Annotated in this window: 60 protein-coding genes and 1 pseudogene; 23 read left to right on the top strand and 38 right to left on the bottom strand. The window is 68.1% G+C overall.

Annotated elements, in window-relative coordinates:
- From NA11_RS23770 to NA11_RS23760, 3 genes are all read right to left on the bottom strand, one after another.
- Positions 1 to 1,133, bottom strand: a 1,133-nt coding sequence (locus NA11_RS23770; RefSeq protein WP_141717794.1) for an aldehyde dehydrogenase family protein, incomplete at its 3' end; no start/stop codon positions are given.
- Positions 1,130 to 1,789, bottom strand: coding sequence for a class I SAM-dependent methyltransferase (locus NA11_RS23765; protein ID WP_069164188.1), 660 nt, complete (start codon positions 1,787 to 1,789; stop codon positions 1,130 to 1,132). The genes NA11_RS23765 and NA11_RS23770, both read right to left, overlap by 4 nt.
- A 6-nt stretch (positions 1,790 to 1,795) precedes the next feature.
- Positions 1,796 to 2,776, bottom strand: a complete 981-nt coding sequence (locus tag NA11_RS23760; RefSeq protein WP_069164187.1) for a helix-turn-helix domain-containing protein — start codon at positions 2,774 to 2,776, stop codon at positions 1,796 to 1,798.
- 379 nt (positions 2,777 to 3,155) lie between these two features.
- On the opposite strand from NA11_RS23760, the gene NA11_RS45775 reads away from it, so the two are divergent.
- Both NA11_RS45775 and NA11_RS23750 read left to right on the top strand, forming a co-directional pair.
- Positions 3,156 to 3,803 carry an RNA polymerase sigma factor gene (locus NA11_RS45775; protein WP_167837708.1) on the top strand — a complete coding sequence of 216 codons (648 nt, stop codon included), beginning with the start codon at positions 3,156 to 3,158 and terminating at the stop codon, positions 3,801 to 3,803.
- A gap of 16 nt (positions 3,804 to 3,819) precedes the next feature.
- Entirely contained in the window at positions 3,820 to 5,331 is a 1,512-nt protein-coding gene (locus tag NA11_RS23750) for an FAD-dependent monooxygenase (protein WP_069164186.1), read from the top strand.
- A gap of 41 nt (positions 5,332 to 5,372) precedes the next feature.
- Here NA11_RS23750 and NA11_RS23745 read toward each other — a convergent pair whose 3' ends face one another.
- The 18 genes and pseudogenes from NA11_RS23745 to NA11_RS23660 form a co-directional block, all read right to left on the bottom strand.
- Positions 5,373 to 6,767 (bottom strand): FAD-dependent oxidoreductase, encoded by a 1,395-nt coding sequence (locus NA11_RS23745; RefSeq protein WP_069164185.1) that lies wholly within the window; start codon positions 6,765 to 6,767, stop codon positions 5,373 to 5,375.
- A gap of 23 nt (positions 6,768 to 6,790) precedes the next feature.
- Complete coding sequence (locus tag NA11_RS23740; protein ID WP_069164184.1) at positions 6,791 to 7,963, bottom strand: acyl-CoA dehydrogenase family protein; 1,173 nt, start codon at positions 7,961 to 7,963, stop codon at positions 6,791 to 6,793.
- 98 nt (positions 7,964 to 8,061) lie between these two features.
- Positions 8,062 to 9,801 (bottom strand): CocE/NonD family hydrolase, encoded by a 1,740-nt coding sequence (locus NA11_RS23735; RefSeq protein WP_069164183.1) that lies wholly within the window; start codon positions 9,799 to 9,801, stop codon positions 8,062 to 8,064.
- 120 nt (positions 9,802 to 9,921) lie between these two features.
- Positions 9,922 to 11,385 (bottom strand): MFS transporter, encoded by a 1,464-nt coding sequence (locus NA11_RS23730; RefSeq protein WP_069164182.1) that lies wholly within the window; start codon positions 11,383 to 11,385, stop codon positions 9,922 to 9,924.
- A gap of 248 nt (positions 11,386 to 11,633) precedes the next feature.
- The gene (locus NA11_RS23725) at positions 11,634 to 12,278 is read right to left on the bottom strand and encodes a DUF2867 domain-containing protein (RefSeq protein WP_069164181.1); all 645 of its coding nucleotides are present in this window, start codon (positions 12,276 to 12,278) and stop codon (positions 11,634 to 11,636) included.
- A gap of 68 nt (positions 12,279 to 12,346) precedes the next feature.
- Entirely contained in the window at positions 12,347 to 13,576 is a 1,230-nt protein-coding gene (gene ccrA / locus NA11_RS23720) for a crotonyl-CoA carboxylase/reductase (protein ID WP_174567718.1), read from the bottom strand.
- Between the two features lie 787 nt (positions 13,577 to 14,363).
- Complete coding sequence (locus NA11_RS23715; RefSeq protein WP_069164180.1) at positions 14,364 to 14,951, bottom strand: DUF2867 domain-containing protein; 588 nt, start codon at positions 14,949 to 14,951, stop codon at positions 14,364 to 14,366.
- Between the two features lie 243 nt (positions 14,952 to 15,194).
- On the bottom strand, positions 15,195 to 15,794 hold the full coding sequence (locus NA11_RS23710; protein ID WP_069164179.1) for a carboxymuconolactone decarboxylase family protein: 600 nt from the start codon (positions 15,792 to 15,794) through the stop codon (positions 15,195 to 15,197).
- Entirely contained in the window at positions 15,791 to 16,729 is a 939-nt protein-coding gene (locus NA11_RS23705; RefSeq protein WP_069164192.1) for an MBL fold metallo-hydrolase, read from the bottom strand. Before NA11_RS23705 ends, NA11_RS23710 begins: the two co-directional genes overlap by 4 nt.
- Before the next feature lie 68 nt (positions 16,730 to 16,797).
- A complete protein-coding gene (locus NA11_RS23700; RefSeq protein ID WP_069164178.1) occupies positions 16,798 to 17,835 on the bottom strand; it encodes a methyltransferase in 1,038 nt (345 codons plus the stop codon).
- Positions 17,836 to 17,863: 28 nt separating this feature from the next.
- Positions 17,864 to 19,336 (bottom strand): cytochrome P450, encoded by a 1,473-nt coding sequence (locus NA11_RS23695; RefSeq protein WP_069164177.1) that lies wholly within the window; start codon positions 19,334 to 19,336, stop codon positions 17,864 to 17,866.
- Positions 19,337 to 19,403: 67 nt separating this feature from the next.
- Positions 19,404 to 26,429: pseudogene (locus NA11_RS23690) on the bottom strand (type I polyketide synthase); the annotation flags it as partial.
- A 64-nt stretch (positions 26,430 to 26,493) separates the two neighbouring features.
- Positions 26,494 to 32,043, bottom strand: coding sequence for a type I polyketide synthase (locus NA11_RS23685; RefSeq protein WP_084655009.1), 5,550 nt, complete (start codon positions 32,041 to 32,043; stop codon positions 26,494 to 26,496).
- Between the two features lie 13 nt (positions 32,044 to 32,056).
- Positions 32,057 to 42,733 (bottom strand): type I polyketide synthase, encoded by a 10,677-nt coding sequence (locus NA11_RS23680; RefSeq protein ID WP_069164174.1) that lies wholly within the window; start codon positions 42,731 to 42,733, stop codon positions 32,057 to 32,059.
- 108 nt (positions 42,734 to 42,841) lie between these two features.
- Entirely contained in the window at positions 42,842 to 49,339 is a 6,498-nt protein-coding gene (locus NA11_RS23675) for a type I polyketide synthase (protein WP_069164173.1), read from the bottom strand.
- Between the two features lie 212 nt (positions 49,340 to 49,551).
- Positions 49,552 to 57,702 carry a type I polyketide synthase gene (locus NA11_RS44970; protein ID WP_069164172.1) on the bottom strand — a complete coding sequence of 2,717 codons (8,151 nt, stop codon included), beginning with the start codon at positions 57,700 to 57,702 and terminating at the stop codon, positions 49,552 to 49,554.
- 81 nt (positions 57,703 to 57,783) lie between these two features.
- Positions 57,784 to 58,461 carry a beta-ketoacyl synthase N-terminal-like domain-containing protein gene (locus tag NA11_RS23665; protein ID WP_069164171.1) on the bottom strand — a complete coding sequence of 226 codons (678 nt, stop codon included), beginning with the start codon at positions 58,459 to 58,461 and terminating at the stop codon, positions 57,784 to 57,786.
- Between the two features lie 189 nt (positions 58,462 to 58,650).
- Positions 58,651 to 59,739: an AMP-binding protein gene (locus NA11_RS23660; RefSeq protein WP_069164170.1), complete on the bottom strand. Its 1,089-nt coding sequence runs from the start codon at positions 59,737 to 59,739 to the stop codon at positions 58,651 to 58,653.
- Positions 59,740 to 60,227: 488 nt separating this feature from the next.
- Here NA11_RS23660 and NA11_RS23655 point away from each other — a divergent pair, with 488 nt between their 5' ends.
- The 4 genes from NA11_RS23655 to NA11_RS23640 all read left to right on the top strand — a co-directional run bounded on the left by NA11_RS23655 (position 60,228) and on the right by NA11_RS23640 (position 63,693).
- Complete coding sequence (locus NA11_RS23655; protein WP_069164169.1) at positions 60,228 to 61,001, top strand: thioesterase II family protein; 774 nt, start codon at positions 60,228 to 60,230, stop codon at positions 60,999 to 61,001.
- Positions 61,002 to 61,015: 14 nt separating this feature from the next.
- Positions 61,016 to 62,437 carry an acyl-CoA carboxylase subunit beta gene (locus NA11_RS23650; RefSeq protein WP_069164191.1) on the top strand — a complete coding sequence of 474 codons (1,422 nt, stop codon included), beginning with the start codon at positions 61,016 to 61,018 and terminating at the stop codon, positions 62,435 to 62,437.
- Between the two features lie 327 nt (positions 62,438 to 62,764).
- On the top strand, positions 62,765 to 63,160 hold the full coding sequence (locus tag NA11_RS23645) for a hypothetical protein (protein ID WP_084655000.1): 396 nt from the start codon (positions 62,765 to 62,767) through the stop codon (positions 63,158 to 63,160).
- Between the two features lie 140 nt (positions 63,161 to 63,300).
- The gene (locus NA11_RS23640) at positions 63,301 to 63,693 is read left to right on the top strand and encodes a hypothetical protein (RefSeq protein WP_141717792.1); all 393 of its coding nucleotides are present in this window, start codon (positions 63,301 to 63,303) and stop codon (positions 63,691 to 63,693) included.
- A gap of 190 nt (positions 63,694 to 63,883) precedes the next feature.
- On the opposite strand, the gene NA11_RS23635 is transcribed toward NA11_RS23640, so the two are convergent.
- The 6 genes from NA11_RS23635 to NA11_RS23610 all read right to left on the bottom strand — a co-directional run bounded on the left by NA11_RS23635 (position 63,884) and on the right by NA11_RS23610 (position 70,030).
- The gene (locus NA11_RS23635) at positions 63,884 to 64,600 is read right to left on the bottom strand and encodes a hypothetical protein (protein WP_069164167.1); all 717 of its coding nucleotides are present in this window, start codon (positions 64,598 to 64,600) and stop codon (positions 63,884 to 63,886) included.
- A gap of 229 nt (positions 64,601 to 64,829) precedes the next feature.
- Complete coding sequence (locus NA11_RS23630; RefSeq protein WP_069164166.1) at positions 64,830 to 65,186, bottom strand: DUF2834 domain-containing protein; 357 nt, start codon at positions 65,184 to 65,186, stop codon at positions 64,830 to 64,832.
- A gap of 90 nt (positions 65,187 to 65,276) precedes the next feature.
- Entirely contained in the window at positions 65,277 to 66,629 is a 1,353-nt protein-coding gene (locus NA11_RS23625; protein ID WP_069164165.1) for a cation:proton antiporter, read from the bottom strand.
- A 113-nt stretch (positions 66,630 to 66,742) separates the two neighbouring features.
- Positions 66,743 to 67,726, bottom strand: a complete 984-nt coding sequence (locus NA11_RS23620) for a TauD/TfdA family dioxygenase (RefSeq protein WP_069164164.1) — start codon at positions 67,724 to 67,726, stop codon at positions 66,743 to 66,745.
- Between the two features lie 30 nt (positions 67,727 to 67,756).
- Positions 67,757 to 68,872: a 3-methyl-L-tyrosine peroxygenase-related protein gene (locus NA11_RS23615; RefSeq protein ID WP_069164163.1), complete on the bottom strand. Its 1,116-nt coding sequence runs from the start codon at positions 68,870 to 68,872 to the stop codon at positions 67,757 to 67,759.
- Positions 68,873 to 69,109: 237 nt separating this feature from the next.
- The gene (locus NA11_RS23610) at positions 69,110 to 70,030 is read right to left on the bottom strand and encodes a DUF1295 domain-containing protein (RefSeq protein ID WP_069164162.1); all 921 of its coding nucleotides are present in this window, start codon (positions 70,028 to 70,030) and stop codon (positions 69,110 to 69,112) included.
- Between the two features lie 203 nt (positions 70,031 to 70,233).
- On the opposite strand from NA11_RS23610, the gene NA11_RS23605 reads away from it, so the two are divergent.
- Positions 70,234 to 70,878, top strand: a complete 645-nt coding sequence (locus tag NA11_RS23605; RefSeq protein ID WP_084654999.1) for a TetR/AcrR family transcriptional regulator — start codon at positions 70,234 to 70,236, stop codon at positions 70,876 to 70,878.
- Positions 70,879 to 70,915: 37 nt separating this feature from the next.
- On the opposite strand, the gene NA11_RS23600 is transcribed toward NA11_RS23605, so the two are convergent.
- Positions 70,916 to 71,476 (bottom strand): TetR/AcrR family transcriptional regulator, encoded by a 561-nt coding sequence (locus tag NA11_RS23600; RefSeq protein WP_069164160.1) that lies wholly within the window; start codon positions 71,474 to 71,476, stop codon positions 70,916 to 70,918.
- A gap of 143 nt (positions 71,477 to 71,619) precedes the next feature.
- Between NA11_RS23600 and NA11_RS46160 the strand changes: the two genes are divergently transcribed.
- The 3 genes from NA11_RS46160 to NA11_RS23585 all read left to right on the top strand — a co-directional run bounded on the left by NA11_RS46160 (position 71,620) and on the right by NA11_RS23585 (position 75,851).
- On the top strand, positions 71,620 to 72,585 hold the full coding sequence (locus NA11_RS46160) for a tautomerase family protein (protein WP_069164159.1): 966 nt from the start codon (positions 71,620 to 71,622) through the stop codon (positions 72,583 to 72,585).
- Between the two features lie 140 nt (positions 72,586 to 72,725).
- Positions 72,726 to 74,576, top strand: a complete 1,851-nt coding sequence (locus NA11_RS23590; protein ID WP_069164158.1) for an ABC transporter ATP-binding protein/permease — start codon at positions 72,726 to 72,728, stop codon at positions 74,574 to 74,576.
- Positions 74,577 to 74,636: 60 nt separating this feature from the next.
- Positions 74,637 to 75,851, top strand: a complete 1,215-nt coding sequence (locus NA11_RS23585) for a cytochrome P450 (protein ID WP_069164157.1) — start codon at positions 74,637 to 74,639, stop codon at positions 75,849 to 75,851.
- Here NA11_RS23585 and NA11_RS23580 read toward each other — a convergent pair.
- Positions 75,845 to 76,339 (bottom strand): hypothetical protein, encoded by a 495-nt coding sequence (locus tag NA11_RS23580; protein WP_069164156.1) that lies wholly within the window; start codon positions 76,337 to 76,339, stop codon positions 75,845 to 75,847. The two genes, NA11_RS23585 and NA11_RS23580, sit on opposite strands and share 7 nt — an antisense overlap.
- 288 nt (positions 76,340 to 76,627) lie before the next feature.
- On the opposite strand from NA11_RS23580, the gene NA11_RS23575 reads away from it, so the two are divergent.
- Positions 76,628 to 77,077 (top strand): SSI family serine proteinase inhibitor, encoded by a 450-nt coding sequence (locus NA11_RS23575; protein ID WP_069164155.1) that lies wholly within the window; start codon positions 76,628 to 76,630, stop codon positions 77,075 to 77,077.
- 88 nt (positions 77,078 to 77,165) lie between these two features.
- Here the strand turns inward: NA11_RS23575 and NA11_RS23570 are convergent, their stop codons facing one another.
- The 4 genes from NA11_RS23570 to NA11_RS23555 all read right to left on the bottom strand — a co-directional run bounded on the left by NA11_RS23570 (position 77,166) and on the right by NA11_RS23555 (position 86,041).
- Entirely contained in the window at positions 77,166 to 77,960 is a 795-nt protein-coding gene (locus NA11_RS23570; RefSeq protein WP_069164154.1) for a hypothetical protein, read from the bottom strand.
- Between the two features lie 94 nt (positions 77,961 to 78,054).
- Complete coding sequence (locus NA11_RS23565; RefSeq protein ID WP_245746121.1) at positions 78,055 to 78,663, bottom strand: hypothetical protein; 609 nt, start codon at positions 78,661 to 78,663, stop codon at positions 78,055 to 78,057.
- Positions 78,664 to 79,143: 480 nt separating this feature from the next.
- Positions 79,144 to 82,140 carry an AfsR/SARP family transcriptional regulator gene (locus NA11_RS23560; RefSeq protein ID WP_084654998.1) on the bottom strand — a complete coding sequence of 999 codons (2,997 nt, stop codon included), beginning with the start codon at positions 82,138 to 82,140 and terminating at the stop codon, positions 79,144 to 79,146.
- A 112-nt stretch (positions 82,141 to 82,252) separates the two neighbouring features.
- Complete coding sequence (locus NA11_RS23555) at positions 82,253 to 86,041, bottom strand: nSTAND1 domain-containing NTPase (RefSeq protein ID WP_218023371.1); 3,789 nt, start codon at positions 86,039 to 86,041, stop codon at positions 82,253 to 82,255.
- A 180-nt stretch (positions 86,042 to 86,221) separates the two neighbouring features.
- On the opposite strand from NA11_RS23555, the gene NA11_RS23550 reads away from it, so the two are divergent.
- Positions 86,222 to 88,663, top strand: coding sequence for an ATP-binding protein (locus tag NA11_RS23550; RefSeq protein WP_069164151.1), 2,442 nt, complete (start codon positions 86,222 to 86,224; stop codon positions 88,661 to 88,663).
- Between the two features lie 143 nt (positions 88,664 to 88,806).
- On the opposite strand, the gene NA11_RS23545 is transcribed toward NA11_RS23550, so the two are convergent.
- Positions 88,807 to 89,880: an alkene reductase gene (locus tag NA11_RS23545; protein WP_069164150.1), complete on the bottom strand. Its 1,074-nt coding sequence runs from the start codon at positions 89,878 to 89,880 to the stop codon at positions 88,807 to 88,809.
- Positions 89,881 to 89,991: 111 nt separating this feature from the next.
- Here NA11_RS23545 and NA11_RS23540 point away from each other — a divergent pair, with 111 nt between their 5' ends.
- Positions 89,992 to 90,384, top strand: a complete 393-nt coding sequence (locus tag NA11_RS23540) for a MerR family transcriptional regulator (protein ID WP_069164149.1) — start codon at positions 89,992 to 89,994, stop codon at positions 90,382 to 90,384.
- A gap of 34 nt (positions 90,385 to 90,418) precedes the next feature.
- On the opposite strand, the gene NA11_RS23535 is transcribed toward NA11_RS23540, so the two are convergent.
- Positions 90,419 to 90,919 carry a hypothetical protein gene (locus tag NA11_RS23535; protein WP_141717791.1) on the bottom strand — a complete coding sequence of 167 codons (501 nt, stop codon included), beginning with the start codon at positions 90,917 to 90,919 and terminating at the stop codon, positions 90,419 to 90,421.
- A gap of 226 nt (positions 90,920 to 91,145) precedes the next feature.
- The gene (locus tag NA11_RS23530; protein ID WP_069164147.1) at positions 91,146 to 92,396 is read right to left on the bottom strand and encodes a helix-turn-helix domain-containing protein; all 1,251 of its coding nucleotides are present in this window, start codon (positions 92,394 to 92,396) and stop codon (positions 91,146 to 91,148) included.
- 236 nt (positions 92,397 to 92,632) lie between these two features.
- Between NA11_RS23530 and NA11_RS23525 the strand changes: the two genes are divergently transcribed.
- From NA11_RS23525 to NA11_RS23495, 6 genes are all read left to right on the top strand, one after another.
- Complete coding sequence (locus tag NA11_RS23525; protein ID WP_069164146.1) at positions 92,633 to 93,280, top strand: MspA family porin; 648 nt, start codon at positions 92,633 to 92,635, stop codon at positions 93,278 to 93,280.
- Positions 93,281 to 94,314: 1,034 nt separating this feature from the next.
- Positions 94,315 to 94,497 carry a hypothetical protein gene (locus tag NA11_RS23515; protein WP_141717790.1) on the top strand — a complete coding sequence of 61 codons (183 nt, stop codon included), beginning with the start codon at positions 94,315 to 94,317 and terminating at the stop codon, positions 94,495 to 94,497.
- Between the two features lie 95 nt (positions 94,498 to 94,592).
- Positions 94,593 to 95,339, top strand: a complete 747-nt coding sequence (locus tag NA11_RS23510; protein ID WP_141717789.1) for an LppU/SCO3897 family protein — start codon at positions 94,593 to 94,595, stop codon at positions 95,337 to 95,339.
- A 149-nt stretch (positions 95,340 to 95,488) separates the two neighbouring features.
- On the top strand, positions 95,489 to 96,193 hold the full coding sequence (locus NA11_RS23505) for a hypothetical protein (protein ID WP_069164142.1): 705 nt from the start codon (positions 95,489 to 95,491) through the stop codon (positions 96,191 to 96,193).
- Positions 96,194 to 96,287: 94 nt separating this feature from the next.
- On the top strand, positions 96,288 to 96,638 hold the full coding sequence (locus NA11_RS23500) for a DoxX family protein (RefSeq protein ID WP_069164141.1): 351 nt from the start codon (positions 96,288 to 96,290) through the stop codon (positions 96,636 to 96,638).
- Positions 96,639 to 97,089: 451 nt separating this feature from the next.
- Complete coding sequence (locus NA11_RS23495; protein ID WP_069164140.1) at positions 97,090 to 98,643, top strand: acyl-CoA carboxylase subunit beta; 1,554 nt, start codon at positions 97,090 to 97,092, stop codon at positions 98,641 to 98,643.
- Between the two features lie 19 nt (positions 98,644 to 98,662).
- On the opposite strand, the gene NA11_RS23490 is transcribed toward NA11_RS23495, so the two are convergent.
- Positions 98,663 to 99,238: a helix-turn-helix domain-containing protein gene (locus tag NA11_RS23490; protein ID WP_069164139.1), complete on the bottom strand. Its 576-nt coding sequence runs from the start codon at positions 99,236 to 99,238 to the stop codon at positions 98,663 to 98,665.
- A complete protein-coding gene (locus NA11_RS23485) occupies positions 99,235 to 99,729 on the bottom strand; it encodes a YbaK/EbsC family protein (protein WP_069164138.1) in 495 nt (164 codons plus the stop codon). The genes NA11_RS23490 and NA11_RS23485 overlap by 4 nt, the downstream gene beginning before the upstream one ends.
- A gap of 530 nt (positions 99,730 to 100,259) precedes the next feature.
- Here NA11_RS23485 and NA11_RS23480 point away from each other — a divergent pair.
- The 4 genes from NA11_RS23480 (at position 100,260) to NA11_RS23465 (ending at position 102,740) form a co-directional block, all read left to right on the top strand.
- Positions 100,260 to 101,012 (top strand): hypothetical protein, encoded by a 753-nt coding sequence (locus NA11_RS23480; protein WP_069164137.1) that lies wholly within the window; start codon positions 100,260 to 100,262, stop codon positions 101,010 to 101,012.
- 16 nt (positions 101,013 to 101,028) lie between these two features.
- Complete coding sequence (locus NA11_RS23475; protein WP_069164136.1) at positions 101,029 to 101,829, top strand: hypothetical protein; 801 nt, start codon at positions 101,029 to 101,031, stop codon at positions 101,827 to 101,829.
- Positions 101,830 to 102,107: 278 nt separating this feature from the next.
- On the top strand, positions 102,108 to 102,347 hold the full coding sequence (locus NA11_RS23470) for a hypothetical protein (RefSeq protein WP_141717788.1): 240 nt from the start codon (positions 102,108 to 102,110) through the stop codon (positions 102,345 to 102,347).
- Positions 102,348 to 102,401: 54 nt separating this feature from the next.
- Positions 102,402 to 102,740: a type VII secretion target gene (locus NA11_RS23465; RefSeq protein WP_069164134.1), complete on the top strand. Its 339-nt coding sequence runs from the start codon at positions 102,402 to 102,404 to the stop codon at positions 102,738 to 102,740.
- The last annotated feature ends 189 nt before the right edge of the window (positions 102,741 to 102,929 follow it).

Below are 102,929 nucleotides of genomic sequence, written 5' to 3'. Positions count from 1 at the left end.
GCGCAGCGGGTGCGCCGCGGCCCCCTGGCCAGCGCGGCGGACAGCTCCGCCGACGAGCCGTAGCCGAGCAGCACGGCCACCGGGCCGCGGATGCCGAGTTCATGCGGCACCTGCCGGTGTGCATCGGCCTCGATCAGCACCGGAGGCAAGTAGTTCCGGCCGCGCGGCACCCCGCCCGCGTACCGGAGCCTGGCGTCGCGGATCAGTTCGGTCAGCTGAGTGGTGACCTTGGTGCGGTGCGCCGCGCTCGGCAGCGGGCCCATGGTCACCTCCGGATCGCGCGGATCGCCAGCGACGACCTCGCCGAGCCGCTCCGTGAGCGCGGCGCTCACCTTCGTCACCAGCGGTGTCGGCACGAAGATTTGGCGCACCGCATGCGCAGGCCTGCCGGTCCACCTGGTGATCGAGTCGACGACATGGTCGATGAACAACTCGAAGGCCTCGGTGTCCGGCTCGGCGCCGAGACCGGCCACCGCCACTGCGCCGGAGCGCCCGCCACGCGGCACGAGTACCTCGTGCGGCGTCAGAATGGACTCGAGATCGCCTGTGCTACAGACGAATTGCAGTGCCCCCTCGGGCAGCTCCACGGCGCGCACTCGCTCGGTGACCGCAGCGAGCAGCGAGACGGTCAGCGGCGCGGGCCGGATCACGCACGGCCGCCCGGCCAGGAACGCGGACGCGAACCGGTCCAGGTAGGACAGGATGGGCAGTTCGTCGTCGAGCAGGTGCACCGCGGCCCCCGACCCGGGCACCGCCGCCCTCCTGGCCGCCGTCGAGCCGGAACGGTCCATGAATTCTGTTGCACCGAGCGATATCTGATTGCCCGCGGGCAGGTCACGCAGTCCGATGTCGGCGTAGCGGCGCAGCAGCGCACCCGCCGCCCTGACCTCGAGTTCGGTGTCGACCGGGCGCACCCCCAGATACAGCGCCCGCTCGGCGAACTCCGCCGCATGCCGCCGCAGGACTCGGGCAAGGTCCTTGAGCAACGCGGCCCGATCGTGAAATCCGGTGTCCCGCATTGCGGGAACGCCGGTGTCGCGGGCGTAGGACAGGGCGGAGGCCAAGGCATCGGGCGCGGCGGCTCCGTTGGACGGCCACCAGCGGCCGCACGCGAAGGAAATGCTCGCCCTCATAACTTGCGAAATTCTGCGTAGATCGCGGGCACGGTCGTCTCCTCGACCGCGCCGGGCAGCCGGATCGTCATCGCCGATTCCCGCAGCGCGAGCCGCTGCCAGCCGATCGCGAACGCGTCGCCGACCTCGGCACAGGTCAGATACGGCAGCCGCTCGAATGTCCTGGTGGGCAGCCCGAGTTCGGCGTAGCCCGCCACCACCGAGCGGGTCGCGGCGGCGCTGAGTTCCAGCATGAACACCGTCGCCCCGGTCCGGCAGGCCCGATGCAGTGCGGCGGCGTAGTCGGCCTGCGCCGCCTGCGGACAGACGTCGAAGAGACCGCAGTCGACGACGGTGTCGAAACGGTCCCGATAATCCGGCAGCGTCAGCGCGTCGCCGACGACGAAATCGACAGGCACCCCGGCGCTGACGGCCTTGGCTCTTGCCCGCTTGATCGCGACGGCGGAAATGTCAACGGCGGTAACCGCGTGTCCGAGTCGCGCCAGTGCCAGCGCCAATTCTCCTGTGCCACACCCGGCGTCGAGAACATCGCCGACGATGCGCTGATCCGCTGCGACGTCCGCGAACACCGGCTGGATGCGGCCGATGTCCCAGGATGCCCTGGACCCGATCGGGGTCCGTCCGGCATAGATCGCGTCAAAGGTGAGTAACCGCACCGATCTTCACGCTCCATTCGATAAGACGCTGTGCCGCTCGGCGTTGCGGAACGCCGAAGGGGTGCACGCGCAGCAGGTCTTGAACACCCGCAGGAAATGGCTGCTGTCCTGGTAACCGACCATGGCGCCGACCTCGTGGATCGACAGGGTGGTGTCACGCAGCAGCGTCTGTGCCTTCTTGATGCGCAACGTGGTGACGTAGTCGATGTACCGAGTTCCGGTGTGCTTCTTGAAGGTTCGGGAGAAGTGGAACCGGCTCATGTGCGCGGCGCGGGCGACGTCGTCCAGCGACAGAGTGCAGCGGGTGTAGTTGGCCGCGATGTACTTGATCGAGTCCTCGATCTGGGCCGACGCTACGCCGCGTTCCTCGTCGGCCGGGTTCGATTCGACCCCGATGGTGTCCAAACGCTCACCGAACCACCGCAATTCGTCGGTGAACCGGCGCACCGGCTCCGGCGGCCTTCCGTCGTGCAGGTCCTCGTCGGCGAACGCGGGCGAATACGGAATGACCACCGCATCGAGCCCGGCCATCACCAGACGCAGATGGTCGAGGGCGCGGGTGCCTCGCGATTCGTCGATCACCACGATGCCAACCGGCTTGCGGGCCAGGCAGCCGCGGTCCAATCGATCGAGCGCGTTGTTGATCGCGCTCGAACACGTGCTGTTGCGCACCTCCGCCACCAGCACGACCGACTGGGCAACGCCGACCGCGGTGCGCAGCGAGGACGCGGAGGGCGCCTGCTGCACGGCGGCGCCTGTCGCCACATACATTTCTTCGCGACCGATACCGACCTCGTGAGTCGTGCTCCGCAGCCAGGTCAGCACCCGGGCGACCCGGGGGCTCTCCTGCGGATGATCGCTGATCAGCACCGTTGTCGGGGTGCCTGCTTTCGGGCTTTCGGCCCTGTTTTCGGCTGTCGCGAATATCTGTGCTGGGTTGATGCCCCCAGTCCCGATGGTTCGGAGCCACATCTCGCTGTCGTCCACGCATCGAGTAGACCCCGCCCGCGCTGCACAGCCGCTGCACAAGCGTTGCAGCAACATACGCAGAGGCTGCAACGGTCGCTGCGGTGCTGGTCAGCGCCGTGTCGGTTGGCCGAACTCCCGCCGCCGCCGACGCGCGACGAGTGGCAATCGGACAGCTCTGCAACGGTTTTACCCGCCGAGGCACGCAGGATACCAGCGCGCCGAATGCCGGAGCGCCGCCAATCGCTATTCCGCATTCGTTGCTCCGAAATTCGACTTCGGTTGCGCTTACCCCTTAACCATTGCTCAGTCCACGCCATGCGACCGGCAACTCGTTGACGCTGCATCGGAAACTGCCGACGCTCTAATCACGAACGGCTACCGAAAAGAGAGCTGGCACATGACAATCACCGAATTCCATGCGACTCCTATTACCAGGCCCGACAATTCACGAAAGGGCGAACCGCCGCGTACCGATCCCGCGGAAGTGCTGCGTACCCAGAAATTGGTTGCCTCGTGCGTCAGCGGTAATCCGGCCGCATGGCGCGCGCTGATCGATGAATATTCGCCGTTGGTGGCGGCCATCACCCGCACCTTCCGCATGGCCACCCACGACCGTGAGGACGCGTTCCAGTCCACCTGGGCGAATGTGGTTGCCCACCTTGGTGATCTGCAGTCGCCGGAGCGGCTCACGGCCTGGCTGGCGACGACGACGCGGCGGGAGTGCCTGAAGCAGATCAAGCGCAACTCGCGCGACATCCCGATCGGGGACAGCGTCACCCTCGACACCCCCGACCACGAATCCGAGGCCACGGTCCACCAGGTGTTCCGCCGGGTCGCTGGCGAGGAGGTGCGCGACGCGTTCCGGCGGCTGCCCGACCGCGATCAGCGGCTGCTCGGCCTGCTGGTGTCCGACAACGCGCCCAACTACGACTCGGTCAGCGGATTGCTCGGCCTGCCACGGGGTTCCATCGGACCGCTGCGCGGCCGTGCACTGAACCGGCTGCGCGGATTGTTGCCCGAGTCGGCGACGATCTGGGTCGCCTGAGCGAGGTGTCTGCGTCATGACCAGCAGCTCCCTGTCGACAGTCGACGAGTACGAGGTCGTTGTCGTCGGTGCAGGACCGACCGGCCTGCTCACCGCCGCGTTGCTCGGCGGGTACGGGGTGTCCACCCTGGTGGTCGACCAGCACAGCACACCCGAAAACCGCCCTGACGGTGTCGCTCTCGACGACGAGGGCCTGCGCGCGCTGCACGCGGCCGGCGTCGGTGCGGCACTCGCGCCGTGGCTGCACCACGCGCCGGAGGTGGAGTACCGATCTGTCCGCGGGTACCGCCGGTGGCACCCGCCCGCCCATCGGCCGTACGGGCACCCACGGCTCGTCACGTGCAGGCAGTCCGACCTGGAGCGCGTGTTGCGGGACCGGCTTGCCTGCCTCGATGCGGTGGAAATCCGTTCCGGGGTCGACTATCTCGCCCACGATCTGGCAGGCGGCGCGATCACGCTGCTGCGTGATCCCGCGACCGGCGCCGATCACCGGGTCTTCTCGCAATTCCTGCTCGCCTGTGACGGCGCGAGCGGTCGCGTCCGCAGACAGCTCGGGCTCGACGGGTTCGGCGACACCGGCCCGGAATCGTGGTTGGTTGCCGACGTCCGCGACGACCGAGGCCTGGCAGGCACCCGAGGACGGTCCGCACAGCCCGCGGCCGCCATCGCGCTGCCGGAGGGATTGCGGCGCTTCGAAGTGCGCCTGCCCGCCGGCTATGAGCGCGCCGTCGCGCCACCGCTGCTGCCTGGCCTGCTCGCGCATCTGCTCGGCGCCGACCCACTCGACGTTGTCGATATCGCGGTGCAGGACAGGTTCTTTCGTGGCTCGGACTTCCTGCGTGAAGGCCGCGTGTTCCTGCTCGGCACGGCCGCACACGTGATTCCGCCGTGCGCGGGAGTGCCATTCGGCACGGATCTGCGTGACGCGCTCAATCTGGCGTGGAAGCTTGCCTTCGCGCTGCGCGGGACGCTGGCCGACGACATCCTCGACAGCTATCAACTCGAACGCGGCAGGCACGCGGCGCGGACCGCCGACTTCGCGGACCGAATGAACCGCTGGCTGCACGGTGCGCCGCGCGGCACCGGTCTGCGCCCACTGCGGCCAGGGCCCGCCTTCGACACCGGATTCTTCGACCGGACGGCCGGAGGTGGGCGGCTGTTCCCGCAACCCGCTGTTGGCGCGGGGCGGACCCGCCCGCTCGACGACGCCCTCGGCCAAGGGTTCGCGGTGCTTGCGCATGCGGGCAGCCGGATACCGGCGGCGTGGTGGCGAGCGCGGCTCGGCGACGACACGGTGGTGGCCCGAATCCGCCCGCAGCCGACCGACTTTCCGGTCGAGCCGGACGTCATCGTGCTCGACGACCCGACCGGGGCCTTGGTACGGGCATGTCAGGCGCACACCACCGACGACGCGCAGAGCATCGTGCTCCGTCCGGACCGGGTGGTGTTCGGCGCCTACCACGACATCCAAGTCGAGCAACAGCGCTTCGGATCGGCCCCGACCCGGCACAGCGCGGCACTGATCTGATCTTCGGCCTGCGCGGCAACGGCGCCGCGCAGGCCGAACTCTCAGCCGATCCGCAGCTCGTGCCGCTCCGGCTCGCTGGCCGCGACCATCTCGCTGCGCTCGACCACCTTGACCCGCTCGCGCTGCTGCGGCATGCCGATGGCCCGTTCATAGGCGTCGAGGCGATACCAGCCAGCCCAGGTGGTGAACGGAACCCGCTGCCCCGTCAGCCATTCCGTGACGGCGTCGGGATGCGGCTCGTCGGCGCGCGCGAAACCGGCGGCATCATCGAGCAGGCACGCGACGGTCTCGTTGGCATCGCCCTTGGTATGCCCGATCAGGCCGACCGGACCGCGTTTGATCCACCCGGTCACATACGTGGCGGGCAGGTAGCGGCGCGCCGGGTCCTCGGCGGCCGCGTCGAGCAGCACTCGGCCCGCTTCATTCGGCACCGTGCCGGTTCTCGTGTCGAACGGAAGCAGCGGAATATGCTGCGAGAGATAGCCGACGGCGCGGTAGACCGCCTGCACGTCCCAGTCTTTCGTCACGCCGGTGCCTTGCACATTTCCCGCACCGTCCAATTCGGTGCGTTCGGTGCGCAGGCCGACGACTTTCCCGTCCTCGCCCAGAATTTCGGTCGGCGACTCGAAGAAATGCAGGAACAGTTTGTGCGGGCGCGCACCGACATCGCGGATGGCCCACTGTTCCAAGGTGTTACAGACCATGTCGACCTGTTTGGAACTACGCCGAGCGCTTTCCGAACCCGCGTCGTAGTCGATGTCGGCCGGATCCACGATCACCTCGATGGTCGGCGAGTAATCGAGCTCGCGCAGCTCCAGCGGCGTGAATTTGGCCTGAGCGGGGCCACGGCGGCCGAACACGTGCACCTCGAGCGCCCGGTTGGCCTGCAGACCCGCATAGACGTTGGGCGGAATCTCGGTGGGCAACAGCTCATAGCCGGTCTTGGCCAGAATCCGCGCTACATCCAAGGCGACATTGCCGACCCCGAGCACCGCCACCTTCTCGGCGGTCAACGGCCAATCGCGCGGCACATCCGGATGCCCGTCGTACCAGGAGACGAAGTCGGCGGCGCCGAAGGAGCCGGCCAACTCGATGCCGGGAACGGTCAGTGCGCGATCGGCATCGGCGCCGGTCGAGAAGATCACCGCATCGTAGAAGCGGCGCAGCGTCGCCATGTCGATGTCGGACCCGTACTCGATGTTGCCGAGCAGCCGGACCTGCGGCTTGTCGAGCACCTTGTGCAGCGCGGTGACAATGCCCTTGATCCGTGGATGATCCGGCGCAACCCCGTACCGGATCAGGCCGAACGGTGCAGGCATCCGCTCGAACAGGTCAATGCTCACGGGCACAGCGGATTTCATCAACGCGTCGGCGGCGTAGATGCCCGCAGGGCCTGCACCGATGATCGCGATCCGCAGCGGGCGTTCGTCATTCATCAGTTCGTCCTTCCGATCTCGCCTCACGCGCGCCGAGGCACCGGAATGACATAGCGGCCGAAGACCAGGTCCCGCAGCACCTCGTCGCCGCCCTCCACGATCGACACGTACCGCACGTCACGCAGCAGCTTGGTGATCGGCAGCTCGTTGGTGTAGCCGAGGCCGCCGAACAGCGTCGAGCCGACACTGGCGATGTCCCAACCGGTTTGACCGCAGAACAGTTTCGCGGTGAGCGCGTTCTTCAACGTGCCGTGCTTGGTGAACACCGCGGCCGGATCCGGTCCGGTCATGATCCGGTCGTAGTCGCGGGCGGCCCGCAGGCAGTGGCTGCGCATGACCTCGATCTGCATCTCCATCTGGCCGAGCCGCTGCGCGAACACCGGGCTGTCCAGCAGGGTCGCGCCGCGCAGCGGCTTCTGCTTGGCGTAGGTCATCAGGTGGTCGCGGATGCGGCGCGAGATGCCGATCGCGGTGGCGGCGATCAGGATTCGGCTCGCGTTCAGTCCGATCTCCAGCAGCCGCAGCCCCGATCCGGCCAGCCGGTGAGTGGCGGGCACCCGCACACCGTCCAGCCGCACCTGATAGGTGTGCGAGGCACGCACACCGATGACGTCCCAGCGCTTGACCACCTCGACCCCCGGGGTGCCGCGCGGCACCAGCACCGCGAGGAAGTCCTCGGGATCCTCGGCGGAGCGGGCGATCACGACGAGGAAGTCGGCGAAATCGGTGTTGGTGGAGAAGAACTTCTCCCCTGTCAGCACCAACTCGTCGCCCGCGCGGGCGGCGACGGTGTCGATGCGGCCCAGTTCGCTGCCCGCCTCGCGTTCGCTGCCGAGGGTGGCGCAGAAGGTGCCGCCCGCCGCCATCGGCGCGAGGTAGGCGCGCTGCAGTTCCGGCGACCCGTACAGCTGTACCACGCTGGTGCCGAGGATCGAGATGAACAGCGTGAACGCGACGCCCGCGTCTCCGTAGGCGAGGTCGTCGACGATGCCGACGCTGTCTTCGAGTCCGATGCCGCGACCGCCGAGTTCGGTCGGCAGCCACCAGTTGGCCAGTCCGGTCTCCCGGAACCGCTCGTACAGTTCGGCGGGCTTCTCGGCGAGCGCGTCCAGCGCAGCGTGCTGACCGCTCAGCTGTTCTTTCACATACCGCCGAACGGCTTTCGTGTCTTCGGGCCTCAACTGTTGGTGTTCCATCACCTATGCCACCTCACTCACGGATGTCTCGTAGTCACGATCACCGGAGGCGACGCCCAGATACGCACCGCGTGTGGGACGTGTTGTGCCGCACAGCCTCAGCGCACGTTGCCGGAAAAGTTCGCGGGCAGGTCACCGACGATCGGCAAGGCGATCATCGACGGCCGAGCTGCGTCGTGCACCAGGCGATGCAGGCCGGGCTGCGGCGCGGCACTGGTCGCCCACGGCGCACCGTCGGACGGATTGACGTCCCAGTGCGGGAAATCCGACCCGGCGATGTGCACGGCGATCCGATGGCCTGCCAGGAAGACGTGGCTCGTTGCCCACAGGTCGACCGGGAACTCCACAGATTCATTGGCGTGCAACGGTTCCGCCGCGGTGCCGAGCCGGCGAATGCCGTGGGTGATCGGATAGCGGCGCCCGTCCGGGTACACATCGACAAGGGTCGCAACGACATCCGCGCCCGCGGCATCCGTGCGCAACCAGACCGTGGCGTGCACGGCGCCGGTGACCTCCACATCGTCCATCAGCACGCCGCTGTCGAAGGCAAGGACGTCGGCCCGCGCGAGCAACGCGGCCTGATCCCGGGGACCGTTCGGAATCGCCCAGGTCTGACCGCCGATCGACGGCACCGGATGGGCAGGATCGTGCGTCCACTCGTCCGCGGGCTCGTCCCCCGGCGGGATCGTGTCGAGGGTGCCGGTCGGCCCGCCGCTGACGGCACCGCCCGCCGAGTGCAGGTAGAAGCGAACGGTGGTCGATTCGGGCGGCCACACCGCGGCCGTACGCCATTCGTTGCGGCCCATGGTGAAGTACTGCACACCAGGAATCGGCTCGCCACCCTCCCTGCCGACGAGCGGGGCGAAGAACTTGTCGAGCAGCGGCCACAGCTCGAACTCGGCGGCCTGCCCGAAATCCAGTTCCCCTGCGGTGGATTGGGGTGCGCCGTAGTGCGCGTGCTGCCACGGTCCGACGATCAGATGCTGTGGCGCGGCCCCAGCGGCGACGCCAACCGCGTAGGCGTTCAGCACGCCGCCGAGCAGCATGTCGTACCAGCTGGTCACGTACAGCGCGGGCACGGCGATCTCCGGCACCAGCTTGCGCGCCGAAAGATACTCTCCCCCATCAGGTCTCTGCGCCGCAGCTTGCCCATCCCGCACCCATGGCGCGACCGCGTCGTAGCGCGTGAGGATCTCCTCGAACGGGGTGTGCAGCGCGTTCGACCAGGACAGCGGCGGAAACGGATTGAACGGATCGCCCGAGGAATCCGCGAGCAGCGCGAGCAGCGTCGCGACTTCCTCGGCACGACCGCATCGACCGGCCGACATGATCGCCATGGCGGTGCACCAGGCGAAGAAGAAGGCGGACTCGACCGCCCCGCCGCGCCGAAACCCGTTGTCGGCCAAGTCGACCAGTGGCGAGACCGGGCTGATGCCGACCAGCGCGGGCGGCCGGGCCGCAGCACCCTGGATTTGGACGCTGCCCAGGTAGGACTGCCCGGCCATCACCACCTTTCCGTTGGATCCGGCGAGGGCCGCCGCCCACGCGATGGAGTCGACCGTGTCATGGCTTTCGTCGCGCAGCGGGTAGAAGTCGCCGTCGGAGGCGAAGGTCCCTCGGACGTCCTGCGCGACGCAGATGTACCCGCGTGGCACGAAGAATTCGACCTCGGAGGGGAAGCCCGGCGTGGTGAAGGTGGCCTTGTCGTAGGGCAGCCGCAGCAGCATGACCGGCCAGGTGTCCGTCGCACCGGCGGCTGCCGGTTCGGGCCGAAACACGTCCGCGCGCAGGACAGTTCCGTCCCGCATCGGCACCTCGACATTCTGGTCCACCAACATGCGTTGCCGCCCTTCCTGTTTCGAACTCGACGTGGTGCGCGCAGTGCGGCGCACTCATGGCAGTGATGCCCGTGGGCTCGACCCACGGGCATCACCGGAGAGAACTGCTCGACGCCATCCCTAGTCGACGACCGCCGCCAGCCGCTCGGGCTCGGTCACCAGATCCTTCGGCTTGACCCGGATCGTCAGGGCGACCACGATGGCTGCCGCCACGCAAAAGCCTGCACCCCAATAGAATCCGACGGTGTAGCTGTGGATCGCGGCCTTGGCGGGCAGCGTCGGCTCCGGCGGGTGACTGGTCGCGTACTCCTTCATCGCCTGCACCGCGATCGTGGTGAGCAGTGCGGTGCCGATCGAGGCGCCGACCTGCTGCACCGCGTTCAACAAGCCACTGGCCACGCCGATATCACTGTCGTCGATCGAGTGCAGCGCCGTCGGCTGCATCGCCACGAAGACCAGCGCGACGCCGAGGGCGAAGATGATCTGGGCGGGCAGCACCACTTGCACATAGCCGTCGCCGAACTCCAACTGCGCCAGGAAGATCAGGCCTGCCGCACCGAGCAGGGTGCCGACGAGCAGCAGGATCCGCGGCCCGACCTGCGGCAGCAGCTTGCTCGCCACACCGGCGGCGACCAGGACGCCGGCCGGGAACGGCAGGAAGGCGCAACCGGCCTTCAGCGGCGAGTAGCCGAGGGTCTGCTGGAAGTAGTAGGTGAGGAACAGGAACATCGCGAAGATCGCGATCGGGACGAGCAGCGCGATCAGGAACGCGCCGCCGCGGTTGGTTTCGCCCGGAATCCGCAGGGGCAGCAGCGGATTGGCGACCCGAGCCTCGATGAACACGAACAGCGCGAGCAGTGCGCTACCGCCGACCAGCAGCGTGAGGGTGCTTGCCGCGGTCCAGCCGTCCTCGGCCGCGCGGTTGCAGCCGTAGACGATGGCGACCAGCGCTGCGGTCACGCAGACCGCTCCGGGCAGGTCGTAGCCGCCCGTGCGTTTCGCTGGCACGTCCTTGATGACGACAACCACCGCGGCGGCCGCGGCGGCCAGCGCGATCGGCGTGTTCACCAGCAGACACCAGCGCCACGACGCATATTCGGTCAGCACACCGCCGCCGATCAGCCCGATCGCCGAGCCTGCACCGGACACCGCGCCGTACACGGCGAACGCGCGGGCTCGCTCCTTCGTCTCGGTGAAGGTCAGCGACACCAGCGACAACGCCGCGGGCGCCAGCAGCGCGCCGAACAGGCCCTGCAGTGCGCGGCCGGCGAACAGCAAGGCGGCGGTGTCGGCCAAGCCCGCCAATGCCGAGGACACCGCGAAGCCGATCAGCCCGATCAGCAGAATCCGGCGGCGACCGAGGTAGTCGGCCAGCCGTCCGCCCAGCAGCAGCAACCCGCCGAAGATCAAGGTGTACGCGGTGAGCACCCACTGCTTGTCGGCGTCGCTGATGCCGAGGTCGTTCTGCATGTAGGGCAACGCGATGGCGACGATCGTCGCGTCGAGGACTACCACCAACTGAGTTATCGAGAGAACCGACAGCGCCCACCATCGTCGGTCGGACGCTACGCGCGTTGCGGACATGAAACCTCACCTTCGGCCGGGATGTGGGTCGTGCATTGGTGTTCGACGAGTTAGAGCGCGCTCGTCGGCCGGCGGATACAACGGAACCAGCGGGGATATCGAATCGTTACCCGTCACTTGGCAGTTCGCCCCCGAGCGCGGCGGGATGGCGCGACGAACGTGACGCCGGCGGCCGGATCACCTTGGTACGCAACGAGAAAGGCCGCAGGCATGGTGCCTGCGGCCTTCCTGTGTCGATCGGCGTTACCTCATTGTGCCTGCGGCTTCGCCCATTTCCGTTGAATCTCCGGCCACTGCCGCTGCATCGTCCGGAACATCAGCGGGTACACGACCAGCGAGCGAATCGGGCGGATACTCGCCATGTACAGCTTCCCGAAGACGCCGTACGTCTTCACCAGCGCGGTCATCTGGGAGTAGTAGCTGCCGTCGGCGCGCTGCACCCAACCCTGGTGCATCACGATGTGCCCGATCGAGGCGGAGAATTCCGCGGTCCATTCGTCGTGCGTCAGATACACGGTCCGGAACGGCGCCTGCTGCATATCCGGTCCCGTTGCGGCCAGCAAGTCCTCCGGCAGTCGATCACGCAGCGACGCCACCCGCTTGCCGACCTGCTGGTCCGCGCTGTCCCAGCCGAGCAGCGCGCCCAATCGCCAGCGCAGGTTCCACAGTTCCCTGGTGACGACGTTGGCGCTCATCGTCGTGTTCTCGGCCGAGGTCGAGTACCGCACCAGGGTGGCGAGGTCGTCGGGACCGCCCGAGATCGGCAATTCCCATACGTCCTCGAGCACGAAATCATCGATGAATTCGTGTATCCGCCACGGCCGCGATGTGAACTCGGTATTCGGAATCTTCTGAGAGAACAAGGCGTCGGTCCCCCTCGGCAACGCTCGCATATCACTTCCTTCCCCTAGGAGTGGACAACCAGGACCGGGATCGAGCCGCGACACCGAGTCGGCAGGTGCTATATCTGGCGGGGCGTGTTGACGCGCACGGCCATGTTGCCGAACGGATGCGTGTTCTTGTAGAGCATTTGATGTGCGGTGCCGACCCCGGCGAGGTCACCCACCCAGGATAGGCACGGATCGAGCTGGCCCGCCGCGGCCATGCTGATGACCTGGCGACACTGCTGCAGGTTCGCGTAATGCGAGCCCTGCAGTCGCTTCTGGCGCATCCACAGGAAGCGCAGATCGACGTCGGCGTTGTAGCCGGAGGTGCCGCCGCAGATGACGACCATGCCCGCGGCGTCACACAGATACATCGAGGTCGGAATCGTGTTCTGGCCGGTGTGCTCCAGCACGATCCGCGGCGCCCTGCGCTCGCCGAGCACCTCCCAGAACTTGCGGCCGAAGGCGCGCGCACCCTGCATCCACTCGGCCATCGCTGTTGTGTCGGTGGCGTCGGGCAGCCTGCCCCAGTGCTCGAACTCGGTGCGGTTGATGTAGCCCTTCGCGCCCATTTCGACGCAGCGCTTGCCGCGGTCGTCATCGGAGACGACGGCGATCGGGATGCCGCCGCGCAGCCGGGCGATCTGGATCGCCATCGACCCGAGCCCGCCCGCGCCACCCCAGATCAGCACGGGGTCACCGGGATTGACGGTATGCGGCTCCCACCCGCACAGCTGGCGGTATGCGGTCGGACCGGTGAGCAGGAACGCCGCCGCGTCCTCCCAGGACATGGTGGCGGGCTTGGGGTGGCACTGGAAGTCGCGAACGAGGCCGAACTGGGCGAAGGAACCGTAGTTCGTCTCGTAACCCCACGCCTTCCCCGAGGTGGACGCGGTCGGATCGACGCCCATTCGGATATCCGCCGTGTTCTCGTCCCAGACCATGCTGGAGATCATCACCTCGTCGCCGACGGCGACCGAGGTGACGCCGTCGCCGACGGCCCAGACGATGCCGGATCCCTCGGAGCCGCCGATGTGGAAGTTCTCGGGCTCCCCGCCCTTTTGGCGCATACCGACCACATCGACCGGATAGCCGAGCGCGGCCCAGACGTTGTTGTAGTTGATGCCCGCGGCCATCATGTACACCAGGACTTGGCCGCGCCCGACCGGCGGCACATCCACCAGCTCGACCGCGAAGGCCTGCTCCGGCTCCCCGTAGCGCTCCGGCCTGACCACCGACGCGTACATCCTGGCAGGCAACTCACCGAGCGGGGGCAGCTCATCGAGTTCGAAATGATCTGTGGTCATTGGTATCTCCTTCACAGAAATGAGGAGCAACCCGCAGGACCGGCAGATACAGCAACATGTCGACATCACGCGCCACGCGCGTGAGAACCGAAACGCCTGCTACGCCATGGATCGACGGCAGAGAAGTGCCCGCCGAGCCTCGTTGACGGGAGAGAAATGGTTGTTGACCCGTTGAGCGGAGAGAAATGGTTGCAGACCCGAGTTGAGCGGAGTCTTATGGTTGCAACACGCCACACGACACGCACCATTTCTCTCCGCTCAACTTCCCAAGATCACTTCCCCGGAAAGGTCTTTGGACCGGACCACAGCCAAGGAACCCGGCTGGAACGAACGAATACGCACCTGACAGCGGAAGGTCAGCCGGGTTGGGCTGTGGCCGTGCCGCTTTGGGCCCGGCGAAGGCAAAGCTCCTTCGGCTCCACGGTCTCCTGACGAGTACGGCAACCTAGGGTTTGCACCGGATAGCGTGGTTGCGTCGTCTGCCGTACCCGGCGGACCTCCCGCTGTCAGGCACGCGTTCGCTCGTCCCAGCCGGGTTACTTGGCTGTGCTCTCGTTTCGAGAGCTTTCGAGATCAAAGACAGAGATTCAAGATCAAAGACTCTCAGCCGCAGGGGTTTCAAGATCGGAGGCATCGAAAGGGGTCGGGGGATCTCGGCATGTGGGATTGGAAGGGGTGGTTTCTGCCGAGGGGGTACTGGTGCAGGTGGGTTCTCGGGCGATGCCTGCACCAGTACCCCGTGATCAATTGACCAATTCAGAAGGGTGGGGATTCGGCTGGGTCAGGGTCAGGGCTGGGGGTGGAGTTGCGGGAATTCGCGGCGGATTGCCTTGGCTTGCAACGGGTATACGACGAGGCGGCGAATTGGGTTGATGGCGGCCATGTACAGCTTTCCGAAGAATCCGTACGGCTTCACCAGCGCCGTCATTTGGGAGTAGTACGTGCCGTCGTCCTTTTTCACCCACCCGTGGTGCATCACGATGTGGCCCATGGACGCGGAGAACTCGGCCGCCCATTCGTCGTGGGTGAGGTACACCGATTTGAACGGTGTCGTCACCATGTCCGGCCCGCGCACGGCGAGCAGGTCCTCGGGTAATCCGTCACGCAGCGACACCGCCCGCTTGCCGACCTGCTGCCGCTCGCTGTCCCAGCCGAGGAGCTTGCCGAGCCGCCAGCGCAGCGCGAATAGTTCGCGGACAACGACATTGGAGCTCAACGACGTGTTCTTGTCCGAGGTCGCATACGCCACCACAGTCGAAAGGTCGTCCGGACCACCGGATATCGGCATGGCCCACACGTCTTCGAGCACGAAACCGTCGATGAATTCGTGAATACGCCACGGCCGGGAGGTGAACTCCGTATCCGGGATCCGCACTGCATGCCTTCTCTCTGTCGAGTTGGGTACCAAGGGATCGAGCTCGACTCGACCGAGTGCACAGTCGAGTTCTGTTCAGCCGTATAGATTTACCGGCACATGGAAAGCCGTGCCGATATTATCGTGATCTTGGCGCGCCCATCGCCAGCACGCGCTGTTCGGCAATATTTGCCGTGCCACACAGCAAAAAAAGCCGACCGGGGCGCTGGCGTGCAGCGTCCCGGTTCGGCAACGAGTGGGAATTCAGGCCTCGGGCAAGGCCGGCGGGTTCGCGAACCAGTCCTCGATGGGCACGTCGCAGGAATTGAGCACATAGGCGAGCATCGTGTAGGTGCCGATCAACGCCAGCAGCTCGACCAGTCGCGGCGCGTCGTAGTCGGCCGCGAGCTGCTGCCAGGTCGAATCCGACACCCGCGCAGCCGGACCGCGCAGCTCGTCGACCGCGCGCAACAGCGCGGCGTCGGACGCCGACCAGCCCGGTGCGTCCGGACCCGCTGGGACCCTGGCGATCTCGTCCGCGGTGAGACCGGCCTTGGTGCCGATCGCCACGTGATGGGCCCACTCGTAGTCCGAGCGCAGCAGATACCCGATGCGCAGCACCGCCAGTTCGCGGTCACGCAGCGCGAGCAGCCCGGTGCCGAGTGCGGTGAGGAACGGGTTCAGCGCGGTGAGCAGGCCGGGATGATTTCCGATGGCGGCCAAGACATTCGGCACAGGCGCGCCGACGAGGTGCGCGAGCGGCCCGTTGGGGTCGTTGGGCTTGTCGGCGGGCAGGCCGACGAGTGGCCGGATCTCCTCCGCGGGCGCAAGGGTGAGACGCGCGGTGGCATTCGGTGTGCTCATGATCCGGCCTTCACTTCGTCGGCGAGATCGACCATCTGGTGCAGCAGCTGGCCGGGGCCAGGGGTGCCGTCGGCGTTGATCTCACGGTAGACGGCGCCGATGTTGAGGATGACCCGCTCGGCGCCGTAGAAATCGGCGAACTCGCTGAAATCGAACTCCCTGGCGGACTCCAGGGCGGTCTTGCCCTCCTTGTGGGTGGCGGTGGCGTGGTCGCGCACCCGCTCGAGGTAGTCGCGGCAGCGCGCGACCTCGGCCTTGCCGCCGACCGGGCCGTGGCCTGGCACGACCGTGTCGACGTCGAGCCCGAGGATCACGTCGCAGGCGTGGATGAAGTTGTCGATCGGTCCGGTGTGCACGACGCCGTGCCCGCCGAAGACCATGATGTCGCCCGCGTACAGGACCTTCGCGTCGGGCACGTGAATGAGCACGTCACCGACGGAGTGCGCGGGACCGACCTCGAGCAGGCGCACGGTCCTGGTGCCGACGGTGAGCTCGAGTTCGCCGTTGAACGCGATGGTCGGGTAGGTAGGGGTGATGCCGGAGAAGTCGAAGGGCGAAAGGATCGCGCGCAGCCGGGGATCGGCGCCCTCGGACAGCACCGGGGCCAGGATCTCGGTGCCGTGGTGGCGCATCTCCCGCGCCGCGACCGTCGAGGAGATGATCGTGGCGTCGCCGACGAGCTGATTGCCCCACCAGTGGTCGCCGTCGCTGTGCGTGTTCACCACGAAGCGAATGTCCGCCGCGGGCAAGGCCTTTGCGATGGTGTCGAGCATCTGCCTGGTCTGGCCGAGGGTGTACAGCGTATCGACGAGCAGCGCCTCGTCGCCCGACAGCACCAGGCCTGCGTTGCTGTAGCCGGTGGCGGGGTTGCCTTGGAGATAGGCATAGGTGTCGGGAGCGATCTGATGCAGATCGGTCGTGTACGGAATGGACATGAAGACTCCTTCTTTCGGACAGAAGACAAGATCGCGCGGCCCGGCCAGCGGATACACGCGCGTCGAGGTCAGCTGTCGCCGGCTCCGGGCACTGCCTCGATCAGCGAGAAGGCCACCGGAGCGGGCAGCAAGCTGACCGTGGAGACGGTGAAACCCGCGCGGGTGCAGAGATTCTCGAATTCGGCACGGGTACGACCCTGGCCACCGCCGAGCACCCGCATGTGCAGATCGCTGAGGTACATGGTGTCCGGGATGGAGCCGTCGACGGTTTCCGGCAGCGCTGGATCCACGATGAGCAGACGGCCGTGCGCGGGGATCGCCCGCCGGATCGTGTCGAGCACCGCGACCGCACGATCGTCGTCGGCGTAGTGCAGGACGTTCTTGAGCAGGTAGAGGTCGGCGCCCGCAGGCACCTCACCGCCGATGTCGCCCGCGGTCACCGTGCAACGGTCGGCCACGCCTGCGGCGGCGAAGTTCGCCCCTGCCTCGGCGACCGCCCCGGCGTTGTCGAACAGCACTCCGCGCACGCCGGGATGGGCGGCCAGAATGGCGGCGAGCACGGTGCCGCGGCCGCCGCCGATATCGGCCACGGTGCCGTAAGCGGCGAAATCATAGTGGAACGGCAGCGTCTGCGCGGTCTGTGTTGCGCTCTGCTGCAACGCGGCAGGAAAGGCGGTCGACAGGTTCTCGTCGCCCGCAACATATTCGAAGAAGGACTTCCCGAAAACCTGGTCGAACACGCCCTTTCCGGTGCGAACGGCGGTATCGAGCTCACGCCACGCGCCGACGATCGCCGGATCGGTGAACACCCGAGCGAAGGAATCCAGCGAATCGGTGCGATCGGTGCGGAGCAAAGCCCCGGTCTCGGTCAGCCGGAAGTGCCCGGCCGCGGTCTGGGTGAGGATGCCGTGCGCGGCAAGCGCGCGGCAGAACTGGGTGGTCGCCGCGGGGTTCGTGCCGAGCGCCGCGGCCAGCGCCGCGCCGCTCTGCTCGGTGTCGCCGAGGGTGTCGGCCAGCCGCAGGCGCACCGCGGTGGAGACGGTCTGCGCGGCCAGGTGCCCGAAGACCAATTCGAACAGTCGCTGCTTGTGTTTCGGTTCAGTCATGGAACTTCCCAATCTCAGGTGAGGATGATCAGCTGTGCACCGGCACCGCGGCCCGGCGGCGCAACGTCAGGTGTGGGCCGTTGCTCGGCACGATCACCGGACCGCGCGGCTTGGCCGTGCTCGGCTCGCGGTCGGCGCGGCCGAGTTCGCAATGCGTCAGCACCTCGCGCAGCATGACCTTGATCTCGTGGACGGCGATCCGGTCGCCCATGCACCGAGTGTGGCCGCCGCCGAACGGGATCCAGGAAAAGGTGCCTGGCGCCGAGCCGAGGAAACGCTCAGGCCGGAACTGCTCGGGCTCGGGGTACCGGACCGGGTCGTTGTTCAACAGCTCCGCGCTCGGCACCAGCAACTGGCCGCGTTCGTACCGGACACCGCCGATCTCGATCGGCTCGACCACCTGCCGCGCCAGGTTCATCGGCAGCGGCGGATTGATCCGGAGCACCTCGTGCACGACGGCGGTGAGGTACTCCTCGGACTCGCCCGCGTCGAGCTCGGCGCGGAGCTTGCCGAGCACCTCGGGGTCCCTGGTGAGGTACTCCAGCGACCAGCAGACCGCAGAGACAGTCGTCACGGTGCCAGCGATGAACATGGTCATCATCTCGTCGCGCAACTCGACGCCGGACAGCTGCGTGCCGTCCTCGCGCGTGATCGCCAGCATCACCGACAGCATGTCGTCGCCGAGCTCGCCGATCCGCAGGCGCTCGGCCACCGCCTCGGCCAGCAGCGCATCGACTACCGGGCGGCGCTTCCAGAAGTCCTTGACACCGGTGCCAGGCATCAACTTCATGAACAACTTCGTGGCGGGCGACCAGTTGTCGATCTGCAGCATCGCCGTCTTGTAGGTGTTGAACTCGACCAGGGCCATCAGTGCGTCGAGCAGCCGGTCCCAGTTGGACGGGACGACTTTGCCGAACACCACTTCGCGGATCACATTCATGGCCCAGCGGTGCACCAGGTCGTGCATCTCGATGACCTCGTCCCGCGGCCACTCCGCGACGGCCTGGATCGTGATCTCCTCCACCGCATCCTGGATGCGCTTGAACGCCGCGCCTTTGAAGCTGCGTGTGAGGGCACGGCGACGCGCCAGGTGCTCGCCCTCGTCGAGGTACGCGATGCCGGTGTTGCCGAAGTACTTCTCCAGTGCGCCATTGGAATTGCCGCAGTGCAGGCTCGTGCGCGGCGCCTGGTAGACGGCGCGCACGTCGTCCGGATCGGAGAGCACGAAGAACTGCAACCCCGGCTTGATGTGCAGCAGGAACCGGGTGCCGTACCGCTCCCTGCACTCGTTCAGGAACTCGGTGCGCCGCGTCATGAACCGCCACAGCTGCTTGCGATGGCTGTCCGTCGGACCGAGCACCGCCGACGACGGGATCACCGTCTGCGCGGGCGCGGCCTGGTGGACAGGACAGCCTGCCGCGCGGGCCGCGGCCGCGACGTCGGTCGGGCTGCCTGCGCCATGCGCGGCGGTCGCGCTGTCGGTCGGGTCCGGATGGTTCATCTCATCTCCTCTGTGTGCAGGCCGGGCACCTCGCGGGGCCGGGTCATGGTAGTGAGAGCCCGAGCGGTCACCGCTGGATCCACTTTTCGATCACTCCGGCGCTCGCGGGGTCGTTGATCAGGCCGAAATGGTCGGCGTCCACGTCGATTCGGTCGCCGCCGAGCTCCCATTCGGGCCACGGCCTGCTCGCGCCGGAGGGCACGCTCGCCCGCAGATACAGCTGCGGAGTGTCGAGCTCGGGCTCGCCGAACTGGGCAAGCAACCGTAGGTAGGTGCCCATCGCCAGCCAGCCGGAGTCGTCGAAGGCGAGGTCGCGGTTGCCGTCGAGCAGCATGGTCACGGTCGCCCCGAAGACGCCGGCACCCTCCTCGACGACGAATCGCGGTGCCGGTGTGTCGACCAGCACCAAACCCGTTGCGGCCCGGCCGGTCCGCTCGAACTCGGCGGCCAGCGCGTGCGCGATGGCGCCGCCGATCGAATAGCCGACGAGGACGAAATCGCCGTCGCCGACGGCTGTCCTGATCGCGTCCGCGAGCACGGCGATCGCGACGTCCCAGGACGCGGGCATCGCCTCGCCGTCCCGGAATCCGGGCAGTGAGCAGGCGAAGACGTCTCGGCCGGACAGCTCAGCGGCGAGGCTCAGGAACAAGTGCGGCCCGGAGCCGACCACGAACGAGGGCACGCACACCACGGCAGGCTGTGTCGCATCGCCTTTGGCAAGGCGAACAATCTCCGTGCCGTCGGCCATGGGCTCGGTGAACGACGGCAGGAATCGGGACGCCTCGAGCAACCAGGGCAGTGCTCGTTCGATGTCGCCGGCCCGGTGGGCATGCCTGATCAATGCGGTGATCGTGCCTCGATCATTCGCAGGCGCGAATTCTCTTGGTGCAGTGTCGATCTGCTCGGCAGCTTCGCCGACCTCGTCGGGCTCCGCCACCGCCACGTGGTCGCTCAACTGCCCCGCGAGCCAGCGGGCGATGCCGAGGGTGTCCGGGTGGTCGAAGACGACGGTCGGCGGCAGTGACACACCGGTCACCCGCTGCAGCCGGTTGCGTAGCGCGACCGCGCTCACCGAGGTGAAGCCCATCTCCCGGAATTCCAGGTCGAGTTCCACCGAATCGGCGGACTCGTGGCCGAGCACGGCGGCCACCTGGGCGCGAATCACGTCCTGTAGCACCGTCTCTCGCTCCTCCTCGGGCACCGCAGCGAGCCTGCGCACCAGCGAGCCGTCTTCGGCGGCGTCGGCCGCCGTCGGCAAGGCCGCGGCCAGGATTGCCTGTCCGGCGCCGGATCCCGACGTCACCGGCGGCAGCCAATACCGCCGCCGCTGGAACGCGTAGGTCGGCAACGGAACGTCAACCGCCCCGGTCTCGGCGTAGAAGCCGGGCCAGTCCACCGGGACGCCGACCGTGTGCGCGCTCGCCAGCGCTAGTGCGAACCGATCCAGGCCACCCTCCTCGCGGCGCAGCGTCCCGACCGTCGCGATCCGGCCCTCGGCGCCGTGCGCGTGCGCGGTCTGCTCGATGGCCGTCGTCAATACCGGATGCGGCGAGACCTCAACGAAACACGTTGCGCCGTCGTCGATCAACGCGCGCACCGCCGGTTCGAAGCCGACCCGCTGCCGCAGGTTGGCATACCAGTACGGTGCGCCGAGATCCGTGCCGTCGACGTAGGTGTCGAGTGCCGTCGAGTAGAACGGCACCCGGTTCGCGCGCGGCGCCACCGAGGTCAGCGACGCGAGCAGCTCGGTCTCGAGCACTTCTACCGCGCTGGTGTGCGAGGCGAAGGCGGAACCGAGGGCGCGGGTGCGGACGCCGTCGCGCTCGCACTCGGCCTGTAGCTGCACCAAAACGCTGGTGTCGCCGGCGACAACGAGTGAGGTCGGACTGTTCACCACCGCGACGGCGACCGCGGCGCCGCGCGGCGCGATCCGCTCTTCGGCCGCTGCCACCGACGCCCCGATCCATAGCAGGCCCGCGTCGTTGGGCAGCAGGTCGTGCGCGATCCTGTTGCGCATCACTACGATCAGCGCGGCGTCTTCGAGCGACAGGGCGCCGGAGACATAGGCGGCGGCCACTTCACCTTGCGAATGACCAACCACCGCATCGGGTTCCACGCCGTGTGCCCGCCACAGCGCCGCCAGCGAGACCATCACCGCGAACACCACCGGCTGTAGCACGTTCACCGGGATCACCCCGTCGACCACGTCCATCGACGGCGCCCCTGGCGCGCTGCGCAGCACTTCTTCGAGTCGCCAGTCCACGTGGGGTTCGAATGCCCGTGCACAGGCGGCGATTTCAGCGGCGAATGCCGGCGCGGTATCGAGCAGTCGCACCGCCATCTCGGTCCATTGCGAACCGTGGCCAGGGAACACGAACACCGTCTTGCCCGGCACCGCCTTGCCGTCGATGGTGTGCTCGGCCGGTTCGGCGGTGGCCAAAGCGGCCAAGCCGCTGATCAATTCATCCCGATCCCTGGCAACGACGGCGGCCCGCCGCGACAGTGCCGCCCTGGTCGTCGCGGACGCGAAGCCGACATCGACCGGATCGAGACCGGGATGCGCAAGCAGGTAGCCGCGCAGCCGATCAGCCTGCGCCTGCAAAGCGGCCGGGGTGCGCGCCGAGATCAGCACGGGCACCGCAGGCAGCTTCCGCCCGGTGACCTCGGGCACGGGATACGGTGCTGGCGCCTCCTCCAGGATGACGTGCGCGTTCGTGCCGCTCATGCCGAAGCCGGACACCGCGGCCCTGCGCGGGTGGCCATTGGTCTTCCACGGCTGCTCCTCGGTGAGGAGCTCGACTTCGCCTGCGTCCCAGTCGATGTGCGGCGACGGCTCGTCCACGTGCAGCGTGCGCGGCAGCACTTCGTGCCGCATCGCCTGCACCATCTTGATCACGCCTGCGACACCGGCGGCCGGACCGGCATGCCCGATATTCGATTTGATCGAACCCAGCCAGAGCGGACCACGCTCCCGCTCCTGGCCGTAGGTGGCCAGCAGGGCGTGTGCCTCGATCGGATCGCCGAGCCGGGTGCCGGTGCCGTGCGCCTCGACCACGTCCACGTCGGCGGCCCGCAGTCCGGCCGCGTCCAGCGCGGCCCTGATCACCCGCTCCTGCGAGGGACCGTTCGGTGCGGTCAGTCCGTTGGTGGCGCCGTCCTGGTTCACCGCGCTGCCGCGCAGCACCGCGAGTACCCGGTGGCCGTTCCGCCGCGCGTCCGACAGTCGTTCCAGCACAAGCAGTCCCATGCCGTCGGCGAACGAGGTGCCGTCCGCGGCGGCGGCGAAGGCCTTGCACCGGCCGTCCTCGGACAGGCCGCGCAGCCGGGCGGTATCGCTCAGGGCGACCGGGGTCGACATCACCGTCACGCCGCCGGCCAGGGCAAGGGAGCACTCCCCCGCCCGCAGCGCCTGCGCCGCCAGATGCAGCGCGACCAGCGACGCCGAGCACGCGGTGTCCACGGTCAGCGCGGGCCCTTCCAGGCCGAGCAGGTAGGAGATCCGGCCGGACAGCACGCTCGACATCACGCCGGTCAGGTGGAAACGCTCCAGCTCGGAGGGCATCACCGTGCCGTAGTCCGGGTTGACGGCGCCGCAGTAGACCCCCGTGTCGCTGCCGTGCAGCGCGGTCGGGTCGATGCCCGCGTGCTCGAGTGCCTCCCACGCGCCCTCGAGCAGCCAGCGCTGCTGCGGGTCCATCGCCAGCGCCTCGTGCGGGCTGATCCCGAAGAACTCCGCGTCGAAATCGCCTGCGCCGGTGACGAAACCGCCGAGCTTGGCGTAGGTGGTGCCCGGGTTGTCCGGGTCGGGGTGGTAGAGCCGTTCGAGGTCCCAGTCTCGGTCGTCGGGGAAGCCGGTCATGCCGTCACCGCCCGCGGCGACGAAATCCCACAGCGCGTCCGGCGAATGCACCTCGCCCGGATAGCGGCAGCTCATCCCGATGATGGCCAGCGGCTCGTCGGGGGCGGCGCGTTTGCGTGTCTGCCTGCGGGTGGTCGCCGCGCCCGTGAGCTGCTCGACGATCAGCCGGGCCAATGCGGCGGGCGTCGGGTAGTCGAAGGCGGTGGTGCTGGTCAACCGCAGACCGGTGCCGCGGTTGAGGCGGTTGCGCAACTCGACCGCGCTCATCGAGTCGAGCCCGATGTCCTTGAGCGCGCGGGTCGCCTCGATCGCCGCATGGCCGTCGTGGCCGAGCACCGCGGCGACCTGGTCGAGCACGAACTCGCGCGCGATGCGTTGCCGGTCGGCCTCCGCCGCGGCGAGCAGTTCCGCGGCCAGCGGATGCGCGCCGGTGTCGACGCCGGTCGGCGCCGCGGTGATGGCGGTGAGCACCGGGTCGTCCACCGGCAGCGCCGCGGCCGCGGTGGTGTCCGGCGCCAGCCAGAACCGGCGGCGTTGGAACGCGTAGGTCGGCAGGTCGACGCGGGTGGCGCCGGTGCCCGCATAGCAAGCGGCCCAATCGATGCCGAGCCCGGCCATGCGGGCCTGGCCGAGGAATCCGGCGAAGGTGGCGACCTCGTCGCGCTCGGCCCGCGCGGCCGCGATCAGTACCGCCTCCGGCTCGTCGCCTTCCAGCTCGTCGAGCGTCTGCCTGGCCATGGCGGTCAGCACCGCGTCGGGGCCGAGCTCGAGGAACCGGCGCACGCCGTGCTGGTAGAGCGTGCGCACGCCGTCGCCGAACCTGACCGCCGCGCGCACATGCCCGACCCAGTACATCGGGTCGGTCAGCTCATCGGAGACGACCGTGCCGCGCACATTCGACACGATCGGTATCCGCGGTTGCTGGAAGGTCAAACCTCGTGTCACCGTCTCGAATTCGGCGAGCATCGGCTCCATGCGCGGTGAATGGAACGCATGACTCACCCGCAGCCGTGCGGTCTTGCGACCCGACCACTGCGGCAACCAGTCCTCGGCGGCGTCCGCGTCGCCGGAAACCACCACCGCGCGTGGCGCATTCACCGCGGCGATCGCCAACCGCCCGTCGAATCCGGCAAGCGAGGCGAGCACCTCCGCCTCGTCGGCCTGCACCGCCACCATGGCGCCGCCCGCGGGGAGTGCGCCCATCAATCGGCCACGCGCCACCACCAAGGCGGCGGCGTCGGCAAGCGAAAGCACGCCTGCGACGTGCGCGGCGGCGATCTCACCCACCGAATGGCCGATGAGGTAATCGACTCGCACGCCGAAGGATTCGACGAGCCGGAACAGCGCGACCTCGACTGCGAACAGCGCGACCTGGGTGTACTCGGTCGCATTCAGCAGGGCCGCGTCCGGCGAATCCGGTTCGGCCGCGAGCAATTCCCGCAGCGACCGGCCGAGCAACGGATCAACCACCGCACAGACTTCCGCCAAGGCCGCATCGAAACGCGGTAACGCGGCGGCCAATTCGGCGCCCATCCTGGCCCGCTGCGCACCCTGCCCGGTGAACATCACCGCCGTCTTGCCTGCGACCGCACGGCCTTCCAGCACGCCGGGTGCCGCCGCGGCCACCTCCGCCAGGCCGGACAGCAGCGCGTCCCGGTCCGGCGCGAGCACCATGGCGCGGTGCGGCAGCAACGCCCGCGAGGTGGTCAGCGAGAATCCGAGGTCGAGCGGCGAGAGTTCGGGATCGGCCTGGACCAGGTCGCGCAGCCGTTCGGCCTGGGCCCGCAGCCCGCTCGCGCCTTGCGCGGACACCAGTACCGGCGCCGGCATCCGTACGGCGGCGACCGGACTGGCGGTGGGTGCGGCGGGCACGGCGGCGGGTGCTTCTTCCAGAATCACGTGCGCATTGGTGCCGCTCACCCCGAACGACGACACCGCGGCCCGCCGCGGCCGCTCGTGCGCGGGCCACGGCTGCGCCGCGCGTAGCAGCGCCACCGTCCCCGACGCCCAATCCACCTGCGGTGAAGGCGCGTCCACATGCAGAGTCGGCGGCAACGTCGAATGCCGCATCGCCAGCACCATTTTGATGACACCGGCGATGCCTGCGGCCGCGGAGGTGTGCCCGATGTTGGATTTGATCGAGCCGAGCCACAGCGGATCGCCGGTCCGGTCCCGTCCATAGGTGGCCAGCAGGGCGTGCGCCTCGATCGGATCACCCAATTGGGTTCCGGTGCCGTGTCCTTCGACCGCGTCGACGTCGGCGGCGGACAGACCGGCGTCGGCCAGCGCCGCCCGGATCACCCGCTCCTGCGCCGGGCCGCTCGGCGCCGTCAGCCCGTTGCTTGCGCCGTCCTGGTTGATCGCGGAACCGCGCAGCACCGCGAGGATCCGGTGGCCGTTGCGTTGCGCATCGGAAAGTCGTTCCAGCACAACCACGCCTGCGCCGTCGGCGAATCCGGTGCCGTCCGCCGCCGCGGCATAGGACTTACAGCGGCCGTCGGCGGCCAGGCCGCGCTGCCTGCTGAACTCGGTGAGCAGAATCGGGCTCGACAGCACGGTCACCCCGCCTGCCAACGCCAGCGAGCACTCCCCCGCGCGCAGTGCGCGGGCGGCCAGGTGCATAGCAACCAGCGACGACGAGCAGGCGGTGTCGACGGTGACCGCAGGGCCTTCCAAGCCGAGCAGATAGGAGATCCGGCCGGCCAGCACGCTGGTCAGCACGCCGAGCCGATAGCCGGCCAGCTCCGGCGGCATGGTCCGGCCGTAGTCCGAACTGATGGCGCCGCAATAGATTCCGGTGTCGCTGCCGCGCAGTGCGGTGGGGTCGATCGCGGCGTCCTCGAAGGCCTCCCATGCCGCCTCCAGGATCAGCCGCTGCTGCGGGTCCATCGCCAGCGCCTCGCGCGGGCCGATACCGAAGAAGTCGGCGTCGAAGTCGGCCACATCGTCGATGAAGCCACCCTTCGTCGCGTAGGTGGTGCCTGGATGGTCCGGATCAGGGTTGTACAGCCCGTCGACGTCCCAGCCGCGATTGTCCGGCAGCGGCACCATCGCGTCGCGGCCATCGGCGAGCAGGTCCCACAGCTGCGCGGGCGAGGCGGCGCCGCCGGGGAACCGGCAGCTCATGCCGACCACCGCGATCGGCTCGCTGGCCTTGGCCAGCATCTGCCGGTTCTGCTTGCGCAGCCGATCGTTGTCCTTCAAGGCCGAGCGTAGTGCCTCGACTAGTTCGTTCGCCTCGGTGGTCACGCCACTTCCTCTCTGCCTGGCGCGCCGCGAAACGTGCCGTCGTTGAGACTCATTGCTGATCCCCTCGCGCCATCCGGATGAGGGCCGCGGCGTCGAGCTCGTCGATCGAGTCACCGTCGCCCGACCCGGGTTCGGGTGCCGAAGGCTCGTCGCCGCCTGCCAGTTCGAGCAGGGTGTCGAGCAGGCCGCTGCGGCGCAGGCGTTCGATCGGAATGCCCGCGATAGCGGCGCGAATGGCCTGGTGTTCCGGATCTACCTTGGCGGGGCCGCCCGCGGCGGCCGCCGGGTCGATCGCCGTGAGCAGGTAGCTGGTCACCGCAGCCGCGGTCGGATGGTCGAACACGAAGGTGCTCGGCAGTCGCAGGCCCGTGATGCGGCCGAGCCGATTGCGCAGCCCGACCGAGGACAGCGAATCGAAGCCCATGTCCTTGAACGGGCGATCGGGGTCGATCGCGGTCGCGGACTCGTGGCCGAGCACCGCCGAGACCTGTGCCTGCACCAGATCGAGGACAAGTGCCGCGCGCTGGTCCTCGGCGACTGCGGCCAGCCGCTGCGCCAGCGACCCGCCGGCGGCCGCCGCATTCCGCTCTGGAGTCCGTACCAACCCGCGCAGCAGCGCGGGCAGCGTCCCGGTCCTCGCCTGCGCCCGTAACTGCGGCAGGTCGAGCTGGACCGGCGCGAGCAGTGCCGTATCCCGTTGCAGGGCATGGTCGAACAGCTCGAGTCCGCGTTCGACCGCGAGCAGGGCGACGCCGGAGTTCTCGATGCGGGCCACGTTCGTGGTGTCGAGTCGGCCCGCCATGCCGGTCCCCTCCGCCCACAGACCCCACGCCAGCGACGTGCCGGGTAGCCCTGCGGCGCGGCGCATTTGGGCGAGTGCGTCGAGACCGGCGTTGGCTGCGGTGTAGGTGGCCTGTCCGGGATTGCCGAACAAGGCTGCGCCCGAAGAGAACACGACGAACGCGGCCAGGGGTTGCCCGGCGGTCAGTTCGTGCAGATGCCAGGCGGCATCCACCTTGGGTCGCATGGCGCGCGCCAAGTCCGCCGGGGTCAGCGACTCGACGACACCGTCGGCGAGCACGCCCGCCGAATGCACCACCGCGGTCAGCGGGTGGTCCAGAGAAGCCAGCAGGGTGGCAAGCTGATCGCGGTCGGTGGCGTCACACGCCACGATCCGCACGCTCGCCCCCAGCCCGGTCAGCTCGGCGGCCAGCTCGCCCGCACCCGCGGCGTCGGGGCCGCGGCGGCTGGCCAGCACCAAGTGCCGAATGCCGTGGCCGCGGGTCAGGTGCCTGGCGAGCACCGGGCCCAATCCCGCAGTGCCGCCGGTGATCAGGACGGTGCCGTCGGGGTCGAGCGGCTGCGCTGCCGCGCCGTCCACGGCGGGGACCCGCGCCAACCGCGGCGCGAGCACCTGGTCGCCACGCACCGCGAATTGCGGCTCGTCCACCTCGAGCAGCCCGGCCCACGGCACACCCGTGCCGTCGTCGGCGCCGCCGAGGTCCGCGAGCACGATCCGGCCGGGGTGCTCGGACTGGACGCTGCGCACCAAGCCCCAGGCCGTGGCTTCGGCAAGGTCCGGCGCCGCGCCATCGGGAGTGACGGCGTTGCGGGTGACTACAACCAGGCGGGTCTCGCCCAGCCATTCGCTAGCCAGCCAGCGTTGCACCGTCTCCAACATGCGAGTGGCCGTTGCCCGCGCTGCGGCTGCCGGGTTGCCCTCAGCGGCAATGCCATTCGTGGCAGCATCGGCCACCGGCTCGATGCGGATCAGCACCGCGTCCGGCGCGGCCGTACCCTCCGCCATCGCCCGCTCCACCGCGGTCAGATCGGCGAACCGCGCGTTCTGCGGGCCGATCGCGCCGACCCAGGACAGCTGGAGCGGTGCGGCATCCGATGCCTGGATGCCGACCCAGTCGAGCCCGTAGAGCGAATCAGGCCCGACGCCACGGGCGCGGTCGAGTTGCGCAGGGTCCGCCTGCCGGTAGATCAACCCGCCCACGCTCAGCACCGGAAGCCCTGCGGCGTCGACGATGTCGACCTGCAAGCCGGACGCGCCGTTGTGCACGATCCGCGCGCGAGCCGCCGACACACCCTGCTGTCCGGGCCGAATCATGGACCAGGAGAACGGCATCTCGACCGAGGACCCCGGATCCTTGTCCACCAGTCCGCCTTGCAAGGCGGCGTCGAACAGGCCCGGATGCAGCACGTATCCGGCGCCATCGGCGTCGTCGGGCAGCGCGACCTCGGTGTAGATCTCGGTGCCGGACCGCCATGCGGCCCGGATGCCCTTGAACAGCGGGCCGTAGTCCAGGCCCGCGTCGCTCATCCGCGCGTACAGATCCTCGACGGCAACGGGCACCGCGTCGGCGGGCGGCCACTGCGCCGGAATGACGCTGTGCTGCACGGTATCTGTGGTCAGCCAGCCCCTGGCATGGCAGACGGGTTCGGGCTGTTCGTCGTCGGCGTTCGGCTCCGGGCTGGAATACAGCGCGACCTCGCGGCGGCCGTCGTCGTCGGCAGCGCCGACCACCACCTGGACCCGGATCGCGCCGGGTCCGTCGAGGACCAGCGGTGCCTGCAACACCATTTCGTCCAGCACCGGGCAGTCGACCTGGGCGCCCGCTGCCAGGACCAGTTCCACCAGGGCAGCGCCTGGCGCGATGGCGACACCGAACACCACATGGTCACGCAGCCACGGCTGGGCGTCCTGCGTCAGCCGACCGGTGAAAACCCATTCGTCGCGGTCACCGACGCTGACCGCGGCGGCCAGAATCGGGTGGTCTACCCGGCCGAGACCGGCCGCGGCCGCGTCACCGCTGCCCGCACTCTGTGTCAGCCAGAAGCGCTCCCGCTGGAAGGCATAGGTGGGCAACGAGACCCGCTCGGCTCCGGTCTCGGCATAGTAGGCGGGCCAGTCCACGACGACGCCGTGCACGTGTGCCTCTGCCAGCGAAGTGGCGAAGCGGGCGGGGCCACCTTCGCCACGCCGCAAGGAGCCGAGGGCTGCAACGGGATTCGTGGTGTGATCAGCAATCGTCTCCTCGACCGCGATCGTGAGCACCGGATGTGGCGAGACCTCGACGAAGCAACCGGCGCCCTGGTCGAGCAGGGCCCGAACCGCAGGCTCGAAGCCCACCTGGCCACGCAGGTTCCGGTACCAGTAGCCGCCGTCCAAGATCTCGGTGTCGACGAACCCGCCGGTGACCGTCGAGTAGAACGGAATCGACCCGGATTGCGGTGTCACGTCGGCGAGCAGCTCGGCGAGCTCTGCCTCGATGGTCTCGACCTGCACCGAGTGCGAGGCGTAATCCACTGCGACGCGCCTTGCGCGGATGCCCTGTCCTTCACACACCGCGAACAGGTCGTCCAAGGCGTCCGGCGCTCCCGAAACCACCACCGCGGCAGGACCGTTCACGGCGGCCAACGAGGCGCGTCCGTCATAGGGTGCGAGCAGTTCGGTCACCCACTGCACCGGTGCGGACACCGACATCATGCCGCCGAGACCGGCCAGATGCTGTGCGATCGCGCGGGACCGCAGCGCCGCCACTCGTGCGCCGTCGGCGAGTGACAGCCCTCCCGCCACCACTGCGGCGGCTATCTCGCCTTGCGAATGTCCGACCACCGCAACCGGTTCCACACCGTAAGAGCGCCACAGTGCCGCCAGCGACACCATCACCGCCCACAGCGCGGGCTGGACTACGTCGACACGCTCGAGGGTCGGCGCACCCGGCTTTTCCCGCAGCACGTCCTCTAGATCCCAATCGGTGAATTCCGCGAGCGCATTCCCGCACTCACGCAGCCGCTCCGCGAAAACCGGTGTGGTGTCGAGCAGCTCGACGGCCATGCCGACCCACTGCGCGCCCTGTCCCGGGAACACGAACACCGGCTTCGCCTCGCCCGATCGCCGCCCTTCGACCACATGCTCGGCAGGCTCCGCCTCGACCAGCGCGGTCAAACCGGCGACGAGTTCAGTGTGGTCACCCGCGATCACCGCCGCGCCGTGCTCCAGCCGAGCCCGGCTCACCGCCGACGAGTAGCCGACATCGGCGAGCGACAGCTCGGGGTGCGCAATGGTGTAGGTGCGCAACCGTTCTGCCTGCGCACGTAGAGCCGCCGGAGTCCGTGCCGACACCAGCACCGGAACCGGACCGCGCGCAGTGCCACCGGTAACGGTGATTGCGACAGGTGCCGACGCGACTGGTGCCGGTGCCTCTTCGATGATCACGTGCGTATTGGTGCCGCTGACACCGAACGACGAGATGCCTGCCCGCCGGGGATGCCCGTTGGTCCGCCACTCGCGCGCCTCGGTCAACAGGGCGACGGCGCCGGAATCCCAATCCACGTGCGGCGACGGCGTATCCACGTGCAGAGTCGCCGGCAACAGCTCGTGCCGCAGCGCCTGCACCATCTTGATGACGCCCGCCACACCGGCCGCGGTCGACGTGTGCCCGATGTTCGACTTGATCGAGCCGAGCCACAGCGGATCACCGGAACGCTCCCGGCCGTAGGTGGCCAGCAGTGCGTGCGCCTCGATCGGGTCACCGAGTTTGGTTCCGGTGCCGTGACCTTCGACCGCACCGACATCGGCCGTGGTCAGCCCGGCGTTCGCCAACGCGGCGCGAATCACGCGCTCTTGCGAGGGACCGTTCGGGGCGGTGAGCCCGTTGCTGGCGCCGTCCTGGTTCACCGCGCTGCCGCGCACGACGGCCAGCACCCGATGCCCGTTGCGTTCGGCATCGGAAAGCCGTTCCAGCACAAGCAGACCCGCGCCGTCCGCGAATCCGGTGCCGTCGGCGGCGGACGCGTAGGACCGGCAGCGGCCGTCGGGCGAGAGCCCGCGTTGCCGACTGAAGTCGACGAACAGCGTCGGACCGGCCAGCACGGTCACACCGCCGACCAGTGCCAGCGAGCACTCCCCCACCCGCAGTGCCCGCGCCGCCAGATGCAGCGCAACCAGCGACGACGAGCACGCGGTGTCCACCGACACCGAAGGCCCCTCCAGGCCGAGGGTGTACGAAATACGGCCGGACACCACGCTTGTCGTACCGCCGGTGAGCCGCAGGCCCTCGATCTGCGGCACCGTGCCCGCGGGCATCGGTGCGTAGTCCGAAGGGCCTACGCCGCAGAAGACGCCGGTATCGCTGCCGCGCAACGAGGTCGGGTCGATCCGGGCGTCCTCGAACGCCTCCCACGCCGCCTCGAGCAGCAACCGCTGCTGCGGGTCCATCGACAAGGCCTCGCGCGGACTGATGCCGAAGAAGTCGGCGTCGAACGTCGTTGCGTCGCTGACGAAGCCGCCTGCCCTGGTGTAGCAGGTGCCCTGCTGATCCGGGTCCGGGTCGTAGAGCCGGTCCAGATCCCAGCCGCGGTCGGCCGGAAAACCCGAGATGGCGTCGCGGCCACTTGCCACCAGATCCCACAGCTCGTCCGGGGAATTCGCGCCGGGGTAGCGGCAGCTCATCCCGATCACGGCCAGCGGCTCGGTGGCGCGTTCCTCGACCTCGCGCAACCGACTTCGGGCATCGTTGAGGTCGACCGCCATCTTCTTGAGGTAGCGGACCAGCTTCTCCTGCTGGTCCTCGACTGGGGTGGTCATGCTCATCTCCTCGTCACGCCTCGCCGAATTCGGCGTCGATCAGCTGCAGGACTTCATCGGCTGTCGTTGCGGCTTCGATCAATTCGCTGGTGTGCCCACCGCCGCTGGTGAGGCCGGCGAGCAGGGCGCGGAGCCGATCGGCGACCCTTGGCCGGTCCGGCTCGGTGGTCAGCGCGAGCGCTTCTTCGAGCCTGCGCAGTTCCTTGTCGATCGGCGCCTCCGTGTCGACCGCGCCGACCTGGGTGAGCAGCAGCCGGGTCAGCGCCCGCGGTGTCGGATGGTCGAACACCACGGTTGCCGTCAGCCGCAGACCGGTGACCTGGGTCAGCCGGTTGCGCAGCTGCACCGCCGCCAGCGAGTCGAAGCCGACCTCGCTGAACGCGCGGTCCGCGTCGACCGAGGTCGCCGACGCATGCCCGAGCACCGCCGCGACCTGGGCCTGCACGAGCTCGAGCACCACCCGCTCCCGGTCCGCCTCGGCGACCTCGGCCAAGCGGTCGGCCAGTGTGCCGCTGGTGGTTTCGGCAGGCCGCTGCGGGACCCGGACCAGGCCGCGCAGCAGCGCGGGCAGCATGCCGCCGCGGGCCTGGACCCGCAGCTGCGCGGCGTCGAGCAGCACCGGCGCAAGCAGCGCCGCATCCTGGCCGAGCGCCTGGTCGAACAACTCCAGGCCGAGCTCGGTCGGCAGCGCGGCCGCACCGAGCTGGGCCAGCCTGGCCAATTCGGCCTCGCCGAGCTCGCCGGTCATCCCGGTCGCGTCGGCCCACAGTCCCCAGGCCAGCGACTGGCCAGGCTGGCCCGCCGCGCGGCGCTGCTGCGCTAGCGCGTCGAGCACCGCGTTCGCGGCCGCGTAGTTGCCCTGACCCGGGCTGCCGATCAGCGCAGCCACCGACGAGAACAGTACGAAGGCCGCGAGATTCGCGTCCGCGGTGAGCTCGTGCAGGTGCCACGCAGCGGCCGCCTTCGGCTGCAGCACCCGGTCCAGCTGCTGCGGGGTCAGTGACCCGACCACTCCGTCGTCGAGCACGCCCGCCGCGTGGATGACCGCGGTCAGCGGTCGGTCCAGCGTCGCGAGCAGTGCGGCAAGCTGCGCCCGGTCGCCAACGTCGCACGCCTCGACACGGCTTTGTGCCCCAAGGGATTCGAGTTCGGTGACCAGCTCGGCCACTCCGTCGGCAGCCGCGCCGCGCCGGCTCACCAGCAGCAGGTGCCTTGCGCCGTGGCGGCGAACCAGATGCTCGGCGAACACCGCACCGAGGCCACCGGTGCCGCCGGTGATCAGCACTGTGCCTTCCGGATCCAGCGTTGTCGTGGTCGGCGAGCCCGGCGTCGCCTTGGCCAGCCGCGGCGCGAGCAGGCGTCCGTCGCGCACCGCGAGCTGTGGTTCGTCCAGGTCGATCAGCGCACTCCAATCCGGTTCGCCTGCACCGGAATCAGCGATTCCGACGTCTACGAGCACGAATCGATCCGGATGCTCGGACCGTGCGCTCTGCAGCAATCCGGCCACGGCCGCCTGGACCGGATCCGGCGCGTCGGTCGCGACGGCCCCGTGCGTCACCACGACGAGCTTGGCCGCCGACAGCGCCGGTTCCGCCAGCAACCGCTGGACCAGTGCCAGCGCATCGGCCGCTGCCGCGCGGGTGGCGTCGGCAGGCGCACCGGTGGGCACAGCCACCGAGGTGAGCACCGCCTGCGGCACCGGAGCACCCTCGGCGATCGCGTGTGCCAGCGCAGCCAGATCGGCGTACCGCTCGCCGGAGGCGGCCAATGCGCCGAGCACCGCAATGCGGGCGGGCCTGGCCGGGCCGATGGGGACCGGCGCCCAGTCGACCCGGTACAGCGCCCGCTGCCCACTCTGACGAGCTGCTTCGAGCTGCGCCTGTTCGACAGGGCGGACATCGAGACGCGGCACGCTCGCCACGGGCTGTCCGTCGGTGTCGGCCAACTCCAGCCGCAGTGCAGTCGGATCGGCCAGGCCGATCCGCACCCGCAGCTTGGTCTGACCCGGCCGGATCAGGTGCACGCCGGACCACGAGAACGGCAGACCGCCGGGGCTGTCCGCGCCGTTGTCGAGCATGCCGAGCCCGCCGTGCAGGGCACTGTCGAACAGCGCGGGGTGGATGGCGAATCCGTCAGCGGGACCGGCGGATTCGGGGAGCACCAGCTCGGTGCAGACGTCGTCGCCGACTCGCCACGCGGCCTGGACGGCCCGGAAGGCCGGTCCGTAGTCGAAGCCGACGTCGGTGAGCTGCGCGTGCCTGCCGACCAAGGTGTAGAGCTCGTCGACGGTGAGCGGCTCGGCACCGGACGGCGGCCACTGCACCGGCCACAGATCGGGCGTGGTCGCGGAACCGGCGAGCCAGCCCCTGGCATGGCAGGTGGCCTCGGCAGATTCCTCGGCGGCCCTGGTTTCGGGCCGGGAGAAGATCACCACTTCGCGGCGTCCGTCGCTGCCCGGCGTCCCGACCGTCACCTGCACTTGCCGGGTGACATCGTCCTCCAGGATCAGTGGCGCCTCGATGACCAGCTCGTCCACCACCGGGCAGCCGACGTGCCCGCCCGCGGTCAGCGCCAACTCCACCAGCGCGGTGCCCGGCACCAGCACGATGCCGAACACCACGTGATCGCGGGTCCACGGCTGCGAGTCCTGCGAGATCCGACCGGTGAACACCCACTCGTCGCGGTTGCCGACCGGCAGCGCCGCCGCGAGCACCGGGTGCACGATCCGATCCAGCCCGGCCGCCGTCGCATCGCCGGACGTGGCGGCCGATGTGCTGAGCCAAAAGCGTTCGTGCTGAAAGGCGTAGGTCGGCAAGTCGATGACGCGGGCGCCGGCATGGAACCCGGCCCAGTCCACCGACACACCGGTCAGGTGCGCTTCGGCCAGCGACAACGCGAACCGGTCGCGGCCACCGTCGTCGCGGCGTAGCGAGCCGACCACACCGGCGCGACCCTCCGCACCCTGTGCGGCGATGGTCTGCTCGACGGCCATGGTCAGCACCGGATGCGGGGACATCTCGACAAAGCACCCGGCGCCCTGGTCGAGCAGTGCGCGGATCGCAGGCTCGAAACCGACACGGCCACGCAGGTTCTGGTACCAGTAGCTCCCGTCGAGGATCTCGGTGTCGACGAATTCGCCGGTGACCGTGGAGTAGAACGGGATCGAACCGGGCTGCGGTGTCACCGGCGCGAGCAGCGTCGCCAGCTCTGCCTCGATGGTTTCCACCTGTGCCGAATGCGAGGCGTAGTCCACCGCGACGCGACGCGCCCGGATGCCCTCGCCCTCGCAGACTGCGAGCAGCTCGTCGAGCGCGTCCGGCGAACCAGAAACGACCACTGCCGCAGGTCCGTTCACCGCTGCGATGGAGACTCGGCCGTCGTAGGGCGCGAGTAGTTCGGTCACCCGATCCTCCGACGCGGCGACCGACATCATCCCGCCGAGACCGGCCAGATGCTGCGCGATGGCCCGCGACCGCAATGCCGCAACGCGGGCACCGTCAGTCAGCGACAGGCCACCAGCCACCACGGCGGCCGCGATCTCTCCCTGCGAATGACCCACTACAGCAATGGGTTCCACGCCGTGCGCGCGCCACAGTGCCGCCAGTGACACCATCACTGCCCACAGCGCGGGCTGCACCACGTCGACCCGTTCGAGCGACGGCGCACCGTCGGCGCTGCGCAGCACCGCTTCCAGGTCCCAGTCGGTGAACTCAGCCAAAGCCTTGCCGCATTCGCGCAGTCGCTCCGCGAAAACCGGTGTGGTATCGAGCAACTCAACCGCCATACCAGCCCACTGCGCACCCTGACCGGGGAAGACGAACACCGGCTTCGCGCTGGTCGCGAGGACCCGGCCTTCGACCACGTTGTCGTCCGGTTCGGCGATCGCGACCGCGGCCAGTCCGGCGAGCAGCACGTCACGGTCGGTGGCGACCACCGCCGCGCGATGCTCCAGCTGCGCGCGGCTCACTGCCGTCGAGTAGCCCAGGTCGAGCAGCGAGACATCAGGCCGGGTAAGAACGTTGGCGCGCAACCGGTCTGCCTGTGTCCGCAATGCCGCAGGCGTGCGGCCGGAGACGAGCACGACGGCGGGATCGCCGGTCGGCTCGACAGGCGCACCCACCTCCGCCGTGCGCGGCGCCTCCTCCAGAATCACGTGCCCGTTGGTGCCGCTGACGCCGAAGGACGACACCCCGGCCCGGCGCGGATGGCCGTTGGTCTGCCACGGCCTGGCCTCGGTGAGCAGCGAGACCGCTCCCGACGCCCAATCCACGTGTGGCGACGGCGCATCCACGTGCAGGGTGCGCGGCAGCAGCTCGTTGCGTAATGCCAGCACCATTTTGATCACGCTGGCGATACCGGCCGCGGCCGAGGTGTGGCCGATGTTGGATTTGATCGAGCCGAGCCACAGCGGATCTCCCGCGCGTTCCTGACCGTAGGTGGCAAGCAGCGCCTGCGCCTCGATCGGATCGCCGAGCTTGGTGCCGGTGCCGTGGCCCTCGACCGCATCGACATCGGCCGGAGTCAGCCGCGCATTGGCCAGCGCGGCACGGATCACCCGCTCCTGCGACGGACCGTTCGGCGCGGTGAGCCCGTTGCTGGCGCCGTCCTGGTTGATCGCGCTGCCGCGCACCACCGCGAGCACCCGATGCCCGTTGCGTTCGGCATCGGAAAGCCGTTCCAGCACAAGCGCACCGACGCCGTCACCGAAGCCGGTGCCGTCCGCGCCAGCGGCGTAGGACCGGCAGCGGCCGTCCGGCGACACCGCCCGCTGCCTGCTGAACTCGGTCAGCAGGTAGGGGCCTGCCAGCAGGGTCACCCCGCCGACCAGCGCCATCGAGCAGTCGCCGGACCGCAGCGCCTGCGAGGCCACGTGCAGCGCCACCATCGAGGAGGAGCAGGCGGTATCCACCGACACCGCAGGGCCTTCCAGCCCGAGGCTGTAGGCGATCCGGCCGGACACCACGCTCGTCGTGGTGCCGGTGAGCCGGTAGCCCTCCAGCTCGCTGGACAGCGCCCCGCCGTAGTCGGTCGTCACGACACCGGTGAAGACGCCGGTCTCGCTGCCGCGCAACGAGGTCGGGTCGATCCCGGCGTGCTCGAACGCCTCCCACGCGGTCTCCAGCATCAAGCGCTGCTGGGGGTCCATGGCCAGCGCCTCGCGCGGGCTGATCCCGAAGAACTCCGCGTCGAACACGTCGGGCTCGGTCAGGAAGCCGCCGCCCTTCGTGTACACCGTGCCCGTGTGGTCGGGGTCGGGATCGTAGATCCGGTCCAGATCCCAGCCGCGATCGGTAGGCAGACCTGAGACCGCGTCGCGGCCTGCGACAAGCAGTTCCCACAACTCGTCAGGGGACGCGACTCCGCCGGGGTAGCGGCACGCCATGCCGACGATGGCAAGCGGCTCGTCGGCGGCAACCGGTCGGGTACGCGCCGCTGGGCGCGAAACCTCCATGGTCCCACCGACTTCGGCGAGGATCAGCCGGGCCACCGCCATGGGGTTCGGGTGATCGAAGACCAGGGTCGCGGGCAGTCGCACGCCGGTCGCCTGGTTGAGCCGGTTACGGAGCTCGACCGCGCTCAGTGAGTCGAAGCCGAGATCCTTGAAGGCCCGGTCGACGCCGATCTCGGCCGCGGAGGCGTAGCCGAGCACGGACGACACTTGGGCGCGCACGAGTTCGACCACGGTCCGTTCGCGCTCGGCCTCGGTGAGTCCGGTCAGCTGCTGAGCCAGCGAGCCGCCGGACTTGCTGCGCTGCACCGGCACTCGGACCAGGCCGCGCAGCAGCGCGGGCAATTGCCCCGCCCTGGCCTGCGTGCGCAACGCCGCCGTGTCGAGCAGGACCGGCGCAAGCAGCGCCGCGTCGAGGCCGACCGCGCGGTCGAACAGCGCGAGTCCCTGCTCGACCGGCAGTGCGGCCAAACCTGTTCGAGCCAATCGGGACAGATCGGCTTCGGTGAGCTCACCGGCCATACCGCCCTCGGCCCACAGGCCCCACGCCAGCGACGTCGCGGGCAGACCCGCGGACTTGCGCGCGGCGGCAAGTGCGTCGAGCGCGGCGTTGGCGGCGGCGTAGTTGCCCTGGCCCGGGCTGCCGATCAGCGCCGCGACCGACGAGAACAGCACGAACGCGGACAGTTTCGCGTCCGCGGTCAGCTCGTGCAGATGCCAGGCCGCGTCCACCTTGGGGCGAAGCACCCGCTGCACCTGTTCGGGGGTGAGCGCGTCGATGACACCGTCGTCGAGGACGCCCGCTGCGTGCACCACGGCCGTCGGCGGGTGGTCGAGCGTCGCAAGCAGTGCGGCAAGCTGATTCCGGTCGGCGACATCGCAGGCTTCGACTCTCGCCTGTGCCCCAAGAGATTCGAGGTCGGCGACCAGGTCGGCCACCCCGTCCGCGGCCGCACCTCGCCTGCTGACCAACAACAATCGGGGTACCCCGTGCGCGGTCACCAGGTGCCGCGCAAGCACGGCGCCCAAACCGCTGGTGCCGCCAGTGATCAGCACCGTGCTGTCGGTGCCGAACGGCGTACCGGACGGCTCGACGTCGGTGCGGGTCAGCCGAGGTGCCAACAGCTTTCCGGCGCGGAACGCGAGCTGCGGTTCGTCCGTGTCGAGTGCGGAGGCCCAATCGAGTTCCGGCGCATCGCCATCGACGAGCAGGAATCGTCCCGGGTGCTCGGACTGAGCGCTGTGCACCAGGCCCCACACCGCCGCTTGCGCCGGATCCGGCACCGTATCGGCGTCGGCAGCCACCGCATTCCGCGTCCTGATGACCAGGGTGGTGCCGTCGGTGAATCGGGCGTCGGCTAACCACCGCTGCAGCAGGCCGAGCGTGTCCAGCGTCGCCGCATGCACCGCCGCCGGGACCTCACCATCGGCGTCGAGGATCGGCACCACCACCGCGCGCGGCGTTGCGGCATCGATAGTCAGATCAGCCAGCGCGGCGGCATTGTCGAGGTGCACGATTTCGCCGGTGGCGCCGGTGGTTTCGCTGACGACCGGCAGCCACTCGACCGTGTGCATAGCCGAACCGCTACCGGACCGGCCTGCGCCGAGGCGGTCCTGTTCGACCGGTCGGACCGCGAGCGCCTTGATCGAGACGACCGGAGCGCCGCTGTCGTCCACGGCATCCAGGCGCAATGCCGAGTCGCCGGTGACGGCGGCGCGCACACGCAGTCGCGTGGCTCCGGGGCGATCGAGGCGAACCCCGTTCCAGCTAAAGGGCATTCGCTGCCCGGACACACCGTCCGTCAGCAGAATCACGCCGCTCTGCAGCGCCGCGTCGAACAGCGCCGGGTGGATGCCGTAGCCACCGTCGGTCAACGCGGCGTCGTCGGCACCGGGCAGGACGACTTCCGCATAGCTTTCGGTCGCGGTGCGCCAGGCCGCCTGCACGCCGTGGAACACGGGGCCGTAGTCGTACCCGATGTCGGCGAGGCGGCCGTACAGTGCGTCGACCGGAAGTTCGTCGGCGTCGGCGGGCGGCCACTGCTCGGGCCATGCCATGGCGGGCTCGGCGTCCGCGCCGAGGATGCCGCGGCCGTGACAGGTGCCTGGTCCGTCGGTGTCGTCGCCGGTTTCGGGCCGCGAATAGACGGCGACCTCTCTGCGCCCGTCCGCTCCGGCGGCGCCCGCGACGACCTGCAGCTGACGGGTGACACCCGCGGTCATCACCAGGGGTGCTTCGAGCACCAGCTCCTCGAGCACCGGCGTCCCGAGGTGCCGTCCCGCGGTGAGCGCCAGCTCGACCAGCGCGGTGCCTGGCACGACCATGCTGCCGAGCAGCAGATGTTCGCCGGTCCACGGCTGGGATTCGGTGCTGACCCGACCGGTGAACAGCCATTCGTCGCGGTCGCCGACGCTCACCGCGGCGGCGAGCAGCGGATGATCGAGCCTGCCGAGCCCGGCAGCGCCGGGATCACCGCTGCCGGTGGTCGGCGACAGCCAGTACCGCTTCCGCTGGAAGGCGTAGGTGGGCAGCGAGATTCGTGTCGCGCCGGTACCGGCGTAGTAGGCGGCCCAATCCACCGGGACGCCTGCGAGGGACGCGCGGCCGAGGAAGGTCGCGAAGGTCGCCGACTCGGACCGCCTGGCCCGCAGTGCGGCGACCGTGAGCACCTCGTCGGCCTGCGCGTCCAGGGTCTGGCGGGCCATGGCAGTGAGCACCGCGTCCGGGCCGAGCTCCAAGAACTTGCGCACCCCGAGCCGGAAGAGCTCCTCGACGCCGTCGGCGAAGCGCACCGCCTGGCGCACATGGTCGACCCAGTAGCGCGGCTCGGTCACCGCGACGGTGGCCAGCTTGCCCGTCACGTTGGACATGATCGGCACCGTCGGCGCATGGAAGGTCAAACCCCGTGCGACGGCTTCGAATTCGTCGAGCATGGGATCCATGTGCGGCGAGTGGAAGGCGTGCGAGACGCGCAGCCGGGTGGTCTTGCGACCCGACCAGCCTGCCAGCCACTCGTCGGCGGCGGCACCGTCACCGGAGAGCACCACTGCCTGTGGGCCGTTCACGCCCGAGATCACCAGTCGCCCTGCGTAATCGGCCAGCGACTCCTGTACCTCGGCCTCGCTCGCCTGCACCGCGATCATGGCGCCGCCCGACGGCAGCGCGCCCATCAATCGACCACGCGCCACTACCAGGGTGGCCGCGTCGGCCAGCGAAAGGACGCCGGCGACGTGGGCCGCGGCAAGCTCGCCGACCGAGTGACCGATCAGGTAATCAGCACGGACGCCGAAGGATTCGACCAACCGGAACAGCGCGACCTCGACCGCGAACAACGCGACCTGGGTGTACTCGGTCGCATTCAGCAGCTCCGCCTCGGGACTGTCCTTGGGCGCGGCGAGCAGCGCACGGACCGAACGGCCGACGCGCGGATCCAGTTCGGCGCACACCTCGTCCAGTGCCGTGGCGAATGCCGGAAATGCCTGCGCCAGCCCCGCGCCCATCCGTGTCCGCTGCGCGCCCTGTCCGGTGAACAGGAATGCGGTCTTGCCGCCGACCGACCGCCCTTGTGCCGCACCGGCTCCGGTGTCACCGTCGGCGAGGGCGGCCAGCCCGGCGATCAGTTCGTCGGTGTCGGCGGCCGTGACGACGGCACGGTGCTCCAGCAATGCCCGCGAAGTCGCCTGGGTGAAGCCGACATCCGGCAGGAACGCGTCGGGCTGCCCGGCGAGCGCGGACCGCAACTGCGCCGCCTGCGCGTGGAGCGCGGCCTCGGTGCGACCCGACACGACCACCGGCACCGCACCCGACTGCCGCGCCGCGACCGGTGCGGTCGCCTCCGCATCGGGCTCGACGCTGACCTTCGGCGCCTCCTCCAGGATCACGTGCGCGTTGGTGCCGCTGATGCCGAACGAGGACACCGCGGCCCGGCGCGGCCGCCCGTTACCGCGCCATGCGCGTTCCTCGGTGAGCAGCTCGACCTGACCGGAGGTCCAATCGATGTGCGGTGACGGCTCATTCGCGTGCAAGGTGCGCGGCAGCAGGTCGTGCCGCATGGCCTGCACCATCTTGATCACCCCGGCCACGCCTGCCGCGGCGGAGGTGTGGCCGATATTGGACTTCACCGAGCCGAGCCACAGCGGCGCGTCGATCCGCTCGCGCCCATAGGTGGCCAGCAGCGCCCGCGCCTCGATCGGATCGCCCAATTGCGTTCCGGTGCCGTGTCCTTCGACCGCGTCGATCTCGGCGGCGGTGAGCCCGGCATCGGCGAGCGCGGCCCGGATCACCCGCTCCTGCGACGGACCGTTCGGCGCCGTGAGCCCGTTGCTCGCGCCGTCCTGATTGACTGCGCTACCGCGCAGCAGGCCGAGGATGCGGCGGCCGTTGCGCCGCGCGTCCGAGAGTCGTTCCAGCACAAGCAGGCCGAGGCCGTCGGCGAAGCCGGTGCCGTCCGCGCCTGCCGCGTACGCCTTGCACCGTCCGTCCGCGGCTAGACCGCCCTGCCTGCTGAACTCGATGAACAGGAACGGCCCTGCCAGCACGGTCACGCCGCCCGCCAGCGCCAGCGAGCATTCCCGCGACCGCAATGCCTTGGCCGCCAGGTGCATTGCCACCAACGACGACGAACATGCGGTGTCGACAGTGACCGCAGGACCCTCCAGCCCGAGGCTGTAGGCGACGCGGCCGGACACCACGCTGCCCTGCGTGCCTGCCAGCCGGAACCCTTCCAGTTCCGGCGGCATCGAACCGCCGTAGTCGGAGGTCACCGCTCCGGTGAACACACCGGTGTCGCTGCCGCGCAACGAGGTCGGATCGATCCCCGCGTCCTCGAGCGCCGCCCATGCACCCTCCAGAGTGAGCCGCTGCGCCGGATCGATGGCCAACGCCTCACGCGGGCTGATGCCGAAGAACTCGGCATCGAAATCACCGACGCCCTCGATGAATCCGCCGTTGCGTGCGGTGACCGTGCCGTGCCCGCCCTGCTCGAAAAGCCGCTCCAGATCCCAGCCGCGATCGGTGGGCAGCGGGGTCATCGCGTCGCGGCCATGAGCAACCAACTCCCACAATGCCTCCGGTGTGTCGGCGCCGCCGGGGTAGCGGCAGCTCATGCCGACGATCGCCACCGGCTCGCTGTCGCGGTCCTCGAGTTCGCGCACCCTGCGGTTGGCGGTGCGCAGTTCGGTGGTCACCTTCCGCAGATAGGTGCGCAGCTTCTGCTCGTTCTGCTGGGCGTCGTCGCTCATCGAAGAACTCCGTCTCTCGTCCGTGTTCCGGTCATGCTGTGTGCTCGCTGGCATGCCCGAGGGGCCCTCCGTGGTTACGCACGCTGCCTCCTCCGGGCCCTGACTCGGTCATGCCGCCCCGAGCTCCCTGTCGATCAGGTCGAACATTTCGCTGTCGGAGGCCAGGTCGATGTCGTCGCCATCGCCGTCCGGCTCCGGGTTGTCGTTGCCGCCGCCGAGCAGGCTGCGCAGCCGGTGGCTCAGCGCCCGCAGCCGCGGCTCCAGCTCGGCAAGCGCCGCCGCGTCCTCGGCGGTCGCGCCGAGCACCAGGTGTTCGAGCCGCTGCAGCTGTTCGACGGCAGGTGACGGCCGCTCTTCGGCGGGGCCGCCGCCGAGCTCGGTGAGCAGCAACCGGGCGGTCGCGAGCGGGGTCGGGTAGTCGAACACCAGCGTCGCGGGCAGCCGGACCCCACTCACCTGGGTGAGCCGATTGCGGAGTTCGACCGCGGCCAGCGAGTCGAATCCGATGTCCTTGAAGGCACGTTCGTCTTCGATGGCGGTGGCCGTCGCGTGCCCGAGCACGGAGGCCACCTGCGCACGCACCAGGTCGAGCACCACCGCTTCGCGATCTTCGGCGGGCACGCCTGCCAACCGTTGCGCCAGCGAACCGCCCTTGCCCGCCCGTCGTGCCTGCGCTTTGACCAGATCGCGCAGCAGTGCGGGCAGCAGCCCCTCGCGCGCCTGACCGCGCAGCGCGGCCAGGTTCAGGCGCACCGGAGCCAGCAACGCCGGATCCGCGGTGAGGGCCTGATCGAACAGTTGCAGACCGAGGTCGGCGGTGATCGCGCCGATGCCGGTGCGTTCCATCCTGGCCAGGTCCGCCTCGCCGAGTTCCCCGGTCATCCCGGTCGCGTCGGCCCACAGGCCCCAGGCCAATGAGACGGCGGGAAGTCCGGCGGCCCGACGCACGGCGGAGAGTGCGTCGACAGCCGCGTTGGCTGCCGCGTAGTTCGCCTGCCCCGGGTTACCGAGAATGCCTGCGGCCGAGGAGAACACGACGAACGCGGCCAGGTCGCGATGCGCGGTGAGCTCGTGCAGGTTCCATGCGGCGTCGAGCTTGGGCCGCAGCACCCGCCGAAGCTGTTGCGGTGTCAACGCTTCCACGACGCCGTCGTCGAGCACACCCGCGGTGTGCACGACCGCGGTGAGCGGCCGGTCGAGGCCGTCGAGCAGCGCCGCAAGCTGGGCGCGGTCGGCGGCATCGCAGGCGGCGACCTCGGCATGCGCGCCTGCCGCGGCCAGTTCGGCGATCAGTTCCCTGGCACCGGGCGCATCGGGGCCGCGACGGCTCACCAGCAGCAGATGCCGTGCGCCGTGTTGTGCCACAAGGTGTTTCGCCACCAGTGCGCCGAGGCCACCGGTGCCACCGGTGATCAGCACGGTCCCGTCCGGATCCAGCGGCGCAGGCACGGTGAGCACCACCTTGCCGACATTGCGGCCCTCACGCAGGAACCGGAAGGCGGCCGCACCTTGGCGCACGTCCCACGCCCGGATCGGCGAAGGCACCAGCACGCCGGCGGTGAACAGCCCGGCGATCTCGGTCAGCATCTCTTGGATCCGGTCCGGCCCCGCCTCGAGCAGGTCATAGGAGCGGTAGCGCACGCCGGCGTGCTCGCGGGCGACCACGTCCGGATCGCGCAGGTCGGTCTTGCCCATCTCGATGAACCGGCCACCGCGCGGCAGCAATTCGAGGGTGCGGTCGATGAATTCACCGGCCAGCGAGTTGAGCACGACATCGACCCCGGCACCGCCGGTCACCGCGGCGAAGTCGGTGCGGAAGCCCAGATCTCGCGAGGAGGCAAGGCGATCCTCGGGCACCCCGAGCGCCCGCACGGCCTGCCACTTCGCCGGGCTCGCGGTGGCAAGCACCTCGGCGCCGAAGTGGTTGGCGAGCTGCACCGCCGCCATGCCGACGCCGCCCGCGGCGGCGTGCACGAGCAGCCGCTCCCCTGCCTGGAGTCCGGCCAGATCGACCAGGCCGTAGTAGGCGGTCAGGTACACCACCGGCACCGCGGCGGCCTCGGCAAAGGTGAGGGTGTCCGGCATCAGTGCGATGGTGCGCCGATCGGCGACCGAGACCGGGCCGAAGGCGTCGGGCACGATGCCGAACACCCGGTCGCCGGGCGCGAGATCGGTGACGCCGGAACCGGTTTCGAGCACGACACCGGCAGCCTCGCTGCCGAGCGGCGCCTCGCCGGGATACCGGTCGAGCGCGATCAGAACGTCGCGGAAGTTGACACCGGCGGCCCGGATGCCGATCCGCACCTCGCCGACGCCGAGCGGACGCCCGCCGTCGTGCGGCACGATCGCCAGGTTCTCCAGCGAACCCTTGCGGGTGCTCGACAGCCGCCAACCGGTGCCCTCCTGGGCCGCAGCGACCTTGCCGAGCCGCGGCGCGAACAGTCCGCCTGCACGCATCGCCAGCTGTGGTTCGTCGAGCGCCGCCAGCGCGGACCAGTCCAGCTCCGGGTCGACAGCGGAATCCAGGTCGACCAGCAGGAATCGGTCCGGATGCTCGGCCTGGGCGCTGCGGATCAGACCCCACACCGGGGACTGCGTCAGATCCGGTGCTTCCGCGCCGACTGCGACCGCTCGCTTGGTCACCACGACAAGTGTTGCGGCACTGAGGTTTTCGGCCGCCAGCCAGCGCTGCACCATGGCCAGCGTCGATTCCGTCACGGCGGTCGCGGCGGCCACCGGATCGCCTGCGGTGTCCGGGGTTTCGAGGGCGGCGAGCACCAGATCGGGCGACTGCAGGCCCGCGCCAACGGCGCGATCGAGGTCATCGATGTCTGCGGCCTGCGCGGCGGCCAGCACGGCGATCTGCGCTGCGCTCTGCGCGTCGGACGCCGACGAGTCCCAGTGCACTGCCGCCCAATCGAGCTGGAACAGCGACTGCGCGGGGGTCGCGGCGCCGCCGGCCAGCTGGCCGGGAGCCACCGCGCGCAGGGTGAGGCCGTCGACGGACACCACGCTTGCGCCGTCCTCGTCGACGATGTCGATGCGAAGACCTGCGGTGCCGCCGGAGCTGATGCGTGCCCGCACCCGCGATCCGGCACGTTGCCCGAATCGCACGCCGGACCAGGAGAAGGGTAGATCGGGTGCTGAACCCGGCGCTTTGTCCAGCAGCGCGCCGTGCAGTGCGGCGTCGAGCAGGGCCGGGTGCACCACGAAACCGTCGGCGCCGAGCGCGTCGCCTTCGCTGTCGTCGGGCAGGGCGACCTCGGTGTAGATGTCGTTGCCGTCGCGCCAGGCCGCTTGCACGCCTTGGAACAGCGGGCCGTATTCGAGGCCCGCGTCGGCCAGGCGCTCGTACAGGTCATCGACCGACACCCGATCTGCGCCGACCGGCGGCCACTGCACGGCGGCACGCGCCGGTTCCGGGTCGACGGTGACCTTGCCGCGGGCGTGGCGGATCGTCTCGACCGGTTCCTCAGTGTCGCTGGCGGTTTCGACACGGGAGTACAGGGACACTGTGCGGGCGCCGTCGCCGTCCGCCGGGCCGAAGACCACCTGCAGCTGCCGCACCGTGTCGGCATCGAGGGTCAGCGGAGCTTCGAGGATCAATTCGTCGATGACGTCGCAGCCGACAGTGCGCGCCGCGGCGGCGGTCAGTTCGATCAGCGCGGCCCCGGGCACGATGGCGGTGCCGAGCACCAGGTGCTCACGCAGCCACGGCTGAGTGTCGTGCGAGAGGCGGCCGGTGAACACCCATTCGTCGCGGTCACCGACCGTCACCGAGGCGGCCAGGATCGGGTGTGCGACCCGGCCGAGCCCGGCCGCGGCCGCGTCGCCCGTGCCGACGCCAGCGGTCAGCCAGAAGCGTTCCCGTTGGAAAGCGTAGGTAGGCAAGGAAACCCGCTGCGCGCCCGTGCCCGCGAAGCTCACGGACCAGTCGACCTCGACGCCGCACACGTGTGCCTCGGCGAGTGAGGTGACGAACCGGTCGAATCCGCCGTCGTCGCGGCGCAGTGAACCCAGCACGCCCGCACGCCCCTGACCGCCCTGCGCGGTGATCGTCTCCTCGACCGCCATCGTCAGCACCGGATGCGGGGACATCTCGACAAAGCACCCGGCACCTTGGTCGAGCAGTGCGCGGATCGCAGGCTCGAAACCGACACGGCCACGCAGGTTCCGATACCAGTAGCCGCCGTCCAGTACCGAGGTGTCGACGAATTCGCCGGTAACCGTCGAGTAGAACGGGATCGACCCCGATTGCGGTGTCACTGGCGCAAGCAACGTCGCCAGCTCTGCCTCGATGGTTTCCACCTGTGCCGAATGCGAGGCATAGTCCACCGCGACCCGCCTGGCCCGGATCTCCTCGCCCTCGCACACCGCCAGCAGCTCGTCCAGCGCCTCGGGTGCACCGGAAACAACTACCGCCGCAGGACCATTGACCGCCGCGATGGAAGCCCGCCCGTCGTACGGTGCGAGCAGCTCGGTCACCCGCTCCACCGGCGCGGCCACCGACATCATGCCGCCGAGACCGGCCAGATGCTGCGCGATCGCGCGCGACCGGAGGGCGGCGACTCGTGCGCCGTCGGTCAGCGACAGACCGCCAGCCACCACGGCGGCCGCGATCTCGCCCTGCGAATGACCCACGACCGCGGTGGGTTCCACACCGTAGGAGCGCCACAGCGCGGCGAGCGACACCATCACTGCCCACAACGCGGGCTGCACCACATCCACTCGGTCGAGCGACGGCGCGCCATCAGCACTGCGCAGCACCGCTTCCAAGTCCCAGTCGGTGAACTCAGCCAAAGCCTTGCCGCACTCACGCAACCGCTCCGCGAAAACCGGTGCGGTATCGAGCAACTCAACGGCCATGCCGACCCACTGCGCGCCCTGACCCGGAAACACGAACACCGGCTTCACAGTCGAGGCGAGCACGCGGCCCTCGACCACTCGCCCGGCGGGCTCGGCCGAGCTCAGCTCGGACAGCTTGGTCAACAGGTCGCCGCGATCGGCCGCCACGATCACGGCCCGCCGGTCCAACCATGCACGCGTGGTCGCCTGCGCGAAAGCAACATCCAGATAGGAGATTTCGGGCCGCGCGATCATGTGCGCCCGGATCCGGTCCGCCTGTTCGCGCAGCGCGCCTTCGCTGCGCGCCGAGAGCAGCACCGGCACCGCGGGCGGACGCACGGTCGCGGCGGGCTCCGCCGTCTCGACCGGAACGACCGGCGCCTCTTCGAGAATCACGTGGGCGTTGGTGCCGCTGACGCCGAACGAAGACACCCCGGCCCGGCGCGGCCGCTCACCACGCAGCCACGGCTGCGGCTCGGTCAGCAGCTCGACACGGCCGTAGGACCAATCGACGTGCGGCGACGGCGCGTCCACATGCAGTGTGCGCGGCAGCATTTCGTGGCGCATCGCCTGCACCATCTTGATGACCCCTGCCACGCCTGCGGCCGCCTGGGTGTGCCCGATGTTGGACTTCACCGACCCGAGCCACAGCGGGTTGTCCCGATGCTGGCCGTAGGTGGCCAGCAGGGCCTCCGCCTCGATCGGATCGCCGAGTTTGGTTCCGGTGCCGTGGCCCTCGACCACGTCCACGTCGGCCGCGGCCAGCCCGGAGTTCGCCAGTGCCGTGCGGATCACCCGCTCCTGCGATGGGCCGTTGGGTGCGGTCAAACCGTTGCTCGCACCGTCGTGGTTCACCGCGCTGCCGCGCACCACCGCGAGGACCCGGTGTCCGTTGCGGGTGGCGTCGGAAAGTCGTTCCAGGACAATCAGGCCGACGCCCTCGCCCCAGCCGACCCCGTCCGCGGCGGCCGCGTAGGCCTTGCAGCGCCCGTCCGGCGACAGCGCCCGCTGGCGGCTGAATTCGATGAACGGGTTGGGCCGCACCATCACCGAGACGCCGCCGACCAGGGCCAGCGAGCAATCGCGGCCGCGCAGCGCCTTGGCGGCCACGTCGATGGCGACCAGCGACGCCGAACACGCGGTGTCGACGGTGACCGACGGACCCTCCAGCCCATACGCGAAGCTGATCCGCCCCGAGGCCACACTCGGCGCCGAGGCGATGGCCAGATAGCCCTCGATCTCCGCGCGGCGGGCACTCTCGCCCGCCACGTACTGGTAGTCGGAGAACATCACGCCGCAGAACACACCGGTATCGCTGCCGCGCAGCGCGATCGGATCGATCCCGGCGTCCTCGAAAGCCTCCCAGGCGGTCTCGAGCAGCAGCCGCTGTTGCGGGTCCATCACCAGCGCCTCGCGCGGGCTCACCCCGAAGAATTCGGCGTCGAAGTCGGCCATGCCGTCCAGGAAGGCGCCCTCACGGGTGTACGCGGTCCCTGGGTGGTCGGGGTCGGGGTGGTAGAGGTTCGCGATGTCCCAGCCACGGTCGGTGGGGAACTCGGAGGTGCCGATTCGGCCCTGCGTCACCAACTCCCATAGCTCGTCCGGCGAGCCGACGCCGCCGGGGTACCGGCAGCTCATGCCGACAATCGCCAGCGGCTCGCTGACCCGGTCGGCCAGCTGCTGATTCTCGCGGCGCAGTCGCTCCGATTCCTTGAGCGACCTACGCAGCGCCCCGACGACGTCCGGCTTCTCGACGGCCATGCCATTCCTCCCGTGTGCTTACACGCCAATGTCCGGAACCGGGGCCTGCGACACTGCGGCAACCAACGGACCGGACGTCTTGAAAGAGCGCAACGCAGTGGCGTCGGATACACCGAGGTCCGTTGCTGCGCAATACTTCTCGTCGAAGTCGGACAGCAGAAGGCCGCGCGACCCCTTTCGGTCGCGCGGCCGTGTGCCTGCTTGCGGTGGCCTCAGTCGCTGCTGAAGGCCCGATTGATCAGATCGTCGAGGTCGAGCGCGTCGATCTCGTCGTCCAGCTCCGACACCGCCTCGTCGAAGTCGATGCTCTCCGCCTCCTCGGCGGGGAACAGCAACTCCTGCAACCGATCCGCGAGCGCGGCGGTGGTCGGGTAGTTGAAGATCACGGTGGCCGGGACCTGAACTCCGGTGTCCTGCTTGACCTGGTTACGGAACTCCACCCCGCTGAGCGAGTCGAAGCCGATCTCCTTGAACGACAGGTCGGCGTCGATATCGTCGGGATCCGGGTAGTCGAGCACGGTCGCCGCGATCGAGAGCAGCAGCTCGATGAGTCGTTCCCGCCGCTCGGCGGGCGCGAGCCCGGCCAGTTCGGCGGCGAAGGCAGGCGTGTCGTCCGGCTCGGTCCTCGGCGTCGCCGCGGGCACCAGCGCCCGAAGCACCGCGGGGATCCGCTCCCCCGCCCGCAGAGCGGCCCGATCGAGCAGCACCGGAACCACCACTGCCGCTTCGCTCCGCAGCGCCGCGTCGAACAGCGCGGCGCCCGTGTCCGCGGGCAGCGGCCGCATCCCGGAACGGCGGAACCGGGCGAGGGCCACCTCGTCCAGATCGCCTGCCATGCCGAGTTCCCAAGGGCCCCAGGCCAAGGAACGGGCAGGCAACCCCGCCGCCGTGCGATGTGCGGCGAGCGCGTCGAGGAAGCTGTTCGCGGCGCCGTAGTTCGCCTGGCCGCCGTTGCCGACCGTGCCGACGATCGAGGAATACAGCACGAACTCCGCCAGCGGCAGTTCCTTGGTCAGCTCGTGCAGATGCCATGCGGCATCAACCTTCGGGGCGAACACTCGATCCAGTTGTTCGCCTCGCATGGTTTCCACGCCGCCGTCATCGAGCACGCCCGCCAGGTGCACGACCGCGGACAGCGGTGCGTGCGCGGGGATTTCGGCGATCCGCGCGGCCAACGCCGAGGCATCGGAGAGATCGCACGCTGCCCAAGTGACCTGGGCACCGAGCTCGGCGAGCTCGGCCGCGAGCGCATCCGCACCGGGGGCCGCGCCGCCACGGCGGCTGAGCAGCAACAGTTTTCGCACTCCGTGTGCGGCGACGAGGTGCCTGGCGAACAGCGCACCCAGCGCGCCGGTGGCGCCGCTCAGCAGCACCGTACCGTCCGGATTCCACCGCGCCGAGCGGCCATTGGCCGATGCGGCGGCCAACCGTGGCACCTGCGCCACTCCGTCACGGATGGCCAGCTGGGGTTCACCGGCCGGGTCGATCGTGGCGAGCAGTTGCAGCGATGTCCGCTGCCCGTCGGTGTCGACAAGCACGAAGCGATCCGGATGCTCGGCCTGCACGGACCGGACCAGCCCCCAGACCGGGGCAAGCACGAGATCGGGCGACTCCGCCGCGGTGACCGCGACCGCGTGCCTGGTCGCGATGATCAGCGGCGCCGTGGCCGTGGCATCGGCAAGGCGCTCCTGCACCGCTTCGAGGACGCGTCGCGCCACCGTGCGCGCCGCCTCCGGCACCGATCCCGGCTCCGCGTCGACGTACAGGATCGTGGGCGCCCGGTCAGCAGGGACAGCACCCACCGGCACTGTCGGCCAATCGATTCGGTACAGCCCGTCGGCTCCGCCGCGCAGCTGCCTGGCGGTGGCCGGCATCAGCGCGAGGGATTCGACGGTGAGCACCGGTGTGCCCTCGGGTGTCGTGATCGACAGCGCGACCTCGGCGGGGCCGGTGCGCGCGCACTGCACTCGCACCCGCGTGCCTGCCCGCGCGTGGACGCCGATGCCGCGCCAGGCGTACGGCAGCAGCACTTCGTCCGGGTCGGTGTCGGTGAGCAGCGCGAGCATGGGGTGCAGTGCGGCATCGAACAGCGCGGGGTGCACGGCGAATCCGGCCGCGGGAACCGTTGCGGGCAACTCGATCTCGCCGAACACCTCGTCTTCGGCCCGCCACAGTGCGTGCAGGCCGCGGAAGGCGGGGCCGTACTCGTAGCCGTGTGCGACCAGTCCGGGATAGAACCCGGCCAGGTCGACCGGTGCGGCGTGCTGCGGCGGCCACTCGGCTGTCTCGGGGGCGATCACCGGCCTTGCGGTGAGCTTGCCGGTCGCGTGCTTGGTCCAGTCGCTGGTGGAGCCGTCCGCGGGGCGGCTGTACACGTCGATCGTGCGGATGCCGGGTTCCGTTGCCGCACCGTTTGTTTCCGATTCGGCCTGATCCGGTCCGACGAGGAGTTGCAGCACGACCGCACCGGTCATGGTGAGCGGCGCGTGCAGTGTCAGGTCCGCGACAGCCACTGCGCCGAGGGTGTCGTCGAGTGCGCGAAGCGCCAGTTCCACGAACGCGGCTCCGGGGAACACCGGGGTCCCGAAGATCGTGTGATCGGTGAGCCACGGGTGGTCGGCGACGGTCAGCCTGCCGGTGAAGACACGCTGCCCGCCGACGGCCAAGTCGGTGGCGGCACCGAGGAACGGATGGGTGACGGTCGCCAGGCCGGAGGCGGACAGGTCGCCGGCAGCCGACACCGCACGGACCCAGTAGCGCTGGTGGTCGAAGGCGTAGGTCGGCAAGTGCACGTGGTGCCCAGGCCGCTGCGTCACGGCTGGCTGAGCAGCCAGGTCGACGGGCACTCCGGCCACGAGCAGTCGGCCCAACGCCTCTGCGAAACAGCGGGTTTCGGATCGGTTGCGGCGCAACATCGGCACCACCACCGCCTCGTCCGCCGTTTCCGCCAGCGTCTCGGCGGCCATGCCGGTGAGCAACGCGTCCGGGCCCGCCTCGACCAGCACCTGCGCGCCTGCCGCGAGGGCGGCGCGAACGCCGTCGGCGAAGCGGACCGCGGCGCGGACGTGCCGTACCCAATACTCCGGCTGCTGCAATTCTCCTGCCTCAGCAAGCAGCCCGGTCACGTTGGACACCATCGGAATTCGCGCGGGTGCGTAGTCGACCGTCGCGGCCACCGCCGCGAACTCGGCGAGCATCGGCTCCATCAACGGCGAGTGGAAGGCATGCGAGACGCGCAGCCGAGTTGTCTTGCGGCCCTGCGCGGCCAGGGCCGCGGCCGCCTCCACGGCAGGCGCCTCGGCACCGGACAGCACGGTCGAGGTCGGCCCGTTGAGCGCCGCGATGGACACCCGATCGGCCGAGTCGGCGAGGATCTCGCGCACCTCGTCTTCGGTAGCCTCGACCGCGATCATCGCGCCGTCGCGCGGCAGCGCCTGCATCAACCGGCCGCGTGCCGCGACCAGCCGCGCGGCGTCCGCCAGCGAGAACACGCCTGCCACGTGGGCGGCGGCCAGCTCGCCGATGGAATGGCCGACCAGCACGGCCGGCTCGACCCCGAACGATTCCAGCAGCCGGTAGGCGGCCACCTCGAAAGCGAACAACGCGGGCTGGGTCAGCGCCGTTTCGTCGAGCAGCGCGGCAAGCTCGGAGTCCGGCTCGGCCGCGACCACCGTATCGAGCGGGTGCTCGAGCAGCGGATCCAGCTCGGCGCACACCGCGTGCCAGGCCGCGGCGAAGACCGGAAACTCCTGTGCCAGTTCGACACCCATCGCGACGCGTTGGCTGCCCTGTCCGGAGAACAGCACACCGACCCCTGGCGCGGCCTGGGCACTGCCGGTGAGCACGCCTGCCGCGCGCTCGCCCCGGGCTAGGACCTCCAGCCCGGCCAGCAGCTCGTCGCGGTCACTGCCGAGTACCACGGCCCGCTGATCGAACCGGGTCCGCCGCAGCAGTGCGGCCGCCACGTCGGCAGGATCTGCTGCGGCGTCCTCGGCCAGCGCGGCATGCAGTCGCGCCGCCTGCTCGGCCAGGGTCCGGGTCGTGCGCGCCGACACCACCCACGGCAGCACCGCACCGGTGCGGTCGGCGTCCGGCGAATCCACCACGGGGGCAACGAGATCACCCTGCTCCAGGATGACGTGCGCGTTGGTGCCGCTGATCCCGAACGAGGAGACCGCGGCCCGGCGCGGCCGGTCCCGCAGCGGCCAATCCTGCTGTTCGGTCAGCAGTTTCACCGCACCAGAGGACCAGTCGACGCGGTGCGACGGTTCATCCACGTGCAACGTGCGCGGCAGGACACCGTGCCGCATCGCCATGATCATCCTGATCACCCCGGCCACGCCTGCGGCGGCCTGGGCGTGGCCGATGTTCGACTTCAGCGAGCCGAGCCACAGCGGTTCGGTGCGTTCGCGGCCGTAGGTGGCCAGCAGCGCCTGCGCCTCGATCGGGTCGCCGAGGCTGGTGCCGGTGCCGTGCGCCTCGACCGCGTCCACGTCGGCGGGCGCGAGGCCCGCGTTGTGCAGCGCCGCCCGGATCACCCGCTCCTGGGCGGGACCGTTCGGCGCGGTCAGGCCGTTGGATTCACCGTCCTGATTGATCGCGGAACCGCGCAGCACCGCGAGCACCTGGTGCCCGTTGCGGCGCGCGTCCGACAAGCGTTCCAGCACAACGACACCGACGCCCTCGGACCAGCCGGTGCCGTCGGCGGTGTCGGCGAACGCCTTGCAGCGACCATCGCCTGCCAGCCCGCCCTGCCTGGCGAACTCGACGAACATGCCCGGCGTCGACATCACGGTCACGCCGCCTGCCAGCGCAAGCGTGCTCTCCCCTGTCCGCAACGATTGCGCGGCCAGGTGCATCGCCACCAGCGACGACGAGCAGGCCGTATCGACGGTGACCGCGGGGCCTTCGAAGCCGAAGGTGTAGGCGACGCGGCCGGAGATCACGCTGTTCGCGGAACCGGTGAGGGCGTGCCCGCCCAATGCCTCCGGTACATCGTCCAAGCGCGGCAGATAGTCCTGTGGCATCGCGCCGAGGTAGACGGCGGTGCGACTGCGGCGCAGCGCGGCCGGATCCTGTCCGGCGTTTTCGAGTGCCTCCCAGGCCACCTCGAGCACCAGCCGCTGCTGCGGATCCATCGTCTGCGCCTCGCGCGGGCTGATCCGGAAGAAGCCTGCGTCGAAATCGCCTACGTCAGAGAGGAATCCACCAACAGGGGCGAAAGTATCCGGCAATGCGGACCAGTCGCGGTCGGTGGGGAATTCCGCGATGGCGTCGACACCGTCGGCGACCAACGTCCACAGCTGGTCGGGGCTGCGCACGCCGCCGGGCAGCCTGCAGCTCATGCCGACGATCGCGATCGGGTCGTCAGCCACCGATTGCCTTGTGCCCGAGCTGGGTTCCAGGTCGTCGTCGGCGGCACCGCCGAGTTCGGCGACGAGATGGGCCACCAGTACGTCCGGTGTCGGGTAGTCGAACAGCAGCGAGGTCGGTGCGCGCAGGCCGGTCGCGGCATTCAGCCGGTTGCGCAGTTCCACGGCCGTGACCGAGTCGAAGCCTTGTTCCTTGAAGGTGTGCGCGGTCTCGATCGCGCTCGCGTCGGCGTGGCCGAGCACCGCCGCCGCCTGCGCACGGACCAGCTGCCGCAGGTCGCGCGTGGAAAACGCAACGGCCGCCTCGTCATCGGAGTCATCGGGCACTCCCTTGACCGGCCCGCCGGCTGCGGCCAATCCCGGCATCGAGAACGTGCCACTGCCCTCAACCCAGTAGGCAGTCCGTTGGAATGCGTAGGTGGGCAACGTGATCGGGCTACCACCCGGCAGCAAGGCCGCCAGCTCCACCGGCACGCCCGCCGTGTACAGCTCGGCCAGAGAGGTCAGCATCCGGCGCAGCTCAGGCTCGTTGCGCCGCAGACTGCCCTGCACCACTGCGTCCTCGACGGTGTCCTGGATCGGACCTGTCAGCACCGGGTGCGGACTGACCTCGACGAACACCGAGTGCCCCGCGGCACCAAGCGCCGCAACGGTTTCCGAAAGCCGCACCGGCTGGCGCAGATTGCGGTACCAGTACTCGGCGTCGAGCTCGGCCGGGTCGAGGCGGGCGCCCGCGACCGTGGAGTAGAACGCGATCCCGCTGTCGGTGACCGTGATTCCGGCCGCGGCCGCGTGCACCTCGTCGCGGATCGCCTCCACGTGCGTCGAGTGCGAGGCGTAGTCGACCGGGATGACACGGGCGCGCACCTCACGTGCGACCGTCTCGGCGACCACGGCGTGCACCGCGTCCACATCGCCCGAGATCACCACCGCCTGGGGGCCGTTGATCGCGGCGACCGACACCCGAGTGGTGTCCACCTCGGCGGCCGGCAGCGCCAGCGACGCCATCGTGCCGCGCCCCGACAGCTCGGTGGCGATGGCCTTGCTGCGGCCGACCGACAGCCGCATACCGTCGGCCAGCGAGATCAGGCCAGCGGCGCACGCGGCGGCGATCTCGCCCTGGGAGTGCCCGACCACCGCGTCGGGGACGACCCCTGCGGTCCGCCACACCTCGGCCAGCGACACCATCACCGCGAACAGCGTCGGCTGCACCACATCGACCCGCGCCAGCGCGGCCTCGTCGTCGAGCACCGCGCGCAGCGACCAATCGACCAAACCGCTGAGTTCCCGCTCGCATTCGTCCATCCGCGCCGCGAACACCGGCAGACTGTCCCAGAGCCCGAGCGCCATGCCGAGCCACTGCGAGCCCTGGCCAGGAAACACCCACACCACACCGGTACCCGCGCGCACAACGCCACTGACCACATCCGGGGCAGGCGCACCCTCCGCCAAAGCGGCCAGCCCAGCCTGCAATTCGGTGCGATCGGCGGCGAGCACGACACCGCGCTGCGGCAATGCCGCCCGGGTGGTCAACGTCGAGTAGGCGAGGTCGGCGACGGACAGGTCAGGATGCTCGGCGACCCACTCCCGCAACCGGGCGGCCTGGGCGCGCAACGCCGCCGCCGATCCGCCGGAGATCGCCACCGGCACTGGGACATCGACGGCTTCGGAGCGATCCGCCACCTCGCGTGTGGGCGCGGCGCCGACCACCAGATGGCAGTTCGCACCGCCGACACCGAACGAGCTCACCCCGGCCACCCGCGGGCCATCGGCCCACGGCGTCGCCGCGGTGGCGACTCGAAGTTTCCACTCGTCCATGGGAATCGCCGGATTCGGCTCGGCGTAGTTCAAGCTCGCGGGCAGCACGCCGTGCCGCAGCGAGAGCGCCACCTTGATCAGGCCTGCGACGCCTGCCGCGGCGTCGAGATGCCCGATGTTCGTCTTCACCGAGCCGACGAGCAGCGGCTGCGCCGCCGCGCGGCCCGCGCCGAAGACCGCGCCGAGTGCACGCGCTTCGACCGGGTCACCGGCACGGGTTCCGGTGCCGTGCAATTCGACGTAACCGACCTGGCCGGGATCCACTCCGGCCCGGTCGTAGGCTGCGCGCAACACCGCCTGCTGCGCCTCGGCATCGGGCACGGTCAAGGCCTGCCCGGCGCCGTCGTGATTCACCGCGCCGCCGAGCAGCACGCAGTAGATCGGGTCGCCGTCGGCCACGGCATCGGCGAGGCGCTTGAGCACGACAACACCCGCGCCCTCGCCGCGGACGAAGCCGTTGGCCCTGGCGTCGAAGGTGTAGCTGATCCCGTCCGGGGAGAGCGCGCCGGCGCGGGCCAAGGCAAGGGTGCTGTCCGGCACCAGATTCAGGTGCACGCCGCCGGCAAGCGCGATCCCGGCATCACCGGACAGCAGGCTCTGGGCGGCCAGGTACACGGCAACCAGGGACGAGGACTGCGCCGTGTCGACGGTGACGCTCGGCCCGTGAAAGCCGAAGCGATGCGAGATCCGGTTCGCGATCACACCGCGCCACAGCCCGGTCAGCGAGTGGTGCGACACGGCCTGCTCGCCGTGCCTGCCGACCAGCGCCGCGTAGTCGTCGCTGGTGGCGCCGAAGTAGACGGCGGTGTCGCTGCCGTGCAGGCGATCCGGGGTGATCCTGGCGTCTTCCAGTGCCTCCCAGCTCAATTCGAGCGCGAGGCGCTGGCGGGGATCCATCGCGGCCGCCTCGCGGGGCGAGATCCCGAAGAAGCCCGCATCGAATTCACCCACCCGGTCCAGCAATCCGGCGCGACGGAACTGCGCGAGCTCGGCAACCTCGGCGGGCCATCGGTCGTCGGGGATCGTCGTGATCCCATCCGCGCCATCGCACAGCATCCGCCAGAAGGCCCGGTGGTCGCCTGCGCCGGGGACTCGACACGACAAGCCGATCACTGCAACGGCCTCGCGGCCCGCATCGCCGGGCTGCTGCCCGAGTTCTTTGTTGCCCTTCACGTTCCAGACCTCCTGGCCGCACCTACCTCGTCCATACCAGGAGCACCGAGTGCCGCGTCCGGATACGGTCCCGCGCCGAATTCAGCTGGCCGAGGCCAGCTCGGCGCCTGCGTAGGCGGCCTGCAGCAGTGCCCGCTGGGTGGCGGCATCCGGCACGGTCGGCGGCGCACCGTCGCGCCCGGCGCCGCCGCCGACCAGCACGTAGTACACGGTGTCGCCGTCGGCGACGGCGTCGGCGAGCCGCTTCAGCACCGCCACCCGCGCGCTGCCGCGAGCGAATCCGAGGGCACGCTCCACCCCGGGATGCAGATGCACGTTGTCCGCCAATGCCAGCCGGGCCACTCCCGAGCGCAGGCTCTGATAGGCCAGGCGGACGGCTTGGTCGCCACCGAGAAACACCGCGGCCTCGGCGTCACGCAGGACCTCGGGTGGTGTGCCGGAGTCTTCCATTGCCGCCCAACCCAATTCGAGTATCAAGCGGGTGTCGGGATCCAGTGCGGCCAGCTCGTGCACCGAGAGGCCGAACATCGCCGCGTCGAACTCGCCGGTGCCGTCCGGTCGATCGCAGGCGTGCCTCTCCCCCGGCGGCTGCTGCCACAGGTCGGGCGACGTCGGCGGGATCGCCGCGGCGACATCGCACAGCACATCCCAGTAGGACTCGGGGTTGTCCGCACCGGGCAGCGAACATGCCAGCCCGATCACCGCCACGGCCGCGCTGCATCGTTCCCCGATGCCGCGCGCGAATACGTTGTCGCTCATCACGTTCCTGACCTCCTGGCCATAGACATGCCGTCGAGGTATAGAGCCGGGTTGGCGGCTTCCGGATACAGCAAGGAGGGATGAACCTCACATGATCGTTGACCGACGCGGCCATGACACCGGTGTCCCCGGTCGCGTGCGGCCGACCGGGGACACCTGTGCAGTGTTCAGTTATCGCTCAGCAGTGGATCATTCGGGCGCGCGCACGACGAAGTGTCGTTCGTCGACCGCCCGCGCCAGATCCCCGGTGCGCAGCCAGCCGTCCTTGGTGAAGGTGGTGGCGTCGACATTCGGTGCGGCCAGATAGGTGGTGACGGTGCACGGCCCGCGCACCTCGAGCCAACCGTGCCCTGCCGCATCGGGATCGACGATGCGGAACTCGTCGCGTTCGGACAGCAGGCGGCCTATCCCCGCGGCCCTGCGCGCGAGATCGTCGGACGGTGCGGACTGGCACAGCAGCCCCGCGTCCGTGCCGAACGAGTGCTGCACGGTGGCGCCGAACAGCCCGCCGAGCGCGTGCACGTCTGCGGCAGTCACCCCGCTCCCGCACACCTGCACCAACCGCACCGGCGAATCCGCCTGTGCCGCAGCGGCATACCATGGTCGCGCCTGGGTCGCCAGCACCGGAAGCACCGTCGCGCGATGGCGGGCGATGGCCGCGCTGATCCCGTCGTAGTCGGTCGCCCATGTCAAGGCGACCCGCGACCCCGAAAGCAGCGCGCCGAGGATGCCGGGGCAGGCCAGCGCGTAGTTCTGCGCGGCCGGAATCGACACCAGATAGCAGTCGTACGGCGTCAATTCGGCGTTGCGGGCGGCAAGCCAGATGTTGAGCGCATAGTCGGTATGCGTGCGCGGAGTCAGTTTCGGGCCACCGGAGCTGCCGGCGGACGCCAGGTACAGCGCCACCGCCGACCAATCGAAATCGCACTCGGGCGTGGCACGTTCACGCATGTGGCGCAGTTGCGCGGAACTCACGCCGGCGCCGACGGTGAGGATCGGGCGCAACCCGGCGAGCAGATACCCGAGCAGGTCGATCAGAAAGCCGATCGTGTTGCGCGAGCGCAACACCACCGGGTCACCGACGGCGAATCTGCCGCGCAGCACGGCACTTCGGCGCAGCGCCGCCTCGTAGACGGCCGCGAAACTCAGCGTGCTGTCGTCGTCGGACACGGTGCTGTTCGGGAATCTACGCAGGGCCTCGATCAGCCCGGAAGTCAGGGTCGTTGTCGCGGCGTGCGCGGCGGCTTCCAGCTCGGTGGCCAGGTCAAGCACGATCATGGCGCCTCCGCGGTCCGCTGCCGGGGTAAGCGCGGCCGGGTACTGTGATCGCCGACGCGGGTTGCGCCGACGACCATTACGGCAGGCTGCCGCCGTGCCCCCCTGCCAAGGCTCCCCCGAGCCACGACGGCAATGTGCATGTCCCTCAATCCTTTCCGACTGTTCCGCCGACCTGCCGCACGACCTCCAGCAGGGTGTCGCATGTGCCGATGGTGTCGGATTCGGCGACCCACCTTGCTTCTCCATGCCGTAGATGAGGCAGTTCTGCTGCGCTCGGATGCGTTGGATGTCATTCACGACGTCGGTGTGACGCGGGCAACCACTACAAGTCCAGCAACGAAATCGGTTGCTCTGCGGCATATCCGCCGTTCCGGACAACATGCCACCGGGGCCATCGCCCCGAAACCGATATCGGGCATGTATCCAGCCGAGTGTGGCGCGTCTCACTAAGACCGACAGCCTGCAGCAGCGGACCGAGAGGAACGTCCATGAACAGCGCTATATCGGTGGATACCGAACACCAAGCGCGATGGATTCGCGCATTCCATCCCGCCCCCACCGCGACACTGCGGCTGATCTGCTTCCCGCACGCGGGTGGCTCGGCCGTCTACTACCGGCCACTGGCGCGGGCGCTTTCGCTGCCGATCGAGGTGCGCGCGGTGCAGTACCCAGGACGGCAGGACCGCATGCGCGAGCCGTTCATCGATAACATCAGCGAGCTGGCCGAACAGGTGGCGCGTGCGCTGCCGCCGGACGGCGTGCCGACCATGTTCTTCGGCCACAGCATGGGCGCCACCGTGGCGTTCGAGGTGGCGCGGCGCTGGGAACGGCTGGGGCACAGCCCGATCCGGCTGTTCGTCTCCGGTCGGCGCGCGCCGTCGCTGCGCGCGGACTACCAGATACCGCTGGCCACCGACGACGACGTGCTCACCGAGATCCGCAGTCTCGCAGGCACCGACGATCGGCTACTGGCCGAAGACGACCTGCTGCGCATGATCATTCCAGCGGTGCGCAACGACTACCGCGCGGTCGAAACGTATCTCGCGGAACCCGAAGCCGTGGTGAGCTGCCCGACGGTCGCCATGCGCGGCACCCAGGATCCGCGGGTGTCCGGCAAGGACATCGAGAAGTGGCGCGGGCACACCAGCGGCGCCTTCGCCTTGCATTCGTTCGGCGGCGGGCACTTCTACCTGGAACAGCGCTGGGATCAGGTCGCCGCCCTCGTCGAACGCCACGTCTCGTTCGGCGCGTGCGCGGCGTGATCACCGGGTCGACGGTGGGTGCGGTACCCGAGATTTCGAGCACCGACCCCCGCGACCCGCTCGGCAGGCTCGGCAGCTTCTTCGACCCCGACACCATGCGCCTGCTGCACCCCCGCGACACGTCCGGGGTGCAGGCCGCCGTCGGCCGCGTCGACGGCGTGCGCACGGTCGCATACTGCTCCGATGCCACGGTGATGGGCGGCGCGATGGGCGTCGAAGGGTGCGCGCACATCGTCGCCGCGATCGATACCGCCATCGATGCCCGGCTGCCCGTTGTCGGCATCTGGCACTCCGGCGGCGCCCGGCTGGCCGAAGGCGTCGAAGCACTGCACGCCGTCGGCCTCGTCTTCGAGGCCATGGTGCGCGCCTCCGGCCAGGTGCCGCAGCTCTCGGTGGTGGTCGGCTTCGCCGCGGGCGGCGCCGCATACGGACCTGCGCTCACCGACATCGTCATCATGGCCCCCGAAGGGCGGATCTTCGTCACCGGACCCGATGTCGTCCGCAGCGTGACCGGCGAGCACGTCGACATGGCGACGCTCGGCGGTCCGCGCACTCATGGCACGAAGTCCGGCGTCAGCCACATCGTCGCCGCCGACGAGGCCGACGCGTTGCGGCGGGCCCGCAGGTTGGTGTCGATGTGCGCAGAACAGGGCGAATTCGACCTGGTCGCGGCCGCGCACGGCGATGTGGACCTGCAAGCCATGCTGCCCGCTTCGGCCAAGCGCGCCTACGACGTGCACCCGGTCATCCACGAACTCCTCGACAACGTCGAAGGCGAGAGTTCGTTCGAGGAGTTGCAAGGCGGCTACGCCCGCAGCATGGTCACCGGCCTCGGTCGCCTCGGCGGTCGCACCGTCGGCGTGGTCGCGAACAATCCGCTGCGCCTCGGCGGTTGCCTCGACTCCGCAAGCGCGGAGAAGGCAGCGCGTTTCGTGCGACTGTGCGACGGCTTCGGCATACCGCTGATCGTCGTCGCCGACGTGCCCGGCTATCTTCCCGGTGTCGCCCAGGAGTGGGACGGTGTGGTGCGTCGCGGCGCAAAACTGTTGCACGCCTTCGCCGAAGCCCGCGTCCCGCGCGTCACCCTGGTCACCCGCAAGATCTACGGCGGCGCCTACATCGCCATGAACGCCCGCGCACTCGGCGCCACCGCGGTCTACGCATGGCCCGGCGCCGAAGTCGCGGTCATGGGCGCCAAAGCGGCCGTGGGGATTCTGCACAAGAAGGCACTGGCCGCCGTCCCCGCGGCCGAACGCGAGGCAACACTGGCACGGTTGACCGCCGAACACGAGGCCATCGCAGGCGGCGTGGATCGCGCATTGTCGATCGGCGTTGTCGACAAGGTGATCGACCCGGCCAAGACCCGCTCCACCCTGGCGGCCGCGCTGGCCGCAGCGCCCGCCCGACCGAGTCACCACAAGAACATCCCGCTGTGAACCCTGCTCCGGTGCACAGCTTTTCGCACCGGAGCGCACGAACGAATGCCGGTCTCCGCACCATTGAGGAGACCGGCATCATTCTTCGAGAACGTCGTTGGCCTCGAACGCAGTGATCCGAAACACTGCGTAACGAAACCCTGCACCAATAAGACCGTCGAGCACTTAATTCGGATACAGCGCAGGAACAGTCGCCGGTGCTGCGACGGAAGGCAGCCGAAAGATCGGTGATCACCCTGATGCGGCACGAACCGGCAGACCATAGGGTCCAGGTGATGGCCGGAAACCTCGACAGGCCAACATAATTCATACGGGCGTGGAGTCAAGATGACAGATAGCCGTCGGTGGTCGACGAGTGCTGCTGTGCTGTACGTGTTATGGGGCCTGCTGCACATGGGGCTCGGTGTTTCCATGGTGATCGGTGACCTCACCGACGGCGCGCCCGACACCGAATTGGCGGCGGAAAGCCTGCTGTACTTCTGCTGCGTGAGCATGCTCGGGGCGCAAGCCATCTTCGTCGCGGTGACCATGAACCGGGTGAACAGCCGCGCCGGCTACTGGCTCAACGTCGTCGTGCTCGGTGTGGTCGATCTGGCGTTCGTCGTCTTCCTCGTCGCGCCCGGCCATGTCGATCTCATCGGTGGCACTGTGGGACCGGTCGTCTGGCTGCTTGCCACCGCGTGCGCCACTGTCGCACTTCGACGCGAACCAACGCGCGCCTGAGGCGGGGCCGACCGACCGGGCCGCAGTACAGTGCACAACCGGCCCCGAACTCTGAGGTCTTCCGACCGCTAGGGGTTTGCGGAAGCCTTGCTTGGATCGGCTCACCATTTCGTTCGACTCAGATGCGGAGGACCTGGTTTATGAGTTTGGCTCGAAGCTTCGTTGGTACATCGGTTTTGGTGGCGAGCGCCGCCGCGACGGTCACGTTCGCGTCCGGTTCGGCCGCAGCCGAGCCGCAGGGCTGCGCACTCGATCGCGGATTGACCAGCGCAACGGCGCATTGCGACGGCGACGGTGCGTACATCCTTGAAGTCGACTGCTTCGGGCTGAACATGGCCGGTGGCAGTCCGATATTCGGGGCCTACCCCAAGTCGGTCACGGGATTCGCAGGCTCGTCCCGTCCGTCGCGGGACTGCATGATGCCTCTCGTCCTCGGCCAGATCGGCATCGCGACCGACGTGCGGATCACCCAGGTCCCGACCCGCCCCGGTCTCCCACCGAACGCGTACGAGTACGACCCCGGCCGGCGATAGCGACACACATTTGGTCGACCGATCATGGGGACTGGTGCCGGCATCGCCCGAGATCCGACCTGCACCAGTTCCCCGTGATCACTTGTCCAGCAACGGATCTCCGATTCCGTCTGCCCTATGGACTGCTGCTCGGGCCGCCCGCCGAGATCCAGCCAGGCAGAGCGAGAGCCCTACCGGTTCCGCCGACTAGCTACTTTCCACCCGCGAGCGAGCCGAGGGTGCCGAGTGCGCTCAGTGCGGTGCCCGCGCCCGTGAGCGCGGGGCCGACGCCGCCAAGTCCGCCCAGTGCGGTGCTCGCGCCGCCGAGTGCGGTCAAGGCTTTGCCCGCATCGCCGAGTGTGCTCAGGGAATCACCCGCACCACCGGCACTCTTGCCGGCAGCTCCGGCGCTCTTCTCTGAGTCCCCGCCACCCAAAGCTCCCAGCGCCTTGCTCAAATCACCGAGTCCACCCAAGGCGTCGCCCGCGCCATCGTCGCTGTCTCCGGCACTCTCCTCCGCGTCCTCGGCGCCGCCACCGATGAGGTCAGCGAACGAATTCTCCCCGCCACCGAAGGAATCACCAGGCGAATCGTCCCCGCCACCGAAGATGTCACTCAGCGAATCCTCCCCGCCACCAAAGAGGTCGCCGAACGAATCCTCTCCACCGCCGAAGGAATCACCAGGCGAATCCTCTCCACCGCCGAAGAGGTCCCTGAACGAATCCCGTCCACCACCAAAGGAATCACCGAACGAGTCACCGCCGCCGAAGGAATCGCCGAACGAGTCAGCCCCGCCACCGAAGAAGTCACCGAACGAGTCGCCGCCACCACCGAACGGGGCACTAAACGGATCCTCTGCGGCCACAGCCTGTCCCGCGCCGCCGGTGGTCGCGATGCCCATGCCGATCAACGTCGCCGTCGACAGCATTGCGAATCGCGTTGCTACATAGCTTTTGCGAGGTGCACTGTGTTTGCCCATGAACTGTTTCCTCCGGGTCGACCGCGTGTCGGATCGGTTGTCCTACGCCGTAAAGCCAAGGGTATGGCCGACTGGAGGTGGCGACGAGCTGGGCGTCAGCTTCTAAAATTGAGTTGAGACAGCTTAATACTCCCCATCACAGGCAATCACAGTTCAATCACGATGCAATCACAACCGATCAGCTCTCTTTGCCGTCCGCCCAGTCGCGAACCAGCAGGAAGAACGGGATCGCGGTGGCGATGCCCACCGAGAAGGTCAGCACGAACGAGACTGCCCACCAGCGCACGATGCCGAGCCGCCGCGCCTCGGCGAAGGCCCACGCATGGAAGCCGAGCACCACGAAGCCGAGGTCGACCATGGCGAAGCGGCCAGGCACCGTCTTGTAGATGTCGCCGATGAAGAAGTCCTGCACCGACTTCGGCCCGTTGCGCCGCACATAGGGCAGCGCGATCGAGTTCTGCGTGATGAACGCGGCGATGAGCGTCGCGATGAGGGTCGGTCGTCGCCAGGACGTGCCAACGGTGCTGTCGGACATGAGCAGACTCCTTCGGTCGTGACGCCAACTGGTCGGTCGCTACAACCGTAATATCAGCGAATGGTCGGCTACCGGTAGTACGCGTTGGGTTCAGTCGGTCAGCGATCGGCTTTCCGTAGTTCGGCGTTCCTCACCGGACGGCCCGAAGACGACACCGTTCTTCCATCCGCTGCGTTCGAACATGCGCATCACCGGGGTGGCCACGAAGGTCGTCACGATGGTCATCAGCGCAAGGATCGTGTAGAGCTGGCCGGTGATCAGTCCCGCGGTCAGGCCGATGTTGAGCAGGATCAGCTCCATCAACCCGCGCGCGTTGGCGAGCGCGCCCATCGCACCCGCTTCGCGCCAGCTCATCCCCTGCCACCGCGCTACAAGTCCGATCGCGCCGAACTTGCCTGCGAAGGACACCACCAGCACGACCGCCGCGACCAACAACACCTTGGCATCGAAGATCAGACTGAGCTTGGTGTTGAGCCCCGAGTAGATGAAGAAGGCCGGAAGCAGCAGATAGGCGACCAACGGTTCGAATCGCTCGCGGATCAGGTTGAGCAACGCACCGCGCGGCATCACGGTGCCCGCGACGAACGCGCCGAACACCGAGTAGATGCCGACGTAGTCGGTGAACCAGCTGGATACCAGCACCACGAGCAGCACGATCGTCAGCGGAACGACAGGCAGGCCACCGGCCCGTTCGCTGTCGCCGTCCCGTGGCGTCCAGGTGTTCAACCGCGCCAAGAACCGCCGCGCGACGAGGGTCATGAAGATCAGAAATGCCAGGCCGCCGCCGATCGCCAGGAAGGCCCCGAACATGGTGTCCTTCGTCGTGGCGACCACCGTGGCGAGCAGCACCCAGGCGCAGGCGTCGTCGACCGCCGCGCAGGACAGCGACATCGTGCCGAGTCGGGTGTTCAACAGGCCCGAGGCATAGATGATCCAGGCCAGCATCGGAAACGCGGTGATCGCGATCGCCGCCGCAACGAACAAGCCGCCCTGCCACGTCCCGACTTTGCTCGTGAAGTAGCCGCCCTGCCCGACCATCCATACGCCGACCAGACCACCCAGCACCAGGGGCAGACCGATACCTGCGGCCGAGGTGGCACCCGCCTTGCCCAAATGCGATTGGAGAATCTCCAGCTTGAACGAGGCGCCGACCAGGAACATGTACAGCACCAGACCGAGCTGGCCGACGACATAGATGGCGGTGAGGTTCGGGTGGGTGATCGTCGCCGTGCCGACCGTCAATGTCGTCGGGAACAGCCACTCCTGGGCCGACGGCCAAGCCCAGCCGAGCAGCGATGGCCCCAACGCGAAGCCTGCGGCCATGATCGCCACCACTTGGACCTGACCGAGCCGCCGGAACACCGGCCAGAGCAGGCGACAGGTCACGAGAATGATCGCGACCTGCAGAAAGAAATGCGTCGTTACTTCGAGTAGTGAGGGCATGCTCAACCTCGCTGACTGATTCCGTCTGGAATCAGTGCATCATCGCTCGTGGATGGCAATTCATCCAGGGGTCAGGAACTTGGTGTCCGGCTTCGGCCGATCGCACCGCTGAGTCACCGCGTGATGACATAGCCGTCGTCGGGGCGGTGGTCGCGCGAGCGGCGCAAATCGGTGACGGCGAACGTGCGCTGTATCCAGCGGTCGGCGCCGTCGTAGCGGGGGCGGAAGGCGGTGCGGCCGTGCACGGTGACCCGGTTGTCGACGACGACCAGGTCGCCCGGCTCGAGGACGGTCGTGTGCGCGGCCTGGTCGCAGGCTCGGCCGAAGTCGGCGAGCGCGGCCTCGGCGCGGGGAGTCAGCGCCCTGGTCGCGATGGTCGCCATCCGAATGTCCGGATCGTCGGGAGCACCGGACAGTATCGGCTGCGGTGCGCGCTCGGTGTCGTCCGAACCGAAGGATGGCGGTGGCGCAGTGATGAATTCGGGCGCGGACAAGACTTGTGTGGTCGCCGCGGGCAGTAGCGGCAGCACCTCTCGCAGGCACGCAGTGCGCAGCCCGGCGACGCGGTCGTGGTCGGCACGCAGGCACAGCAGCAGCACATAGTCCGGTTCGTGCTGATGAAAAGCGTTCTCGTTGTGAAAGGTCAGCAGCACCGAGCCTGCGTTTCCCGAGAACGACTCCTTGCCTCGGATCGGCACGACGTCCTGCACCAGCGCACCGGACTTCTCGGCCAGATACGCGAGCGGATCGCCGAGCACACACGCGAGCATGGTGAGCACCGCAGCGGCGACGGCCGGGTCCCGCTGCACCGAGTCCGGCACCGACGGCGTGGCAGGCAACATCGCCTCGTCGACCGGCAGGCCGTGGATTACCTGGAAACCCCGAAACCCGGAGTGCCGCCGGAACGTTCGCAGACCGCGGCGCAACGCCAGCGGCAGCGCATCGCTGGCATGCCTGGCACCACGCACCCAGCTCGGGTCATCCACCCGCCCTTCGGCGCACAAGGTGCGGGCGAGGCGGTCCACCTCGGCGGTATCCGCCGGACTCATCCGCAGATCATCGAGATCGACAGTGGCCTGGTTGGTTTCGCGCGACATCACTGTCTCCTCATCAGCGGGGGCAAGTCCTCAGCGGTGGCGCAGAGCCGCTATGGCTTCGGCGACATAGTGGTCGCCGAAGCGAATCAGCGGCGCATAGTGCGCCGCCCGCCGATGCCGCATGGACCGCAGTTCACCGACGGCGTTGTCCGGCCCGGAGGGTGACTGCGCGATGGAACGACGCTGCCGCACCATCGAATACGCAAGCGTGACATGGCGTTCACTGTCGATCAGATCGGCTTCGAGCAGCGCGCCTCTGGCGTCGGCGAGTTCCGGTTCTCGGGCGTGCAATTCCTCGAACGTCTCCGGTAGCTCGCTGAGCAGATCCTTCATCGCGCCACGAAAGGTCTTGTAGCCGCGGTGTTGCCGACCACTCAACGGGATCGTCACGTCCGGCGGTTGCATCGTCGGTCGGACGGCGGCCAGGTAGTACTCCACCGGGATCGTGCTGGCGTGGATCATCGCCGCGGGAAAACCACGCACGTAGGTGGTCGCGTCGTCGAGTCGCGTCAAAGCGAGATCGGCCGCGCCGCTGCGCAGATGGTGCGTCGCGTCGGTAACGGCCACCGCCGCACAGATGTTGAACAGCACGTGGACCTGATGACCGACAATCCACCTGGCGGTCCATTGCCGCTCCAGCGAAACCTGTTCCGGCTCTTGAGCATCAGGGATGCGGGCGGCCGACGGCTCGTCGGCCGCGGTGGTGCCGGTGAGATCGAGCACGGCCTGCCGCATGCCCGCGACCTCCACCGCCAGGTCGGCACCGGACAGTGGGGCGCTGCACAAATCCCGCAGACCGCGGTAGACGACGAGGACACCGTGCAGGGCCGCCTGCTGATCCGAAAGCTCGACCTCACGAACCCGAAAGAACGACTGGCTCACCGACTCTGCGGGCAGCTCCTCGCCGATGATCGGCCCACCGGTCACCGACAATCCGCCGACCAGCTCACCGGCCGCGGTCACCGCGTACCGCAAGGCCGTGGTTCGTTCGAGCGGCCCAGCGTGCGTTGGGACCTCGGCCAGGGTGATCGCGGTCCGCTGCGCGTCGGCGCGCACTTCGGCGCCGAGGTCCGTGATGGGTTCCCCGCCCTTCGGTTCCCGGAATACAGCCACCGGCGGATACGGGACTGCTACCGAGGTACCCATAGATCAAGGCTATCCGGGATCAGCCCGCCCGCGCAGTCACTCGATCAGATCGATGTAACCAATTGCCCGGCAAAAGATCTCAGCCTTCGACGGCGTGACCGACCAGAATCCACAACGAGCCGTGCGCCCGCTACATCCCGGCGATGACCTTGCCGCCACCGATCCGCGGTGGCTTCCGCTGCGGCCATGGGTATTTCACCGAGCAGGGCAAACTCGTCGCCACCGAGCCGGGGAGGGTCAGATCGAACGTCGCCGGCCGGGGACGAAGCGGTTCACGGTCTTCTGGTATTCGGCGTAGGCGGGCCGTTTGCGCACGCTGTAGTACTCGGCGGGGACAGCGCCGGTGTAGACCACCAGGGTGTTGTACATGAGGTAGACCGCGAGACCCAGGCCAAAGATCAACAAGGCCACCTGCGCGACCGAGACGCGGTCGTGCAACGCGACCGCCGACGGCACGGCCAGGATCGCTAGCGCTACCCACTGAGTCCATTGGAAGAAGTAGTTGGGATGGCGGCTGTAGCGCCAGAGGCCGACATCGCAAATCGATGTCCGGTTGCCGCTGGCGATCGCCGCGGCGGCGAAGCGACTCTTCTGCAGATCCGAGAGGCTTTCGAGTCCGTAGGCGATGAGCCACACCAGGATCGCGAGGCATTCGACGGCGGTGAGCCGGGTCGAGTGGTTGGTGGAGATCAGTATCGCCGGCATCGCGAGAAAGGTGGCGTTCGCCAGCGCCTGGACCGAGAGCTCGAACTGCAATGAGACTCGTTCACTGCGGAATCCAGCGCGCTCCCAGCGACGGCGTTGATAGACGTAGCGAGGTAGCTCGTGGTCGAATTCGCCGCGGCGCCACATGTGGATGCCCCAGATTCCCATGCGGGCGCCGATGACGGTGTAGCACGCGCCGACCGTAATGGTCAGTGGCGTCAACGATTCCGCGAAAATGAAGGTCTGAAGGCCGATGGCGGCCAGGCCGAGTGGCCAGGCGATGTCGACGGAGGACATGCGGCCGGTGCGCCAGGCGGGGATGGCCACTACCGGGATGAAGATCGCCAGCTGTATCAGCAGGTTCCAGGCGGCGAAGTGCGCCGTCGGCGCGGCGGTCAGCAGCAGGATCCAGCCTGCGGCGAACAGCACATAGGTCGTGATTCGTTGTTTCATCGATCTCGCTCCGGGGTGCGCGGAAGTGTGGGTAAGCGACCTGCCAACAACCGACTATAAGACATATTCGTAATGTGTAACATAATCGGCCAGGGGCTGCATGCCCATGACCGATCAGGGAGGATGAGATCCGCAGCACACCACGCCTACGCGGGGACGGCTCGTCCGCCGGGCCCTCCTCTCGCGCCGGTAACCTCGCCCGCATGAGTCCGGCGCCGAGATCGACCCCGCCTGCCGAAGGGTGGCAGGCAGGGGCCAATCCCGCGGGCCGCGGCCGCCCCGCCGCAGCACAACCCGACGATGTGCTCGTCGCCGCGCGGCGCCAGTTCACCGCCGAACAGCGCATCGACGTCCAAGCGATCGCCGCCGAACTCGGGCTCGGCCGAGCAACCATCTACCGCTGGTTCGGCTCGCGGGAAGGACTCATCGGCACGTTGTTGCTCACCGACTGCACCGTGCTGTTCCGCCGCGCGGAGCAACGCGCCAACGACGCGACCGGAGCACATCGGGTACTGCAGACCATCGATGGGTTCAACCGTAAGCTGATGACCAACAACGCCTTTCGCGCCTACATCGAGCTGGAGCAACGAGCGGCGCTCCAGGTCCTCACCTCCGCGGCAGGCACCTTCCAACCCGGTGCCGTCGCTTTGGTGACCGCACTGATCGAACGCGCGGTCAACGAAGACGGCTACCAACCGCCCCTGGAGCCCGCAACGCTGGCGTACGCCCTCGCGCGCCTGAACGAAGCATTCCTCTACAACGACGCCGTCATCGGCCTCAGCGGCGACCTCGACGTCCTCCACGACGTGCTCGCCGCACTGCTCGGCATCCCACACCAATCGCGATGACGCATTCACACACAATCAGGTTGTGCCGCAACGCGTTCTAGGCTTTCAGTGCACGCTCCAGCGCCGCGGCTACCCGGTCCAAGGGATCGGTGTTGCCCTCGGTCCGACACAGGACTAGCGCGCCTTCCATTCCGGCGATGACCAGGGTGGCCAGATTCGTGGCGTCTGCCGCACTGAAACCGTTGCGTGCCAAGCATTCCCGGAACGGCTCCTGCCAGCGCCGGAAGACCTCACGCGCCGTCGACCGTAAGGGCTGCTCGTCGGGGCCGGCGCCGAGCGCGATCGCCGCGACGGTGCATCCGGCCGGCTGATCGCCGCTGGCCATGACCAGTTTCGCGGCTTCCAGGATGGCGCGCATCGCCGGGATCGGTTCTTGCGCAGCGCACACCGCGGCGATGCCCGGGCTGACCATGCCGTCGATGTAGGCCATGACCTCTGTGGCCATTTCCGTCTTCCCGCCGGGGAAGTGGTGATAGATCACGCCACGGTTCGATCCGGCGCGCTCAGCGACCTCCCGAATCCCGGTTCCCGCGTATCCCTGCGCCCGGAACAGCTGCGCCGCCTGACGGATCATGCGCTTGCGGGTATCGCCTGCCACTAGCGGCTCCCCTTTCGCACCTCTTGACTATGTCGATCGACATAGATCATACTCGCAACACTCTATGTCGATCGACATAGACGCGCCGACACACCCAAAGCTCCCATGACGATCGGTGATTGCCAGCAGAAACGGAGTCCGACATGCCGATGCTCCACGTAACCATGCCCGCCGGAGTGCTCGCTGCCGACAACCGACAGGCGTTGCGGACGACGATGGCGGCGACACTGCGGAAATGGGAAGGCGCACCCGATATCACCTTCTTTCGCAAAGCCACCTGGTCCCGGATCGACGAACTCCCCGCCGACCCTGCCACGAACGAGCCGCTGCGGGTCAACATCGATGTCACCGTGCCCGCCGGAGTCATGTCCGACCAGCGCAAAGCAGCCTTGATCCGCGACCTGATCGCTAACATCCGCGCGGCCGCAGCGCCGACCGTCGCCGATCGCCTGTTGCCGTCGGTGCTGATCCACGAGCAGCCTGCAGGCACCTGGGGTGTGGCAGGCCACATCGTCCCCTTCGCCGAGGTCACGGCGGTCATGGAAACGTTCGGGCGACTACAGATCCGACGCCTCCCAGCCCGCGTCGCCGCGCTTGCCCTCGTCGTCGTGCGGAGCTCTCGTGACCGTCGCCGGAGCACCGACCGTGACCGGACGGCACCGGGTATCCGGCACGTCAGCGGCCTGTCCCTCGCCACCGCGAACCCGGAGCCGCTCGCGCCGATTGTTCAGCTCACGATGCCCACCGGGATCCTCACCGACGGCGACCGACAGGCACTGCGAAAGACACTGGCCACGACAGTGCGACGCAGGCACGACACCACCGACCTCGATCGATCGGGCTCGATCCGGATCGACGAACTTCCCGGCGACGCCTTCGGCAGCACCGAGGACAACCTGTCCCGGTTCCGCATCGACGTCACCGTGCCCGCCATCTCGTCTCCGGACAAAGCAGCCATGGTCCGCGACCTGACCGCCGACATCCGCACCGCCGCCGGACTGGCTGTCACCGACGGCGCACGAGTGTGGGTATTCATCCACGAACAGCCCCGAACGCCTGACGCAAGGACAGAGGCGGGATCGCTCCAGCGCGTCGACGCGCCACGCTGATCCGCGGACACCGCGGCGGGTAAGCCGACGCTGCGTGTTGGTTCCACTGCGTTTGCCCAGGTAGGCAGTAACGTTTGGGATTGCTCGCAAGGCGGCGGGCGCTCGACTTGCTGATCGACCCTAGGCGATCGGAGGCCGCGGTGCTGGCGACCCGGGACTGGAGCGACGTGCTGGCCGAGTCGGCACGGTGGGTGCTGATCGCGTTTGCCAGCACCTGCGTGGTCTTCCTGGTGTGCGCGGTGGTGTTGCTGCGGACCACCAAGTGGGGCAAGCAGTTCCGGCGGGTGACCGCGGCCTACTTCACCGGGCGGACCGCGCTGCGTTCCTGCGCGTACGCGGCGGCGCTGCTGTTCAGCGCGGTGTTGATGGTTCGCGTTCAGGTGCTGCTGTCCTATCAGGGCAACGACATGTTCACGGCGCTGCAGAAAGCCGCCGAGGCGATGGGGCGAGCGGACCAGGCCGCGCTCGACGCGGCCCAGCGCGCTTTTGTGCACGCACTGGCCATGTTCGGCGTGCTCGCCGTCGTCGACATAGCCCGGACTCAGCTCGACTTCTTCCTCGGCCAGCATTTCGAGATCGATTGGCGCCGTTGGCTGACCGAGCATGTGAGCACCGAATGGATCGACGACCGGGCGTACTACCGGACTCGATTCATCGATGAACCCATCGACAACCCCGATCAGCGCATCCAGCAGGACGTCGGCGACATGATCTCCAGCACCAGAGCGCTGTCGCTCGGTGCGGTGACCGCGGTGCTCTCGGTGGTGTCGTTCACCAAGATCCTGTGGGAGCTGTCGGCGCCGCTGAGCCTGTTCGGTCTCGAAATACCGAGGGCCATGGTGTTTTTGCTCTTCACCTTCGTGCTGGTCGCCACCAGCGGCGCCTTCTGGATCGGCCGCCCGCTGATCCGGCTCGGCTTCGACTACCAGGCCGCGACGGCACACTTCCGTTACGCGCTGGTGCGTTTGCGGGACAACGCCGAGCGAGTCGCGTTCTATCGTGGTGAAGCCACCGAAAAGCGGTCATTGTTAACGCTTTTCACGAAAGTGCTGAGCATCTACCACCGGCTGGTGCTGCGCACCACCTGGTTCATCGGCTGGAACCAGGCGGCCAACGAGGTGGCCCTGATCCTGCCGTGGCTGCTGCAATCACCGCAATTCTTCGCGGGCAAACTGACTCTCGGCGATGTGCAGCAAACGACCGCGGCCTTCGGCCACATCCAGAACTCGTTGTCGTTCTTCCGCAACAGCTATCGTGATTTCGCCGCCTTCCGCGCCACCCTGATGCGACTGGACGGCCTGCGCAAAGCCTGCGCGGAGGCGCACGAGCTGCCCGCGATCGGGGCACGCACGCTCGACGACGCGGTGGAGCTGGACAAGGTCATGGTGGCCAAGCCCGACGGTGAGGTACTCATCGCGGATCTGCGGCTGCGACTACGCGCGGGGGATGCGGTGGTGATCAAGGGCCGCTCCGGCAGCGGCAAGACCACCCTGCTCCGCGCGATCGCCGAATTATGGCCGTACACAAGCGGTATCGCCGGACTGCCGACCGACACCATGTTCTTGTCCCAGCTGCCCTATCTCCCGCTCGGCGACCTCCGCTCAGCAGCAATCTATCCGGCGACCCCCGATACGACCACGGATGCGGCACTCGGCGCGGCGCTGGCAAAGGTGCGGCTGGATCACCTGGTCCCCCGGCTGGACGAGACGGCCGACTGGGCGAGCATCCTCTCCCCTGGCGAGCAGCAACGTCTCGCTTTCGCCAGGGTCATTCTGCTCCGCCCCGCCGCGGCATTCCTGGACGAGGCCACCTCAGCCGTGGACGAGGAACTGGAACTCGCCCTGTACCGGCTGATTCGCACCGACCTGCCCGACCTGATCGTGGTCAGCACCGCACACCGCGCCACGGTGGACCAGCACCACACCGCAAGGCTGGTGCTCGACGGCGACGGCGGTTGGTCGCTCGAACCCAACAAGGTGGCGCCCGCCTGACGGCTACCGCTGTTCGGCGAAGTCGGCCGTACTGCTTGTCGATTGGTGATACTGAGTGTCATGACCGCTGTCACCGCGTTGGACCTGCCCGAATTCGATTATCTGGCACCGGATCTGACCGGGGCCGTCTACCACGAGCGGCTGGCCGCAGTAGCCGCGCAGGGGTGGTTGGCCCGCGCGCCACTCGGTTTCGTGGTGCTGGAACGTGCGGCGGGCGAGTTCTTTCTGCGGTCACGCCACACGGCGTTCCCTGGACGCGAGATCGCCGAGTTCTTCGGAGTGCGCGGCGGCAGGCTCGCCGACCACATCGACGCCAATATTCTCAACCTGTCCGGCGACGTGCATCGTCGGCTGCGCAAGCTCGTCGGTCCGGCCTTCACCCCGCATGCGGCGGATCGCTGGCGCCCGACGATGCGCGAGTTCCTGGCCAGGATCGGTGCCGATATCGGCCCGTCGACATCCTGTGAATTCGTCGCTACGGTCGCGAAACCATATGCCTCGCTCATGATCTCGACGGTGCTCGGCGCATCCGAGGACGACGCGCCGCGCCTGCACGAGTGGTCGAACTGGATCCAGAAACAGTTCGACGTCAAGGCGCTGTCCACCGAACTGCCGCGCATCGAAGAGGCGCTGGACGAGGCATACGCCTACGTCGAGACGCTCCTCGCGCGCCATCGGAGCGAACCCGTCGACGACCTGGTCGGGGCACTGCTCGCTGCCGAAGACGAGGGTGCAGGACTGTCCCACGACGAGTGCGTGAACCTGGTGCTCAACGTCCTTGCCGGCGGCGTCGACACCACGCAAAGCCAACTCGCCCATGGCATCCGGCTGTTCGCCGAGCACCCCGATCAATGGGCGCTGCTGCGCGACCGTCCCGAACTGGTCGATCAGGCAGTGGCGGAAATCCTACGGCTGGAGCCGATCACCCCGTTCACCGCACGAATCTGCGTCGCGCCCATCGAATACCGCGACGTGACGTTCCCGGAGAACACGATCCTCGCCATCTGCGCCGAGCGAGCCAACCGGGAACCGCCGGACGGCAACGACTTCGACATCACCGCCGAACGCGATACCCGCGTCCTCACTTTCGGCGCGGGCACCCACTACTGTCTCGGCGCGAACCTCGCCCGCGCCGAACTCGCCGAAGCCCTGACCTATCTCGCGACCCGGATGCCCGAGCTGACACTGGACGGAACTCCGGAAGCGACCGGAGTGGAGGGCATCTATGGGATGCACTCCTTACCGGTTCGCTGGTCGTGGCCGTCGGCTCAGTAAGGCGCGGGCACGTCGATGATCAGCTCGTTCGGGGTGGGGTTCGTGCTCACCTGAACGGCAACCTGGCCCGAGCCTTCGAGCGTGAAGAAGGCGACGTTCCAGCCGTAATGGCCGTCGTACTGGGTGCTGCGGGTTTCGGTTTTGCTCGCGCCGGTGCCCAGATTGCGCATCGTGACCGTTACCGGGATCGAGCAATTGTTTCCGCCGCCCGGCGCGGCCGACAGCGAGCCGAACGGATCGCTCGCGGCGTCGCGGGCAAAGTTCACCGTCACTCGCGCCGAACTATCGTGGAAGTCGGCGAATTCCCGGGCTTGCTGCCCCTGACTCGCCGAAACCTCAGCGGTGACCTTTCCCGAACATCCCGGTCCGCCATCGATATGTGCGGGTTCGAAATACACCGGCGCCGCGGCGGCAGGGCCCGCGGATACTACGACTGCGAACATCGGCAGAATCGACACTGCCGCGAACTTCAGCACGCTTCGCATCATGACTCCCATCCTTGCTCAGATCGGCACGGGATCGACCGGTTCGCGCGCATCGTGCACCGACGCAGCCGGGCAATTCCCAGGCAAACTCTCACGCTAGCAGAGACGACAGGCCCTCGACCTGGGAGATCGGATCTTCCAGCACTCTCTGAGAGATCCCTAATGATTGCTCAACCATTGCTGAAGATCGGTCGCCTACGGTCGATATTGCTAGTCGTTCGGTCCGTACCCGCGACGCACAGGAGAAAACACTCGATGACCGCTCACACCCTCATGGCCCGAGTCCGCGTCATGAACGCACTCACCAGAACCCGCAGTTTCAAGCGACGTTCTGTCAGTGCCGCCGCCGTGGCCGCGATGGCTGTCCTAGCTTCGGGATGTGCAATGGGATCCGCCCCCGCCGAGCCAGTCGGCCGTGATCACTTGGTATTGACGGTGTCCAACAGCGCAAACCCGAACGCCAACGGGACATTTGACCTGTGGTGCAACCCCGCCGCCGGCGACCATTCCGCTGTGGACGCGGCCTGCGCGAAGTTGGCAGGCTTCGGACCGGAACAGGATCCCTTCGCGCCGGTGCCGGCAGACGCCATCTGCACGCAGCAGTACGGCGGACCCGAGGTTGCCCATGTCGCAGGAACCTGGGCGGGGCGTCCAGTAGACGCGACGTTCAATCGGACGAACGGATGCGAGATCAGGCGCTGGGACAGCCTCGTACCGCTGCTGCCCGAAGCTCCCGCGTAACCGTTGCGCACCTCATGCCCCCTTTCCCGGGGCGGCGGGCCGAGGACTACACCGAGGTAGTCCTCGGCCCGCCGCGCCTTCGGCTGACTCAGCACCGCACGCCGGTGACGGCAAATCGCTCGACGTCCGCCACGTGCCCGCCGGTGGCGACCGCGACGGTCAGCACGGCGGGGCAGTTCGTCGCGAACGGGATGCTCGCGGTCCAGGGTGCATTCGTGCCGCCCGCAGGAATCCCCGCGCGCTCACCGATGGGCAGCTGCTGGTCCGAACGGAGGACTCGCAGCCGAAGACTCTCATCGACGCCGGACAGCACGCCGCTGACGGCGATCGGCGACTTCACCGTTGTCCCGTAACCGGGTTCGGTCACCGTGAGGGTGCTGTCCTCGGTGCCGACCACCTCCCACGGCGCGTCCTCCCCGGCGCCGATGCGGGCAAGATGCACCACCGCCGCAGTCACCGAATCACCGTTCGGATTGTCGAAACCCACACTCACCCAGGCTTGTTCACCACGGACCGAGGTATCCACCACCGTGTCGACATTCGCATAGCCCAGATACTGCTGGGTGAACGACAAGGCGGTCGTCTCTGCATCGAGATGCCACGGCTGATGCCCACCATCGCGATAGGCACGCTGCCACGCGTCCGCGGCGGCAACACTGTCGAACGGCCACAGCGGCTGATACCCGAAGCGATCGGGTGCAGTCGGCGCGCCGGGAGTGGAAGAAGCAGCCGAGGTCGGACCGGCCGATTGCGACGTTGGCGTACCCGTAGGTGTCGAAGTCGGGCTGCCACGCCCACTCTCACCGCACGCGACTGACACGGTCAATGCGACAGCAGTCAGCAGCATTGCGCTCACCCAACGGCGTTGTGCGGCAGCATTCATGATCGACGCTCCTGGTCGCCCCTCGTCTATCGACTGTGCCACGATCTGCATCGCGCAGGCAGGGGCCAAAGTCCCTCCGCCCACGCCCGGCTCGTCAGTACTTCGAATTCAAGTAGTGGGCAGCGTGTTGGGTCCACGTCTGTCCAGTGTTGTCGAACTCCTGGCCCGAGTAGCCCGTGTGGGTGCCACGCGGCCACGGCGTGAGATATCCGGCGGTACCTTCGATCGCCGCGAGATACCGATGGACGTTCTGCTTCGGGTTGATGGTCACCATCTGCACGAGTTCGCTGATGATCATCGGACCCGTATTGCCGAGCCGAGCACCTTCGACCAAAGAGAACGGACCGACCGCCGCGTCGACGAACCGCAGCGGCGATTCGGGTGGGCTCGCGGTAATGATGTCGAACGGGTTGGCGTATTCCCGCACATCCAGATCCGGCCACGGGCCATGCTCACCGTGCAATCCGTGCGTGTCGTCGGCGCACCTGTCATGCACCGAATCACCGCGCCTGCGTAGCGGATTGGCAATGAATATCGCGAACGCGATGTCGAGCGGACTTCCGTCGGCGTTGGTGAACTCCCCCGACGCCACACCCTCGAGAATCGTGCTCGCACAGATCCCACCGAGCGAGTAGCTGATCAGCCCACAGACGTTGTCGGTGTCGCGGATCGCCGCGACCCCCGCGGCGACGCCGATCGCCACAGACCGCTCCAACGACGGCGAAAACACCGTCCCACCGGGGCCGAAGGAACTGATCTGCGCAGGCCAAATCGGCTCCACACAGCGGAATTTCGAAGGATCCAACAGATCGGTGACCGAGGCCACCATTCCGCTCGGCGCACCGCCAGGCCCCCTGGGTTCGCCGGTACCTCGAAAAGTGATGATGTCGTACATGATTCGAAACTTTCTTCGCCTAGCAGGTCGTGGTACGCGGCACTACCCGTAATTCACAACGCAGCTGCCTGGAGTCCTTGTCGCCGTCTTTGCCGACAAGGACTCTCCCCTCCGGCAGGAGCGTCGTGGTGTACCGAGCACGACGTGGGATAGCACTAACTCCCAGGAACGAAGAAAGTCTTCAACACCGCCGTCTCACCGGTGTCTCAACGGTGTTTCACCGAAGCCGCACGCGCTCCTCGCCAGATCTGCTGCGGCAGCATCTGACTCGTTCAGCCAGCAGCGTTGCTATTCCCGCACAGACCTGCGCGAGGCGAGTTGCTGTTGCACATCTCGGAGTCGATCGACGTGGCGCTGCCAACCGAATCCTGACCTGGCGTAGTACCCGGTTGTCTGTCCGACGAGCAGTGCGGCGGTCTCCGCTTCGCCGGTGGCGAGGGCGAGGGCGGCGGAGACCGGGCGGACCGCCAGCCACTGGATGCCGCCCGGCATGACGTGGGCGTACACCTTGTCCAGTAGCGACCTCGCCTCGGCCAGTTCGCCTTTGCGGATCAGCACCCAGGCCAGATCGATGTCGGCCATGCTGATGCCGCCGTTCAGGAAGGACTGTGCGGTGCGGCAATGCCGTTCCGCGTTGTCCAGACGATTGGCTGCCAGTTCTACGGCGGCACGGATCAACTCGTTGTGGGACAGGACCCGGCGTTCGTCCACGCGCTTGGCGTAGCTGCCGGAACGCCGGACGCAGTTGTCGGATTCGTCGGCAGCAGCCAGTGCGTCCGCACTTCGGCCCAGGGCCAGCAGCGCGGCTGCCCGATTGTTGAGTGCACGGGCGAGCTCGTGGTCGTTGCCGGACTCTTCGTGGAGCTTGATCGCTCGCTCGATGTTGGCGATGCCGGCGTCGGGCAGCCCGGCGAACAGTTCGGCGGCACCACTGGCGTTCGCGAACAACGGCATTCGTTTCCGGTCACCGTTGCGCCGCGCATGCATTTCTCCGGCTTCCAACGTGGCGACGGCTGCCCCGAGTTGACCGCGTTTGATGTCGACGATCCCTCGGTAGTAGCAGATCTCGAGCACGAGCCCGTCGTCGTCCATTGTTGCCGCCAGTTCGCCGGCTTTGCCGAACACCTCCGCCGATTCGTCGAGCCGATCGGCCATCAGCAGATGAAACGCGTACTTGCTCAACGCGTTTGCGCGTTCCGCAGGGGTTGCCGCAGCGGCAGTGATCAGCGCTTCGAAGTGCCTGATCGCATCGCGATACCGCCCGCGTTCCTTCCATGGGGTATGCATGGCCACGGCCAGTTCCAGCCCGAGATGTTCCCATGGCGCGCCCGCCGAATACTCCAAGGCCTCCAACACGTTCGGCCACTCGGCGAACGCCGCGGCAGTAGCGCTGTCGGGCCCGGCGTCGTCGGCAGCGCGCACCAACTCCAGGCACCAGGCGACGTGCTGTTGCCGGGTTGACGCCCGCTCTCCGGCCTCGACCAGCATGGTGGAGGCGTAGTCCCGCACCGTTTCCCGCAGCGAGAAGCGCCGGGTGCCCGCATCCATCGACACGGCGACCAGGCCGCGGTCCACCAGCCGCGCCAATGCCGGCGCGACATCGTCCTTTTCGAGGCGACCGGACGGCACCACCCACTCGGCCGATTCGAGCGCGAATCCACCCGCGAACACCGATATCCGGCGTAGCACTGCCTGTTCCAGCGGATCGAGCAGCGCGTAGCTGCAGTCCAACACTGCGCGCAGGCCGACATGCCGATCGTCGCCCGCCTCGCGTCGGCCGTCCATGAGCAGCCGGATCCGTTCGTCGATCCGTTGCGCGAGTTGCGGAATGCTCGAGGTCGAGGTGAGGCCGGCGGCCAGTTCGATGCCGAGCGGCAGCCAGTCCACCGCGGCGCACACCGCAGCCAGCTCGGGCTGCTCGCCGGCCGGGACTGGCCGAAGGGCGCGCTCGGCGAACAACTCGAGGCCCGCGGCCTCGTCCAATGGCCCGACCCGCAACGAGACCGCGCCGGGAAACTCCAGCTTTCGTCGCGAGGTCACCAGCACGGTGAGCCCGGGGACCTGCGCCATCAGTCCGGCGAGTGTCACCGTGAGCTCATCGACCATGTGCTCGGCGTTGTCGAGCAGCAGCAGCGCACCCGATAACGCGCCGGTGACCCACTCTCGACAGGTCTCCGGTCCAGCATCGCCTGCGACCGCGACGGCAATGGCCCGGTACAGCGAATCCTTGCGATGCATCGGCGTCAGTTCGACGGACACCACGGGCACGCCGGAGTCGGCGACGCGTTGCGCTACCTCCAGCGCAAGCCGGGATTTGCCGCTCCCCGGCCCGCCGACCACGGTCACCACGCCGCGCTGCTCGAGACCGTCGAGCACGTCCGCGAGCTCACGCCGCCTGCCGACGAACGTGTCGTTGGCTGCCGAATGTCCGGTGATGGCAGTTCTTTTGGCGCTATCGATCGCGGCGGCATAGCGCAGCCTCGGTGGTTGCAACGAGGAATCGTGCCGGAGGATGCGCAACTCGAGCTCGGCGGTTTCCGGTGTCGGGTCGACACCGAGCTCTTCGGACAGGGTCCGCCGCAACCGGCCGAGCCGATCCAGGGCATCGGCCTGACTTCCGGTTCGATACAGCATCAAGGCATACAACCGCGCGAGCGGCTCGTGCAGCGGATGCTCGGACACCAAAGTGGCTAGTTCCGTTGCCATTTCGACGCCGGAACCGAGCTGCAACGTCGCCTCCAAGCCTGCCACGACCAAGCTCAGCCGCCACTCGCTGAGCCGAGCCGCCTCCGCACTGGCGAACGGCGCGGACATCAGATCCGCCAAAGCCGGGCCGCGCCAGCACCGTAACGCGGCGTCGGCGGCCGACCGCACCGCCGCATGGTCGCCTGCCCGCCGAGCCGCGTGCATTCGTTCCGCCGCCGACTCGGCCGCGAGCAGATCGCCGACGGCAACGGTGGTCCAGTACCCCGCGGGCGATCGCACCACCGCGTGACCGTGGGTGCCGAGTGCCGCACGCAGCCGCGAAATCAACACCCGCAGCCGCGCGGCAGGCCGGTTCAGCTCCCCATCCCCCCAGAGATCAACGGCCAGTTGCCCGTCCGAGACCGGCGTGCCACGCGCCAGTGCGAGCCGGACCAGCGCGGCCCGCTCCAACGGACGATCGACGCCGACGTCGCGGTCGCCGTCGACGACCCGCACGGGGCCGAGAATCTGCACCTCTGCGGCATCAGGGGCAGCCCCGTAGCCCGAACGCGACCCGAAGTCCCCAAGCGTCCCTATCATCGAAAAACACCCACCACCAGCACAATCCCCCTCACAAACCGATCCACACCTGGTAGGCGTTCCCTCGGTGGTAACGAATCGTGCCTTCGACTGTCACACCTTGCGATTGTCGCTAGGAGCAGGGCGGATGGTAGGGATACTGGCCGAATCGGGTGGCCCACTCGGCTTCGGTGATCGTGGGTCCGTTCCAGTCGCACACCCGCTGGACCGCCTGATCGACATCGGTTTCCCAGATGCGGATGGCGCGGTCGCGCCCCGCCGAGGCCAGGGTGTGCCCGTCCGGGTGGAATGCCAGCGCGTAGACGAGGTCGGTGTGCCCGGAGAGGATGGCTCGCGCCTCGGGGTGATCGGGTCGGCGGACATCCCAGAGCCGAACAGAGCCGTCATTGCCTGCCGTCGCCAATGTCCTTCCGTCGGAACTGAAAGCGACGCCGTTGACCTGGCCCGTGTGTCCGGTCAGCGTGGCAAGTTGGCGCCCGGCGGTGTCCCACACTCTGGCGGTGCTGTCCCACCCCGCCGTGGCCACCGTGCGGCCATCCGGGCTGAAGGCCACCGCGCGCACGACATGGGTGTGCCCGGCGAGAACGGCCCCCGAGGTCGGCCGTCGCGGGTCGGTGACATCCCACAGGCGGGCGGTGCGGTCGTAGCTGCCGGTGACCACGGTGTGGCCGTCCGAGCTGAACGCGACGGCCAGCACGCGATCCGTGTGGCCGTCCATGACTGCGAGCTGCTGGGGTTTGCTCGGGTCGGTGGCGTCCCACAGTCGTGCGGTGTGGTCCTCGCCGCCGGTGAGCAGGGTGCGTCCGTCGGGGCTGAACGCCACGGCGCGCACGGTTCCGGTATGCCCGGCGAGCACGCCGGACCGGACCGGACGGGCCGGATCGGCGAGATCCCACAGGTGCACGAACCCGTCGTCCGCGGCGACCGCCATGATCCTGCCGTCCGACCGAAATGCGATGGACCGCAGCCGTTTCGGGTACGCAAGGGTGCTGAGGACGGCGGGGCGGGTCATGTCGGTGGTGTCCCAGATGCGCAGGACACTGTCCCAGCCTGCCGAGGCCATGACCCGGCCATCCGGACTGAACGCCACGGTCAGCACCAGGTCGGTGTGACCGGTCAGGACCGGCCCCGGCAGCGGCCACACTCGAGCCGAGTTGTCCCAACTTCCGGTCGCCAGGAGACGGCTGTCCGGGCTGAACGTGACGGCGTAGACGCCTTCGGTATGTCCGTTCTGGCCAAGAAGACTCGGCTCGCGGACATTGGTGATGTTCCACAACGTGGTGGTCCGGTCGGCGCTGGCGACGGCGACGGTCCGGCCGTCCTGGCTGATGGCCACCGCCTTCACCTCATCGGTGTGGCCGGGGAACGTTGCGAGAACCGCCGCGCGGTCCGGCATTCCGAGGTCCCAGAGGCGGGCGGTGTTGTCCGCACCGCCGGTGAGCAGGCTGCGTCCGTCCGGGCCGAAGGCGAGCGTCGAGACCTTCTGTCCCTCCGCCAGCGCGCCGATCGGCCGCGCGCGGCCGGGATCGCTGAGATCCCAGAGCCGCACGCTGCCGTCGGCGGTGGCGACGGTGCGCCGGTCCGCGCTGAACGCGACCGCCGTCACCGCGTCGGTGAATCCGTCCAGCGTCCCGATCTGACGGGCGTTGCGGGGATCGGCGACGTTCCACAACCGCACGATCTTGTCGTCACCGCCGGAGATCAGGACGGCGCCGTCGGGGCTGAACGCCACCGACCGAACGGGCGCTGTGGTCGGCAGGACCGTGGGCGGCCTGCCGCGATCGGTCATGTCCCACAACCGAATCGAGCTGTCCTCGCTGCCCGTCGCCAGCACCTGACCATCCCCGCGGAAGGCCGACGATGTCACGATTCCGGTGTGCCCGGCCAGTACCTGCGGCTCGGCAAGCGTTGCGACGTTCCACAACCGGACCTGGCGGTCGTCGTCGGTGGTGGCCAGCAGCCGCCCGTCCGGACTGAACGACACCGAGGTGACCGTGTCCGGATGATCCAGTCGAGTGAACCGTGGCCGCGCGGCGGCGCTGAGCAGGCCGCTGCGGGTGTCGATGGTCGGGACGAGCCGGTATGCGGACAGCACGAGCTGGCCTGCCAGACCGGGATCCGTCTCGGCCAGAGTCGGCGCCTCGACGACGACCTTCTGCGCGACGGCGAGGTCGCGTTGCTCCTTGGCGGTGTGCTCGGCGCGCATCGCGTACACGGTCGAGATCGCCACGATCAGCAACAGCACGGTGAGCAACGCGACGAGCTGGCGCAGGCGCCTGGTCCGCCGCCGGGCCGCTTCCTGCTCGGCGGCCTCGGCCGCCACACTCGCCGCGACGAATCGCCGTTCCCGGTCGGTCAGCGTCGCGTCGTTACCCGCGGCCCAGTCACGCGCAAGGGTAAGGCGCGCACCGCGATACAGCGCACCGGGATCCCGGTCGACCGATTCCCAGGCTTGCGTGGCATCGGTGAGATGGCGGTGCACGCGCAGTCCGTCGCGGTCGTCGTCGAGCCAGCCCCGCAGCCGCGGCCAGCCGCGGATCAGTGCCTCGTGCGCGATCTGAACGTGGTCGCGGTCGGCGGTCACCAGACGTGCGTTGGTCAGGGTCTCGAGCACCGAGGTCGTGGCCGGGTCGACGTCCAGTTCGGCCCGCGGCACCCGGCGTCTGGTGTCCTCGGTGCCTTCGCCGGGTGCGGTCAGGCGCAGGAAAAGCCCACGCGCCAGCTGCTTTTCGCTCGCGCCGAGACCGTTGTAGACCTGCTCGGCCGTGTGGGCGATGGCCTGGTCGATGCCGCCCGTCTCCTCGTAGCCGACCAGGGTGAGCCGGGTGCCGCGCCTGCGTCGCCAGGTCTCGAGCAACGCGTGCGACAGCAACGGCAACACCGCCGGTTGCCCTGCCGCCTCGGCGACCAACCGGGAAACCAGTGCGGTCTCCGCGATAAGGCCTGCGCGAGTGGCGGGTTCAACGATGGCATCCCTGAGCTGATCGGCGCTCATCGGACCCACCGGGACCTGGGCATCACGCAGCGCGGCAACCAACTCGGGGTACTGCAGGCAGTGGCCGTAGAAGTCGGCGCGCACGCCGAGCACCACCCTGGCTCGACTGGTCGACGCGGTCGACGCCGCGATCAGCGCCGCGATGAACGCGGCCCGCTCCTGCTGCGCGCGACAGAGGGTGAACACTTCCTCGAATTGGTCGATCACCATCAGCAGATCGGCGCCGTCGGGTTGGGCGATCATCGCCTGCCGGATGCGCAGATGCAGATTGCCGGAGTCCGCGGTCAGCTCAGCCTTGAGTGTCACCGCCGACTCGCCGGTCAACTCCGCCAACCGGACCGCCAGCTCCTCCAGCGGATGCGGTCCAGGCGTGAACAACAGCGTCGGCTGTGGCCCGGTGCCGAACACTCCCTCGCTGAGCGCAGTTGCCACCAGGCCTGCCCGCAGCGCCGAGGACTTCCCTGAGCCCGACGCGCCGAACACTCCGAGCAGCCGCCGCTCGCGTACCCGGGACAACAGGTCCGCGACCAATTCGTCCCTGCCGAAGAATCGCTCGGCGTCTCCCGGCTCGAAGGCGGCGAGCCCGACGTAGGGTGCTGGGGCTGCCGCGTCGTCTCGGCTGACGGCGTCCGCGGCGAACGCCAGCTCCGTGTCGACCGCATACCAGCGCGCCCGCCACTCTTCTCGTTCCCCGCCGCAGGCCTTCACATAGGCCAACGTCACCGCCAACGTCGGCAGCTTCCGCCCGGCGGCGGCCTGGGACAGCACGGCAGGCGAGTAGTGCGCGAGCGCACTCAACTCGCGATAGGTCGGACTACCTGCCTGCTCCCGGAGCAGGCGCAGCTGCGCCGCGAACACGCCCAACGGCCCGTTGGGTGAGTCCAGCGGCCGCTCTTGTCGAGGCACGTCGCCCCTCCCTGACATCCACCGGCGCCGCAGGCCGGACATTGTTTGTCTGGTTGCGCGCGCCGGAACAAAACAACCGGTGCCGTGAACAATAAAGCGCGCCAACGCCAAACAGCGAAAAGGAGCCGGCATGAAGGCAAAGGTTGTTGTGCTCACCTCGCCGGCACGGCCGTGGGTCGCATGACTTTCGTCGGAAGGGACCTGGAGCTGTCGGCGATAGCGACAGCACTGGAGGCGACCGCAGAGGGTCGCGGTGGCGTCATCGTCGCGGTCGGCGGCACCGGTCTCGGTAAGACGCTGCTGGTCGATCACGCGGTGCGACTGGCCACCGACCGGGGCATCGAGGTCAGCCGGATCGCCGTGCTGCCCACCCAGCCTGCCGGTTTCGCCTGGGCCAGTCTGCTGCGCAGCGCGGGCGGCGCACCGGAAGACACCGAACGACTGCTCGCGGCGCCCTCTGCAGTCGAGATCGACGCGGCCTGCGCGCAGATCCTGGCCACCGGCAGACAACTCATCGCCATCGACGACATCGACCGGGGCGGTCCCGAACTGCTTGCGATCCTCGCCGTATTCGTCTCGCGCATCGCCACCCGGCCGATCGTGCTTGTGGTCACGTCGTCCGTGCCTCTAGGCGTCGGCGCCGAATTCGCACTGTCGAGATTCACCGAGGAGCAGACCGCGGCGCTGATCGGTTCCGCGCAACCCGACGTGGCTCACGCGGTGTGGGCAGCCTCCGGCGGGGTGCCGGGCACCGTGGCCGCGCTCGTCGACGAGGTACGCCGACTACCCGACGACGTCGATCCCCTCGTTCAGCTCGCGCTGCTCGCGACGTCGTACCGCGGGACATATCCGCGAGTGACCATGAGCGCGTCGACCCTGGGCCGGATCGGGCGCAACATCGGTTTCCTCGACGTCGACCTGCCGACCATTCGCCTGCTCGAATTGGCCTTGGACCGGCCAGCGCCGCCGACGCAGCGCGCCTCGCTGCTGGCCGGTCTCGCGTTCGAGCTGATGGGCGATGCCTCGTCCGTTGATCGGCGCCGAGCCTTGATCGCCGAAGCCACCGAGCTGGCCGAGCGCGCAGGCGACGCACAAACGATCGCCGAGGTCATCCACGCCGGAATGCACGCACTCTGGGCGCCGAACGACCTGGAGGCACGGCTTGCGAACGTGACCAGGATGGTCGCGCTCGCAAGTTCCTGCGGCAACCAGGTACTGGAGTGGCACGGAACATTCTGGCGGTTCGTGATTCTCATGGAGACGGGCCGGATCGCGGAAGCCGAAAGCACGCTGGCCGCCTACGAGCGCGCGACCTCCGGCGACCCGGTCGCCGAGATCACCGCCGTTGCACGCCATGGCGTGATCTCCATCCTGCGCGGCCGGTACGCCGCGGCACGCGAACTCATCGACGCGATCCAAGCGCGCGGGCGCCGAGTACGGTTCGCCGATATCGACCGCATCGCCACGACACTCACCACGGCGATCGCGGTGGACTGCGGGCCCGTGCAGCAGATAGACCACTCGATCGCGCTGTTCACCGAAGCGGCGCGGCGCTCGCCCGGCCACTATTACGAAGCAGCGGCGGCCAGGATGCTCGCCGTGCGCGGCAGTCTCGACGAGGCGGGCATCGAATTGGAGCGGGTCCTCCCGCGGTTGCTCGACGGCTCGGGTCCGCGGTGGCTCGGTGCAATGGCCGATGCATGTGAGGCGGCGGTGCTGACCGCCGACACCGTCGCGTGCCAGCGTCTGTTGACCGTGCTGACGCCCTACGCGGGCCGGTTCGTGATCTGGTTCGGCGCCAACATGACCAACGGTCCGGTCGAGCGCCACCTCGGTGCGCTGTGTGTCGTGCTCGGCCACTACACCGCCGCCGTCCAGCATTACGAGCGAGCGGCCGCCGCCGAAGACCACATCGGTGCCCTACCCGGTCTCGCGCGCACCCTGGCCGGGCTCGCGGACGCGCTGGAACAGCGCGGGTATGACGGCGACGCAGCCCGCGCCGGGACGGCACGAGCCCGATCCGACTCCATCGCAACACGTTTGGGCATGCACCTGTTCTTGGAGCGGCGACGGCCCGCCGCCGACGAATGGGCACTGCGCCGTGAGGACGACGACTGGATTCTGCACGCCGGTGCCGAACGCGTCCGGCTCCGCGATTCGCGCGGCATCGGCTACCTTCGCTTCCTGGTCGGTTCGCCGGGACGCGAAATCGCCGCGGCGCGATTGGCTTCCGGCGGCGCGATCGTGGAAACCACAGCCGCAGACCCGATCCAGGATTTCGAGGCCGTCCGCGCCTACCGCAAGCGACTCGATCGCCTTGCCGCGGAAGCCGATGCCGCCGACCTCAGCGGTGACATCGACCGCTCGCGGCGGGTCGAGGCCGAGCGGGAGGCGATTCGCGCGGAGCTGCGGCAAGTCACCGCACTCGGCGGGCGTTCGCGCACCTTCTCCACCGAAGAGGAACGCGCCCGCATCAGCGTCACCAAGGCGTTGCGCGCGACAGTGTCGCGCATCGAGACCTCTGCCCCGCACTGTGCCGCCCACCTCCGCGCGTCCCTGCGCACCGGCCGCTTCTGCCGCTACGAGCCCGCCGCAGGCGGCCCCGCCCGCTGGCGAACCTGAGGTGCGTGCCTTGGCTTTCGAGGCTACTGGCGGGCTGAATCCTCTTGCTGGCGTGCAGGTTCGACCGGCCTGCGCGGCGATGCGGAATCCGCTCCCGCTGCGGGACCGAGTCGTTTACGAGTCCCGCAGCGGCAGTTCATGATTCAAGCGCTGTACTGGTAGGCCGGGTAGGTCAGGTAGCCGGTGTCGCCGCCCTGGTAGTAGGTGTCCTCTTCGACGGGCGCCATCGGGAGGGCGTTGCGCAGCCGTTCGACGAGGTCGGGGTTGGCGATGAAGGCGCGGCCGAAGCTGATGAGCTCGGCGCCCAGGCCGAGCCAGTGATCGGCCTCGGTGCGCCCGACCAGCTTCGGGCCCATGGGCACCACCGGGTTCATGATCAGCGTGCCCGGCCACGCGCGGCGCAGCTCGAGCAGGATCTCTTCGTCCGCAGTGGCTTCGAGATGAATGTAGGCCACCTCGAGCCGGGCCAACTCGCTCAGCAGCGCGGTGTACAGCTCGAGCACGTCGGATTCTTCGACGCCCCAGAATGTCGCGCCGGGCGAGAGCCGGATGCCGGTCTTGGCCGCGCCGATGGCGGCAACGGTCGCCTCGGTCGCCTCGACCGCGAACCGGATCCGGTTGGCGATCGAACCGCCATACCGATCCGTGCGCAGGTTGGCGTTCGAGGACAGGAACTGCGAGATCAAATAGCCGTTGGCGCCGTGCAATTCGACGCCGTCGAAGCCTGCCTCGACGGCGCGGCGACCGGCGTCGGCGTAAGACTCGGCGTGCTCGGGGATTTCAGCGAGGTCGAGCGCGCGCGGCAGCGGCGCGGGTTGGCGTCCTGACGGCGTGAACACCAAGCCGGCAGCGGGGAGAGCCGATGGCCCGGCGGGCTGCATGCCGATCGTCTCCGGGTGCGAGACCCGACCGCCGTGCATGATCTGCGCGAACAGGCGCCCGCCGTTGGCGTGCACCGCGGCGGTCACCGGGCGCCACGCGGCGACCTGCTCGTCGGTGTACAGACCAGGCGTCCCTGGGTTGGACTGTCCGATCAGGCTGGGTTGCACTCCCTCGGTCACGATCAACCCCGCAGTCGCCCGCTGCGCGTAGTACGTCGCCATCGACGGCGTCGCCAGGCCGCCCTCGGCGGCGCGGACTCGAGTCATCGGCGCCATCACCACCCGGTTGGGCAGCGTCAGACCGCCGAGCTGGTAGGTGTCGAAAAGTGTTGTCACATCAGGCTCCTCGTGCTCGGAACGCCCGGAATGGCGTGACAACTACGCTAAACTCTCACATGGATGTGAGAGGCAAGACCTTATGTCACAGGTCACACCAGAGAGGGCACCGTGCGCATCGGCGAATTGGCGACTCGAACCGGAGTCAGCATCAGATCCCTGCGGTACTACGAAGAGCAGCAGCTACTGTCCAGCGTCCGCAGTGCCAGCGGGCAGCGGCACTATTCGGACAGCGCCGTCGACCGGGTCGGCTTCCTCCAGCGGATGTTCACCGCAGGCCTGTCCAGCCGCACCATCGTCGAACTGCTGCCATGCGTCGATGCGCCGAGCACCGACACCTCGGATGCCGCGCTGGAACGCATGCTGCAGGAACGAGACCGGTTGTCGGCACACATCACCGACCTCATCCACACCCGCGACGCACTCGACGGACTCATTGCCACGAACCGCGCGCATCGCGACAGCCTGCACACCGTCGCCGCGAGCGCCGCTGGGTGCGTCTAACTCCGCGGCGCAGCCCTGTGCACCCGACTCCTGATCATTCGGGGTCGCCGTCTCCCACGCCCTCGGTGTCGGGTCCCTCGTCGGAACCCTTGCCGATTCTGCGCGGCTTCGCCACCCGCCGAAGGCCGACGCCATGCGCCTCGTCACCAGCCTTTTTCCGCCGCGCCGCACCGAAATCGAGGACGCTGCCCTCCTGCTCGACGGCGGGCGAATCGGCGTCGGGACCGGAATACCACGCGGGGCCGATATGCCACGTTCCGGTTTCCTGCTGCAGCTCCGCGCGCAGCACCGGCCTGGTCGGTGGCGCGGCGTCGAAGACGGAGTCGCCTTCCGAACGCCACGTTTTCTGGGAATGCTCGCTTGCTTCTTCCGACATGCGCCGCGGACGGCGCGGCAACCGGGTAACCGTCGAGGTGTCGTCTTCCGCAGGTTCTTCCGCGGTTTCCTCCGACATGCGCCGCGGGCGACGCGGCAACCGGGTGGCCTGAGGCGGGCGCTCTCCCGTTCCGGGAGAACCAGCCTCGGCCGCCTTCATAGCTTCAAGTTTCTTGCGTAGGCGTTCCACCGCATCGAACCTGTGCCCACCGTGCCCAGGCGAGGATCCCCCGCCCGGCACTTCCTGGTCAGACATCGAACTAGCAGCCGTTGGGTGCGGTGGCACCCGCGGAAACGCTGGGCTGATCTCTGGACTTCTTCCCTCTTGCGTCGATCACGCCCTCATTGTCCCCCAGGGCCCGCTGGGCACCGACTCCGGAAGCGCGTCAGGTGATGGCCGGATGATGCAGGCTGGCGATGAGGGCGACCACGAGCAGGATTATGAGGGCCGCCGCGGCGTACGGGGTGATGGCGGGCGGGAGGTTTCCGGTGGCGAGGGTGAGGGTGTACACAGCGATCGCGACCAGGCCTGCCGCTTGCATGATGCGGACAACGATGCCGAGATGACGCGGGGGTCGGTTGCGGTTGTCGGTGGGCGCGATGGCAGCGAGGGCGAGCAGCGCGGTGAAGGTGGTGAAGCCGAATTCCGCGCTGGCGACCAGATCGGTGGCGGCGTCGGCGACGGTGTAGACGGTGGCCAGGATGCTCGCGATGGCGTGCGCGCCGAATGCCGCCGCCAGCAGGCGTGACTGGGTGATTCGTGCGCCGCTCAAGGCAGCGAGCAATGCCATCGTGAACAGGGCGCCGTCGGCGAGGGGATACAAGTAGGTCAGCCAGATCTGGATGTCGTCCGGGCTGGCGGGGTCGCTGTCGAGCAGCACGGTGAGGATCCAGATCGCGGACGCGACCGACAATGCCACCACCGCGATGAGCGCGACCGTACGTCCGGTGCGCATCCGGAGCGCCCACGTGGGGTGGATGGCGCGCAGGCGCAGCCACATCGCGGCGATCATCAGCAGCGAGTAACCGTGGAAGCCGAATTCGGCGACCGTTGTGCCGAGATGGTGGTCGCCGCGGATGTCGTGCACGAAGATCCAGTACACCATCGCCACCGTCCAGCAGGCGCTGGCCAGACTGGCGAACAGAAGCCACCGTCGGTCGGTTCCCTCGGCACGCAGCGTGCGGCGGCCGAACGCGATGGTCGCGGCGGTGGCGAACACGGTTTGGGCGACGTCGCCGAGCCAGCGGTCGGCGGTCGACTGCGCCGGTATCGCGTTGTGCGCAATGGCCAGGATGATCAGACCGATCGTCACGACCGAACATGCCGGGACGAACCAGGGGTGGCGCTCCGGCTCGGGCTGCGGTGCGGGATCGTCGACGGCGGTGGGTGGCGTGCCCGCCGAGGCCCACAGCCACAACGGTTGCACGTCGCCGCTGGCGCCACCGAGGACTCGGGTGATCGCGGCGATCGACGACCACGAGGGGAGTTTGTCCTCGGTCGAGAGTGCGCGCGAGACGGTGGTGTGGCTGACCTGAGCGCGGTGTCCGATCGTCCGCAAACTCAGCTCCGAATGTTCGCTACGAAGTTGCTTCAACCGTTGCGCCAACGCTTCGCGCCCCTGATCGCGATGGTTCACAGGTCGAATCCTAGGGGTCGAGCTGTCACAGTGGCGCGGATCACCCGCCGGAGTCGGCACCGTTGATCAGCTTGTGACCTGTGGCAACCCAGGTGTGACATGGGTTTCCAGCCCGGTGTGACAGGTACATGGGTTCCGTTGACAGCCAGGTGCCAGTTCTAGTTGCCGAGTCGATGCGGGAATCCGCTCCGACCGCCCCCACACGACATCGCAACTCAGGAAGGGCAGGGACAGACATGGTCACCACACGCACCGCACTCGCCACCGTGCTCACCGCATCGGTCGCCGCGGGCCTGCTGGCCCTGAGCACAGGCACCGCCTGGGCAGACACCGTCCCCGACAAGTACCGCGGCGTCGACACCGACGACAGCTGGCATCTGTCGGTCACCAAGACCAGCGAGAACCTCGACCGCTATCCGAACCTGGCCGCGACCATGTTCACCCGCGAAGGCTTCGTGGCTCTCAAAGCGGTCGCCGAAGTGACCGGGGCAGGAAAACAACCGATCTCGTCGGGCACCGTCGCGCTCGGCTACCAGATCGGCTGTCAGGTCGATGTGTCCACCGGGCTCACCGTCGGCATGGGATTCTCCGTCGGCCCGAACGCCAGCGTCACCGTCTCCCAGTTCCCCGCGGTCACCCTCGGCGCGAATGCCTCGGTGAGTCCGAACATTTCGACAACGGTCAAACCCGGCGGCATCACCACCGTCGAGTTCGGCGCCAAACCCCTTGCCGGACCGCGTGCTTCGATCACCGCCGACCAGGTCGAAATCAAGATTGACGCCTGCATGGGGCCGGTGACCTTGCGCTCGTACGTGACCGCCCGCATCTCCACCCCGGCCGCCGACAACTCCGTCAGCGTCTACGGCGATCCCATCTGGCTGTGAGCAAGCCCGCGGAGCGCGCAGAAGTCTTTGTGTCCCTACCGATTACCAGAATTCGGAGAGCGATCATGCAGCCACCCGATCGTAGGTTCGTCTCGGCACAGCGGCCGTTGGTCCGCGTCACGACCGTGGCCGCGGCCCTGCTGGTCGCCTGCGTCGCTGTCGTAGTCGCGGACACGGAGGCACCGCCCGCGCAGGCGGGGCCGAACATCCCGTGCGCGCAATGGCAGCAGATGCACCCGGGCTGGCCGTGTATCGATGTGCCGGACCCGCCTGCGCCGCCGCCTCCCGGACCTCCGACGACTCCCCCGCCGCTGCCGACGCAGGCGCTGCCCGGACAACCGGCACCAGGCAAAGGCGGCGGCACCAGCGCAGGGGCGCTCACTCCTCCAGCGGTCGGTCCGGGTAACGGCACACCCATTGTTCCGGTCCCCGGATCCGAGGCTCCTCCGGCTTGGCAACCGCCGCCGACGATTCCAGCGCCGCCCGCCGGTTCGTCTCAGCCATCGGAATCGCTACCGGCACCGCTCGCCGCGGCCGCACAACAACCGGCACCGTCCGATCTGTGTGGTTCGGCGGCTCGGCAGCTGGCTGCGGCCACCCCGGCAGGCGGGAACTGCTCGATTCTCGAATCGCGGTCGAACGTTCGCCAGGGCGGCCCACCAGTGCGCGAGGTGAGTTGGCTACCGGGCTGCATCGGTCCCCGCAACTCCTCGGGTGGCTGCGCATGGGCACATCCGACGTGGGATCTCAGTCATGAACAGAGCGTCAAACTGCAGACCGCACAAAAGAGTGCGTCACGGACCGCATTCTCCGCATATTGTGCCGCAATCGTCGGGGCGGCCACGATCGAAACTACCGTCGGCGCACTGGTTGCCGCGATCGGCGCGGCCGCGATCTGCGGTGTGATCTACGATATGTTCGGCACCAATCCGGATCCACTCGGGCCGAATGACCATATCAGGCTGATATTCGACAACACCGTCGTCCCGCCGAACGTGACAACAATAATCGTGCGAGGCTAGAGGGAGATGAACATGAATGGTCACGACCGCACCAGAGATCGAATTCTCATTGTTGCCGTATTCCTCAGCTTCGCAACACTGCTGTTCCTGAATCCGCGCGTTGCCGCATCGGAAGACGTGCCGTTGACGATCGCATTGATCGTGGCCGCCGGCATCGGCCTCGTGGCATTGTTCCGAAAAGTCAGGGGCCAGTAATGCCTACCGTCGCATTCGTCGCATTCGTCGCCGCGATTCTCGTCGCCGCCCTCATCGCTCGGGTCAGGACCGGGAGTTGGCCCGACTTCGCCGAGGTGCCGTCGTTCTGGCGGCCCATCGCCTCGGCGCTGGTTCTCGTCACCATCGCCGCTGTCATCATGCGGATCACCGACAGTGACGCGAACCCCAAGTACGGGTCGATGGTGTGGTCGGTCGTGTTGAGCGGTCTCGGTTGCGCGGTCCTGCTCACGGTTCTGACCGACGTACGATCCCGCCGTACCGCCGTGAGCGTCGTGTGCGCGATCGTCGGTATCGCCTTCGGGTTGTGGTCGCTCAGCAACGGCCCGACCTGGGATACCCGACAGGCAATGCCGGCCACCTTCGATGCGGCAGCACTGAGCGCCGCGCAAAAGATCGACCGCACGTCGGCGATATCGGGGACCGCAGCCCCGGGAGATTGCGTGACGCTGTCGCCGACGGAAGGAAACAGTCCTCGGGCAACAACAACCGGATGTACAGATTCCTCCGCAGGCTATCGAGTCATCGCCGTCGTCGACCAGCCCGAACAATGCCCGAAAGATATCGATCAACGATATTTCTCGGCGAATGAAACGGACGCGGCAGCATTGTGTCTCGATTACAACTGGACCTCGTCGAAATGCCTGAAAATCGATGCCGACGGAGCCGCCGCCGCACCATGTGACACCAAGGGCGCACAACGCCCGAGTGCCGTGATCACCGACGCCACCACCACGAGCATGTGCCCGAACGGAGGTTATACGCACACCACACGTCGGTACACCGTATGCACCGACCTCCAGACAACCGCCCCAAAACCCTGAGCACGCCCCGGAATCGGCCGATGCCGCCAGGACGTCGACCTCCGTATCCCAGCGATGCGGTTCCGCGGGAGGGGACGGAATCGCATCGCTGACAGCGGACAGCGTCGGCCGACCGAGTCGCGGCAAACTCGGACATGCATGATGGGCGAATGCTTCCCACTGACCAGCTGGCTCAGGCAGAGCGTCACCCGGCCGTGATCGACACGCCACTCGGCACTGTCGGATTCTCGGTCACGCTGGGCACGGAAGTACTACCTGCTGAGCCAGATGCCTTGTGGTGCTTACCGAATGGGACGCATCTGCATCGGTGGCGGCATGACAGCGCAGCGGTCGATCTGCTGATCGGCAGCATCGACATCCAGCCGTGGGACGGCGGCGCACCCGTCCCGGTGTGGGCCGGGATCTGGCAGGTGCAGGCACGTACACCGGTGCCGGGACTGGTCGTCTCGACCGAGCTGACCGATCTTCCCGCGGATGCGTTCAGCGGTCGCGACTCCGCCGAATGCCTCGCTGCGGTGAGTGTGGAGAACTCGCATTTCATGGTGTCGGTCGGCGGGCCCGATGCCGAACTGCTCGCGATGCAGGCGGCGGACGGTCGGCTGATGCCTGGTCGCTGGGCGCGCCTGCTGCCGACCGACGAGGACGAAACCGCCGAATACGGTGTGCGGTACGCAGATCCGGCTCGGATCACGTGGCTGCTGCCCGGCCTGCACACCACCGAGGTGGCCCGGCTGTGCATCGCGACCGCCTGGTGCCCTCGCGACGACGATCGGCCTGCGGCTTGGTACGCCGTCGATGTTCCGCTCGACACCGCGTACCACCATCTCGTCCATGACCTCGGTATCGCCCGTTGAGCATCCGCAGGCGAGGAGGCCGAACGGCGCGCCGGGTCAAGGGCGGTGGCCTACAGTGAGTTGAGTTGTCCGCGATGGCAATCGAGGAGACGCCGTGTTTATCGCTACTGTGGTCGTTTCGGTGCTGATCGCTGCCTTCTTGATCAATTCCGCGATCTTCAAGATCACTCGTAACTCGCGGATCGTGGATTCGTACGCGAAACTCGGTGTTCCGGACAGCTGGCTGAACCCGCTGGCAGCGGTGTTGTTGGCCGGGGCTGCCGGATTGGTGGCCGGGCTGTGGTTGGCGCCGATCGGGATTGCCGCCGCGATCGGACTGATCCTGTATTTCGGCCTGGCCATCGGATTCCACGTCAAAGGCAAGGACTGGGGCAATATCGCGGCCCCGATCGTGGCGCTCGCGCTCGCGGCGGCGGCGCTGGTGTTGCGCATTCTCTCGATGTGACATGGCCTTCGATGGTCAGCGCATCCCGCACGTCACGGATATCCTTGCCGCAGTTCGAGATTCAGGTTGCTGTGGCGATCCCAGGTCGATGTCGACCCGTCGGGCTCCGACTCGAACCTCAGCGAGGTGCAGAGGCGGTGCGCACGGTCGGTGGCCTGCCTCTTACCGCCGCAGACCGACGAGGAGTCCCGCCGGATTTGAGTAGATCGTGGATTGTGAAGACAGCCAAGAGATCTTCATGGCCCGTCGCCCGGATGACAAGGTCACTCACGCGGGCAGTGTGACGCGCGCGGAGGCAGCCGGATGCTCGGCCACGACCTGTTGGCGAATCCATAGGAACACGTCGCGAACTGTGACCTGTCCCGCATCTGGCTTCCGTTATCGCGTTCTTGCCGCTACACCGCTTACCGTCGCGTGAGCACGACAGTTGGTGAGGAAGGTGGCGGCAAGCGTGGTAGGTACCCAGGCGAAGCTGGATGAACTGGTCAAGATCCTGGCAATCGCTGAGGAACCCGCAGGTGAAGGCGGTATTGCCAAGCGGGAGAAGAAGGGTATTCCGAGTGTCCGCGAGCGAGTGCACATGCTGCTCGACCGTGGGACATTCATCGAGACCAGCGCGTTGGCTCGTCAGCCCGAACAATCGGACGCCCTCTACGGTGACGGGTTGGTCACCGGTCGAGGGTTGATCGGCGGTCGTCCGGTGGTGATCATCGCCCACGACCAGACCGTGTACGGCGGGTCGGTCGGAGTGACCTCGGCGCGCAAGTTCATGCGGGCATTGCAGTTCGCGTTCGACAACGCCTGCCCGGTGGTGACGATCAACGATTCCGGTGGTGCGCGGATCCAGGACGCGGTGGGGTCGATCGCGTCGTTCGGTGATATTTCCCGCGTGCTGGAGAAGCTGTCCGGCTATGTGCCGCAGGTGTCGATCATTCTCGGCAAGTGCGCCGCGGGTTCGGTGTACGGGCCGATCAACACCGACGTGCTCATCGGCACCCGGGATTCGTACATGTTCGTCACCGGTCCCGAGGTGATCAAAGCCGTCAACGGTGAGGACATCACGGCCGAGGAGCTCGGTGGCGCCGAGGTTCAAGCCAAGCGCGGCACCCTGCATCACGTGGCCGACACCGAGCAGGACGCCTACGAGTGGGCCCGCCAGTACCTGAGCTACATGCCGACGAGCTGCCTCGAGCAGCCGGTGTTGGTGAATCCCGGCCTGGAGCCGGAGATCACGGCCAGCGATCGGGAACTCGAGCGGATCATCCCGGATTCCGACCGCTCCGGCTACGACATGCACGAGATCCTGCTTCGCATCTTCGACGACGGCGCGTTCCACGAGGTCCGCACCGCGTTCGCGCCGAATCTGATCACCGGATTCGCTCGGGTCGACGGCCTTCCGGTCGGAGTGATCGCGAACCAGCCGTTGGTGCTCGGCGGGTCGATCGACGCGGCCTGCTCGGACAAGTCGACCTACTTCATCCGGCTCTGCGACGCGTTCAACATTCCGCTCGTGTTCGTCGTCGACACCCCTGGCGTGCTGCCCGGCCTCGACCAGGAAGCCAACGGCGTGATCATCCGCGGCGGCCGCGTCCCTCGCGCGATCATCGAGGCAACGGTGCCGATCATCAACCTCGTGGTGCGCAAGTCGTACGGCGGCGCCTACGGCATGATGGCGGCCCGGCAGGTCGGCGCCGATATCAGCTTCGCCTGGCCGACCGCCCGGATCGCGGTGATCGGCGCGGAAAGCGCGGTCGACCTCATCGGCAAGCGGCAGTTGGCGGCGCTACCGCCGGAGCAGCGGGCCGGCGCACGCGAGTTCATGGTCAACCATTACAACGAGACGATCGCCACCCCGTGGATCGCCGCCGAACGCGGCTATATCGATGCTGTCATCGAACCTGCCCGTACTCGTCTGGAAATCCGACAGGCGCTGCGCTTGTTGCGCGACAAGCCGCCGGTCAAGCCGGAGTTCAATCCGCGCAAGCATTCGGTGTATCCGATGTGAGTGCCCCGAAACCGACTGTCTACCAGACGGTTACCGGGTAGGTCATGACCAGCACCGCCTCGACGTTGTCCGTCGTCGCCTCATAGAAGTGCGGAACGTCGGCGCCGAAGACCACGAAATCCCCTGCGGTCACCTCAGTGGGAGCGTCGACGGCGCCGACGCGCAGACCGCCGCTGGCGAGGTGCAGGTGCTCCACCGTGCCGACGGAATGCGCCGGGCTGTCAATTCTGTTGCCCGCCCGGCGGATTCGGATTCGCCAGATCTCGACGGACGCGCCTGCCCCGACGCGCTGGAGGAGTTCCTGTTTGCTGTACTCCGGCTCGCCGGTGCCTGGCCGGATCACGGCATGGGTGGGCGCCGTCGCGACGATGAGGTCGCCGAGCGGAAGTCGCAGCGCCACCGCGATGGCGGACAGGGTGTCGATGCGCGGATTGCCCGCGCCGGATTCCAGCGTGGACAACGTCGCTTTGCTGATGCCCGACTGGCGGGCGAGTTCGGCCGCCGACATGCCCCTGGCTTCCCGCATTCTGCGGATCTGCCCGCCGATCGCCGCGCCTGCGCCGTCGAGCTGGGTGCCGCTTTCCGGCTCGGTCATGGTTCGTACTGCGCGATCTTCTCCGTGCGTGGCTGCGCCAATGCCTGATAGTCGCTGGTGCGCAACGCCATTGAGCGATCGAGCCGAGCGGCGTTGAAGTACAGTTCTTGGGCGTCGAGCAGTCCAGGGTCGGCGATGAGTTCGAGGTCGGGGTGAAAAGTGAAGGGCAGGATGGTGCCTGCAACTGACCCGGCGAGATTTTCGGCGATCTCGGGTGTCGCGAAGGAGACGTAGGTGCCGTCGAAGAGGTCGCGGACCGCCGTGAGGTCGACCTTCGCGTCGCCAGGCACCACGGCCAGCACGTAGCGCTTCGACTTCTTGCCGATCTTCACCATCACGACCATGCATTTCGCCGCGTCGTGCAGGTCGTTTCCGCGCATAGGGCTCACCAGGTCGGTCCGGCCCTCCGGTGCGTGGTCGATCAGCCGGTACTTCGCTTGGCCGGCGTCGAGGAAATCGATGAGGCGTTGGTAGGGGTCACTCAGGGTCATGCGGACCTTCCTCCGTCGGCAGAGACTTAGTGTTCAGTAAACTGAACACATACGCCTACTATACTGGACGGCGTCGGCGAAGCAAGGGCGCGCGGGAGCAGCTGAGAGTCGGGCCTGGCTGCACGAAAAGCTCGGTCAGTCATAGGGCTTCGCGGCATGATCGACGCAGCATTGTGCGTTCGATTACGCACAGAGAGATGGTGGCGGAGAAGTTTGGTACTCCCGTGCACTACCTCCGCGATACCGCACTGCCAAATCCGGCAAAGAAAATTGGCAGTCCACTGCACCGGCGGTGCGCAGACCGGTCACACGGGCGGGAGTTGTTGTGGCGCTTGCCGTTGTTCCCATGCCAGCTGTCGAATAGGGCGACATCTGCGTGAACTGCCCATTTGACAAACCGAATGACGCCGGACAGGGTGAGTTCGGCCGCCGGAGCGGTGGGTGGGTTACTCGAATGGGGGTTTGATGCTGATTCGTGGGAAGAGAATGCTGTCCGCATCAGCGGCCGGCGCTTGCAGTGAGGTGCGGTGATGGCGAAAGGCTTCTACAACCATTACGACGATCCGGATGAGTTCTGGGACGAGGAGCCACTCGCCCCGCAATCCAGATCCACGCCCGCACCGCCGCCGCCCGTTACGCCGCCGCCTCCGCCGAGCCCGGCTCCGCAGCAGGCACCGAGCGCGCCGGAGTCCCGCTTCGCCGCGGCCGGTATCACGCCGCCGTCGAAGCCTGCCCTGGTAGACGTGGTTGTCGGCCTCGACCGTCTCCCGACAAGCATCAAGTTCGGCCGCAGTTGGCAGAACACCTACGAGCCGCCGCAATACGCGAAGTCGATCATGGACGCCTACGACTACGCGGTGGTCGAGCTGGCGGCTCGCCTGATCGAGGCCAGGACGCTGCCGCCGACAACCATCCCCTCGCTCCGCGACGCCACGCCACTGCTGTTGCGCACCCGCACCTATGACGAGTTCCGCGAACTCTACGACCACCTGTATATCGAGCATCCGTACACGGTGCACGGGCCGGGATACAACGCGCACGGCGAACCGACGCTGACCGTAACCGCGACCCTGTCGAAACTCGTTGCGATCAAACTGGATCCGAATTGGGCCGCGTCGATCGACCCGAACTACATCGCGCAAGACATTCTCGACTGCTGCACCCAGGTGCGGGCCAAGCGACCCGAGGTCGTCCGAGACGTCTACCTCGATCAAGAGTCCACCGAAGAGCTGGCAGGTCGCGTGGTCGAGCACGAACGGTATCTGCTGAGGAACGAGTCTTGATGAGTGGGGATGTGTAATGGGCGATAATCTGACCACAGAAGTTCTTGAAAAGCTCAGGAAAGATTACGAAACGAAGCTCGCGGAAGTAAAGAAGGTTCCTGACACGATCAATGACACGGTTGACGATCTCAAATGGTTTTCCTACCCGGCGTGGGTGATCGTGACCGATGTCAGGGATGATATTCAGGACAAGCTGAAGGTGCTGTTCAAGAAGCTCGAGGAAGCCACTGAGGGTATGTGGGCTCCTTGGTTGTTCGTCGACTATGCGTCGAAGTGGCAGGTAGTCGGCACCGAAGTCGGAAATGCTTATGGCTTCTCGAACAACCGCGATGTAAATCTCGAAGGACGATGGGACGGCAGCGCCTATAAGGCCTACAAGACCACCAAAGAAGGTCAGCAAACCGCAATGCAGACGATGCGGTCGATGTGCGAAAAGATCCACGACGAGCTGCTGGTCGTCGCCGAAGAAGGCCGCGGGCTGTATACGCTGATCGTCAACAAGCTGGCAACGATCATCGCCAACGTCGCAACGTTCGCGGTGGAGACACCGGCAACGGCGGGCGCTGCCGCCATCTGGACGGTCAATAATTTGAACAACGCCGTTGTCGCCGCCGTCGAGCTCGTCGTAGAGGCGATCACCAAATTCGTCGAAGTGGAGACGAAGGTGTACAAGGCGTCGAACGAGCTCACCAATCTCATCAAACATCCAACCGGCATTGGAATTTCCAAGGACGGCAAGGACGTCTGGCCGACCACTGCCAAGACACAGTTCGACAACAAGGATGACGATTGGCATCTGGATGGCGAGGACAAATGACCGCATCACGAGTCACCACAGTTGCGGCTCTTGCCGCTGCCATCTGTACGTTGGCTGGCTGCAGCCCGAAACCGGACACGACGATCTCGAGCATCCAAGAGCCGCCCGCAGCGGCAGAGAAGTGCCCACCCTCCGCAGAGGCGAGCGGTCCTGATGCAAAGTCCCTGTCGGCGGAATTCGCCAAACTGCAGCTTCCGTCGGGTACCTGCTACTTCAATGTGTACGCATCTCCGTCGAGCCGACATTCCGGGAAGTTGTGGGTCACTGTGGCTTTCCGCATGCCGGCTCCGACCCTCCCCGACCACCTGCGCCCGATCGCGACCGATGTCGCCCACCTGTTGAAGAAGACGGAAATCGGGCAACGAACGGCCGTGTTGGACGTGAACAACATGGGTGGCCTGGTGGCCGCTAAGGAACGCGTCCTGATCACCGACGAAAACTTCGAAGCTCACCCGTGGGACGGCACTCCGTCCAGAGAAGCCGAGTTTGCGATATGGACCCCCAAGCCCCCGGACTGATATCTCCTGTCTATCAGCATCTGGATTGAACGAACTACTACGGGATGAGATGCCATGGCCAAGGATCTGAAGTTAGAACTCGACGCACTCGAGACGGTATCCAAATCCTGGATCAACCAAGTGTCGCCGGCTCTGAACAAAGCAGCCACGTCGATCGATGAACTGAAGTACTCGCAACTGCAGTTCGGCCCCCTGTTCATCGGGACCTGGAACGCGTACACAAAAGCAGCAGAGTACATCCAAGCCCGCCTCAAGGAAGCCGCCCCCGCAGCAACAGAGATCGGCACCGCGCTACACACCGCGGTATCCAGCTTCACCCAGCAGCAAGACGACCAAGCCGGGAAGATCACGAAGCTCGAGCCAGCAGACGATTCAGACATCAAACACAACTAGTAACCACAACGATCCCCGAAACCCGCACCCCTTCCGTGCATCCGCACCCCTTCTGAACGCCCAGAACGAGTGCGAATCCACAGAAGGAGCGCAAATCAGAGTCTTTGATCTTGAATGCTCCCGAAACGAGAGCACAGCCAAGTGACCCGGCTGGGACAAGACGATGCGTGAGCGACTGCGGAGGTCAGC

Origin of the sequence: Nocardia altamirensis NBRC 108246 (assembly GCF_001612685.1) — a bacterium.
GTDB lineage: Bacteria > Actinomycetota > Actinomycetes > Mycobacteriales > Mycobacteriaceae > Nocardia > Nocardia altamirensis.
The sequence above is the reverse complement of the archived record's forward strand: the minus strand, read 5'-3'. Positions and strand labels throughout refer to the sequence as shown.

Coding starts and splice junctions, on each gene's coding strand:
- ccrA (WP_174567718.1), bottom strand. CDS start 13,576: ATGACCACAGATCATTTCGAACTCGATGAGCTGCCCCCGCTCGGTGAG.
- NA11_RS23550 (WP_069164151.1), top strand. CDS start 86,222: ATGACTTTCGTCGGAAGGGACCTGGAGCTGTCGGCGATAGCGACAGCA.
- NA11_RS23580 (WP_069164156.1), bottom strand. CDS start 76,339: ATGATGCGAAGCGTGCTGAAGTTCGCGGCAGTGTCGATTCTGCCGATG.
- NA11_RS23515 (WP_141717790.1), top strand. CDS start 94,315: ATGAATGGTCACGACCGCACCAGAGATCGAATTCTCATTGTTGCCGTA.
- NA11_RS23735 (WP_069164183.1), bottom strand. CDS start 9,801: ATGTTGGTGGACCAGAATGTCGAGGTGCCGATGCGGGACGGAACTGTC.
- NA11_RS23730 (WP_069164182.1), bottom strand. CDS start 11,385: ATGTCCGCAACGCGCGTAGCGTCCGACCGACGATGGTGGGCGCTGTCG.
- NA11_RS23665 (WP_069164171.1), bottom strand. CDS start 58,461: ATGAGCGACAACGTATTCGCGCGCGGCATCGGGGAACGATGCAGCGCG.
- NA11_RS23605 (WP_084654999.1), top strand. CDS start 70,234: ATGAGTCCGGCGCCGAGATCGACCCCGCCTGCCGAAGGGTGGCAGGCA.
- NA11_RS46160 (WP_069164159.1), top strand. CDS start 71,620: ATGCCGATGCTCCACGTAACCATGCCCGCCGGAGTGCTCGCTGCCGAC.
- NA11_RS23655 (WP_069164169.1), top strand. CDS start 60,228: ATGAACAGCGCTATATCGGTGGATACCGAACACCAAGCGCGATGGATT.
- NA11_RS23635 (WP_069164167.1), bottom strand. CDS start 64,600: ATGCTGTCGACGGCGACGTTGATCGGCATGGGCATCGCGACCACCGGC.
- NA11_RS23685 (WP_084655009.1), bottom strand. CDS start 32,043: ATGACCACCCCAGTCGAGGACCAGCAGGAGAAGCTGGTCCGCTACCTC.
- NA11_RS23675 (WP_069164173.1), bottom strand. CDS start 49,339: ATGGCCGTCGAGAAGCCGGACGTCGTCGGGGCGCTGCGTAGGTCGCTC.
- NA11_RS23505 (WP_069164142.1), top strand. CDS start 95,489: ATGCTTCCCACTGACCAGCTGGCTCAGGCAGAGCGTCACCCGGCCGTG.
- NA11_RS23535 (WP_141717791.1), bottom strand. CDS start 90,919: ATGAAGGCGGCCGAGGCTGGTTCTCCCGGAACGGGAGAGCGCCCGCCT.
- NA11_RS23745 (WP_069164185.1), bottom strand. CDS start 6,767: ATGAATGACGAACGCCCGCTGCGGATCGCGATCATCGGTGCAGGCCCT.
- NA11_RS23680 (WP_069164174.1), bottom strand. CDS start 42,733: ATGAGCGACGACGCCCAGCAGAACGAGCAGAAGCTGCGCACCTATCTG.
- NA11_RS23705 (WP_069164192.1), bottom strand. CDS start 16,729: ATGTCCATTCCGTACACGACCGATCTGCATCAGATCGCTCCCGACACC.
- NA11_RS23485 (WP_069164138.1), bottom strand. CDS start 99,729: ATGACCCTGAGTGACCCCTACCAACGCCTCATCGATTTCCTCGACGCC.
- NA11_RS23525 (WP_069164146.1), top strand. CDS start 92,633: ATGGTCACCACACGCACCGCACTCGCCACCGTGCTCACCGCATCGGTC.
- NA11_RS23695 (WP_069164177.1), bottom strand. CDS start 19,336: ATGAACCATCCGGACCCGACCGACAGCGCGACCGCCGCGCATGGCGCA.
- NA11_RS23575 (WP_069164155.1), top strand. CDS start 76,628: ATGAACGCACTCACCAGAACCCGCAGTTTCAAGCGACGTTCTGTCAGT.
- NA11_RS23640 (WP_141717792.1), top strand. CDS start 63,301: ATGAGTTTGGCTCGAAGCTTCGTTGGTACATCGGTTTTGGTGGCGAGC.
- NA11_RS23625 (WP_069164165.1), bottom strand. CDS start 66,629: ATGCCCTCACTACTCGAAGTAACGACGCATTTCTTTCTGCAGGTCGCG.
- NA11_RS23620 (WP_069164164.1), bottom strand. CDS start 67,726: ATGTCGCGCGAAACCAACCAGGCCACTGTCGATCTCGATGATCTGCGG.
- NA11_RS23585 (WP_069164157.1), top strand. CDS start 74,637: ATGACCGCTGTCACCGCGTTGGACCTGCCCGAATTCGATTATCTGGCA.
- NA11_RS23700 (WP_069164178.1), bottom strand. CDS start 17,835: ATGACTGAACCGAAACACAAGCAGCGACTGTTCGAATTGGTCTTCGGG.
- NA11_RS23615 (WP_069164163.1), bottom strand. CDS start 68,872: ATGGGTACCTCGGTAGCAGTCCCGTATCCGCCGGTGGCTGTATTCCGG.
- NA11_RS23645 (WP_084655000.1), top strand. CDS start 62,765: ATGACAGATAGCCGTCGGTGGTCGACGAGTGCTGCTGTGCTGTACGTG.
- NA11_RS23560 (WP_084654998.1), bottom strand. CDS start 82,140: ATGATAGGGACGCTTGGGGACTTCGGGTCGCGTTCGGGCTACGGGGCT.
- NA11_RS23470 (WP_141717788.1), top strand. CDS start 102,108: ATGCCGGCTCCGACCCTCCCCGACCACCTGCGCCCGATCGCGACCGAT.
- NA11_RS23630 (WP_069164166.1), bottom strand. CDS start 65,186: ATGTCCGACAGCACCGTTGGCACGTCCTGGCGACGACCGACCCTCATC.
- NA11_RS45775 (WP_167837708.1), top strand. CDS start 3,156: ATGACAATCACCGAATTCCATGCGACTCCTATTACCAGGCCCGACAAT.
- NA11_RS23465 (WP_069164134.1), top strand. CDS start 102,402: ATGGCCAAGGATCTGAAGTTAGAACTCGACGCACTCGAGACGGTATCC.
- NA11_RS23725 (WP_069164181.1), bottom strand. CDS start 12,278: ATGCGAGCGTTGCCGAGGGGGACCGACGCCTTGTTCTCTCAGAAGATT.
- NA11_RS23475 (WP_069164136.1), top strand. CDS start 101,029: ATGGGCGATAATCTGACCACAGAAGTTCTTGAAAAGCTCAGGAAAGAT.
- NA11_RS23570 (WP_069164154.1), bottom strand. CDS start 77,960: ATGAATGCTGCCGCACAACGCCGTTGGGTGAGCGCAATGCTGCTGACT.
- NA11_RS23660 (WP_069164170.1), bottom strand. CDS start 59,739: ATGATCGTGCTTGACCTGGCCACCGAGCTGGAAGCCGCCGCGCACGCC.
- NA11_RS23710 (WP_069164179.1), bottom strand. CDS start 15,794: ATGAGCACACCGAATGCCACCGCGCGTCTCACCCTTGCGCCCGCGGAG.
- NA11_RS23480 (WP_069164137.1), top strand. CDS start 100,260: ATGGCGAAAGGCTTCTACAACCATTACGACGATCCGGATGAGTTCTGG.
- NA11_RS23490 (WP_069164139.1), bottom strand. CDS start 99,238: ATGACCGAGCCGGAAAGCGGCACCCAGCTCGACGGCGCAGGCGCGGCG.
- NA11_RS23610 (WP_069164162.1), bottom strand. CDS start 70,030: ATGAAACAACGAATCACGACCTATGTGCTGTTCGCCGCAGGCTGGATC.
- NA11_RS23750 (WP_069164186.1), top strand. CDS start 3,820: ATGACCAGCAGCTCCCTGTCGACAGTCGACGAGTACGAGGTCGTTGTC.
- NA11_RS23740 (WP_069164184.1), bottom strand. CDS start 7,963: ATGGAACACCAACAGTTGAGGCCCGAAGACACGAAAGCCGTTCGGCGG.